112 protein-coding genes, 1 tRNA gene and 2 riboswitches (1 of these 115 cut by a window edge) are annotated in these 109,510 nt (G+C 65.1%); of the genes, 90 read left to right on the top strand and 23 right to left on the bottom strand.

The annotated features are described in order from the left end of the window. The 38 genes from J7U46_RS09695 to J7U46_RS09510 form a co-directional block, all read left to right on the top strand. On the top strand, positions 1 to 700 hold the 3' portion of the coding sequence (locus J7U46_RS09695) for a hypothetical protein (protein WP_282825232.1). 77 nt of this gene lie to the left of the window's left edge; only the last 700 of its 777 coding nucleotides appear in the window; its start codon lies beyond the left edge, outside the window; it ends in the stop codon at positions 698 to 700. A gap of 127 nt (positions 701 to 827) precedes the next feature. Beyond that, positions 828 to 1,535 carry an ATP-binding protein gene (locus J7U46_RS09690; protein WP_282825230.1) on the top strand — a complete coding sequence of 236 codons (708 nt, stop codon included), beginning with the start codon at positions 828 to 830 and terminating at the stop codon, positions 1,533 to 1,535. After that, on the top strand, positions 1,532 to 1,747 hold the full coding sequence (locus tag J7U46_RS09685; protein WP_282825228.1) for a hypothetical protein: 216 nt from the start codon (positions 1,532 to 1,534) through the stop codon (positions 1,745 to 1,747). The genes J7U46_RS09690 and J7U46_RS09685 overlap by 4 nt, the downstream gene beginning before the upstream one ends. Beyond that, positions 1,696 to 2,460 carry a hypothetical protein gene (locus J7U46_RS09680; protein WP_282825226.1) on the top strand — a complete coding sequence of 255 codons (765 nt, stop codon included), beginning with the start codon at positions 1,696 to 1,698 and terminating at the stop codon, positions 2,458 to 2,460. The genes J7U46_RS09685 and J7U46_RS09680 overlap by 52 nt, the downstream gene beginning before the upstream one ends. Then, positions 2,457 to 2,906: a recombination protein NinB gene (locus J7U46_RS09675; RefSeq protein ID WP_282825224.1), complete on the top strand. Its 450-nt coding sequence runs from the start codon at positions 2,457 to 2,459 to the stop codon at positions 2,904 to 2,906. Before J7U46_RS09680 ends, J7U46_RS09675 begins: the two co-directional genes overlap by 4 nt. Beyond that, a complete protein-coding gene (locus J7U46_RS09670; protein ID WP_282825222.1) occupies positions 2,903 to 3,523 on the top strand; it encodes a recombination protein NinG in 621 nt (206 codons plus the stop codon). Before J7U46_RS09675 ends, J7U46_RS09670 begins: the two co-directional genes overlap by 4 nt. Continuing rightward, positions 3,520 to 3,762: a hypothetical protein gene (locus J7U46_RS09665; RefSeq protein WP_282825220.1), complete on the top strand. Its 243-nt coding sequence runs from the start codon at positions 3,520 to 3,522 to the stop codon at positions 3,760 to 3,762. Before J7U46_RS09670 ends, J7U46_RS09665 begins: the two co-directional genes overlap by 4 nt. Continuing rightward, on the top strand, positions 3,759 to 4,019 hold the full coding sequence (locus tag J7U46_RS09660; RefSeq protein ID WP_282825219.1) for a hypothetical protein: 261 nt from the start codon (positions 3,759 to 3,761) through the stop codon (positions 4,017 to 4,019). The genes J7U46_RS09665 and J7U46_RS09660 overlap by 4 nt, the downstream gene beginning before the upstream one ends. Next, entirely contained in the window at positions 4,016 to 4,249 is a 234-nt protein-coding gene (locus J7U46_RS09655) for a hypothetical protein (RefSeq protein WP_282825217.1), read from the top strand. Before J7U46_RS09660 ends, J7U46_RS09655 begins: the two co-directional genes overlap by 4 nt. After that, complete coding sequence (locus tag J7U46_RS09650; protein ID WP_282825215.1) at positions 4,246 to 4,821, top strand: hypothetical protein; 576 nt, start codon at positions 4,246 to 4,248, stop codon at positions 4,819 to 4,821. The genes J7U46_RS09655 and J7U46_RS09650 overlap by 4 nt, the downstream gene beginning before the upstream one ends. A 202-nt stretch (positions 4,822 to 5,023) precedes the next feature. Next, positions 5,024 to 5,359, top strand: coding sequence for a phage protein NinX family protein (locus tag J7U46_RS09645; RefSeq protein ID WP_282825213.1), 336 nt, complete (start codon positions 5,024 to 5,026; stop codon positions 5,357 to 5,359). 1,278 nt (positions 5,360 to 6,637) lie between these two features. Further along, the gene (locus J7U46_RS09640) at positions 6,638 to 7,054 is read left to right on the top strand and encodes a TerS protein (protein WP_282825211.1); all 417 of its coding nucleotides are present in this window, start codon (positions 6,638 to 6,640) and stop codon (positions 7,052 to 7,054) included. Continuing rightward, positions 7,051 to 8,571: a terminase TerL endonuclease subunit gene (locus J7U46_RS09635; RefSeq protein ID WP_282825209.1), complete on the top strand. Its 1,521-nt coding sequence runs from the start codon at positions 7,051 to 7,053 to the stop codon at positions 8,569 to 8,571. The genes J7U46_RS09640 and J7U46_RS09635 overlap by 4 nt, the downstream gene beginning before the upstream one ends. Positions 8,572 to 8,573: 2 nt before the next feature. Continuing rightward, positions 8,574 to 9,857, top strand: coding sequence for a phage portal protein (locus J7U46_RS09630; protein WP_282825207.1), 1,284 nt, complete (start codon positions 8,574 to 8,576; stop codon positions 9,855 to 9,857). Between the two features lie 7 nt (positions 9,858 to 9,864). Beyond that, on the top strand, positions 9,865 to 10,623 hold the full coding sequence (locus tag J7U46_RS09625; RefSeq protein ID WP_282825205.1) for a head maturation protease, ClpP-related: 759 nt from the start codon (positions 9,865 to 9,867) through the stop codon (positions 10,621 to 10,623). A 72-nt stretch (positions 10,624 to 10,695) separates the two neighbouring features. Further along, positions 10,696 to 11,952 (top strand): phage major capsid protein, encoded by a 1,257-nt coding sequence (locus tag J7U46_RS09620; protein ID WP_282825203.1) that lies wholly within the window; start codon positions 10,696 to 10,698, stop codon positions 11,950 to 11,952. A 36-nt stretch (positions 11,953 to 11,988) separates the two neighbouring features. Next, positions 11,989 to 12,186, top strand: a complete 198-nt coding sequence (locus tag J7U46_RS09615; protein WP_282825201.1) for a hypothetical protein — start codon at positions 11,989 to 11,991, stop codon at positions 12,184 to 12,186. Between the two features lie 98 nt (positions 12,187 to 12,284). Beyond that, complete coding sequence (locus J7U46_RS09610; RefSeq protein WP_282825199.1) at positions 12,285 to 12,695, top strand: hypothetical protein; 411 nt, start codon at positions 12,285 to 12,287, stop codon at positions 12,693 to 12,695. 132 nt (positions 12,696 to 12,827) lie between these two features. Next, positions 12,828 to 14,003, top strand: coding sequence for an alpha/beta hydrolase-fold protein (locus J7U46_RS09605; RefSeq protein ID WP_282825197.1), 1,176 nt, complete (start codon positions 12,828 to 12,830; stop codon positions 14,001 to 14,003). 7 nt (positions 14,004 to 14,010) lie between these two features. After that, positions 14,011 to 15,048, top strand: a complete 1,038-nt coding sequence (locus J7U46_RS09600) for a hypothetical protein (RefSeq protein WP_282825195.1) — start codon at positions 14,011 to 14,013, stop codon at positions 15,046 to 15,048. Positions 15,049 to 15,056: 8 nt separating this feature from the next. Next, positions 15,057 to 15,632 (top strand): hypothetical protein, encoded by a 576-nt coding sequence (locus tag J7U46_RS09595; RefSeq protein ID WP_282825193.1) that lies wholly within the window; start codon positions 15,057 to 15,059, stop codon positions 15,630 to 15,632. A 7-nt stretch (positions 15,633 to 15,639) separates the two neighbouring features. Next, positions 15,640 to 16,218, top strand: coding sequence for a head-tail connector protein (locus tag J7U46_RS09590; protein ID WP_282825191.1), 579 nt, complete (start codon positions 15,640 to 15,642; stop codon positions 16,216 to 16,218). Continuing rightward, positions 16,218 to 16,535 carry a phage head closure protein gene (locus J7U46_RS09585; protein WP_282825190.1) on the top strand — a complete coding sequence of 106 codons (318 nt, stop codon included), beginning with the start codon at positions 16,218 to 16,220 and terminating at the stop codon, positions 16,533 to 16,535. The genes J7U46_RS09590 and J7U46_RS09585 overlap by 1 nt, the downstream gene beginning before the upstream one ends. Before the next feature lie 23 nt (positions 16,536 to 16,558). Further along, complete coding sequence (locus tag J7U46_RS09580) at positions 16,559 to 17,008, top strand: HK97-gp10 family putative phage morphogenesis protein (protein ID WP_282825188.1); 450 nt, start codon at positions 16,559 to 16,561, stop codon at positions 17,006 to 17,008. Further along, complete coding sequence (locus J7U46_RS09575) at positions 17,005 to 17,364, top strand: DUF3168 domain-containing protein (RefSeq protein WP_282825187.1); 360 nt, start codon at positions 17,005 to 17,007, stop codon at positions 17,362 to 17,364. The genes J7U46_RS09580 and J7U46_RS09575 overlap by 4 nt, the downstream gene beginning before the upstream one ends. 121 nt (positions 17,365 to 17,485) lie before the next feature. After that, the gene (locus J7U46_RS09570) at positions 17,486 to 18,133 is read left to right on the top strand and encodes a phage tail tube protein (protein WP_282825186.1); all 648 of its coding nucleotides are present in this window, start codon (positions 17,486 to 17,488) and stop codon (positions 18,131 to 18,133) included. Positions 18,134 to 18,243: 110 nt separating this feature from the next. Beyond that, complete coding sequence (locus J7U46_RS09565) at positions 18,244 to 18,624, top strand: phage tail assembly chaperone (protein ID WP_282825185.1); 381 nt, start codon at positions 18,244 to 18,246, stop codon at positions 18,622 to 18,624. Beyond that, positions 18,543 to 18,929 carry a DUF1799 domain-containing protein gene (locus J7U46_RS09560; protein WP_349239490.1) on the top strand — a complete coding sequence of 129 codons (387 nt, stop codon included), beginning with the start codon at positions 18,543 to 18,545 and terminating at the stop codon, positions 18,927 to 18,929. The genes J7U46_RS09565 and J7U46_RS09560 overlap by 82 nt, the downstream gene beginning before the upstream one ends. Positions 18,930 to 18,934: 5 nt before the next feature. Next, a complete protein-coding gene (locus J7U46_RS09555; RefSeq protein WP_282825184.1) occupies positions 18,935 to 24,430 on the top strand; it encodes a phage tail length tape measure family protein in 5,496 nt (1,831 codons plus the stop codon). Further along, positions 24,427 to 25,359: a hypothetical protein gene (locus J7U46_RS09550; protein ID WP_282825183.1), complete on the top strand. Its 933-nt coding sequence runs from the start codon at positions 24,427 to 24,429 to the stop codon at positions 25,357 to 25,359. The genes J7U46_RS09555 and J7U46_RS09550 overlap by 4 nt, the downstream gene beginning before the upstream one ends. Before the next feature lie 23 nt (positions 25,360 to 25,382). Then, positions 25,383 to 26,234: a hypothetical protein gene (locus tag J7U46_RS09545; RefSeq protein WP_282825182.1), complete on the top strand. Its 852-nt coding sequence runs from the start codon at positions 25,383 to 25,385 to the stop codon at positions 26,232 to 26,234. After that, the gene (locus tag J7U46_RS09540; RefSeq protein ID WP_282825181.1) at positions 26,231 to 26,680 is read left to right on the top strand and encodes a hypothetical protein; all 450 of its coding nucleotides are present in this window, start codon (positions 26,231 to 26,233) and stop codon (positions 26,678 to 26,680) included. Before J7U46_RS09545 ends, J7U46_RS09540 begins: the two co-directional genes overlap by 4 nt. A gap of 15 nt (positions 26,681 to 26,695) precedes the next feature. After that, a complete protein-coding gene (locus J7U46_RS09535; RefSeq protein ID WP_282825180.1) occupies positions 26,696 to 27,343 on the top strand; it encodes an SGNH/GDSL hydrolase family protein in 648 nt (215 codons plus the stop codon). Next, positions 27,336 to 27,536: a hypothetical protein gene (locus tag J7U46_RS09530; protein WP_282825179.1), complete on the top strand. Its 201-nt coding sequence runs from the start codon at positions 27,336 to 27,338 to the stop codon at positions 27,534 to 27,536. The genes J7U46_RS09535 and J7U46_RS09530 overlap by 8 nt, the downstream gene beginning before the upstream one ends. Next, a complete protein-coding gene (locus J7U46_RS09525; protein WP_282825178.1) occupies positions 27,533 to 27,961 on the top strand; it encodes a hypothetical protein in 429 nt (142 codons plus the stop codon). The genes J7U46_RS09530 and J7U46_RS09525 overlap by 4 nt, the downstream gene beginning before the upstream one ends. An 8-nt stretch (positions 27,962 to 27,969) precedes the next feature. Beyond that, positions 27,970 to 28,161, top strand: coding sequence for a hypothetical protein (locus tag J7U46_RS09520; protein WP_282825177.1), 192 nt, complete (start codon positions 27,970 to 27,972; stop codon positions 28,159 to 28,161). Next, positions 28,158 to 28,508 (top strand): hypothetical protein, encoded by a 351-nt coding sequence (locus J7U46_RS09515; protein WP_282825176.1) that lies wholly within the window; start codon positions 28,158 to 28,160, stop codon positions 28,506 to 28,508. Before J7U46_RS09520 ends, J7U46_RS09515 begins: the two co-directional genes overlap by 4 nt. 84 nt (positions 28,509 to 28,592) lie before the next feature. Next, entirely contained in the window at positions 28,593 to 28,802 is a 210-nt protein-coding gene (locus J7U46_RS09510) for a hypothetical protein (protein WP_282825175.1), read from the top strand. 6 nt (positions 28,803 to 28,808) lie between these two features. Here J7U46_RS09510 and J7U46_RS09505 read toward each other — a convergent pair whose 3' ends face one another. Further along, positions 28,809 to 29,144: a hypothetical protein gene (locus J7U46_RS09505; protein WP_282825174.1), complete on the bottom strand. Its 336-nt coding sequence runs from the start codon at positions 29,142 to 29,144 to the stop codon at positions 28,809 to 28,811. Between the two features lie 67 nt (positions 29,145 to 29,211). Between J7U46_RS09505 and J7U46_RS09500 the strand changes: the two genes are divergently transcribed. The 9 genes from J7U46_RS09500 to tsaD all read left to right on the top strand — a co-directional run bounded on the left by J7U46_RS09500 (position 29,212) and on the right by tsaD (position 36,255). Further along, positions 29,212 to 29,670: a low molecular weight protein-tyrosine-phosphatase gene (locus J7U46_RS09500; protein ID WP_282825173.1), complete on the top strand. Its 459-nt coding sequence runs from the start codon at positions 29,212 to 29,214 to the stop codon at positions 29,668 to 29,670. 211 nt (positions 29,671 to 29,881) lie between these two features. Next, positions 29,882 to 30,415, top strand: coding sequence for a Fe-S cluster assembly transcription factor (locus tag J7U46_RS09495; protein WP_282826188.1), 534 nt, complete (start codon positions 29,882 to 29,884; stop codon positions 30,413 to 30,415). Between the two features lie 23 nt (positions 30,416 to 30,438). Further along, entirely contained in the window at positions 30,439 to 31,659 is a 1,221-nt protein-coding gene (locus J7U46_RS09490) for an IscS subfamily cysteine desulfurase (RefSeq protein ID WP_282825172.1), read from the top strand. 30 nt (positions 31,660 to 31,689) lie between these two features. Next, positions 31,690 to 32,076 carry a Fe-S cluster assembly scaffold IscU gene (iscU, locus tag J7U46_RS09485; protein ID WP_282825171.1) on the top strand — a complete coding sequence of 129 codons (387 nt, stop codon included), beginning with the start codon at positions 31,690 to 31,692 and terminating at the stop codon, positions 32,074 to 32,076. A gap of 17 nt (positions 32,077 to 32,093) precedes the next feature. Beyond that, the gene (gene iscA / locus J7U46_RS09480) at positions 32,094 to 32,417 is read left to right on the top strand and encodes an iron-sulfur cluster assembly protein IscA (RefSeq protein ID WP_282825170.1); all 324 of its coding nucleotides are present in this window, start codon (positions 32,094 to 32,096) and stop codon (positions 32,415 to 32,417) included. Between the two features lie 67 nt (positions 32,418 to 32,484). After that, entirely contained in the window at positions 32,485 to 33,003 is a 519-nt protein-coding gene (gene hscB, locus J7U46_RS09475; RefSeq protein WP_282825168.1) for a Fe-S protein assembly co-chaperone HscB, read from the top strand. Between the two features lie 4 nt (positions 33,004 to 33,007). Then, positions 33,008 to 34,864: a Fe-S protein assembly chaperone HscA gene (gene hscA, locus J7U46_RS09470; protein WP_282825166.1), complete on the top strand. Its 1,857-nt coding sequence runs from the start codon at positions 33,008 to 33,010 to the stop codon at positions 34,862 to 34,864. Between the two features lie 12 nt (positions 34,865 to 34,876). Next, entirely contained in the window at positions 34,877 to 35,212 is a 336-nt protein-coding gene (gene fdx / locus J7U46_RS09465) for an ISC system 2Fe-2S type ferredoxin (protein ID WP_282825164.1), read from the top strand. After that, a complete protein-coding gene (gene tsaD, locus J7U46_RS09460) occupies positions 35,212 to 36,255 on the top strand; it encodes a tRNA (adenosine(37)-N6)-threonylcarbamoyltransferase complex transferase subunit TsaD (protein ID WP_282825162.1) in 1,044 nt (347 codons plus the stop codon). The genes fdx and tsaD overlap by 1 nt, the downstream gene beginning before the upstream one ends. Here the strand turns inward: tsaD and J7U46_RS09455 are convergent. After that, positions 36,248 to 36,661 (bottom strand): Hsp20/alpha crystallin family protein, encoded by a 414-nt coding sequence (locus tag J7U46_RS09455; RefSeq protein ID WP_282825160.1) that lies wholly within the window; start codon positions 36,659 to 36,661, stop codon positions 36,248 to 36,250. The genes tsaD and J7U46_RS09455 overlap by 8 nt on opposite strands. Before the next feature lie 364 nt (positions 36,662 to 37,025). Between J7U46_RS09455 and rpsO the strand changes: the two genes are divergently transcribed. From rpsO to J7U46_RS09335, 24 genes are all read left to right on the top strand, one after another. Beyond that, complete coding sequence (gene rpsO / locus J7U46_RS09450; protein WP_282825159.1) at positions 37,026 to 37,295, top strand: 30S ribosomal protein S15; 270 nt, start codon at positions 37,026 to 37,028, stop codon at positions 37,293 to 37,295. 217 nt (positions 37,296 to 37,512) lie between these two features. After that, positions 37,513 to 39,639 (top strand): polyribonucleotide nucleotidyltransferase, encoded by a 2,127-nt coding sequence (gene pnp, locus J7U46_RS09445; protein ID WP_282825156.1) that lies wholly within the window; start codon positions 37,513 to 37,515, stop codon positions 39,637 to 39,639. A 29-nt stretch (positions 39,640 to 39,668) separates the two neighbouring features. Further along, positions 39,669 to 40,655, top strand: a complete 987-nt coding sequence (locus J7U46_RS09440; RefSeq protein WP_282825154.1) for an NAD(P)H-quinone oxidoreductase — start codon at positions 39,669 to 39,671, stop codon at positions 40,653 to 40,655. A 10-nt stretch (positions 40,656 to 40,665) separates the two neighbouring features. Continuing rightward, positions 40,666 to 41,415 carry a triose-phosphate isomerase gene (tpiA, locus tag J7U46_RS09435; protein WP_282825152.1) on the top strand — a complete coding sequence of 250 codons (750 nt, stop codon included), beginning with the start codon at positions 40,666 to 40,668 and terminating at the stop codon, positions 41,413 to 41,415. A gap of 65 nt (positions 41,416 to 41,480) precedes the next feature. Then, positions 41,481 to 41,855 carry a preprotein translocase subunit SecG gene (gene secG, locus J7U46_RS09430; RefSeq protein WP_282825150.1) on the top strand — a complete coding sequence of 125 codons (375 nt, stop codon included), beginning with the start codon at positions 41,481 to 41,483 and terminating at the stop codon, positions 41,853 to 41,855. 164 nt (positions 41,856 to 42,019) lie between these two features. After that, positions 42,020 to 42,104: transfer RNA gene (locus J7U46_RS09425), tRNA-Leu, on the top strand. A 195-nt stretch (positions 42,105 to 42,299) separates the two neighbouring features. After that, positions 42,300 to 42,659 (top strand): NADH-quinone oxidoreductase subunit A, encoded by a 360-nt coding sequence (locus J7U46_RS09420; protein ID WP_282825148.1) that lies wholly within the window; start codon positions 42,300 to 42,302, stop codon positions 42,657 to 42,659. A 9-nt stretch (positions 42,660 to 42,668) separates the two neighbouring features. After that, on the top strand, positions 42,669 to 43,148 hold the full coding sequence (locus J7U46_RS09415; RefSeq protein ID WP_282825147.1) for an NADH-quinone oxidoreductase subunit B: 480 nt from the start codon (positions 42,669 to 42,671) through the stop codon (positions 43,146 to 43,148). After that, positions 43,145 to 43,741, top strand: coding sequence for an NADH-quinone oxidoreductase subunit C (locus J7U46_RS09410; protein WP_282825145.1), 597 nt, complete (start codon positions 43,145 to 43,147; stop codon positions 43,739 to 43,741). Before J7U46_RS09415 ends, J7U46_RS09410 begins: the two co-directional genes overlap by 4 nt. A 3-nt stretch (positions 43,742 to 43,744) precedes the next feature. Continuing rightward, positions 43,745 to 44,998, top strand: coding sequence for an NADH-quinone oxidoreductase subunit D (locus J7U46_RS09405; protein WP_282825143.1), 1,254 nt, complete (start codon positions 43,745 to 43,747; stop codon positions 44,996 to 44,998). A gap of 8 nt (positions 44,999 to 45,006) precedes the next feature. Then, positions 45,007 to 45,516, top strand: coding sequence for an NAD(P)H-dependent oxidoreductase subunit E (locus tag J7U46_RS09400; RefSeq protein ID WP_282825142.1), 510 nt, complete (start codon positions 45,007 to 45,009; stop codon positions 45,514 to 45,516). 13 nt (positions 45,517 to 45,529) lie between these two features. Beyond that, entirely contained in the window at positions 45,530 to 46,900 is a 1,371-nt protein-coding gene (nuoF, locus tag J7U46_RS09395; RefSeq protein ID WP_282825140.1) for an NADH-quinone oxidoreductase subunit NuoF, read from the top strand. Between the two features lie 18 nt (positions 46,901 to 46,918). Then, positions 46,919 to 49,249, top strand: coding sequence for an NADH-quinone oxidoreductase subunit NuoG (nuoG, locus tag J7U46_RS09390; RefSeq protein WP_282825138.1), 2,331 nt, complete (start codon positions 46,919 to 46,921; stop codon positions 49,247 to 49,249). 13 nt (positions 49,250 to 49,262) lie between these two features. Continuing rightward, the gene (gene nuoH / locus J7U46_RS09385) at positions 49,263 to 50,360 is read left to right on the top strand and encodes an NADH-quinone oxidoreductase subunit NuoH (protein WP_282825136.1); all 1,098 of its coding nucleotides are present in this window, start codon (positions 49,263 to 49,265) and stop codon (positions 50,358 to 50,360) included. Between the two features lie 4 nt (positions 50,361 to 50,364). Then, positions 50,365 to 50,856 (top strand): NADH-quinone oxidoreductase subunit NuoI, encoded by a 492-nt coding sequence (gene nuoI / locus J7U46_RS09380; RefSeq protein WP_282825134.1) that lies wholly within the window; start codon positions 50,365 to 50,367, stop codon positions 50,854 to 50,856. Between the two features lie 54 nt (positions 50,857 to 50,910). Then, positions 50,911 to 51,555, top strand: coding sequence for an NADH-quinone oxidoreductase subunit J (locus tag J7U46_RS09375; RefSeq protein WP_282825133.1), 645 nt, complete (start codon positions 50,911 to 50,913; stop codon positions 51,553 to 51,555). Continuing rightward, positions 51,552 to 51,869: an NADH-quinone oxidoreductase subunit NuoK gene (gene nuoK / locus J7U46_RS09370; RefSeq protein WP_282825131.1), complete on the top strand. Its 318-nt coding sequence runs from the start codon at positions 51,552 to 51,554 to the stop codon at positions 51,867 to 51,869. The genes J7U46_RS09375 and nuoK overlap by 4 nt, the downstream gene beginning before the upstream one ends. Positions 51,870 to 51,888: 19 nt before the next feature. Beyond that, positions 51,889 to 53,937 carry an NADH-quinone oxidoreductase subunit L gene (gene nuoL / locus J7U46_RS09365; RefSeq protein WP_282825129.1) on the top strand — a complete coding sequence of 683 codons (2,049 nt, stop codon included), beginning with the start codon at positions 51,889 to 51,891 and terminating at the stop codon, positions 53,935 to 53,937. A 19-nt stretch (positions 53,938 to 53,956) separates the two neighbouring features. Then, entirely contained in the window at positions 53,957 to 55,432 is a 1,476-nt protein-coding gene (locus tag J7U46_RS09360) for an NADH-quinone oxidoreductase subunit M (RefSeq protein WP_282825127.1), read from the top strand. A gap of 10 nt (positions 55,433 to 55,442) precedes the next feature. After that, on the top strand, positions 55,443 to 56,924 hold the full coding sequence (gene nuoN / locus J7U46_RS09355; RefSeq protein WP_282825126.1) for an NADH-quinone oxidoreductase subunit NuoN: 1,482 nt from the start codon (positions 55,443 to 55,445) through the stop codon (positions 56,922 to 56,924). A 4-nt stretch (positions 56,925 to 56,928) separates the two neighbouring features. Then, a complete protein-coding gene (locus J7U46_RS09350; RefSeq protein ID WP_282825124.1) occupies positions 56,929 to 57,237 on the top strand; it encodes a DUF2818 family protein in 309 nt (102 codons plus the stop codon). Continuing rightward, positions 57,227 to 57,823 (top strand): NUDIX hydrolase, encoded by a 597-nt coding sequence (locus J7U46_RS09345; RefSeq protein WP_282825122.1) that lies wholly within the window; start codon positions 57,227 to 57,229, stop codon positions 57,821 to 57,823. Before J7U46_RS09350 ends, J7U46_RS09345 begins: the two co-directional genes overlap by 11 nt. A 216-nt stretch (positions 57,824 to 58,039) precedes the next feature. Next, the gene (locus J7U46_RS09340; protein ID WP_282825121.1) at positions 58,040 to 59,197 is read left to right on the top strand and encodes an efflux RND transporter periplasmic adaptor subunit; all 1,158 of its coding nucleotides are present in this window, start codon (positions 58,040 to 58,042) and stop codon (positions 59,195 to 59,197) included. Between the two features lie 10 nt (positions 59,198 to 59,207). Then, positions 59,208 to 62,453 carry an efflux RND transporter permease subunit gene (locus J7U46_RS09335; RefSeq protein ID WP_282825119.1) on the top strand — a complete coding sequence of 1,082 codons (3,246 nt, stop codon included), beginning with the start codon at positions 59,208 to 59,210 and terminating at the stop codon, positions 62,451 to 62,453. A gap of 4 nt (positions 62,454 to 62,457) precedes the next feature. Here the strand turns inward: J7U46_RS09335 and J7U46_RS09330 are convergent, their stop codons facing one another. Both J7U46_RS09330 and J7U46_RS09325 read right to left on the bottom strand, forming a co-directional pair. Beyond that, complete coding sequence (locus tag J7U46_RS09330; RefSeq protein ID WP_282825117.1) at positions 62,458 to 63,867, bottom strand: FAD-binding oxidoreductase; 1,410 nt, start codon at positions 63,865 to 63,867, stop codon at positions 62,458 to 62,460. Next, a complete protein-coding gene (locus J7U46_RS09325; protein WP_282826186.1) occupies positions 63,864 to 64,271 on the bottom strand; it encodes a DUF2069 domain-containing protein in 408 nt (135 codons plus the stop codon). The genes J7U46_RS09330 and J7U46_RS09325 overlap by 4 nt, the downstream gene beginning before the upstream one ends. 10 nt (positions 64,272 to 64,281) lie before the next feature. Between J7U46_RS09325 and J7U46_RS09320 the strand changes: the two genes are divergently transcribed. Further along, positions 64,282 to 65,607 carry a YihY family inner membrane protein gene (locus tag J7U46_RS09320; protein ID WP_282825115.1) on the top strand — a complete coding sequence of 442 codons (1,326 nt, stop codon included), beginning with the start codon at positions 64,282 to 64,284 and terminating at the stop codon, positions 65,605 to 65,607. Here the strand turns inward: J7U46_RS09320 and J7U46_RS09315 are convergent. Beyond that, positions 65,569 to 66,147 carry an XRE family transcriptional regulator gene (locus J7U46_RS09315; protein WP_282825113.1) on the bottom strand — a complete coding sequence of 193 codons (579 nt, stop codon included), beginning with the start codon at positions 66,145 to 66,147 and terminating at the stop codon, positions 65,569 to 65,571. The genes J7U46_RS09320 and J7U46_RS09315 overlap by 39 nt on opposite strands. Positions 66,148 to 66,243: 96 nt before the next feature. Between J7U46_RS09315 and kbl the strand changes: the two genes are divergently transcribed. Genes kbl through J7U46_RS09300 form a run of 3 tightly spaced genes read left to right on the top strand, consistent with a single transcriptional unit; the run spans position 66,244 to position 69,297 of the window. After that, the gene (gene kbl / locus J7U46_RS09310; protein ID WP_282825111.1) at positions 66,244 to 67,443 is read left to right on the top strand and encodes a glycine C-acetyltransferase; all 1,200 of its coding nucleotides are present in this window, start codon (positions 66,244 to 66,246) and stop codon (positions 67,441 to 67,443) included. 5 nt (positions 67,444 to 67,448) lie between these two features. Next, positions 67,449 to 68,402 carry an NAD-dependent epimerase/dehydratase family protein gene (locus tag J7U46_RS09305; protein WP_282825109.1) on the top strand — a complete coding sequence of 318 codons (954 nt, stop codon included), beginning with the start codon at positions 67,449 to 67,451 and terminating at the stop codon, positions 68,400 to 68,402. Positions 68,403 to 68,436: 34 nt separating this feature from the next. Then, entirely contained in the window at positions 68,437 to 69,297 is an 861-nt protein-coding gene (locus J7U46_RS09300; protein ID WP_282825107.1) for a MipA/OmpV family protein, read from the top strand. Positions 69,298 to 69,314: 17 nt separating this feature from the next. Here the strand turns inward: J7U46_RS09300 and J7U46_RS09295 are convergent, their stop codons facing one another. From J7U46_RS09295 to J7U46_RS09280, 4 genes are all read right to left on the bottom strand, one after another. Continuing rightward, positions 69,315 to 71,474, bottom strand: a complete 2,160-nt coding sequence (locus J7U46_RS09295; RefSeq protein ID WP_282825105.1) for a S46 family peptidase — start codon at positions 71,472 to 71,474, stop codon at positions 69,315 to 69,317. Between the two features lie 130 nt (positions 71,475 to 71,604). Further along, a complete protein-coding gene (locus J7U46_RS09290) occupies positions 71,605 to 71,925 on the bottom strand; it encodes an Mpo1-like protein (RefSeq protein ID WP_282825103.1) in 321 nt (106 codons plus the stop codon). A 22-nt stretch (positions 71,926 to 71,947) separates the two neighbouring features. Continuing rightward, positions 71,948 to 72,748: an alpha/beta hydrolase gene (locus tag J7U46_RS09285; RefSeq protein WP_282825101.1), complete on the bottom strand. Its 801-nt coding sequence runs from the start codon at positions 72,746 to 72,748 to the stop codon at positions 71,948 to 71,950. After that, the gene (locus tag J7U46_RS09280) at positions 72,745 to 74,037 is read right to left on the bottom strand and encodes an O-acetylhomoserine aminocarboxypropyltransferase (RefSeq protein ID WP_282825099.1); all 1,293 of its coding nucleotides are present in this window, start codon (positions 74,035 to 74,037) and stop codon (positions 72,745 to 72,747) included. The genes J7U46_RS09285 and J7U46_RS09280 overlap by 4 nt, the downstream gene beginning before the upstream one ends. Positions 74,038 to 74,119: 82 nt before the next feature. Here J7U46_RS09280 and J7U46_RS09275 point away from each other — a divergent pair, with 82 nt between their 5' ends. After that, positions 74,120 to 74,584, top strand: coding sequence for a CBS domain-containing protein (locus J7U46_RS09275; RefSeq protein WP_282825097.1), 465 nt, complete (start codon positions 74,120 to 74,122; stop codon positions 74,582 to 74,584). On the opposite strand, the gene J7U46_RS09270 is transcribed toward J7U46_RS09275, so the two are convergent. The 4 genes from J7U46_RS09270 to uxaC are packed head-to-tail and all read right to left on the bottom strand — an operon-like array spanning position 74,585 to position 79,669. After that, entirely contained in the window at positions 74,585 to 75,271 is a 687-nt protein-coding gene (locus J7U46_RS09270) for a GntR family transcriptional regulator (protein ID WP_282825095.1), read from the bottom strand. Continuing rightward, positions 75,268 to 76,659, bottom strand: a complete 1,392-nt coding sequence (locus J7U46_RS09265; RefSeq protein WP_282825093.1) for a tagaturonate reductase — start codon at positions 76,657 to 76,659, stop codon at positions 75,268 to 75,270. The genes J7U46_RS09270 and J7U46_RS09265 overlap by 4 nt, the downstream gene beginning before the upstream one ends. Further along, the gene (locus J7U46_RS09260) at positions 76,656 to 78,260 is read right to left on the bottom strand and encodes an altronate dehydratase family protein (RefSeq protein WP_282825091.1); all 1,605 of its coding nucleotides are present in this window, start codon (positions 78,258 to 78,260) and stop codon (positions 76,656 to 76,658) included. Before J7U46_RS09260 ends, J7U46_RS09265 begins: the two co-directional genes overlap by 4 nt. A 5-nt stretch (positions 78,261 to 78,265) precedes the next feature. Next, positions 78,266 to 79,669, bottom strand: a complete 1,404-nt coding sequence (uxaC, locus tag J7U46_RS09255; RefSeq protein ID WP_282825089.1) for a glucuronate isomerase — start codon at positions 79,667 to 79,669, stop codon at positions 78,266 to 78,268. Positions 79,670 to 79,876: 207 nt separating this feature from the next. Here uxaC and aroC point away from each other — a divergent pair, with 207 nt between their 5' ends. The 7 genes from aroC (at position 79,877) to J7U46_RS09220 (ending at position 89,231) form a co-directional block, all read left to right on the top strand. Continuing rightward, positions 79,877 to 80,974 carry a chorismate synthase gene (gene aroC / locus J7U46_RS09250; protein ID WP_282825087.1) on the top strand — a complete coding sequence of 366 codons (1,098 nt, stop codon included), beginning with the start codon at positions 79,877 to 79,879 and terminating at the stop codon, positions 80,972 to 80,974. After that, positions 80,974 to 82,152: an MFS transporter gene (locus tag J7U46_RS09245; RefSeq protein ID WP_282825085.1), complete on the top strand. Its 1,179-nt coding sequence runs from the start codon at positions 80,974 to 80,976 to the stop codon at positions 82,150 to 82,152. The genes aroC and J7U46_RS09245 overlap by 1 nt, the downstream gene beginning before the upstream one ends. Positions 82,153 to 82,316: 164 nt before the next feature. Next, the gene (locus J7U46_RS09240) at positions 82,317 to 83,480 is read left to right on the top strand and encodes an efflux RND transporter periplasmic adaptor subunit (RefSeq protein WP_282825083.1); all 1,164 of its coding nucleotides are present in this window, start codon (positions 82,317 to 82,319) and stop codon (positions 83,478 to 83,480) included. Positions 83,481 to 83,498: 18 nt separating this feature from the next. Then, complete coding sequence (locus J7U46_RS09235; RefSeq protein ID WP_282825081.1) at positions 83,499 to 86,750, top strand: efflux RND transporter permease subunit; 3,252 nt, start codon at positions 83,499 to 83,501, stop codon at positions 86,748 to 86,750. Positions 86,751 to 86,845: 95 nt separating this feature from the next. Continuing rightward, complete coding sequence (locus J7U46_RS09230; RefSeq protein WP_282825079.1) at positions 86,846 to 87,784, top strand: exopolyphosphatase; 939 nt, start codon at positions 86,846 to 86,848, stop codon at positions 87,782 to 87,784. A gap of 74 nt (positions 87,785 to 87,858) precedes the next feature. Further along, positions 87,859 to 88,935 (top strand): patatin-like phospholipase family protein, encoded by a 1,077-nt coding sequence (locus J7U46_RS09225; protein WP_282825077.1) that lies wholly within the window; start codon positions 87,859 to 87,861, stop codon positions 88,933 to 88,935. An 80-nt stretch (positions 88,936 to 89,015) separates the two neighbouring features. Then, entirely contained in the window at positions 89,016 to 89,231 is a 216-nt protein-coding gene (locus J7U46_RS09220) for a hypothetical protein (RefSeq protein ID WP_282825076.1), read from the top strand. Between the two features lie 14 nt (positions 89,232 to 89,245). On the opposite strand, the gene J7U46_RS09215 is transcribed toward J7U46_RS09220, so the two are convergent. From J7U46_RS09215 to gcvT, 8 genes are all read right to left on the bottom strand, one after another. Further along, the gene (locus tag J7U46_RS09215; protein ID WP_282825074.1) at positions 89,246 to 90,685 is read right to left on the bottom strand and encodes a DHA2 family efflux MFS transporter permease subunit; all 1,440 of its coding nucleotides are present in this window, start codon (positions 90,683 to 90,685) and stop codon (positions 89,246 to 89,248) included. 66 nt (positions 90,686 to 90,751) lie between these two features. Beyond that, entirely contained in the window at positions 90,752 to 91,000 is a 249-nt protein-coding gene (locus J7U46_RS09210; protein WP_282825072.1) for a hypothetical protein, read from the bottom strand. A 122-nt stretch (positions 91,001 to 91,122) separates the two neighbouring features. Further along, positions 91,123 to 91,827 carry a nucleotidyl transferase AbiEii/AbiGii toxin family protein gene (locus tag J7U46_RS09205; protein ID WP_282825071.1) on the bottom strand — a complete coding sequence of 235 codons (705 nt, stop codon included), beginning with the start codon at positions 91,825 to 91,827 and terminating at the stop codon, positions 91,123 to 91,125. Beyond that, positions 91,820 to 92,302 carry a helix-turn-helix transcriptional regulator gene (locus J7U46_RS09200; RefSeq protein WP_282825069.1) on the bottom strand — a complete coding sequence of 161 codons (483 nt, stop codon included), beginning with the start codon at positions 92,300 to 92,302 and terminating at the stop codon, positions 91,820 to 91,822. The genes J7U46_RS09205 and J7U46_RS09200 overlap by 8 nt, the downstream gene beginning before the upstream one ends. Before the next feature lie 52 nt (positions 92,303 to 92,354). Next, complete coding sequence (locus tag J7U46_RS09195) at positions 92,355 to 93,743, bottom strand: L-serine ammonia-lyase (RefSeq protein ID WP_282825067.1); 1,389 nt, start codon at positions 93,741 to 93,743, stop codon at positions 92,355 to 92,357. Positions 93,744 to 93,841: 98 nt separating this feature from the next. Then, positions 93,842 to 96,718 (bottom strand): aminomethyl-transferring glycine dehydrogenase, encoded by a 2,877-nt coding sequence (gene gcvP, locus J7U46_RS09190; RefSeq protein ID WP_282825065.1) that lies wholly within the window; start codon positions 96,716 to 96,718, stop codon positions 93,842 to 93,844. A 112-nt stretch (positions 96,719 to 96,830) separates the two neighbouring features. Then, on the bottom strand, positions 96,831 to 97,205 hold the full coding sequence (gcvH, locus tag J7U46_RS09185) for a glycine cleavage system protein GcvH (protein WP_282825064.1): 375 nt from the start codon (positions 97,203 to 97,205) through the stop codon (positions 96,831 to 96,833). Positions 97,206 to 97,273: 68 nt separating this feature from the next. After that, positions 97,274 to 98,392 carry a glycine cleavage system aminomethyltransferase GcvT gene (gene gcvT, locus J7U46_RS09180; RefSeq protein WP_282825062.1) on the bottom strand — a complete coding sequence of 373 codons (1,119 nt, stop codon included), beginning with the start codon at positions 98,390 to 98,392 and terminating at the stop codon, positions 97,274 to 97,276. A gap of 60 nt (positions 98,393 to 98,452) precedes the next feature. After that, a riboswitch (glycine riboswitch) is annotated at positions 98,453 to 98,561 on the bottom strand. A 9-nt stretch (positions 98,562 to 98,570) separates the two neighbouring features. Continuing rightward, positions 98,571 to 98,675: riboswitch (glycine riboswitch) on the bottom strand. A 54-nt stretch (positions 98,676 to 98,729) separates the two neighbouring features. Between gcvT and J7U46_RS09175 the strand changes: the two genes are divergently transcribed. From J7U46_RS09175 to J7U46_RS09150, 6 genes are all read left to right on the top strand, one after another. Next, positions 98,730 to 99,389: a response regulator gene (locus J7U46_RS09175; RefSeq protein WP_282825060.1), complete on the top strand. Its 660-nt coding sequence runs from the start codon at positions 98,730 to 98,732 to the stop codon at positions 99,387 to 99,389. Positions 99,390 to 99,399: 10 nt separating this feature from the next. Then, positions 99,400 to 100,752, top strand: a complete 1,353-nt coding sequence (locus J7U46_RS09170) for an ATP-binding protein (RefSeq protein WP_282825058.1) — start codon at positions 99,400 to 99,402, stop codon at positions 100,750 to 100,752. A 68-nt stretch (positions 100,753 to 100,820) separates the two neighbouring features. Beyond that, positions 100,821 to 102,356 (top strand): DegQ family serine endoprotease, encoded by a 1,536-nt coding sequence (locus tag J7U46_RS09165; RefSeq protein ID WP_282825057.1) that lies wholly within the window; start codon positions 100,821 to 100,823, stop codon positions 102,354 to 102,356. A gap of 104 nt (positions 102,357 to 102,460) precedes the next feature. Continuing rightward, on the top strand, positions 102,461 to 103,066 hold the full coding sequence (locus J7U46_RS09160; protein ID WP_282825056.1) for a TetR/AcrR family transcriptional regulator: 606 nt from the start codon (positions 102,461 to 102,463) through the stop codon (positions 103,064 to 103,066). Positions 103,067 to 103,172: 106 nt separating this feature from the next. Beyond that, on the top strand, positions 103,173 to 103,985 hold the full coding sequence (locus J7U46_RS09155) for an oxidoreductase (RefSeq protein ID WP_282825054.1): 813 nt from the start codon (positions 103,173 to 103,175) through the stop codon (positions 103,983 to 103,985). Between the two features lie 18 nt (positions 103,986 to 104,003). Beyond that, entirely contained in the window at positions 104,004 to 105,005 is a 1,002-nt protein-coding gene (locus J7U46_RS09150) for an NADP-dependent oxidoreductase (protein ID WP_282825052.1), read from the top strand. Positions 105,006 to 105,052: 47 nt separating this feature from the next. On the opposite strand, the gene J7U46_RS09145 is transcribed toward J7U46_RS09150, so the two are convergent. After that, the gene (locus J7U46_RS09145) at positions 105,053 to 108,373 is read right to left on the bottom strand and encodes an amidohydrolase family protein (RefSeq protein WP_282825050.1); all 3,321 of its coding nucleotides are present in this window, start codon (positions 108,371 to 108,373) and stop codon (positions 105,053 to 105,055) included. Positions 108,374 to 108,636: 263 nt separating this feature from the next. On the opposite strand from J7U46_RS09145, the gene J7U46_RS09140 reads away from it, so the two are divergent. Next, entirely contained in the window at positions 108,637 to 109,008 is a 372-nt protein-coding gene (locus J7U46_RS09140) for a YciI family protein (RefSeq protein WP_282825049.1), read from the top strand. Between the two features lie 3 nt (positions 109,009 to 109,011). Here the strand turns inward: J7U46_RS09140 and J7U46_RS09135 are convergent, their stop codons facing one another. Continuing rightward, positions 109,012 to 109,329: a hypothetical protein gene (locus J7U46_RS09135; protein ID WP_282825047.1), complete on the bottom strand. Its 318-nt coding sequence runs from the start codon at positions 109,327 to 109,329 to the stop codon at positions 109,012 to 109,014. Positions 109,330 to 109,510 lie beyond the last annotated feature (181 nt).

Raw genomic sequence — 109,510 nt, 5'->3', positions numbered from 1 at the left:
CTGGGATGACCCAGACCTTGCCTTTGCGAAGCTGTTCCGGCTCTGGCGCTGGTTCGATCAGCACACGGTTGACGGTAACGCTGCGGGCGTTACCCCGGCGTTACTGGATCGTGTGATCGGCGTTACCGGATTCGTTCAAGCGGTAGCAAATGTCGGCTGGCTTGAGATCACATCGGATGGGATTTCTCTCTCCAGGTTCGGTGAACACAACGGCGACACGGCGAAAAACCGCGCTCAGACGGCAAAACGGGTTGCTGAACACAAAAGTAACGCGAAAGGTAACGGTGACGGTAACGCTGACACCGTTACCAAAAGCGTACCTAGAGGTAGAGGTAGAGATAACTCTTCTTCACTTCGTTCAGAAGAAGGCAAGCGCAAGCGCTCGCCACCTTCGCCAGCGTACCCGGCCCCTGATGACGTTGACCCGCAGGTCTGGGCCGACTGGCTGCAACTCCGCAAGGCAAAGAGCGCCCCGGTCACGGCGACCGTTGTCGACTCCGCCCGCAGCGAGGCGGTCAAGGCTGGGATGACGTTGGAGGCCTTCCTCCGTGTCTGGTGCGCTCGCGGCTCTCAGGGGCTGCAGGCCGAATGGCTCAAGCCGCATGAACGAGCCAGCCCGATCGGCCCCAACGGCGCACATGGCGGCTTCAAGGAAATCGACTATCGAAAAGGGGTGAGTGATGACGGATCTTTTGCCTGATGACTCGGCCGATGTTCCGGCCACGGCGCAGCCTCTGCGCGCGAGGCTGGAGAGATTCGAGCTCGGAACGCGATCCAGTGATTGCGCAGAGCATGGATCCTTCGAGGAAAGCGGCCATCGGATCGCCATGTTCAAGCGGGAGTTTTGGTCCGGCTGCCCGGTCTGCGCCGCCGAGAAGGTCGAGCGGGAGCGCGCCGAGGCCGCCGCCGCTGAAGCCCGCCGCGCCGCCGACATTCGCGAGGACGCCATTGGCCAGGCCGCCATCCCGCTTCGATTCCGCTCCCGCACGTTCGATGCCTTCACCGCAGACACGCCCGAGAAGCAGCGCGCGCTGACCGTGGCGCGCGACTACGCCGAGGACTTCGACAACAACCTCAAGACCGGTCGCGGCCTGGTGTTCTCCGGCCTTCCGGGCACTGGCAAGTCGCACCTTGCGGCGGCCATCGCCCTGCACCTGATCGACAACCACAGCCGGCGCTGGGTCCAGTACACGAGCTGCATGGGGCTGATCCGTGCAGTGCGGGAAACCTGGCGCAGCGATTCCGACTCCAGCGAGCGGCGCGTGCTGAACAAGTTCGGCCGCGAGATCGACCTGCTGATGATCGACGAGGTGGGCGTCCAGTACGGCACCGACAGCGAGCAGACCATCCTGTTCGAGATCCTGGACCGGCGCTATGCCGAGATGCGGCCGACCATCCTGCTCACGAACCAGGGCAAGGACGGCTTGCGCAAGTACGTCGGCGAGCGGGTCTATGACCGGTTGATCGAGACGAGTCGCATGGTGGTCTTCGACTGGGAGAGCTACCGGCCGCAGGCAAGGCGGGAGCAAGCATGACCCCGCAGGCCTGCATGGGCGGCTGGTGCCTCAAGCGCGACACCTGCTCCAACTACCTCCACGGCGCCGGCCAACCGGTCGAGCGCCTTTGCCAGAAGGGCCGCGACGGTGTGTCGGGCCTGTTCAGTGTTCAACCAATCGACCACGAGGAAGACACCGCATGTACATCGCCGACCGCGCGGACCGCCGTGCCCGCATCTGTGCAGCCCTGACGCCTGATGGCGTGCTGCTGAATGACCTGGTTCCCGTCTCCGGCATGTGCCGCGAGAACTGCGGCGCGCTGCTGCGCCAGATGGCGAAGGCCGGGATGGTCTGGAGCGCTCGCGGCAAGCTGGGCACCGACGAGGCCGAGGTCCGCTACTTCCCGACCGAAGCGAGTCGGGATGCTTGGGTGTCCAGCTATCTGGAGATCCGCGCGGCTCGGCTGAAGGAGCAGCGCCGCCAGGAGCGCCAGCGCCAGGTGGACCCCGCCATCGCCGCCCGCATCGCCGCCAACAAGGCGCTGCGCAAGCAGATGGCCGAGAAGCGCGAGCAGGAGCGAATCCAGCGCAAGGCCGAGCGTGACGCAGCACGCATCGCGTCCAAGTCGGCCGAGGCCGCCGAGGCCCGCAAGGCGAAGGACCGCGAGCGCAAGCGCATCAAGGCGGCGAAGAAGCAAGTGGCCCGCATGCCAGGCCGCAAGCAGATCGCCGTGGCCCAGATGCTCTATCGCATTCGTGACCAGGAAGTGCGCGAGGCCGCCGAGAAGCGAGCCCGCCGAGATGACCGGCCTGTCGTGATCCCTGCCCACGTCAAGCCGCAGATCATCAAGACCCAGCCAGGCCGCTTCGAAGTCGTCGGCGAGATCACTGGCGGATTCGGCGCCCTGAAGCCTGGACAGTACGCCTTCGAGCCCAGCAGCTGCGCGGCAAAGGCGGCGGCGTGACCGAAGTCCTTGAGCGCGTCGTCTCCGACCGCAAGGCCGCCCACGAGGCCGCCAGCGCCTGTTACCAGCGCGCCCAGCAGTTGATCCTCGCCGGCAAGCCCGTGAAGCTGACCTGCCAGGAGTTCGAGTTCGACCGCACAGCCCAGGCAAACCGCTACTACTGGGGCGTTGTCCTCAAGGAGATCAGCGAGCAGGCCCGTGTAGCTGGCCAGCGGTACACGGCCGAGGCTTGGCATGAGCTGTTCAAGCGTCAGCACCTTGGCTACGAGATCAAGAAGCAGACCGTCGCCGGCCGCAAGCGCAAGACGGTGATCCGCCGCCTTCGCTCAACCTCTGACCTCAAGGTCAAGGCCTTCGCTGCCTACCTGGAGCAGGTCATGGCCTTCGCCGCGACGGATCTCGGCGTGCGGTTCTCGATGCTCGAATGGCAGGAGTACGGCGGATGAAGCGCTCCAAGCCCCTCCTGCGCACCGCCATGAGCCCGCGCGCCACGATCAAGCCGAAGGTGTGCGCCTGGTGCCGTGAGGACTTCTTCCCCGCGCGACCCATGCAGAAGGTCTGCGGCCCGGTCTGTGGCGCCCATGTCGGCCGACAGAAGACAGCAGCGGCTGCACTGAAGGCGCAGCGCGAGGAGCGCAAGGCGACCCGGGCGGCGAAGGAGGCGGCAAAAGGCGTGCAGGTACTCAAGAAGGAAGCGCAAGAGGCCTTCAATGAATACGTGAGGCTCCGTGACGTCGGTAAAGGCTGTTTCGTTTGCGGCGTGCCCCTGCAGCTGGGCGGCCTGGGCGGCGGCTTCGATGCCGGCCATATCCGCTCGCGCAGCCAGGCGGATCACCTCCGCTTTGATGAGCGGAACGTCCACGGCCAATGCAAGCACTGCAACGCGCCAGGGGCCACCAAGGATCACGTCATGCGCGAGGCGGCAGCGCGCCTGCTCGGCCAGGAAGTGGCTGATGCGCTCTATGCCGACAACCGCGTCCACAAGTGGCAGCGCGACGAGCTGCGCGAAATCCGAGACACAAGCCGGGCCAGGGCTCGGCAACTGAGGAAGGAGAGGGCATGAACTGCAAGCCTGGTGATTTGGCGGTGGTGGTGCGTGGCTATCCAGCCAAGAACGTTGGCAAGGTTGTGAGAGTCAGCCGGATCAACCCGTTGGTATCCAAGCAATATGGGGAGCCAATTTGGGATAGCGATGACGATTCATGGATGTGGCCCGACTCGACCCTGCTCCCCATCCGCGACAACGACGGCGAAGACGAAACCCTCACATGGGCAGGCAAGCCTGAGGCGGTGCCAGCATGAAACTCCTATTCCTGCCATCCGAGTCGCAGCGCCTGCTCAAGAACGGACGCAAGCAGCCTCACCGACTGTTCACTGCTGGCGGCGAGGAAATCAAGGGCCTTGTGTGCATTGAAGTGACGCCGCAATACCTTGAGCCGGTCTCGCTCGATATGGATGGGACCGTCGAGTACAGGCGGACAAGACTCGCTGACATTCGCCTGTCTCTGATGAATGTGCACGTTCAGCGCATCGACCGCAGGCCGCAGAAGAAACGATGACCTGCCCCGACTGCACCCGCAGCCAGGCCGAGATGTGGCACGGCTTCCGCTCCGGCTGCAAGGGCTGCCAGGCCAGAGCCGCCAGCCGTGGGCCGCAGTTCTTCGAGTCGCGAGAAGCCAAGCGCCAGACCTCGGCCTACCGCCGCCTCATCGAATCCCTGAACCTGACCCACCAGCAGGTTCTTGACGCATACCAATCCGACGCCATCCGACAGAAGGGAAGCAAATGACCGAGACGACCACCGCCCCGATCTTCCAGAGCGTCGGCCAGGCGCTTCACTTCAGCTATCTGCTGGAGGCCCTGCCAGCCACCCAGAAGGGCAGCACCCAGATGCTGATCGAGTCCATCCGCCAGCAGCTCGGCAAGCTGGAGGCCCGGGTCAGCAGCAGCGTCAACTTCGAAGGCCTGAGCCCGCTTGAGCTTCGCGGCCAGTGCGCCATGGTTCGCGGCGCAGCCCTGAACCACCTGACCAGCATCGAGCACGACGCGGTTCGCGCCCGCTACGGCCACCGCATGACCAAGGCGGCCGGCGTCCGTGGTGTGGCTTCCTACGTCCAGGCCATGACCACCCTGCACAACGATTCCGCCATGCTGGCGGTGGCCTGGTGGAACTACCACAAGCCCACCCGCATCGCCGACCGCTATACCCTCAAGGACGTAGCCCGGGAGTACAGCTGCGACCTCAAGGCCATCAATGGAGCCATCGCAGTCCTGCGCAAGGCCAGCGAGAGCCTGGAGCGGCGGGCGCATGAGAGGCTTGGGGAGTTGTTCTTGCGGACTGGATTGGTGGAGGCGATGTGAGCAACTTCATCGCCAGTTGCGAGAAGCCTCGCATTGTCAAATCGAATGGCAACCTTTGGAGTTGCTCTGGTCACGGTCCCGATCCAATGCTCCCATGGTCCAAGCGTGTTTTCATTAGGAGATGGGGCGTCACGCCGGATGTCGCGTATCAGACCTGGAGGACGGATATGCTGATCAGATTCGGACGGTTTCTGGAGGTTCGATGAAACACAAAGTCAGTGAACTCGAAGGCGCGCTGCTGGATGCGGCGGTTGCGAAGGCTGAGGGGTTGCCGGTTCACCCTGGCCGCGACCGGTATATCGTCGCCGACACCATCGACACGCGCTACGCGGACGATTTCTTCCCGAGCCGGCTTTGGGAGCATGGCGGCCCGATCATCGAGCGGGAGATGATCAAGATCGAGCACGCCGTCGACTATTGGGATGCCGCAATCATGTCGAAGACGGCCACCTTCTACTACCAGACCGGCCGCACGCCCCTGATCGCCGCCATGCGCGCCTACGTCGCATCCAAGTTCGGGGAAGAGGTGGAGTTGTAGTCTGAAACACACAAACCTTACGCGCGCTTGACGGCTCGCGATTTCGGCTCCAGAATCCCGCAACTCTGAACAAGTCCGCCCATCGAAAGCTCGGCGGGCTTTTTCGTTTCTGGATCACTATGGCCATCATCCAAGCCGGAGCGAAGCTCAGCATCTTCGTTCCTCGCCTGCAAGTTTCCCCCATCCCATCTTCCAATCGCATCGTCGATGTGAAGCTCTCCGGAAACTCAGCGCAGCGCAGAAAGCTGCGCCGCATGATGGATGCCGAAGGGTTCTCAACCCTTCACATGCGCGGAGAGTGGAGGCCGCTAACCAATACGTCAGGTCCGACTCGGTCCGTGTTACCGGCCGGCTAAGGGGCTGAACCGCCCACCCGCCACCCTACCCAGAACCTACCCAGAACCTACCCAGAACCTACCCCATCCACCCGGTCAGCCAGCATTGCCGGTGCCGCCAGGGGAAAGTGGCGCAATACCTCCCGCGCCTTCGGCAGTCGTGCAAGAGGCTGGCAAGCCGAGAACAGCAGCCCGCAGCCTTCGGGCGGTCTGATGTGGGCCACCACATGGCCAAGCTCTCCAAACTCCCCCCTCGCATCCAGCCACTGGACGCACCGAAGGGTGGAGGCTGGGGCGACGCCAGACGAGGGACCGCCACTGAGCGTGGCTATGGATCAGCCTGGAAGCGTGTACGCCTTCAGGTGTTGAAGCGAGATTGCGGCCTCTGCCAGCCATGTATGCGGCGAGGCCACGTAACGCCGAACTGCCGAACCGTCGACCACATCGTGCCAAAGGCGCGTGGCGGCGACGATGACATGGGCAACCTGCAGACCATCTGCGATGGCCCTGGATCCTGCCACCAGGCAAAGACATCCGCAGAGGCGCGCGGCCTTGTGTGGGACGAGGCATTGCCTGTGACGACTGGCCTCGATGGCTGGCCTACTTGATCAGCAACGGCCGTATGGGCGTCGTCCATAGTGTTTCCATTGCGTCGTTCGACGGCGAGCCCACTGGCCGAGTGCACATCGGCGGTGCGCTGATGGTCGATGGCGCAGAACCGCGCAGGAGGCGTCGAACCTGTCGGGCCGCTCGAAGTCCTTCGGATCGCGATGCGGCCTCCTGGTGGCGCCTGACGCGTGCCTGAGGCGTCTACAGGCGGTGGGGGCGTGCAAATCTCTAGGGCGTTTCTCTCTGGCACCGACTGGTCTCCGTTTTTTCATCGCTAACCCCAAATATGCCCAGGAAAAAGAGAGCCGATTCAGCGGATGCGGCGATCCGGGCCATGGTGAACGCGGCACTTCCGCTGCCTGAGGTGCCGGCGCACGTCCGGTTGCGCGACGAAGACCGGCCATTCTGGGTCGGCGTTGTGCGCGCACGTGCGCGCGAGGAATGGATTGAGGCTGACCTGGTTGTCGCCGCCCAGCTCGCCCGGTGTCAGCGTGACATTGAGCGCGAGCAGGAGCTTCTTGACTCCGAGGGCAGCGTGATCGAGAACCAGCGCGGCGCCCCGGTCATGAATCCGAGGCATGCGGTGCTTGAGCAGCTGGCGCGGCGCGAAATGGCGCTGATGCGGAGCCTGCGAATTGCCGGTACCGCTTCCGGTGGTGATCGGCGCGACCTTGACAAGGGTCGGAAGCTGCAGCGCCAGGCCGAGGCCGCGCGGGAAGCATTGAGCGACGATGAGTTGCTGGCGTCGTGAGGAAGAAGAAGCTAACGCGAGGCCAGCGGGTCTGCGCCTTCATTGAGCGCTATTGCATCGTCAGCGAAGGCGACCTGATCGGGAAGCCGATCAAGCTGGAGCCATTCCAGCGCAAGTTCATCCTTGCTGTTTATGACAACCCGGCCGGCACAAGGCGGGCCTATCTGTCGATTGCTCGGAAGAACGCGAAGACGGCGACCATCGCCTGTTTGCTACTGGCGCACATCGCCGGACCTGAGGCGGTTCTCAATAGCCGGATCATCTCTGGCGCAATGAGCCGAGAGCAGGCGGCGGAGGTCTACAACTACGCCAGCAAGATGGTACAGCTGTCGGCCGAGCTGTCGCGAGTGGTGCGGATCGTCCCCAGCAGTAAGAAGCTGATCGGGTTGGCCCGGAATGTTGAATACCAGGCTGTCAGCGCGGACGGCAAGACGGCGCACGGAAAGTCGCCGGTCCTGGCCATCCTTGATGAGGTTGGTCAGATACGTGGCTCGCAGTCGGACTTCGTTGACGCCATCGTCACGGCGCAGGGTGCCTATGACAGCGCGATGTTCCTGGGGATCTCGACCCAGGCCCCGAACGATGCCGACCTGTTCAGCATATGGCTTGATGACGCGATGGCAAGTGGCGATCCGCGAATCGTCTGCCATCTGTACACGGCGCCCAAGGACTGCGAACTGACAGACCGAAAGGCCTGGGCTGCCGCAAATCCTGCGCTTGGAAAGTTCCGCAGCCTGAAGGACGTGGAAGAACAGGCCGACCGGGCGTCGCGGATGCCGAGCTTTGAGCCGACGTTCCGCAATCTGGTCCTGAATCAGCGAGTGGAGATGGTCAATCCGTTCATCTCGCGGGGCGTCTGGTTGCTCAACAGCCAAGAGGCTGACGACGCTGTGTTCTACGAAGAGCCGGTGTTTGTTGGACTCGACCTCTCCGCCAAGACTGACTTGACGGCGATGGTCATGATGGCTTGGCGTGATCGGTGGCACGTGCGGCCGATCTTCTGGACTCCCGAGAAGGGCCTGAGAGATCGAGCAAAGCGCGACCGGGCTCCCTATGACACGTGGGTGCAGCAGGGCTTCATGCGCGTGCTGCCTGGTGCGTCTATGGATTACGAGATGCTGGCGCGCGAGATCGCTGACGCGCTCGCTGACTGCAATGTGGCTTGCATGGCGTTCGACCGGTGGCGGTTCGATCTGCTCAAGAAGGAATTCGACGAAATCGGCGTGGAGTTTCCGCTCCACCCGTTCGGCCAAGGCTTCAAGGACATGTCCCCGGCCTTGGAAACACTGGAAACCATGCTCATGAACGAACAAATCGCACACGGCGCGCACCCTGTGCTGACCATGTGCATGGCGAACTCGCGTGTCGAGAGTGATGCGGCCGGAAATCGGAAGCTGAACAAGGCGAAGGCTACCGGCCGGATTGACGGAGCCGTGGCACTTGCGATGGCGGTTGGCGTCATTCCTGAAAAAGCAGAGGCGGCATGCGTTCCGCAGATCTTTGACCTTGGCTTCTAACGATGTCACAAGTACTTGATCTGACCGCGCGCCGCCACGAATCTCGCGTGCTCGGCCGCTACCTGGCAGAGCGACCTGGAGCGGCTGCGCGAGCTGGGGTGCTGGCGTTTGGTGAGAACAACTCGACCGGCAATCTGACGATGGATGAGCTGGCGAAGATGCTTGGAGCCATGGCTACCGCATCCAGTGGTGCTGTTGTCACTCCTGACACGGCGCTTCGTGTGTCCGCTGTGTATGGCTGCGTGTCGCGTATAGCTGGCGCAATCAGCACGCTGCCACTTGGGCTCTTTGAGCGGATTGATGGTGGTGAGCGCCAACCAGTCCAGCATGACTATCACTGGATGCTGAACGAGCGCCCATGCGAGGAATTCTCGGCTGCCGATGCGTGGACCTATCTTGTCAGCGCAAAGCTGTTCTATGGTGATGGTTACGCGCAGTTGCTGCGCCCTGGCTATAGCAGCGCAAAAGTCATAGGCTGGAAGCCGCTTCACCCTAACCGCGTGCAGCCGTTTAAGGATTCAAGCACTGGTGAGAAGTACTACAGGGTTCAACCTGAATTCGGCCCGGCCTATGTTTTGGATACAGCCGATGTTGTGCAGCTTACGAGCCTCGGATATGACGGTCTTACGAGTCCGAGCCCCATTACATATGCGGCGCGCGAGGCAATCGGAAATGCGCTTGCTGCGCAGCAGTTTTCAGGAAAGCTGTTCTCTGAAGGCGCAACGTTTGACTACGCCCTGCAGACCGATCAAAACCTGAAGCAGGAGCAGCTTGAAGGCTTAAAGGCTTCGCTGCTGGCGAGAACCTCGAACTCGCGTGCTCCGCTAATTCTTTCCGGTGGGTTGAAGGCTGCATCGCTTTCTATCAACCCAAAGGATGCAGAGATCCTCGGTACTCGCCTGTTTTCGGTGGAAGAGATCTGCCGGATCTTTGGCGTGCCGCCGCACCTCGTTGGGCACACGGAGAAGACCTCCAGTTGGGGTACCGGCATGGCGGAGCAGGGCGGCAACTTTGTGCGCTACACGCTGATGACTCACCTGGTGCAGATCGCCCAGGAGTTCAATCACCGTCTCTGGCCGATCCGCCAACGCTTCTTCGTCGAGCACATTACGGCAGCCCTAGAGAAGGGCGACACCAAGAGCCGTTTTGACGCATACCGCTCCGCCCTTGGCCGTGCTGGTGAGCAGCCCTTCATGCACGTGGACGAGATCCGCAGGGCTGAAAACCTTCCACCGCGCGAAATGTCTACCAATCAAGTTTCAACGGGAGCCCCGAATGCGGCATAACCGACTCATGCAGCTCCTGGCCGATAACCGCCAGGCTCCCGGGCGACGGTTTGAAATCGTCACTAACGAGCAATCGGCCGATACCGCCGAGATCTTCATATATGAGGCCATTGTCGGCTCAGACCTGGAGGCCGAGTACTGGGGTGGCGTCAGTGCGCAAGCCTTCGTGAAGGCACTGAAGGATGTAAAGGCAAGCACGATCCATCTGCGCATCAATAGCCCTGGTGGCGATGTGTTCGCGGCGCGCGCTATTGAAACTGCGCTTCGAGAGCACAGCGCCAGGGTTGTCGTGCACATTGACGGATTGGCTGCGAGCGCCGCCACCTTCATCGCCATGGCCGGTGACGAAATCGTGATGGCAGAAGGCGCCATGTTCATGATCCACAAAGCCTGGACAGTCGCCTGGGGCAATGCTGACGACCTGAACAAGACGGCCGACCTGCTCGACAAGATCGACGCAACCCTGGTCAACACCTACGCGAAGCGTACCAACCAGGCGGAATCCAAGATTGCAGATTGGATGGCCGCTGAAACGTGGTTCACCGCTGAAGAGGCTGTGAAGTATGGATTTGCTGACGGCGTAGCAACAGCCGAGGCAGAGCCTGCCAATCAGGCCAAGTGGAACCTCAATGCCTTCCTGGCCCGCGTTGCGCGGCCTGAGCAGCCCAAGCACGAAGAGCCTGATTCGGGCGACTTCGCAACCACCGACCACCGCGCCCGCCAGCAGCAACGCATCGCCACGCTGGACCGCACCCAGTTCGTCTAGCGCACTCGCGCACGTCGAAGCCAAGCCGCCCTAGGGCGGCTTTTTTTATTTCCGAACCGAAAGGACCGACCCATGAGCAAACTCGCTCAACTGCGCGAGCATCGCAACGCCAAGGCTCAGGAAGCCAATGCTCTTTCCAACAAGTACCCGGCCGATCAGCGCATGCCGAGTTCCGAGGCCTCGCAACTTGACACCATCTTGGCCGAGATCGAGGCAATCGATGGCGACATTCAGCGCGAGACCCGCCTGGCTACGCTGGCTGCGGAGCAGACCGGCAACCTGCTGAATCGAGCTCGAGAAGTCGCCACGCGTGATCCGTCCGCGCACAGCGATAACGCTCGCGCTCTGAAGGCGTACTTCCGTGGCGGTCTGCAGGCGCTTGATGCTGAGCAGCTTTCAGCGCACAACGCTCGCGTTACTCCGGACATTCGCGCCGCCATGAGTACCACGACGACGACGGAGGGCGGATTCACGGTTGCCACCGAGTACAACCGGACCATCGAGCAGGCGATGAAGGCCTATGGCGGCATGCTGCAGGCCGCTGACATCATGAACACCGGAAGCGGTGCCACGATGAACTTCCCCACGGGCGATGCCACTGGCGAAGTCGGTGCAATCGTTGGTCAAAACACCACGGTAAGCCGCGCCGATACCGCGTTTGGCAATGTGTCGATGGATGTCTACAAGTACACCTCCAACGACATCGCCATCCCCTGGGAACTAATTCAGGACAGCTTCATTGACATTGAGGCATACATCCAGGAGATCCTGGGCATGCGCCTCGGCCGCATCCTGAACACCCATTGCACCGTTGGCACGGGCACCGGCCAGCCACGCGGCCTCATCACCGCAGCCTCGTCTGGCAAGGTTGGCACAACCGGCCAGACGACCAGCGTCATTTATGACGACCTGATCGACCTTGAGCACTCTGTCGATCCTGCATACCGCTCCCTTCCTGGGGTCGGCTTCATGATGAATGACAGCTCGCTCAAGGTCATTCGCAAGTTGAAGGACAGCCAAGGCCGCCCGATCTTCGTTCCCGGTTACGAGCAGGGCAACCCTGGCGGTGCCCCCGACCGCCTCCTGAATCGTCCGATCTTCATCAACCAGGACATGGCCACGATGGCCGCCAATGCGAAGTCAATCGCTTTCGGCGCATTCAAGAAGTACAAGATCCGCCGCGTGATGGATCTGACCATCTTCCGCATGACCGACTCCGCATTCACCAGGAACGGTCAGATCGGCTTCGTCGCCTTCCAGCGTATGGGCGGCAACTTGGTCGATGTGAGCGGCTCCACGGTCAAGTACTACGCCAACTCCGCAACCTAACCCGAGGGCCGGCCCAGCAATGGGCCGGCATCGCCTATGGCACGAACCAAGAAAGCAGCCGAGGGCCAAGTCGAAGCGCGCGCGCTGGTCGATCTGCCTGACCTCGATGTGAAGTGCGGCGAAGCCTTCGCGGCTGAAGCTGCGGTGATCGAGGGCCTGGTGCAAGCCGGCGCCGCTGACTCGCATCCCGACGCCGTGGCCTACGCCAAGGAACAAACCGCCGAGACCGACTAACCGGACTCAGCCCCTATGCACCCCTCCCGGGTGCATGCGATTGAGCCTGAACCACCTGACCCGCCATGGCGGGTCTTTTCATTTCTGAGGACAACATCATGACGCTGTCGATCTCCGTTGCCGGCCGCAATGCCGAGCTGAATGCGCTGGTCACGCTGCTTGGCGCATCTGCCACGGCCAAGTTCTACAACGGCACAAAGCCTTCGTCGTTCGGCACTCCGGCTGGCACGCTGCTCGCCACGCTTACCTATGGCACCGATGTGACGGCAGCCAACGGCGGCACGGCTGGCAGCGTCGCTTCTGCCGTCCTGACCTTCGGCGGCTTCACCCAGACCAACAGCAGCCACGTGAACGGCACGCCGACGTTCGTGCGGCTCTCCAAGTCGGATGGCACTGCCTGCATCGACGTGGACATTGGCGCGGGCGCCGGGAACATTCAGTTCACCGGCTCTATCGCCAACGGCCAGAACATCACTGGCACGCTGACCCTGACGGCCGGCAACCCCTGATCTGTCGTGGTCGCTCCGTTCGCCCGCACCTACTCGGTCGCCTCTGGGCCGATCAATGGCGGGAGGTTCCCTGGCGGTCTGTTCGCTGGCGCAGTTGCGCTCGGTGACGCTTCGCCGGCCGGGTCGCTGGCGATGAATCAGTCGGCCATGAGTGGCGCGGTGGTGCTGGACTCTGCTACGCCTAGCGGCTCATTCGACGTTCCGCCGTACCCGAACCTCACCAACATCACCAAGACCGGGACGGATGCCTACGCGCCCACTGGCGCCACGCAGTACCCGTTCACGTTCGTGATGCACGCCTCTGGCGGCGGCGCCGGTGCGCTGGACTTCGGCGACAAGTACCAAGCCGATCTGGATGGTCCGCTGGCGTACTCGACCGACACGGTGCTGAAGTGGTCCGCGCGCCTGATCTCGGGCGGCGTCACGGTCTACCCGCAAGACGTTCGCTACGACGCGGTGGCCTCCTGGAACCTGGAGAGCTACCACATGGGCTACACGCACGGCCCAGCCGTGGATGAGATGTACCTCTACACCGAGCGGCGCTATGACCAGTTGCTGCGCTGGGCTGACGCGAACGTACCGCAGGCCCATCCGACCAAGCGCTACGCCTCGGGCGGCTCGATGGGCGCTTGGGGCTGCATGACCTTCGCGCTGCGCCGGCCCAACAGGTTCGCGGCGATCTACCCCGACCGGCCGCGCGTGCGGTACTCGGGCGGCACGAACATCACGGTACCCGACTGGGAATCGGTCAGCCAGGTCTATGACACGGCAGTCAGCTCGCCGAACGTGACGGCTGCTGATGGCGGCGGGACCGTTGCCCAGCACATGAATGCCGTCGCCTACGTGGCGGACACGGCCAATGCCATTCCCTGGGTGGGTTGGAACATTGGCAAGAACGACGGCTTCAGCCCCTTCTCGGACCACATCGCGCTGGTGGCCGCCATGCGCAGCGCAGGCCGTGGCTTCGCGTTCGCGTGGAACAACGGCGACCACAGCACAGGCTCGATTCCCAGCCAGATCACGGCCAGCTACCCGCTGGGCCTCTTCGAGCTTGGCAAGGGCTATCCGGTCTTCAGCGAGCACTCGCTCGACGGCGATCCGTCCACCGATCTGACGGGCGGCATCAATGTCGGCCTGACCTTCCGCAACGTGGTCGAGTCTGCCGGCTCTTGGTCCTGCGAAGTGACGCACATCAGTTCGGCCTGCACCGTCAAGGTCAAGCCGAAGTCTCCCATCTACACCGGCAACCCATCCCCTGTGCTCGTGACCATCCCGGCCGCGAACACCTGGGTGTCGGTCAGCTTCTGAGTACGGCATGGCATCCCCACCATTCGGCGCGATAGGGTCGCTGACCAACGTCAACGGAACAACCAGCGTCACGCGCCCGGCCGCTAGTGCTGGTGACTTGATGCTGCTGGGCGTTGTGGCAGCCTATGGTGATGCCACTATCACGCCGCCAGCCGGATGGACTGCTCTCGCCTCCATCGACCAAGGAAGCGCGTTTGAGTTTGAGCTACGCCTGTACTGGAAGATCGCTGGCGGAAGTGAGCCATCGACGTACAGCGTAGGCATCGGCGGCCAGGGTGGCGGCAATAACTTCGGCTATGGCTGGATCTGGACGTACACCGGGCCAGACGGCACCACGCCGGTTCCGGTTTCAGCGACCCAGCGGAACACGAGCAACAGCACCTCGGCCACCTGCCCGAGCGTCACTACCACAGCAGCCGATCAAACGCTGGTGTGCGTCTATGTCTCTGGCAGCAACAGCATTTCCAACAGCTGGACGCCGCCCAGTGGCATGACTGAGCGGATGGATGCCGGCTCGAATCCTTCCGGGTTCGTTGTTGGCATCGCCGATGTGGCCGTTGCCAGCGCAGGCGCGACCGGCACCAAGACCGCCACGCAGACTTCATCGGCGACGAGCAACTGCATCAGCTTCGCAGTCGCTTCGGTTCCTCCGGCTGCATCGTTTTCCGGCACGGTCACCCTCGACGACGTTTCACCGGCTGGCTCTTTCAGCACGGTCCCGAACGGCAGCTTCAGCGGCAGTGTGACGCTGGACGATGCGAGCCCGAGCGGCAGCTTCTCTCCTGCGCCTGGGACGCTGACGAGTGGTGCCTTGTTGTTCAACAACGGGGCTGCACACACCAGCGCTCCGTTCGAGGCCTACGTCAAGCTGGCCTCGACGGATGCGCCGATTCTGCACAAGACCGGCCTGACCAGTAGCAGCAGCACGACGGTTCCGACCTGCTCGTTTGCTGACGTTGCTGTGGTGGCTGGCACCTCCTATCGCGTGACCTGGCGCCGCACCGATACCGGCGCCGAGGGAACCGAAATCATCGTCGCAACCTGAGCGGCAGCATGAGATCCGTTCGAGTCGATACAACGCGCCTGATTGCCGGCGCGTGCATTGTTTCTGCCTACCCGGGCCACGGCGTTCTCGGCGCAAACGTGCCGGCCGCTGGTCTGGATGGCCCCTCTTACCTCTACCCGGCGCTGAGCCTTCCCGCCGACAACGGCGTGGAGGTTCGCGGCCTGATCACTCGCTGGCCGACGAACGGCACGCTGACACCTGGTGAGGATGGCGTCTTCACCTATGACGGCGCCTCCGACTACTTCGAGTTCCGCCTCGATGCCGATGGCGTGGCCTCGACTACCGATATTGGCTTCGGCCCTGGTATCTGCCGGATCACTCTGACTGTTGGCGGAGCCGGTGGCGGAAGCTTCAGCGGTGCGATTGGCCTCGATGGCGCGACGGTCAGCGGATCGTTTACCGGTGGCGCCGTGTCCAGCTTCTCCGGATCGGTGCAGCTTGCGCCGGCCACCGCTGGAGGCTCGTTCTCTGGCGCTGTCGTGACTGGCGTCCGCGCCGCCCGATCTTCTCGCCGCGCGCCCCGCATGGATGGCGCCGGCCGCCGCAAGCGGCAAACACAGTAGGAATTCCATGTCCTTGAAACTGATCGCTGCACCTGGCGAGGAGCCGGTGCGCCTGGACGAGGCGCGGGCGCATTGCCGCATCACCGATGAAGTCGGCGACGACCTGCTCGGCCTCTACATCACGGCGGCCCGGGAACTGTGCGAGTCGATCACCGGCCGCGTGCTTGTCACGCAGACCTGGGAGCAGACGCTGGACGACTTCCCGCGCGGAGACAAGTCGGACATTCAGCTGCTGCGCCTGCCGGTGCAGTCGGTCCAGTCGGTGGTGTACGTGGACGCGGATGGCGCCGAGCAGACGCTGGCGTCTGACCAGTATGCGACCGACCTGCAGGATGCCGAAGCCTGGGTTCTCCCGGCCGATGGCCTGACCTGGCCGACGACTGACGACGTGATCAACGCCGTGAAGGTCCAGTTCGTGGCCGGCTACGGCGACGCCGCCTCAGTGCCAAAGCAGCTCAAGGTGTGGATCTTGGCGACCGTCGCCATGTTCGCCACCCAACGAGAGGCCGTGGACATGACCGGCCGAGTTGGCGCGCTTCCTGAGCGCCTGATCGACCGAATGCTCGACTCATATCGGGTGTACTGATGCTCGCAGCAGGCCAACTCCGGAACCAGATCAAGCTGCAGGCGCCAGCCAGTGGCGAGGATGCGCTCGGTCAGCCCTCGGTGGGCTGGATCGACGTTGTGACGCTGTCGGCAAACATCAGGCACATGAGCGGCGCCGAGGCCATTCGTGCCGGCGCGACTGGCTCGACGGTCAAGGCATCGATTCGGATTCGCTGGCGCGAGGGTGTGACGGCGGCCATGCGCGTGCTGTACGGCTCCACGGTCTACAAGATCACCGCCGTGCTGCCTGACGGTGGCCGCGAGTTCGTGGACCTGGTTTGCGAGGTGGAATCTTGAGCGGCGGCGCGCACAGCTTCAGCATGGGCGTCGACCTGCGCGGCCTGGAGTCCTACCTGGACCAGCTTGGCGACGCTGCCGAAGAAGCCGCGCTGCCGGCGTGTGCTGCGGTGGCGAAGGTGTACTACGACGCGGCGCGCTCGTTCGTTCCGCGCTCGTCGAAGGCTCATTACTTCTACGGCTCGTCCTACAAGACGACGAAGAAGCGCTACGGACCCTATAACCCCGGCAACCTCCAGGCATCCATCTACCGCGTCTATTCGAAGGACAACAGCGCACCAGGTCGGGCGGTCTATCACGTGTCCTACAACTACAAGGACGCTCCCTATGCGCACATGGTCGAGTTCGGCACCTCGACCAGCGCCCCGCATCCCTTCATCCGCCGCGCCATGTACAGCCAGGCCGTGCAGAAAGAAGCCCTCGATGCCGGCGAGAAGGTGCTGATGGCTGCAATCGACAAGGCGGCAGCATGAGCGTCGAAGCCGAACTGACCACGCTGCTGAAGACGGTCTGCCCGCGCGTGTACCCGGACGTTGCGCCGGCCGGCGTTGCGCGGCCCTACGTGACCTATTCGGGGATCGGCGGCAAGCCGATGCGGTTCCTTGACAACACGGCCGGAGACAAGCGCAACACCATCATGCAAGTCAGCGTGTACAGCTCGACTCGCGCCCAAACGATGGACTTGATCCGCGCGATTGAAGAACTGCTGTGCGGCAGTGCGACCTTGGTCGCCATGCCGATGGACGAGCCCTACAGCACCTACGAAGAAGACGCAGATCCTCCGATCTACGGCGCGAATCAGGACTTCTCGATCTACACCAACCGATAGCGGCCGAAAGGCCAACCAAGCAAGCCCGCCCGGGAAACCGAGGCGGGCTTTTTCATGCCCGATGAGGGCGAAACCCAACCCGCCCTCGTGCGGGTTTTTTCATTTCTGAAAGGCCCACATCATGGCTTCCGTACCTACCGGCACCACGTTCGCCGTCGCGACCGCGTTCGGCTCCACCAAGACGGTTTCGGCTGTCACCAACGCCACCGAAGCCGTGTGCACCAGCACGGCCCACGGCCTGGCGAATGGTGACGTTGTTGAAGTCACCAGCGGCTGGGGGCGCCTGAACAAGCGCTACGCCCGCCTGAAGTCGGTGACGACCAACGACTTCACGCTCGAAGGCATCGACACCACCAACACCACGTACTTCCCGGCCGGCAGCGGCACGGGCTCGGTGCGCAAGGTCAACACCTTCACCACCGTGGGCCAGATCACGGGCGCCAGCTCCAGCGGCGGCGATCCGAAGACGGTCTCCTACAAGTACATGGACAGCGACGTTGAATACAACATCAACGACGGCTTCTCTGCCACCAGCTACTCGCTGGACATCGACGCCGACGCCATCGGCTCCGGTGGCTACAGCGCGCTGAAGTCGCTGACCGAAGTGCAGACGGACACCTGCCTGCTGATGACGCTGCGCAACGGCTCGAAGGTCTACCAGCCCTGCACCGTGGCTCTGAACGAGTCGCCCTCGCTGCAGGACGGCCAGATCAACAAGGTCAAGGCCGCCTTCAACGGCAACAACCGACTGACCCGCTACGCCTCCTGATCACCGGGGCGTCTAGCCCCATCCCCAGCACCGACCTGGCCGGTTCCTCCCAATCGCGGGGAGGGCCGGCTGGGCACGGGCATTCCAACTCCCCGCGAAGGACCAATCACATGGCCAAGATCATCCTGGGCAAGCGCCCGACCTCGTTCAAGCACGTCGTCAAGTTCCCCCTGTTGGACGGCACCGAAGGCGCCATCGAGTGCGTCTTCAAGTACCGCACCCGCAAGGAGTTCGGCGCCTTCATCGATGGCATGTTCACCGACTCCGGCGCTGCGGCCCCGGCTGACGAGAAGTTCTCGATGGCCAAGCTGATGGACAGCACCGTCGAGAAGAACGCCGACTACCTGCTCGAGGTGCTGGAAGGCTGGAACCTCGACGAGAAACTGAACCGCGACTCGGCCGCCCAGCTCTGCGACGAACTCCCTGGCGCTGCCGTGGCGATCATGAACGAGTACCGCGCTGCGGTGCTGGATGGCCGCCTGGGAAACTGACCACGGCCGCGAAAGCGGCCTTCTTCGTTCTCCCCAAGGATGGCACGTTCACCCTTGAGGACTACGGCTTCGATTCCGTCGAAGTCTGGCCCGAGAACTGGCCGGCCTGGCGTCTCTTCTGCGAGATCTCCGGCCAGTGGCGCATCGCCGGCATGAACGGCGTCCGCTTCGCCCTTGACTACACCCCGCTTTTCGCTCGCATGGAACGGCTTGGCCTTTCCGATGACGAGTGGAACGACCTCTTCGCTGACATACGCGTGATGGAAGCGGCCGCGCTCGAACAGATGCGCGACAACGAGACCTGAAACCCATGAGCGAAAACCAAAAGCCTCAGATCAAGCTGGAGGTTGACTCGACTGAGGCCCGAAAGGGCTTCAACGAGATCAAGGATGCCGCTCGGGACATGGCCACGTCTGTCAATGAGGCGGGCAAGAAGGCGGGGGCAGGTCTTGAGGGAATCGGCGACGGCGCGCCGAAGTCTGCGGAGAAGCTGGACCGGGCCACCAAGTCGATCATCGGCTCCATCGAGCGCACCACGGCTGCGATGAAGGCCGGCGAACGGGGCACGGCGAGCTACTTCGAAACTCTGGCGAGTCAGCGCGGCGTCAGTGCCGACACGCTCAAGCCGTACCTTGACCAGCTGCGCCAGGCCGAGGCCGCGCAGAAGGCGGCGCAAGGCTCTCTCGACAAGATGGGCGTCAGCGCCGCCCAGACTGCGGCCGCCCTCCGAGGCGTCCCGGCGCAGTTTACGGACATAGTGACTGCCCTGCAGGGCGGCCAACAGCCGCTGACTGTCTTCCTGCAGCAGGGCGGCCAGTTGAAGGACATGTTCGGCGGAGCCGGCAATGCGGCACGCGCGCTCGGTGGCTATGTCCTTGGACTGGTCAACCCGTTCACGGTCGCCGCCGCCGCTGTCGTCGGGCTTGGTGTTGCGTACTCGATGGGCGCGGCCGAGGCCAAGGAATTCGAAAAGACCCTGATCCTCAGTGGCAACCAGGCCGGCAAGACGGCTAGCCAGCTGATGGACATGGCCGCTGCCGTGCGCTCGATGGGCGCAGGCACGCAGGGCAGGGCGGCCGAGGTCATCAACCTGATGGCCTCCGACTCCAAGATCGGAGCGGACAACATTCAGCGCTTCACCGCTGCGATCCTCCAGATGGAGCGAGCAGGCGGTCCGGCCGCTGAAGAACTGGTGAAGCAGTTCGCTTCGCTGGCGAAGTCTCCGCTTGAGTCTGCCCTCAAGCTCAACGAGACCACGGGATTTCTGACCCGCTCGGTCTACGAGCAGATTCGCGCGCTTGAGGACGCCGGCAGGACTACTGATGCAGCGAAAGTTGCCCAGGAAGCCTATGCGCGCGCTGTTGAGCAACGAAGCCCTGAGCTCGTCAAAAACCTTGGCTACGTCGAGAAGGCGTGGCTAGGCATCAAAGACGCCGCCAAGGGCGCGATCGACAACACGCTCAGCGTCGGCCGTGTCTCAACTGCTGATTCAGTTCGTCGGAAGCTACTCGATCTATCGACAAAGTCTCTGGCGGTCGATCCTGATTCCGTTGCTGGCAAGAGCCTCCAAAGGCAGACGGCCGACCTCGAACGCCAACTCGTCGTCCTTGAAGCAAAGGAGCGAATTGAAGCGAAGGCAGCTGCAGCGAAGGCTGAGGAGGGCAGGCAGGTAAAGCTTCTTGGAGATTTCAACAAGGAATCCCTCCAGTTCGCTTCAAAGCAAGTTCAGCAAGAAAAGGAACTTGCAGCGGCGCGCGTGAAGTACCAAGAGCTTGTCGAGGCAGGGCTGATCAGCTCAAAGCAGTATCGTGATCTGCTTGCAGGCATTCGCGACAAATTCGACGACAAGGGCGCCAAGTCAGAAGTCGACAGCATCAAAGCGAAGATCGTCGAAACGCAGAAGTACATCGACCTTCTGCGTGCCGGTCGCGGCGAAGAGGCAAAGCAGACCGAAGGCGAGAAGCTCGTCGCACAGTTGCAAGAGCAATTGCGCGGCCGCATGGACGGCATAACTCGCGGCTACAAAGAGCAGGCCCTGGCGCAGGCTCAGAAGCTGGTGGCGGTGGAGCGTGACTCTCTCGAAACTGAAAAGCTGTACAAGTACGTAGCCCAGGCTACTGACGCATATCGCAAGCAGATTGCCGAGACGGTGAAGTCGGCCGATGCAATCGAGCTGCAGGCACAGAAGCAAGACGCTGCGAACAAGGTCTTCGGCGAGTCGAAGACCGCCATCGAAGAGATGGTGCTGGCTCAGAAGAAGATCGAGCGCACCAAGTTCCTGGAAGGCGAGTTGGTCGACCCTGCGCAGCTCGCTGCACTTGACAGTGGGATCAAGGCGCAAGAGCACCTTGTCGATTCGCTCCGTACCGCAGACTTCAACAGCGTCAATCGTCGAATGGACGAATGGCTCCGCTCTGCGAAAGAGGCGGAGGCCATTGCTGCCAGCGAACTCCGAATTGTCGGCCTCGGAAGCGCTGAGCGCGCAAAGGTGCTGCTCACTCGTGAAAGCGAGTTGAAGCTGGCGAAGCAGATCGCGGAGATTGACCGCTCTTCGTTCGACGAAGCGCAGAAGAACTCGCTCAAGGACAAGGCGAAGGCTGCAGCAAAGATCGAGCTTGATGTGAATCTCGATAGGGATGCACTCAAGGCGATTGACGAGTACCTCGACCCATCGCGTGCCCAGTCCTTCGGGGCCGCTCTGTCTGATGCGTTCGGAAATGCAGGCAACAGCCTGGCAAAGCTCTCATCGTCGCTTGGCGAGTACGCTCGTCAGCAGGCTCAGGTGGCCGACCTGCGCAGCCGCCTCGCGGATATTAAGGATCCTGCAGAGCGTCAGCGCGAGGCGCTTCGCCTGTCGATGCGCTCACAAGAGCAGAGCATTGGCCTCTACGCCAACATGGCCGGCGCCGCGAAGGGCTTCTTCGCCGAAGGCTCGCGCGGCTACAAGACCTTGCAGGCCGCCGAAGATGCCTTCCGGGTCTACCAGCTTGCCAGCGATCTGCAGAAGGGTCTGAGCGCTGCTGCTGTCGGCATTGCAAACCAGGCGCAGGGCGATCCCTACTCCGCAATTCCTCGCATGGCTGCCATGGCAGCGATCATGGCTGGCCTCGGCTTCGCTGTCTCTGGCGGTTTCGCTGGTGGCGGCTCTACCGGTGGCGACGGCGCCAAGCAGGCTACGGGAACCGGAACGGTCTTCGGCGACGCGCAGGCCAAGAGCGAGAGCATCGCCAAGAGCATCGACCTGCTGTCGGACACGGCAAAGATGCAGCTGTCCACCCAGTCGGGCATGCTGGCGGCGCTCAAGAGCATCGAGGCCAACATTGGCGGGCTGTCCGGCTTGATCCTTCGCTCCGGCGTTGTCTCAGGCGACACGGCGAGCCAGTTCGGCATTCGCGAGGGATACGGCCTGAACGCATTCAATGCCTTCGGGAAGACTGCGCTCGGCATCCTGGACAGTTGGACGGCCGGCGTCTTCACGAAGCTGATGGGCAGCAAGACGACCATCACAGGCAATGGCCTGTTCTCTGGTCCGCAGAGCCTTGGCAGCATCTTGACCGGTGGCCTGAACCTTCAGGACTACGCCGACGTGAACTCGAAGTCGAAGTTCCTCGGCATCACCTACAGCAACAAGAACTCGACCCAGTACCAAGCCTCTGACCCGGTGCTGAAGCAGCAGTTCGGCCTGGTGTTCCAGAGCTTCGCCGACGCCCTGAAGCTGGCCTCCGTGCCGCTCGGCGCCTCGCTCGATGAGGTGGTCGGCCGCATCAACTCCTTCACCGTCGACATTGGCAAGATCGACCTGAAGGACCTGACCGGCCAGCAGATCCAGGAGAAGCTGAGCGCAGTCCTCGGAGCAGCCGGCGACAGCATCGCGTCTGCAGCGCTCCCAGGCCTGAACGACTTCCAGAAGATCGGCGAAGGCTACCTCGAGACCGTGATCCGGGTCGCCTCGGGTGTGGAGACGGCCAGCGCATCGCTGGACCTTCTCGGCATCCAGGCGATCAAGTTCACCGGCGTGGCCCAGAAACAGGGCGACGTTGGCGCGGAGATCGTGCGCCAGTCGATCAAGGCCTTCGAGTCCCTCGACGGCTCTCTGTCCGGCATCGGCGCGATCATCGACTCGCTGTCCGGTTCCGCTGAAGAACTGGCCCAGGCCTACACCGAACTGGACGGCGCGCGCCAGGTGCTCATCGCTGTCGGCAAGAGCGGCGACTCTCTGACCGCAGCCATGCTGCGCGGCGCCGGTGGTCTTGACAATCTCAAGTCCTCGCTCGAAACCTACTTCGATGCGTTCTTCACCGATCAGGAGAAGGCCGCCGCGAAGCAGGCACAGCTGGCCGCCGACTTCGCCAAGATCGGCATCACCTCTGCGCCCACCAGCCGCGAGGCCTTCAAGGCCCTCGTCTCTGGAATCGACACCAGCACCGAGGCCGGGCAGAAGTTCTATGCCCAGGTGATCGGCCTGGCCGGCGCCTTCGACGAAGCGCTGAAGGCGACCGAGAAGCTGGCCGGTGGGGTCTCCAACCTCCAGGACGTGCTGAGCGGCCAGGCGAAGACCCGTTCGGGCCTTCAGGTCGATCTGCTCACCGCTCAAGGTGATGCGGCCGGCGCAGCAGCCCTCAAGCGTCAGCTTGACTTGGCTGGCATCACGGGCGGCCTGAGCGCAGCTGACGCGGCTGCGGTAGCAGCCTCCTACGACCTCACCGAGGCCCTGCGCGCGCAGATCAAGGCGACGCAAGAAGCGGCAGCAGCAGCCCAGCGGGTGCTGAGCGAGCGCGCCGGCCTGGAAACCCAGCTCCTGCAGGCTCAGGGCGATACGGCCGCACTGCGCGAACGCGAGCTCGCGGCCCTCGACCCGTCGAACCGTGCACTGAAGCAGATGATCTATGCCCTGGAAGACCAGGCCAAGGTCTCGGCGAAGGCGGCAGAGGCGGCGCAGAAGGTTACCGATGCAATGGCCGGCCTCGGCGACACCCGCTTCGACCTCGAGAACCAGCTTCTGTCGCTGAGCGGCAATGACGCTGAGGTGTTGCGCCGCACCCGCGAGCGCGATCTCGCTCGACTCACCGAGGGCATGAGCGCCGAGGACGCAGCCAAGATCGCCGCAGCCTATGACTTCAACACCGCGCTGAAGCAGCAAATCGACTCCACGAATGCAGCTGCTCAAGCAGCAGAGGCAATAGCCAAGGCCCAACAGCAGGCCGCTGAGGATGCCCGGCGCGCCGCAGAAGAGCAGCAGCGAGCAGCTGAGCAGATCAGCAGCGCGTGGAAGTCTGCTGCCGACAGCGTTCTCGATGAAGTGGCTCGTATTCGCGGCCAGATCGCTGGAGACTCGAGCGAGAGTCTTGCCCAGGCCCAGACCAGGCTCGCCATCACCCAGGCTCAAGCCAAGGCCGGCGACCTGAACGCCTTCAAGCTCCTGCCAGGACTGAGCCAGGCCATGCTCAGCATCGCCGAGCAGCAGTCCGTGAGCTTCGCGGACCTGCAGAGCCTCCGTGCTCGGACGGCCGCAGGACTGGAGGGGACGGCGAACCTGCTCGCCTCTCAGTACGGCGTGGCGAAGGCTGTAGCAATCACCGGTGTGACACCAACGACCGCTGCGCAGACCGCGATTCAGCCGGCGAGCTTCACGCCCACTCCAGCCACCAGCGGCACCGAATCGATGGTCGAAGAACTCAAGTCCTTGCGCGAGCAACTGATCGAGCTGCGCAAGCAGATCGACGTATCGAACAACAACACCGGCCGCGCGGCTGAAGCGCTCGAAGGCAATCAGAGCGTGCCGATCCTTGTGGAGATCGCGCCATGAACGGCCCGCAAATCCTGGTGCCGCTAGAGATCACCGACACCTCGCTCTACAGCAGCACCATCGCCGAGCCTGACACAACCATTGGTGAGGCTGCCTGGATCTCCGGCCACACGTATGCCATCGGTGACGAGGCGATACGCGTCGAAACGCATCGCGTCTACCGGCGCGAGTCGGCTGGTGCTGGAACGATCCCACCCGAAGACGACACGGCCAACTGGACGGACATTCGACCGACCAACAAGTGGGCCGCGTTCGATGGCGAGATCAGCACTCAGAGCCGTGATACCGAGGCGCTGACCTATGTCCTGCGCCCCGGCTTCTTCAACTCGGTGTCAGTCTACGGCGCAGATGGTGAAAAGGTCCGCGCCATCGTCAAGGACGCCCCTGGCGGCTCGGTGATCTTTGACCAAGAGGTTGACCTGATCGAGCCGGTGCCCGATTGGTATGAGTGGTACTTCTCGCCGATCAGGGCCGCGACCAAGGCCGTGTTCAGCGAAATCTTGCCTTACCCGGATGCCGAGCTGACGATCTCCGTCACCTCTAGCCCTGGTGTGGCGGTCAAGTTTGGATTGATTGCTGTCGGAGACCTGCGCGGCCTGATCTCCGGCGGCGGCTGGGGCGGAACTCTTGGCGGCGCCAAGGCTGAGCCGCGCTCCTTCTCCTACATCAAAACAGAAATCGACGGCACGACGCGGATCGTCAAGCGCCGCGCTGCCACTGACACCTCATTTTCTGTCGCGATGCCTCGGGAAATTGCCGACTACGCACTTGTCTGCGTGCAAGAGGTGCTCGACGTGCCCTGCGCAGTAATTGCCTCAAGTGGCCCTGGCTTTCAGGGCTTGAACAACTTCGGCCTGGTCTCTGGGTCGATGAGCTATGACAGCTTTGGCACTGCCACGCTGACCCTCAATGTGAAAGGACTGGTATGACCTCACCAGTGGTCCCGCCGACCATGACTGCGCCGCCCCCGGCTCCTGACCGGGCTAACAGAAACACGTTCAGTCAGCTCGCGACGGATCTGGCTGCCTTCAACAAGAACACGGGCGTGCCTGAAATGCAGTTGGCGATAGACAGCGCACACACGAACGCTGTCAGCGCTTATGAATCTGCTGTCAATGCAGACTCACGCGCCACCGCTGCAGAAGCCAGCCTGCAAGCTGCGCTCCTGGCCCTGGCGGCCCCGAAGTGGAATGCGGCAACCAACTACGCAGTCGGCGACACAGCTTGGTCCCCGATCAATGGCCTGTCCTACCGGCGACTCATTGCCGGTACCACTGCAACCGACCCGAGCGCCGATGCGACGAATTGGGTTGTGATCCCTCAAACGGATTTCCGCACGGCCGCCATCGCTGGCGCGAATCGCTGGCTTCGATTCTCTGGGTCGAACGGCGGCAATCCAGTCCTCGACTCGACTGCAGGCGCTCCGCAGATCAACGGCGGCGTTGTGCAGCACTATTCCGGCGTGGTGCAGGAGCTTGGTTACCTTGACATGCCGATCCAGTCGCTCAGCTCGAGCCGGAACCTGGCCGCCGCTGACAGATCCATGGCCCTTTGCAAGACCTCGGCGAGTGTCTACACCCTCACGATCCAGCAGGACGCAACCCTGAATCTTCCGATCGGCTTCGCATTCCGAGTCGTCAATGACAGCTCGACTGCCTTGAACATCGCTCCGTCTGGTTCCGCTTCTCTGGTCCGCGCGCTCACTGGTTCCACCGGCTCCCGCACCGTGGCGGCCGGTGGTGAGGCCATGGTGCAGAAGCTGGCAGCCAACCGCTGGCGCATCAGCGGGATGGGCCTCACATGAGCGGGATCATGATGGCCTGCTCTGGCGGGTCCGCTGCCGATGCTGTCGCGGTGATTTCGCCGGGTCTCGGCAAGGGCCAGAGCACACCCAGCACCTTGGCCGGTGGATACATCTACTTCGATCCTGACGGCTCGCTGTCCTATGGCGGCATCAACACCGACCAGAGCGTTCCGGGCGGAACCATGTGGGCCTCATCGCTCGACGCTGCCAACGGGTACAACTTCTTCATTCGCGCCACGATCACCGCAGGTAGTTCGTTCACGCCTACCAATGGCACGAACGTCGCTGGCGTCTGGTACCCGATGACCTCGCGCATCTGGTTCGAGCTGTTCAACAACGGCACCGGTGGAAGTACCACCACCTTCACGGTCGAAATCAGTCTCACGCCTGATGCGCTGAACATCGTCAGCACTTCACCAGGCATGCAAGTGGCCTTCAACCACTAAAACCGCGCGGTCCCCATGCAAGCAGCCAAGACACTGCCGGCCATGTGCCTGGTGGCGGCTGCTGCATGCCTGCTTCTCGCCTGCGGTGGCGGCGGCCCAATACCGGAGGCCAAAGCGTCGCAGCCCAGACCGCTGACGGTGGTCATCGGCGACAGCATCACGGCCGGCTATATCCCGACAGCGGGGGCCTTGCAGCTCCGGCAGGACTTGAGCTACACAGCGGACCTTCCTGGTGATGTGGTCACGGCAGCGGTGGGCGGCGCCAGCACCTCGGCGGCACTGAGCGGACAGGTCGAATGGCTACGCGGCATCCCTGCCGACGTGGTGGTGATCTTGCTTGGCACCAATGACGCAGCCCAGGGTGTTGACCGACAGCAGGCCCTGACCAACGTGAGAAGGATTGCCCAGGCCTGGCCACGTGCGCGGCTTGTGATCGTCTCGCCTCCGCGCTGGGATCAATCGCTTGATTCTTGGCTCGGACCATGGTCCACCGATCTTCGGGCCTTCGCTGAAGAAAGCGGTGCGCGGTTCGTTGACCTGTACGCAGCCAGCCGTAGCGACTGGTTCTGCCACCCCACCGACCACCACCCATGTGCCAATGCTCACCGAGAGATTGGCGCGCTGATTCGTTCCTCCGTTCAAGGTGTACTTGCCAATGGCTAATGACGACGCATCTCCGGCGCTCTTGAAAGTGCTGTGGGCCTGGCTCTTTGTGGGCCTTTCGCAGATGAGCCCGCTCCAGTGGATTCAGTTTGTTGCCGCTATTGCCGCCACCATCTATTCGCTGGTGCAGACCTGGCTGGCAATCATGGACAGGATCATTCGTGACAAGCCGGCAAAGGTTAGGCGCAAATGATCACCCTTGCCGATTTCTTCATGGGCCGGCGCGAGCAGTACCCGCTGGCCATGTCTCCATCCATCGAGCGCGAGGCCTTGCGGACGGTCGAGATCGTCAACAAGCTATTGGCCCAGGCCATGAGCTACGGCGTAGACCTGACTCACAAGCACCCGCAGACCGGCACTCTGGTGGCTTCTGGCTGGCGCCCGCCGACCCTCAATGCAGCCACTCCGAATGCAGCGCCCAACTCCAAGCACATGACCGGCCAGGCGCTGGACGTGTACGACCCGGACGGCGAGCTCGACGACTGGCTCATGACCGGCGAGGGCCAGGCCGCGCTGACTGCCCTGGGCCTGTGGCTCGAGCATCCAAGCGCCACCAAGAGCTGGTCCCATCTTCAGACCGTGCCGCCGAAATCCGGCCGGCGCGTCTTCTACCCATGAGGTGAATCATGAACTTCGACACCATCGGAGGCCGCCGCTTCCTGCTCACCGTTGGCTGCGGCGCCGTGACCAGCGCCCTGCAGTTCATGGGCAAGCTGGACCCGGCCGGCACGACCTACGCGGCGGTGATCATCGGCACTGTCGGAGCCTATGTGGCTGGGAACACGGTGCAGAAGATCAAGCAGCCGGCCGCGCAATGAACCCCTACGCCTGGATTGCCGCTCTGGCTCTCGCTGCTTTCTGCTACCTGCTTGGCCGCCATGATGGGCGCCAACTGGCAGACGGAGAGAAGGCCATCGCTGAGCGTGTTGCCGACAAAGCGGCTCAGGCCGGCCGCGAGTCTGTGGCCAAGGCCATCAGCGAAATCACCGTCCGCCACACCACCGTCCAAAACGCCATCGAGCGGGAGGTTCGCAATGTCCCGGTCTACACCGATCCTGATTGCCGCGTTGGCCCTGACGGGCTGCGCCTCCTCAATGCCGCCATCGCGGGAACCGGACAAGTCTCTGGTTCTCCTGAACTGCCCGCCTCTGGCGCCTCTCGCTGACGACTCTTTCGGTGCGGTAGTGCTCAAGCTGTCCGAGGTTGCCGGCCAGTATCACCGTTGCCGAGCAGCCGCGCTGACGCCTCCATGATCGTCCGCTACTTCGTCGCCGGCCGGCACCTCATGACCGACACCGAGCACCCGGCGCCGCGCAAGGGTGACGAGCGGCGGATTGACGGCCGCTGGTGGGAAGCAGACCGGGTGATCACCTGCATCGAGGATTGCCCGCCCGATGAGGTGTGGGTGCTGCTCAAGATGGCGCAGCCGCCTGAAATCTGGCCGCTCGGGCACCCATGAGCAGACCTAGCGATCCTTGCCAGGAATCCGCATTCCCACGTCAGAGGTGGAGAACAGGCGCACATCATCCGGCCCGTCGGGGCAATCTCTGATCTCGCAGCTACCAGGCACGCGCTCGGCGGTGGGGTCGCGCTTCATGGCCTCTGCGACCGTGAACCGGCAGGGCGACTTGCGGCGCCGGCCGAACTCGTCGGTCATCATCCAGAACCAGATTTCAGTTGGGGTAGGCATGGCGCCATCATGCTCCTGGCGGTGGCTCGTGGGGTGAGCCAGTATGCCGATATTGAACTCCGGCAACGTGTTCAAATGGCGCTCGCAAGTTGTTGATTTATAACGGCTCAAAACACCGATTCCGAGTCAAAAAAATAGGCCGCAAATGCTACGTAAGTTGTTGATGCGCAAGCCAAAAATGGCTGTTCTTTTCGTGTGCTCGGGCAATATCTGCCGGTCACCCACCGCTCAGGCGGTGCTGGAGAAGCGATTGGCCGAACTGGGGGCGGACAAGGTCGTGGCGGTGGATTCGGCCGGCCTGGAAAGCTTCCATGTCGGCGAGGCGCCGGACAAGCGCTCGCAAAAGCATGCGGCCGAGCGGGGGTACGACCTGTCGCGCCAGCGGGCCCGGCGTTTCGAGCGTGCGGATTTCGAGCGCTTTGACCTGGTCCTGGCCATGGATGAAGGCCACCTGGCCTCCTTGCGCAAGCGCTGCCCGCCGGAATTGCAGGACCGCGTGGCCTTGCTGCTCGGCGATGCCGAGGTGCCTGACCCGTTTTACGGCCCACCGGCCGGTTTTGAGCGGGTGCTGGACCTGGTCGAACCGGCTTGCGCCCGCTTGGCGGCCGACCTGGCTGCCCGCGCCCGGGCTCGCTAGCCCCAGCCGGCGTAGGGCTTTCGGGGGGGCCGCCAGGGCGCCGCCGGCAAGCCTCCTGATAATTGAGTAAAATACTCGGACTTACCAAGGGTTTACCCGCCAAGATCCTCTCAAGGCGGGCTTGAATCCTCGGGAATGGGCAGTACCTGGATCCCTGGCCGCTGCCACAGGGCTGACCCGCCGGGTTGGCCTGGACCTTCAGGAGCTTGATATGCGTCTTACCACCAAAGGCCGTTTTGCCGTCACCGCGATGATCGATCTGGCCCTGCGCGAAAACGGCGGCCCGGTCGCCCTGGCCGCGATCAGCCAGCGGCAGCAGATTTCGCTGTCTTACCTGGAGCAGCTGTTCGGCAAGCTGCGTCGCCATGAGCTGGTGGAAAGCACTCGCGGCCCGGGCGGCGGCTACTCGTTGGGGCGCAAGTCCAGCGAGATTACTGTGGCCGACATCATCGTCGCCGTCGATGAGCCCATCGACGCCACCGGCTGCGGTGGCAAGGAAAACTGCATGGGCGAGGACACCGGCAAGTGCATCACGCACGAGCTCTGGACCAGCCTGAACGCCAAGATGATCGAGTACCTCGACTCGGTTTCGCTGCGCAAGCTCGTGGAAGATCAGCTCGCCAAGGGCGTGACCATCGAGGAAGCGCCGATCAAGCGTGCCATCTCCTCGGTGCCCGTGGTCAAACCCATCCGCATTACTGCCCCTAATTCGGTCTTTGCCCTCGGCAACGCCTTCACCAAATAAGCAGCTGCACAAGAAGAAGTCTCATGGACATGACGCCTCACTTCCCCATCTACATGGATTACGGCGCGACGACGCCGGTGGACCCGCGCGTGGTCGACGCCATGATTCCCTGGTTGCGCGAGCATTTCGGCAACCCGGCCTCCCGCAGTCATGCCTGGGGTTGGGAGGCGGAGGCCATCGTCGAGAAGTCACGTGAGCAGGTGGCAGCGCTGATCGGCGCGGACCCGCGCGAAATCGTCTGGACCTCGGGCGCGACCGAGTCCAACAACCTCGCCATCAAGGGTGCGGCGCATTTCTACCAGAGCCGTGGCAAGCACATCATCACGGTCAAGACCGAGCACAAGGCCGTGCTCGACACCACGCGTGAGCTGGAACGCCAGGGCTTCGAGGTGACTTACCTCGCCGTCAAGGAAGACGGCCTGCTGGACCTGGAGGTCTTCAAGGCCGCGCTGCGCCCGGACACCATCCTCGTGTCGGTCATGTTCGTGAACAACGAAATCGGCGTGATCCAGGACATTCCGGCCATTGGCAGCATCTGCCGCGAGCGCGGCATCATCTTTCACGTCGATGCGGCGCAAGCCACGGGCAAGGTGGAGATTGACCTGGCCACGCTGCCGGTTGACCTGATGAGCCTGGCTTCGCACAAGAGCTACGGCCCCAAGGGCATTGGCGCGCTCTACGTGCGCCGCAAGCCGCGCGTGCGCCTTGAAGCCCAGATGCACGGTGGCGGCCATGAGCGCGGCATGCGCTCGGGCACCTTGCCCACGCACCAGATCGTAGGCATGGGCGAAGCCTTCCGCATCGCCCGCGAAGAGATGGCCGCCGAGAGCGTTCGCATCCGTGCCCTGCAGCAGCGTCTGCTGAATGGCCTGAAGGACATCGAGCAGGTCTTCGTCAACGGCGACATGGAACGCCGCGTCCCCCACAACCTGAACATCTCGTTCAACTACGTGGAGGGCGAGTCGCTGATCATGGGCATCAAGGGCATCGCTGTGTCCTCGGGCTCGGCCTGCACCTCAGCGAGCCTGGAACCCAGCTATGTGCTGCGCGCCCTGGGCCGCAGCGACGAGCTGGCGCATTCCTCGCTGCGCATGACCATCGGCCGCTTCACGACTGAAGAAGAAATCGACTACGCGGTGACGACGCTGAAAGACCGCGTTGCCAAGCTGCGTGAGCTGTCCCCGCTGTGGGATATGTACAAGGATGGCATCGACCTCTCGACCATCCAGTGGGCGGCTCACTGAGCCCCACGACGACAGATCAGGAGAATCAAAATGGCATACAGCGACAAGGTCATCGACCACTACGAGAACCCCCGCAACGTCGGCGCCTTCGAGAAGGGCGACGAGACAGTCGGCACCGGCATGGTCGGCGCGCCGGCCTGCGGCGACGTCATGAAGCTGCAGATCAAGGTCAATCCGGCCACCGGCTTGATCGAGGACGCCAAGTTCAAGACCTATGGCTGCGGCTCGGCCATCGCCTCCAGCTCGCTGGTGACTGAATGGGTCAAGGGCAAGAGCCTGGACCAGGCACTGTCGATCAAGAACACGCAGATTGCCGAAGAGCTGGCTCTGCCGCCGGTCAAGATCCACTGCTCCATCCTCGCTGAAGACGCGATCAAGGCCGCCGTGGACGACTACCGCGCCAAGCACACGCAATAAACAAGGGAAGTTCGCCGATGTCCGTCACCCTGACCGAAGCGGCTGCGCGCCACGTCACCCGCTACATCGCCAAGCGCGGTCGTGGCGTGGGCGTGCGCCTGGGCGTCAAGACCACCGGCTGCTCGGGCCTGGCCTACAAGCTGGAATACGCCGATGACTTTGCGCCTGAGGATGTGATCTTCGAAGGCCATGGCGTGAAGATCCTGATCGACCCGAAGAGCTTGCCTTACCTGGACGGCACCGAACTCGACTTCGTGCGCGAGGGCCTCAACGAGGGCTTCAAGTTCCGCAATCCGCGCGAGAAAGACCGCTGCGGCTGCGGCGAGTCCTTCCGCGTGTAAAGTCCGCCGCGCTTCAACATCACGTGGCGCGGCTTTGTGGCCGCGCTTTTTGCTTTCTTCACCCACCATGCGCCTCGACGACGACGACTTCAGCCTGTTCGGCCTGCCCCAGCGCTTTGCGCAGGATGCGGCCGACATCGAGTCGCGCTGGAAGGCCTTGGCCGCCAAGGTCCATCCCGACAAGTTCGCCGCCGAGGGGGCTGCGGCTCAGCGCCAGGCCATGCAATGGGCCTTGCGAGTGAACGAGGCGCACCAGCGCCTGCGAGATCCGCAGAAGCGCGCCGGCTACTTGTGCGAGTTGCGCGGCGCGGCACTGCAAGCCAATGAGAACACCAGCATGCCAGCGGCCTTCCTGATGGAACAGATGGAGTGGCGTGAGGCGCTGGACGAGGCGCGCGGCGTGGATGAGGTGGAAGCGCTGGACGAGCAGGTGCTGGCGCGCGAGCGAGGCTTGCTGGCCGAGGCCGGCCAACTGCTCGACGAAAAGAATGATCCGGCCGAGGCGGCCAAGCGGGTGAGGGCGCTGATGTTTGTCGCCCGCTTCCGCGCCGATATCGATAAGCGCCTCGAGGCGTTGGGACAATAAGACCATGGCATTGCTGCAGATCTCCGAACCCGGCCAGTCGCCCAATCCGCATGAGCGACGCATTGCGGTCGGCATCGACCTCGGCACCACGCATTCGCTGGTCGCCTCGGTGCGCCATGGCGTGGCCGAATGCCTTCCGGATGAGCAGGGCCGCGTGATCCTGCCCTCGGCCGTTCGTTACCTCGACGAAGGCCGCCGCCAGATCGGCGCCGAGGCTTTCGAGGCCCAGGCCGAGGACCCGGAAAACACCGTCGTCTCTGTCAAGCGCTTCATGGGCCGCTCGCTGGCCGATATTGCGGGCCGCGAGAAGCTGCCCTATCGCTTCGAAGACACGCCGGGCATGCTGAGCCTGCAGACCCGCCATGGCCTCAAGTCGCCGGTGGAGGTGTCGGCCGAGATCCTGGCGACGCTGCGCTACCGCGCGGAAGACAGCTTCGCCGACGACCTTTTCGGCGCCGTCATCACGGTGCCGGCCTACTTTGATGACGCGCAGCGCCAGGCGACGAAGGACGCGGCTCAACTGGCCGGCCTCAATGTCCTGCGCCTGATCAACGAGCCCACGGCTGCGGCAATTGCCTATGGCCTCGACAACAGCAGCGAAGGCCTCTACGCGGTCTACGACCTCGGCGGCGGCACCTTCGACATCTCGCTCCTGCGCCTGACCAAGGGTGTGTTCGAGGTCGTGGCTACCGGCGGCGATGCTGCGCTGGGTGGCGATGATTTCGACCGCGCGCTGGCCGATTGGGCGCTGGCGCAAGCGGGTCGCAGCGCGGACAGCGCGCACGACAAGCGCGCCGTGCTGGTAGCAGCACGACAGGCCAAGGAGGCCTTGTCGTCCGCTGAGTCGACGGCGCTGCATTGCGTCCTTGATCAGGGCGAACTGAACGTGATCGTCAGCCGTGCTCAGTTCGAGGCCTTGGCCGAGCCCTTGATTGCCAAGACGCTCAGCTCGGTGCGCCGCGTGCTGCGCGACGCCAAGCTCAAGGCCGATGAGGTGCAGGGCACGGTGATGGTGGGCGGCTCGACCCGCATGCCTTGCGTGCGCGCCGCCGTGAGCCAGCTGTTCGGCCGCGAGGTGCTGACGAACCTGAACCCCGATGAAGTTGTCGCGCTGGGCGCGGCCGTCCAGGCCAATCAACTTGCCGGCAATGCGGCCGATGGCGAGATCCTCTTGCTGGACGTGATCCCGCTGTCGCTGGGTCTCGAGACCATGGGCGGCCTGGTCGAGCGCGTGATCGAGCGCAATGCGACCATCCCCATCGCCAAGGCGCAAGACTTCACGACCTTCAAGGACGGCCAGACCGCCATGGCCATCCATGTGTTGCAGGGCGAGCGTGAGTTGGTGAGCGAGTGCCGTTCGCTGGCACGCTTCGAACTGCGTGGCATTCCGCCGATGGTGGCGGGTGCGGCGCGCATCCGCGTGAGCTTTCAGGTCGATGCCGACGGCTTGCTGAGCGTCTCGGCCAAGGAGCTGGGCTCCGGTGTCGAGGCGGCGGTTCAGGTGAAGCCGAGCTATGGCCTGTCGGACGATCAGATCGCCGGCATGCTGAAGGACGGTTTCGCATCGGCCGAGTCCGACATGCAAGCCCGCGCCTTGCGGGAAGCCCGTGTGGAAGCCGAGCGCATGCTGCTCGCCACGCATTCGGCCCTGAATGCCGATGGCGACCTGCTGACGGAAGCCGAACGCGCCGACATCGCTGCGCTGCTCACGGCCATGAGCGAAACCGCCAAGGGCGAAGATTCGCATGCCATCGATGCTGCCGTCGAAGCACTGGCCAAGGGCACCGAGGCCTTCGCCGCTGCGCGCATGAATCGCGGCATCCACCAGGCCCTGGCCGGCCGCAATATCGATCAGGTTTGAACCGAGGCCCCCATGCCCATCATCAAGATTCTTCCGCACGCTGAGTACTGCCCAGAAGGCAAGTCGCTGACCGTGCCTGCCGGCACCTCGATCTGCGAAGCGCTGCTGGACAACCACATCGACATCGAACACGCCTGCGACCAGGTCTGCGCCTGCACCACCTGCCACGTCATCGTGCGCGAGGGCTTTGCCTCGCTGTCCGAGATGGAAGAGGGCGAGGAAGACATGCTGGACCGCGCCTGGGGCCTCGAAGCCAACTCGCGCCTCAGCTGCCAGGCCATCCTGGGCCAGAAGGACGTGACCGTCGAGATCCCGAAGTACTCGATCAACCACGCCAAGGAAGGCTGATGAAAGTTCTGGGCTTCGAGTCCAGCTGCGACGAGACCGGTGTTGCCCTGGTCGAGTTCAACGAAGGACAGGGCAGCGCGCCGCGTCTGCTGGCCGATGCCTTGCACAGCCAGATCGCCATGCATCAGGCCTATGGCGGCGTGGTGCCCGAGCTGGCCTCGCGCGACCACATCCGGCGCGTGATTCCCTTGACTCGCGAAGTCTTGGTGCGCGCCAATGCGACGCTGGCGGATGTCGATGTCATCGCCTACACGCAGGGGCCAGGTCTTGCTGGCGCCTTGCTGGTTGGCGCTGGCGTGGCCGCTTCGCTGGCCGCTGCGCTCGGCAAGCCGACGATGGCGGTCCATCACCTGGAAGGGCATCTGCTCTCGCCGTTCTTGTCCAGCGACCCACCGGAGTTTCCATTCGTGGCCTTGCTGGTTTCGGGCGGTCACACGCAGTTGATGCGCGTCGATGAAGTCGGCAGCTATGAGTTGCTGGGCGAGACGATTGACGATGCGGCTGGCGAGGCCTTCGACAAGAGCGCCAAGCTGCTCGGCCTGCCTTACCCCGGAGGACCGCATCTCGCCAAGCTGGCGGAGAGCGGCAATCCCGAAGCCTTTGCCCTGCCGCGCCCGTTGATGCACAGCGGCAAGCCCGATTTCAGCTTTGCCGGCTTGAAGACGGCCGTGCTGACCCAGGTGAAGAAACTGGGCGATGCGCCGACCGAGCAGCAACGCGCCGATCTGGCGGCGTCAACGCAGGCCGCCATCGTCGAAGTGCTGCTGAAGAAATCCTTGATGGCCTTGAAGGGATCCGGGCTCAAGCGGCTGGTGGTCGCGGGTGGCGTGGGCGCGAACAAGAAGCTGCGTGAGCAGTTGAACGCGGCCTGCGCCAAGCGCAGCATCCGCGTTCACTACCCGGAGCTGAGCCTGTGCACCGACAACGGCGCCATGATCGCCATGGCGGCCGCGCTGCGCCTGCAACGCGGCATCGCTGCACCGGCGCCCAGCGGCGGCGGATTCGAGGTCCGGCCGCGCTGGGCTTTGGGCGCAATCAGCTGACGCTCAGGTCGCCGGCACCGGCCGGCACGCGCTTGGCCAGCGAGAGGGTCAGCACGCCGTTGTCCAGCTTGGCTGTCGAGCCGGCTTGGTCGAGTTCAAGGGGCAGGGCGATGCTGCGCGAGTAGCGCGTCACCGAGCGCTCTCGGTGCAGGATGCGCTCGCCTTCGGGCAGGGCGGCCGGCAGTGGCTGCTCGGCGTCGATGCTGACGCGGCGACCTTCGATGCGGATCTTCACGGCCTCCTTGGCAACACCGGGCAGGTCCAGTTGCAGGGTGTAGCCCTGCTCGGTTTCGCTGACATCCAGCGCAGGGCTGCGCAGGGCGCGGGCGTCGGGATCGACATTGAACAGGCGTTCGATGCGTTGCGACAGGTCGGCGGAATGGCGGGTCATGGGGATCACGAACATGGTCTTGGCTCCTGTGGAGGTTGGGTTGCAAGGCACGCTGCGGCGCCCATGGATCCCAAACTTGGCCCGCGCCCAGGGCTTTCAAGAGCCTCAAGAAATATGGATTCATGGGGCTTGGAAGCCGGTCAAAGGTCCCCAAGTCCGGCTGCTTGGCCATTTCCCGGCGCGCCGGTTCTGGCCGTCCGTCCGACTTGGGCTACAATCCGCAGGTTTTGCCGCTTGGCCTTTGCTGGCCCGGTGGTGAATCAAGGCACGGCACGGGTCGGTTTCACCTGTGACCGCAAGTTAAAACCTGGAAACCGTCTGCGAGCTCGCACTTGTATTGCGTTGCCCAGCGGCTTTCCGACATTCCAAGGAACGCACCATGGCAATCGCCGTTACCAAGAAGGCAGAAATCGTCAAGTCGAACGCTCGCAGCGCCAATGACACCGGATCCCCGGAAGTCCAAGTTGCTCTGCTGACCGCTCGCATCAACGACCTGACCCCCCACTTCAAGACCCACGCCAAGGACCACCACGGCCGTCGCGGTCTGCTGAAGATGGTCAATACGCGTAAGAGCTTGCTGTCCTACCTGAAGCGCAAGGACGCTGACCGCTACACCGCGCTGATCCAGAAGCTGGGCCTGCGCAAGTAATCTGGCGACGAAGTGAAAGAGCCTGTCTGGACTGCAAAGCCAGCACAGGCTCTTTGTCTTTCTGAACCGCAGCTGGAGACGAGCTGACGTGGCGACGATGTGTCATTCCATCGGGATTTGAATCAACGAAATCCGATGGAATGGCATCCCGCCAAACCCAGCTTCCCTCCCGGTTTTGATGCCGCACCGCAAGCGGCTCGACTCAAGAGGAGATGACATGAGCATGTTCAACAAAGTCACCAAGACCTTCCAATGGGGTCCCCACAATGTCGTGATGGAGACCGGCGAGATCGCCCGTCAGTCGTCCGGCGCCGTGCTGGTGAACATCGAAGACACCGTGGTGCTGGCCACCGTGGTTGCCAAGTCCCAGGCCAAGGCCGGCCAGGATTTCTTCCCGCTGACCGTCGACTACATCGAGAAGACCTACGCAGCCGGCAAGATCCCCGGCAGCTTCTTCAAGCGTGAAGGCCGTCCGAGCGAACTCGAGACGCTCACCTCGCGCCTGATCGACCGCCCGATCCGCCCGCTGTTCCCGGAAGGCTTCTTCAACGAAGTCCAGGTCGTGGTGCACGTGCTGTCGCTGAACCCTGAAGTGCAGGCCGACATCGCCGCGCTGATCGCTTCGAGCGCCGCGCTGGCCGTTTCCGGCATCCCGTTCAGCGGCCCGATCGGCGCCGCTCGCGTGGGCTATGTCAACGGCGAGTACATCCTGAACCCGGGCAAGACCGCCCTGATCGATTCCAAGATGGACCTGGTCGTGGCCGGCACCGAAGCTGCCGTGCTGATGGTCGAGTCGGAAGCCGACCAACTGAGCGAAGACATCATGCTGGGTGGCGTGGTCTACGGCCACGAGCAAAGCAAGATCGCCATCAACGCGATCCACGAACTGGTGCGCGACGCCGGCAAGCCGGCCTGGGACTGGAAGGCCCCGGCCAAGAATGAGCCCTTCATCGCCAAGGTCAACGGCCTGGCCGAAGAAGCCCTGCGTGCCGCTTACCAGATCCGCTCCAAGCAAGCCCGCACCGAGGCTTGCCGCGCTGTCTATTCGAGCGTCAAGGAAGCCCTGAAGGCTGAAGGCGTTGAGTTCGACGGCGTCGAGGTCGACGGCCTGCTGTTCGAGATCGAAGCCCGCATCGTGCGCGGCCAGATCCTGGCTGGCGAGCCCCGCATCGACGGCCGCGACACCCGCACCGTGCGCGCCATCGAAATCCGCAACGGCGTGCTGCCGCGCACCCACGGCTCGGCCCTGTTCACCCGTGGTGAAACGCAAGGCCTGGTTGTTGCCACGCTCGGTACCGACCGCGACGCCCAGCGCATCGACGCACTGGCTGGCGAGTTCGAAGACCGCTTCATGATGCACTACAACATGCCTCCGTTCGCCACCGGCGAAACCGGTCGCGTGGGCAGCCCGAAGCGCCGCGAAATCGGCCACGGCCGCCTGGCCAAGCGCGCACTGATTGCTGCGCTGCCGAGCAAGGAAGACTTCCCGTACACGATGCGCGTGGTCTCGGAAATCACGGAAAGCAATGGCTCCTCGTCGATGGCTTCGGTCTGCGGCGGCTGCCTGGCTCTGATGGACGCTGGCGTGCCGATGAAGGCCCACGTGGCCGGTATCGCCATGGGCCTGATCAAGGACGCCAACCGCTTCGCCGTGCTGACCGACATCCTGGGTGACGAAGATCACCTGGGCGACATGGATTTCAAGGTGGCCGGCACAACCAGCGGCATCACCGCCCTGCAGATGGACATCAAGATCCAGGGCATCACCAAGGAAATCATGCAGGTCGCGCTGGCGCAAGCCAAGGAAGCCCGCCTGCACATCCTCGGCAAGATGGTCGAAGCCATGGGCACGGCCAACACCGAGGTGTCGCAGTTCGCGCCGCGGCTGTACACGATGAAGATCAACCCGGAAAAGATCCGTGACGTGATCGGCAAGGGCGGCGCGACCATTCGTGCGCTGACCGAAGAAACCGGCACCACGATCGACATCGGCGAAGACGGCACCATCACCATCGCCTCGACCGACGCCGACAAGGCCGCTCACGCCAAGAAGCGCATCGAAGAGATCACCGCTGAAGTGGAAGTGGGCAAGGTCTACGAAGGCCCGATCACCAAGATCCTGGACTTCGGCGCTCTTGTGAACCTGCTGCCTGGCAAGGACGGCCTGCTGCACATCAGCCAGATCGCCCATCAGCGCGTCGAGAAGGTCACCGACTTCCTGACCGAAGGCCAGATCGTCAAGGTCAAGGTCCTGGAGACGGACGAGAAGGGCCGCATCAAGCTGTCGATGAAGGCGTTGCTCGAGCGTGACGCTGCCCCGGCTGGCGACGCGCCCCAGCAGTAAGCCTTTCGCGGCCCCGCATCGAGCTCAGCATGCGCGCCATCGCCATCAGCCGCCCCGGCGGCCCTGAGGTGCTGCAAGTGATCGAGCGTCCCGCTCCGCAAGCCGGAGCGGGCGAATGCCTGATCGCGGTTGAAGCCTATGGCATCAATCGCCCTGACGTCTTGCAGCGCAAGGGTGCCTATCCGCCACCTCCTGGTGCCAGCGATTTGCCTGGACTGGAAGTGGCGGGGCGCATCGTTGCCGGCGATATGCAGGAACTGGCTGCGGCCGGTTTCAAGCCGGGCGATGCTGTCTGTGCGCTGGTGTCGGGTGGCGGCTATGCCGAAGCCTGCGTGGCGCCGCTGGCCCAGTGCCTGCCGGTGCCCGAGGGCTGGCGCATGGCCGAGGCTGCCAGCCTGCCGGAGACCTTCTTCACCGTCTGGTCGAACGTGTTCGGCCGGGCAGGCTTGAAGAGCGGCGAGACGCTGCTGGTGCATGGCGGCAGCAGCGGCATCGGCGTGACGGCAATCCAATTGGCGAAAGCCTTTGGTGCGCGCGTGCTGGTGACCGTCGGCAATGCTGACAAGGCTGCCGCCTGCCTGAAGCTGGGCGCCGATGTGGCGATCAACTACCGCGAGCAGGATTTCGTCGCCGAAGCCAAGGCTGCCACGGGTGGCCGGGGTGTCGACGTGATCCTGGACATGGTGGCGGGCTCCTATGTGGAGCGCAATGTGCAATGTCTGGCTGATGATGGCCGCGCGGTCATCATCGCCGTGCAAGGGGGCGTGGACGCGAAGTTCGATGCGGGTCAGGTCTTGCGCCGCCGTCTGACGATCAGCGGCTCGACCCTGCGTCCGCGCTCGCTGGCTTTCAAGGCTGGCGTGGCCAAGGAGTTGCGCGAGAGGGTCTGGCCGCTGTTGGTCGACCGCAAGATCGCCCCGGTGATCTTCCGGGAACTGCCGGCGGCTGATGCCGCTGCGGCACATGCGCTGATGGAGTCGGGCGAGCATGTCGGCAAGATCGTGCTCGTCTGGTGAGGACTGAACAATGAGCCAAAGAAGAAAACTCGTCGTCGGCAACTGGAAGATGCATGGCAGCCGTGCTGCCAATGCCTTGTTGCTGGCTGGCCTGAAGGAGGCGGGTCCGTGGAATGCCGATGTGGCGGTCTGCGTGCCTTTTCCCTACATCACCGAGACCGCGCTGGCCCTGACCGGCGTGAACATTGCCTTCGGTGCACAAGACTGCTCGGCGCATGAGCAGGGCGCCTACACCGGCGAGGTGTCGTCAGCCATGCTGCACGACATCGGCTGCCGCTATGCCATCGTGGGCCACTCCGAGCGGCGCGCCTATCACCGCGAGAGCGACCAACTGGTGGCTGACAAGGCCAAGGCAGCGCTGGCGCACGGTGTCACGCCCATCGTCTGCGTCGGCGAGACGCTCGCAGAGCGTGAAGCCGGCCAGACCGAGGTGGTGGTGAAGCGCCAACTGGCCGCCGTGATCCACACGCTGACGCATTGCATCGGCGAGATCGTCGTGGCCTACGAGCCGGTCTGGGCCATCGGCACGGGCCTCACGGCTTCGCCCGAACAGGCCCAGGCCGTGCACCATGTGCTGCGTGCTCAGCTGCATGCGGCCACGCAAAAGGGCGATGCGATGCGCATCCTCTACGGCGGCAGCGTCAAGCCCGACAACGCGGCCCAGCTGTTTGCGCAGGCTGATATCGATGGCGGCCTGATTGGCGGCGCTGCCTTGAAGTCGGCTGACTTTGCAGCCATCTGCCGCGCGGCACAGGTCTGAATCCCCTGGGGCGCGGCCTCGACGGCCGTGTCTCCAATGAATACGAGAAAACTGGAGAGTTTGAAATGCAAGTGATGATGAACGTGGTCCTGATGGTGCAGCTGATCAGTGCCCTGGTGATGATCGGCCTGGTGCTGGTCCAGCACGGCAAGGGTGCCGACATGGGGGCCTCCTTCGGCAGCGGTGCCTCGGGCAGCCTGTTCGGTGCCACCGGCAGCGCCAACTTCCTGTCGCGCACCACGGCCGTCTGCGCCACCATCTTCTTCGTCTGCACGCTGGCCCTGGCCTACATGGCGAACCACCGTGCCACGGCGCCGGTGGCTGAGTCGGGTCAGACTGTGCTGGACCGTGCCGCGCCTGGCGCCGACGCGGCTTCTGCGCCGGTGCTGCCGAGCGCTGTTCCCACCGCGCTGCCGGCTGCTTCCGCTGCCTCCAAGTGATATTGCTGCGAGCGTTGTGACGCCACTCGCACAGCGCTCGCATTGCACTTGATCTCGCGCAGCGGAAAGAGGCTCAGACTCCTCGGGAGCCTCAATATTTCGGTATAGAATGCGAGGCTGTTCGGTAAGCAATCCTCAAGCAAACCGAATGCATTTGAAGACAAGCCGTCGTGGTGAAATTGGTAGACACGCTATCTTGAGGGGGTAGTGGCGAAAGCTGTGCGAGTTCGAGTCTCGCCGACGGCACCAGATATTCGGTCGGGGCAGGGGTTGGAGCCCTTATGCTACTGATCGTGCGCCCTGTCGCAGCGTTGCAAGCGCTGCAGGGGACAAGGCGGGCGCGGTCCGTGAGCGGCATTGCAAAATGACGCTGGCGGCGCGCCCGTTGCTTTTGCTGGATCGCGGCCCGGAGGCCGTGAATCAGTTCAACCGAGAGCACCTGCTGTGAGCCTGGATCAGTACCTACCCGTCATCCTCTTCATCTTGGTCGGCGCAGCGGTGGGGATCATCCCCCAGGTCCTGGGCTACATCATGGGCCCGAATCGGCCGGATCAGGCCAAAAACTCCCCTTACGAATGCGGCTTCGAGGCCTTTGACGACGCGCGAATGAAGTTCGACGTGCGCTACTACCTCGTGGCCATTCTGTTCATCCTGTTCGACCTGGAAATTGCCTTCCTGTTTCCCTGGGCTGTGGCCCTGCGTGAAATCGGCGCGACAGGTTTCTGGGCGATGATGATTTTCCTGGGCATCCTCGTCGTGGGCTTTGCCTACGAGTGGAAAAAAGGCGCTCTGGACTGGGAATAAGGCAAAGCAATGGGCATCGAAGGCGTTCTCAAAGAAGGCTTTGTCACCACCTCGGTCGACAAGCTGATCAACTGGTCCAAGACCGGTTCCCTGTGGCCGATGACCTTCGGCCTCGCTTGCTGTGCGGTCGAGATGATGCACGCCGGTGCGGCGCGCTATGACATCGACCGCTTCGGCATGTTGTTCCGACCGAGCCCGCGCCAATCCGATCTGATGATCGTGGCCGGCACGCTGTGCAACAAGATGGCACCGGCGCTGCGCAAGGTCTACGACCAGATGGCCGAGCCGCGCTGGGTGCTCTCGATGGGCTCCTGCGCCAATGGCGGCGGCTACTACCACTACAGCTATTCCGTCGTGCGCGGCTGCGACCGCATCGTGCCGGTGGACGTCTATGTGCCGGGCTGTCCGCCCACGGCCGAGGCGCTGCTCTACGGCATCCTGCAACTGCAGGCCAAGATCCGCCGCGAAAACACGATTGCCCGCGCATGAGCACCAAACTCGACACCCTGCAGGCGGCCCTGCAAGCAGCGCTCGGCGAGCGCATCGTCGAACTGAAGAACGCCCTTGGAGAGTTGACGCTGCGCGTCGCGCCCAAGGACTACTTCGAAGTGGCCACCATCCTGCGTGATCATCCCGAGCTGAAGTTCGAACAGCTGATCGACCTCTGCGGTCTCGACTACTCCGACTACGGCAATGGGGGCTACGAAGGCCCGCGCTTCGCCGTCTCCACGCACCTGCTGTCGGTCAGCAAGAACTGGCGCCTGCGCCTCAAGGTCTTCTGCGCCGATGACGACTTCCCCTGCGTCGCTGCGGTCACCCCGATCTGGACGGCTGCCAACTGGTTCGAGCGTGAAGCCTTTGACCTTTACGGCATCCTGTTCGAAGGTCACGAAGACCTGCGCCGCATCCTGACCGACTACGGTTTCATCGGCCATCCGATGCGCAAGGACTTCCCGACCTCGGGCCATGTCGAAATGCGCTACGACGCCGAGCAGAAGCGCGTGATCTACCAGCCGGTCACCATCGAGCCGCGTGAAATCACGCCGCGCGTGATCCGCGAAGACAACTACGGCGGAATCTGATTCATGGCCGACATCAAGAACTACACCCTGAATTTCGGCCCGCAGCATCCGGCCGCCCACGGCGTGCTGCGCCTGGTGCTGGAGCTGGACGGTGAAGTCATCCAGCGCGCCGACCCGCACATCGGCCTCTTGCACCGCGCTACCGAGAAGCTGGCCGAGAGCAAGACCTACATCCAGTCGCTGCCCTATATGGACCGCCTCGACTACGTGTCGATGATGGCCAATGAGCACGCCTACTGCCTGGCCATCGAGAAGATGATGGGCATCGAGGTGCCGATCCGAGCGCAGTACATCCGCGTGATGTACGCCGAGATCACCCGCCTGCTGAACCACCTGCTGTGGCTGGGCTGCCATGGCCTGGACTGCGGCGCGATGAACATCCTCATCTACTGCTTCCGCGAGCGTGAGGACCTGTTCGACATGTACGAGGCGGTGTCGGGTGCGCGCATGCACGCGGCCTATTTCCGTCCGGGCGGCGTCTACCGCGACCTGCCGGACGTGATGCCGCAGTACCAGGTCAGCAAGATCAAGAACGCCAAGGCGATTGCCCAGCTGAACGAGAACCGTCAGGGCTCACTGCTGGACTTCATCGACGACTTCTGCAAGCGCTTCCCCAAGAACGTCGACGACTACGAGACGCTGCTGACCGACAACCGCATCTGGAAGCAGCGTACCGTCGGCATCGGCGTGGTCACGCCCGAGCGCGCGCTGAACTTGGGCCTCACCGGCGCCATGCTGCGCGGCTCCGGCATCGCCTGGGACCTGCGCAAGACCCAGCCCTACGACGTCTACGACAAGATGGACTTCGACGTGCCGGTGGGTGTGGAAGGTGATACGTACGACCGTTATGTCGTGCGTGTCGAGGAAATGCGCCAGTCCAACCGCATCATCCAGCAATGCGTGGAGTGGCTGCGCAAGAACCCCGGCCCGGTCATCACCGACAACCACAAGGTGGCACCGCCTTCGCGCGTCGACATGAAGTCGAACATGGAAGAGCTGATCCACCACTTCAAGCTCTTCACCGAAGGTTTCCGCGTGCCCGAGGGCGAGGCCTACGCCGCCGTGGAGCACCCGAAGGGCGAGTTCGGCATTTACATCGTCAGCGATGGTGCCAACAAGCCTTACCGCCTGAAGATTCGCGCGCCGGGCTTCTCGCACCTGGCAGCGCTCGACGAAATGTCGCGCGGCCACATGATTGCCGACGCCGTGGCCGTGATCGGCACGATGGACATCGTGTTCGGTGAGATCGATCGATGAGTACCGCGATGAGCACTGCTGAATACACCCTGACCGAGGCCACCGCCGCGCGTTTCGCACGCGAGGTTGCCAAGTACCCGGCCGACCAGAAGCAGTCGGCCGTGATGGCTTGTCTGTCCATCGTCCAGCAGGAAGAGGGCTTTGTGTCGCGCGCCAGCGAAGACGCGATTGCCGCCTACCTGGGCATGCCGCCCATCGCTGTGTACGAGGTCACGACCTTCTACAACATGTACAACCAGCAGAAGGTCGGCAAGTTCAAGCTGAACGTCTGCGCCAACCTGCCTTGCCAGCTGCGCGACGGCCAGAGCGCGCTCGACCACCTCTGCAGCAAGCTGGGTGTGGAGCAGGGCGGCACGACGGCCGATGGCCTGTTCACCGTGCAGAAGAGCGAATGCCTGGGTGCCTGCGCCGATGCGCCGGTGATGCTGGTCAACGACCGCCAGATGTGCAGCTTCATGAGCACCGCGCGCCTGGACGAGCTGGTCGACACGCTGCGTGCCCACGCGGCCAAGAACTGAGGGACGACCGAGCATGCTGGATCTCTCCAAGTTTCAAGCGACAGGCACCGAGACCTGTTTCCACGACCGCCACATCGGCCCGCAGATCTATGCCGGCCTCGATGGCAAGAACTGGAGCCTGAAGGACTACGTGGCGCGAGGCGGTTACGCAGCGCTGCGCAAGATCCTCGGCAAGGACGGCGCGCCGGTGGCCGAAGGCCAGGCGCCTGGCATGACGTCGGACCAGGTGATCGCCGAGGTCAAGGCTTCGGGTCTGCGCGGCCGTGGCGGCGCCGGTTTCCCGACGGGCCTGAAGTGGAGCTTCATGCCCCGCCAGTTCCCGGGCGCGAAGTACCTGGTCTGCAACTCGGACGAAGGCGAGCCGGGCACCTGCAAGGACCGCGACATCCTGATGTTCAACCCGCACATCGTCATCGAAGGCATGGCCATTGCCGCCTACGCGATGGGCATCAAGACGGGCTACAACTACATCCACGGCGAGATCTTCGAGGTCTACGAGCGCTTCGAAGCGGCCCTGGAAGAAGCCCGCGCCGCCGGCTTCCTCGGCGACAACATCCTGGGTTCGGACTTCAGCTTCCAGCTGCACGCCTTCCATGGTTTTGGCGCCTACATCTGCGGTGAGGAAACCGCGCTGCTCGAATCGCTGGAAGGCAAGAAGGGCCAGCCGCGCTTCAAGCCGCCGTTCCCGGCCTCGTTCGGCCTGTACGGCAAGCCGACCACGATCAACAACACCGAGACCTTCGCGGCAGTGCCCTGGATCATCCGCAACGGTGGCCAGCCCTACCTCGAGATCGGCAAGCCCAACAACGGCGGCACCAAGATCTTCTCGGTCTCTGGCGATGTGAACAAGCCCGGCAACTACGAGATCCCGCTGGGCACGCCCTTCGAGAAGCTGCTGGAGCTGGCTGGCGGTGTGCGCACCGGCCGCAAGCTCAAGGCCGTGATCCCCGGCGGCTCTTCAGCCCCGGTGCTGACGGCCGACGTGATGATGCAGTGCACGATGGACTATGACTCCATCGCCAAGGCCGGCTCCATGCTGGGCTCGGGCGCCGTCATCGTGATGGACGATTCGCGCTGCATGGTCAACAGCCTGCTGCGCCTCTCCTACTTCTACGCCCACGAGAGCTGCGGCCAGTGCACGCCCTGCCGCGAAGGCACGGGCTGGATGCACCGCGTGATCGAGCGCATCGCCAACGGCCAAGGCCGCAAGGACGACCTCGACCTCTTGAACTCCGTGGCCGACAACATCCAGGGCCGCACCATCTGCGCGCTGGGCGATGCCGCCGCGATGCCGGTGCGCGCCATGATCAAGAACTTCAAGAGCGAGTTCGTGCAGATGATCGAACAGGCGCAAAAAACCGCGCAACCCGCGAAGGCGGCTTGAGCCGAGCCAGGACAGAACATGGTTGAAATCGAACTCGACGGCAAGAAGATTGAGGTGCTCGAAGGCAGCATGGTGATGCATGCGGCCGAGAAGGCAGGCACCTACATCCCGCACTTCTGCTATCACAAGAAGCTCTCCATCGCCGCCAACTGCCGCATGTGCCTGGTGGACGTGGAGAAGGCACCGAAGCCGATGCCCGCCTGCGCCACGCCGGTGACGCAAGGCATGATCGTTCGCACCAAGAGCGAGAAGGCGCTGAAGGCCCAGCAGGGTGTCATGGAATTTCTGCTGATCAACCACCCGCTGGATTGCCCGATCTGCGACCAGGGCGGCGAGTGCCAGCTGCAGGACCTGGCCGTGGGCTACGGTGGCAGCAAGTCGCGCTACTCGGAAGAGAAGCGCGTGGTGTTCCACAAGAACATCGGCCCGCTGGTCTCGATGGAAGAGATGAGCCGTTGCATTCATTGCACGCGCTGCGTCCGCTTCGGCCAGGAGATCGCCGGCCAGATGGAACTGGGCATGGCCCACCGCGGCGAGCACAGCGAGATCCAGACCTTTGTCGGCCGCACGGTCGACTCGGAGCTGTCGGGCAACATGATCGACGTCTGCCCGGTCGGTGCGCTCACGAGCAAGCCCTTCCGCTACAGCGCCCGCACCTGGGAGCTGTCGCGCCGCAAGAGCGTTTCGCCGCATGACTCCACCGGCGCCAACCTGATCGTCCAGGTCAAGGGCCAGCAGGTGATGCGCGTCGTGCCGCTGGAGAACGAAGACGTCAACGAATGCTGGATCGCCGACCGCGACCGCTTCTCCTACGAAGCGCTGAACAGCGATGCCCGCCTGACCGCTCCGATGATCAAGCAGGGCGGCGCCTGGAAGAGCGTCGACTGGACCACGGCCCTCGAGTACGTGGCCAACGGCCTGAAGAGCATCAAGAACGACCATGGCGCTTCGGCCATCGGCGCGCTGGGCTCGGCCCACAGCACCGTGGAAGAGCTGCACCTGCTGTCGCAGCTGACCCGCGCCCTGGGCAGCCAGAACGTCGACTACCGCCTGCGCCATTCGGACTTCGGCAACATGGCCGATGCCGGCAAAGCCCAGTGGCTTGGCCTGCCCATCGCTGAGCTGAGCACGCTGGACCGCGCGCTGGTGATCGGCTCCTTCCTGCGCAAGGACCATCCGCTGTTTGCCCAGCGCCTGCGCCAGGCGGCTCGCCGTGGCGCCAAGGTGATGAGCATCTCCGGCTCGGCTGAAGACTGGCTGATGAACGTCGCCGAGCGCGTGGTGGCTGCACCGAGCGCCTGGCTGGCTGAGCTGGCTGGTGTGGCTGCTGCTGTCGCCGAGCTGGCAGGCGCTGCAGCCCCGGTGACTGCGCAAGCCTCTGACGCTGCCAAGCGCATCGCCAACGCCCTGTGGAGCGGCCAGCGCAAAGCCCTGCTGCTCGGCAATGCCGCTGCACAGCATCCTCAAGCTGCTCAACTGCTGTCGCTGGCCAACTGGATTGGCGAGAAGACCGGCGCCCGCGTCGGCTACCTGACCGCAGCGGCCAACACCGTGGGTGCGCAGCTGGTCGGTGCGCTGCCGATGGCAGGTGGCCTGAATGCTGGCGAGATGCTGAATGGCTCGCTGAAGGCACTGCTGCTGCTGAACACCGACCCGGTGCTCGATTCGGCCAACGCCGCTGCCGCCGCCAAGGCGCTGCAGGCCGCCGAGATGGTCGTGGTGATGAGTCCGTTCAAGACCGGCCTCGACTACGCCGACGTGCTGCTGCCGGTCGCCCCGTTCACCGAGACCTCGGGCTCCTTCGTCAATGCCGAAGGTCGCCTGCAGAGCTTCGTTGGCGTGGTGAAGCCGCTGGCTGAAACCCGCCCGGGCTGGAAGGTGCTGCGCGTGCTCGCGAATGTGCTGGGCCTGCCGGGCTTTGCTCAAGAGAGCTCCGAGCAGGTTCGCATTGAGGCGTTGGGTGTGGATGCTGATCTGAGCGCTCGCCTGAGCAACGCCGGCGACGCCGCAGTGACGCTGACGGCCGGTGAAGGCGGTGCTATCGAACGCCTTGCCGATGTGCCGATCTACGCCACCGATGCGCTGGTCCGCAACGCCACCTCGCTGCAGCTGACCAAGGATGCCCGCACGGCGCCGGTCGCTACTCTGTCTAGCGCGCTGTGGCAGCAACTGGGCCTCTCCGACGACGCCAACAAGATCCTGGTCAGCCAGGAAGGTGCAGGCTCTGCGCAGCTGACAGCCAAGCTCGATGCCGCGCTGCCCGCCAATGTGGTGCGCGTGCCGGCCGGCCTGGCCGAGACGCAGGCGCTGGGTGCCATGTTCGGCACGCTGACCGTGGCCAAGGTGTGAGGCAGGAACAAGCATGATCGACACCCTCTACCAAACCGGCGCTTCCCTGCTGGGCGCCCTGTGGCCGGTGGTCTGGAGCCTGCTCAAGATCATCGTGGTCGTGGCACCGCTGATGATCTGCGTGGCCTACCTGACGCTGTGGGAGCGCAAGGCCATCGGCTGGTCGCAGATCCGCCCGGGTCCGAACCGCGTGGGCCCTTATGGCCTGCTGACCCCGATTGCCGACGCCGTGAAGCTGATCTTCAAGGAGATCATCCTGCCGGCCAAGGCCAACCGTGGCCTGTTCTTCCTCGGCCCTATCATGACCATCATGCCGGCGCTGGCGGCCTGGGCCGTCGTGCCCTTCGGCCCGCAAGCGGCCGTGGCGGACGTGAACGCCGGCCTGCTGTTCCTGATGGCCATCACCTCGCTCGAGGTCTATGGCGTGATCATTGCCGGCTGGGCCTCGAACTCCAAGTACGCCTTCCTCGGCGCGCTGCGTGCCTCGGCACAGATGGTGTCCTACGAGATCGCCATGGGCTTTGCCCTCGTGATCGTGCTGATGGTCACCGGCAGCATGAACATGACGCAGATCGTCGTCTCGCAGGAGACCGGTCGCTTTGCCTCGATGGGCATCCCGCTGCTGTCGTGGAACTGGCTGCCGCTGCTGCCGATCTTCGTCGTCTACTTCATCTCGGGCCTGGCTGAAACCAACCGCCACCCGTTCGACGTGGTGGAAGGCGAATCGGAAATCGTGGCCGGCCACATGATCGAGTACTCGGGCATGTCGTTCGCGATGTTCTTCCTGGCCGAGTACGCCAACATGATCCTGGTGTCCTGCCTGGCCGTGGTGATGTTCCTCGGCGGCTGGTCGGCACCGATCTCCTTCAGCCTGCTCGGCATGGAGACGCCGGAGTTCATCAAGAACACCATGGCCTTCTGGAATTGGGCCTGGCTGTTCGGCAAGACCTTCTTCGTCGTCACCTGCTTCCTGTGGGTCCGCGCCACCTTCCCGCGCTTCCGCTACGACCAGATCATGCGTCTGGGCTGGAAGATCTTCATTCCTGTGACGCTGGTCTGGCTGGTCGTTGTCGGCCTGTGGATCCAGTCTCCGTTCAACATCTGGAATTGACGACATGAGTAGCGCCGTCAGCCATTTCTTCAAGAGCTTCATGCTCACCGAGCTGTTCAAGGGCATGGCCCTGACCGGCCGGCATTTCCTCTCGCGCAACATCACGGTCCAGTTCCCGGAAGAGAAGACGCCGCTGAGCCCGCGTTTCCGCGGCCTGCACGCGCTGCGCCGCTACGAGAACGGTGAAGAGCGTTGCATCGCCTGCAAGCTCTGCGAGGCCGTGTGCCCGGCGATGGCCATCACCATCGAATCCGACGTGCGTGACGACGGCTCGCGCCGCACCACGCGCTACGACATCGACCTGACCAAGTGCATCTTCTGCGGCTTCTGCGAAGAGAGCTGCCCGGTGGACTCCATCGTCGAAACCTCGATCTTCGAATACCACGGCGAAAAGCGTGGCGACCTCTACTTCACGAAGGAGATGTTGCTGGCCGTGGGCGACAAGTACGAACCGCAGATCGCAGCCCAAAAGGAGGCCGACGCCAAGTACCGCTGACCCGGCCTTCCTGGCGCAAGCCAGGTTCGCTGCGTTGTACTTGCCGAGCTAGCTATGGACATCACCACCGCTCTGTTCTACGTCTTCTCCGCCGTGCTGCTGGGGGCTTCCGTCCGTGTCATCACGGCCAAGTCCACGGTGCATTCGGCGCTGTTCCTGATCCTCGCCTTCTTCAGCGCGTCCTGCGTCTGGATGCTGCTGAAGGCCGAGTTCCTGGCCATCACCCTGGTGCTGGTCTACATCGGTGCCGTGATGGTGCTGTTCCTCTTCGTCGTGATGATGCTGGACATCACCAGCGACCGCGTGCGGGACGGGTTCTGGAAGCACCTTCCGATGGCCGCCCTCGTGGGCGTGCTGATCGCGCTGGAAATGGCCGCCATCCTGCTGCCGGGCTTCCGCCTGAAGGATGCGCCCGAGCTGAGCGCCGCCGCAGCCAAGCTCGGCAACACCAAGCTGCTGGGCATCGAGGTCTACACGAACTATCTGTACCCGCTGCAGATCGCTGCCGTGCTGCTGCTGGTGGCCATCATTGCCGCTATCGCGCTGACGCTGCGCCGTCGCAAGGACTCGCGCTCGCAAGATCCGTCGGAGCAGGTCAAGGTCAAGAAGGCTGACCGTCTGCGCATCGTCAAGATGGCGCCGACCGTTGAAGCCCCCGCTGCGCCTGCGGCCGACGCCAACAACACGGGAGCCGCATGATGCTGGGTGCTCTGACCCTGGGACATTTCCTGACGCTGGGCGCGATCCTGTTCGCGCTGTCGGTGATCGGCATCTTCCTGAACCGCAAGAACCTGATCGTGCTGCTGATGGCCATCGAGCTGATGCTGCTGGCGGTCAACCTGAACTTCGTCGCCTTCTCGCACTACCTGGGCGACATGGCTGGCCAGGTCTTCGTGTTCTTCATCCTGACGGTGGCGGCGGCCGAGTCGGCCATCGGCCTCGCGATCCTGGTCGTGCTGTTCCGCAACCGCGCCAGCATCAACGTCGAAGAGCTCGACGCGCTGAAGGGCTAAAGGAACAGGACGCATCAAGATGTCTGCAACACTCTCCCAAAACATGCTGCTCGCGGTGCCGATGGCGCCGCTGGTCGGTGCCATCGCCGCCGGCTTCTTCGGCAAGCAGATCGGCCGCCGCGGTGCCCACAGCATCACCATCCTCGGCGTGCTGATCGCCTTCATCATCTCGGCGATGACGCTGAAGTCGGTGGCCGTGGACGGCGCCCGCTTCAACGAGACCATCTATGAGTGGATGGTGCTCGGCGGCCTGAAGATGGAAGTCGGCTTCCTGGTCGATGGCCTCACGGCCATGATGATGTGCGTGGTGACCTTTGTGTCGCTGATGGTGCACATCTACACCATCGGCTACATGGAAGAAGACCCGGGCTACCAGCGCTTCTTCAGCTACATCTCGCTGTTCACCTTCTCGATGTTGATGCTCGTGATGAGCAACAACATGCTGCAGCTGTTCTTCGGCTGGGAAGCGGTGGGCCTGGTGTCGTACCTGCTGATCGGCTTCTGGTACACCAAGCCAACGGCGATCTTCGCCAACATGAAGGCCTTCCTGGTGAACCGGGTCGGCGACTTCGGCTTCATCCTCGGCATCGGCCTGCTGGTCGCCTACGGTGGCTCGCTGAACTACGCCGAGCTGTTCGGCAAGTCGGCCGAACTGGCCCAGGTCAAGTTCACGGCGCCGCTGTGGGGTTCGGACTGGATGATGCTGAGCGTGGCCTGCATCTGCCTGTTCATCGGCGCGATGGGCAAGTCGGCCCAGTTCCCGCTGCACGTCTGGCTGCCTGATTCGATGGAAGGCCCGACTCCGATCTCGGCCCTGATCCACGCGGCAACGATGGTGACCGCCGGCATCTTCATGGTGGCCCGCATGTCGCCGCTGTTTGAGCTGTCGGATACGGCCTTGAACTTCGTGCTGGTGATCGGTGCGATCACGGCGCTGTTCATGGGCTTCCTGGGCATCATCCAGAACGACATCAAGCGCGTGGTCGCGTACTCCACGCTCTCGCAGCTGGGCTACATGACGGTGGCGCTGGGTGCCTCGGCCTACTCGGTCGCCGTGTTCCACCTGATGACGCACGCCTTCTTCAAGGCCTTGCTGTTCCTCGGCGCCGGCTCGGTGATCATCGGCATGCACCATGACCAGGACATCCGCAACATGGGCGGCCTGCGCAAGTACATGCCCATCACCTGGATCACCTCGCTGCTGGGTTCGCTGGCCCTGATCGGCACGCCGCTGTTCTCGGGCTTCTACTCCAAGGACTCGATCATCGAGGCCGTGCATGCCAGCCATCTGCCGGGCGCACAGTTCGCCTACCTGGCGGTGATCATCGGCGTGTTCGTCACGGCCTTCTATTCGTTCCGGATGTACTTCCTGGTCTTCCACGGCAAGGAAAACTTCCATCACAAGCCCTTCCCGGGCGAGCACGATCATCACGACGATCATGGCGATGAACACCATGAGCCGCACGAGTCGCCCTGGGTGGTCACGGCGCCGCTGATCCTGCTGGCGATCCCCTCGGTGGTGATCGGCTTCCTGGCGATCCAGCCGATGCTGTTCGGTGACTTCTTCAAGGACGCGATCTTCGTGAACCACGAGGTCCACCACGCGATGAGCGAGTTGGCCCACGAGTTCCACGGTGCCGTGGCCATGGCCACACACGGTCTGACGGCGCTGCCGTTCTGGCTGGCGCTGGGGGGTGTCGTCACTGCCTACGTGTTCTACATGGTCGCGCCGAGCATCCCGGCCACCATCGCCAAGGTGCTGCGTCCGGTCATCGTCGTGCTTGAGAACAAGTACTTCATGGACTGGATCAACGAGAACATCCTGGCCCGCGCGGCCCGCCTGCTCGGCACCGGCCTCTGGAAGGGCGGTGACGGCATGGTGATCGACGGTGTGCTGATCGATGGTTCGGCCAAGGCGGTGGGCGGCATTGCCGGCATCGTGCGCCGTGTCCAGACCGGCCACCTGTACTGGTACGCCCTGGTGATGATCCTGGGTGTGATCGGCCTGATGAGCTGGCAGCTGTGGCCCTATATGTGGCCTCAATTCAAGGCCCTGGCGGGTCTTTGATCAGGGGCGGAGAAGAAGAATGGGATTGTTGAGTCTTGCCATCTGGTTGCCCATCGTCAGCGGCGCTTTGCTGCTGATGCTGGGTCGTGAGGACCAGGCCAAAGCCGCCCGCTGGATGGCCTTGCTGGCCGCCATCGCCGGCCTCGCCGTGACGTTGCCGCTGATCAGCGGTTTCGACACCTCGACCGCCGCCATGCAGTTCGCCGAGAACCTGCCCTGGATCGAGCGCTTCAACATCCACTACCACCTCGGTGTGGATGGCATCTCGATGTGGTTCGTGCCGCTGACGGCCTTCATCACCGTGATCGTCGTGGTCGCGGCCTGGGAGGTGATCACCGAGCGGGCCCACCAGTACCTGGGCGCCTTCCTGATCCTCTCCGGCTTGATGATCGGCGTGTTCTGCGCGCTCGACGGCATGCTGTTCTACGTGTTCTTCGAGGCCACGCTGATCCCGATGTACATCATCATCGGCGTCTGGGGCGGTCCGCGGCGCGTCTATGCAGCCTTCAAGTTCTTTCTGTACACGCTGGCCGGTTCGCTGCTGATGCTGATCGCGCTGCTGTACCTGTACGTGAAGTCCGGTGGCAGCTTCGACATCCTCACGTGGCACAAGCTGCCGCTGCCGATGAACGCGCAGACGCTGCTGTTCTTCGCCTTCTTCGCTGCCTTCTCGGTCAAGGTGCCGATGTGGCCGGTCCACACCTGGCTGCCGGATGCCCACGTCGAGGCGCCCACGGGCGGCTCGGTCGTGCTGGCCGCCATCATGCTGAAGTTGGGCGCCTACGGCTTCCTGCGCTTCTCGATGCCCATCGCGCCGGATGCAGCGCGCCACTGGGCCTGGTTCATCATCGCGCTGTCGCTGATCGCCGTGGTCTACATCGGCCTCGTGGCTCTGGTGCAGAAGGACATGAAGAAGCTGGTGGCCTATTCGTCCATCGCTCACATGGGCTTCGTGACACTCGGCTTCTTCATCTTCAACGAGCTGGGCGTCTCGGGCGGCATCGTGCAGATGATCTCGCACGGCTTCGTCTCGGGCGCCATGTTCCTGTGCATCGGCGTGCTCTACGACCGCGTGCATTCGCGTGAGATCGCGGACTACGGCGGCGTGGTCAACACCATGCCCAAGTTCGCGGCGCTGGCCCTGTTCTTCGCCATGGCCAACTGCGGCCTGCCGGCCACCGGCGGTTTCGTCGGTGAGTGGATGGTGATCCTCGGCACCGTGAAGTTCGACTTCTGGCTGGGCGCCATCGCGGCCACAGCCCTGGTGTTCGGCGCGGCCTACACGCTGTGGATGTACAAGCGCGTCTACTTCGGCGCCATTGGCAACGACCACGTGCGCGAGCTCACCGACGTGAACGCCCGCGAGTTCTCGATGCTGGCCGTGCTGGCTGCAGCCACGCTCTTCATGGGTGTCTACCCCAAACCCTTTACCGACGTGATGCACGCTTCAGTGACCGAGTTGCTCAAGCACGTGGCCGTCTCCAAGATCAACTGAGGCGCCCGAGATGAATACGATGAACTGGCTCTCGGTCTATCCCGAAATCGTCCTGCTGGCCATGGCCTGCCTGGTCGCCATGGTCGACCTCTTCGTCACCGATGCGCGCCGCACGCCGACCTATCTGCTGACGCAGCTCACGCTGGCGGTGGTGGGTGTGATGCACATCGGCTACTTCAACAGCGGCGAGACGGCCTATGGCATGCAGGGCATGGTGGTCTCCGACCCCATGGGCCACCTGCTCGCCTTCTTTGCCTGCGTCGCCGTGATGGTGACCCTGGTCTACGCGCGGCCCTATGCCGGTGCGCGCGACATGCTCAAGGGCGAGTTGTTCACGCTCTCGCTGTTCTCGCTCTTGGGCGTGAGCGTCATGCTCTCGGCCAACAACTTCCTGGTCATCTACCTCGGCCTCGAGCTGATGAGCCTGTCGCTTTATGCGCTGGTGGCCCTGCGCCGTGACCATGCCATTTCGACCGAAGCGGCGATGAAGTACTTCGTGCTGGGCGCCTTGGCCAGCGGCTTCCTGCTTTATGGCCTGTCGATGATGTACGGCGCCACGGGTTCGCTGTCGATCCCGCGCGTGTTCGAGGTCATCAGTGCCGGCACGGTTAACAAGTCGGTGCTGATCTTCGGCCTGGTCTTCATCGTGGCGGGCCTCGGCTTCAAGCTCGGCGCTGCACCGTTCCACATGTGGGTGCCCGACGTCTACCAAGGCTCGCCGACGGCCGTCACGCTGATGATTGGCGCGGCGCCCAAGCTGGCTGCCTTTGCCATCACCATGCGCCTGCTGGTTGAGGGCATGGTGGGCCTCGCGGTGGATTGGCAGCAGATGCTGATCGTGATGGCCCTCGTGTCGCTGGTGGTTGGCAACCTCGCCGCCATCGCGCAGACCAACCTCAAGCGCATGCTGGCCTACTCGACCATCGCGCAGATGGGCTTCATGCTGCTCGGCCTGGCCTCGGGCGTGGTGAACGGCAATACGCTGTCGGCATCGAATGCCTACAGCTCAGCCATGTTCTACACGGTAACCTATGTGCTGACCACGCTGGGCAGCTTCGGCATGATCCTGCTGCTGGCCCGCCAGGGTCATGAGTCGGAAGAGATCGCCGACCTGGCCGGTCTCTACCGCCGCAGCCCCTGGTATGCGCTGGTGATGCTGGTGTTCATGCTGTCGCTGGCCGGCATTCCGCTGACGGCGGGCTTCTACGCCAAGCTGGCCGTGCTGCAAGCCCTGGTGGCCACCGGCGTGAGCTTGTACCTGGGCCTCGCGATTGCCGCCGTGGTGCTGTCGCTGATCGGCGCCTTCTACTATCTGCGTGTCATCAAGGTCATGTTCTTCGACGAACCCACCGACAGCAGCGTGCTGACAGCCCCGACCGACGTGCGCCTGGTGATGTCGCTGAACGGCCTGGCCGTGGTCGCCTTCGGCTTGCTGCCGGGGGGGCTGATGGACATGTGCAAGCAGGCCATCCTGCGCACGCTGACTTCCTGAGCGGATGAATCAGTCCGCCGCCATCTGGCTGGTGCTGCTGGTCGCGCTGATCTCGGCCAACGCGCCGTACTTCAGCTCGCGGCTCTTGCTGGTGGGCCCCAAGCTCATTCGCAAGAACGCCGGCTGGCGTCTGCTGGAACTGGCCCTGCTGGGCCTCGCAACCCTGCTGCTCGGCTTCGCCCTCGAAGCCAGCCAGGGCCAGCGCCAGCCGCAGGGCTGGGAGTTCTATGCGGCCGCCACCTGCGTCTACCTGGTGTTCGGCTTTCCTGGCTTTGTCTGGTGCTACCTGCGCCGCCAACGCCATGAAGACTGACGACGCAGGGCAGGGCGACGCGGCGATCAGCGAGACGCTGATCGAATCCACGCAGGCCTTCCGCGGCAACTTCCTCGATGTGCGCCGCGACCGCGTGCTCCTGCCCGATGGCCGCGAAGCCGGCCGCGAGTACATCGTCCATCCGGGCGCGGTCATGATCGTGCCGCTGCTGGACAACGGCCGGCTGCTGATGGAGCGGCAGTTCCGCCACCCGATGGGTCGCGTGATGCTGGAGTTCCCGGCCGGCAAGATCGACCCCGGCGAATCGCCGCTCGCCTGCGCCCAGCGCGAGCTGCGCGAGGAGACAGGCTACAGCGCGCGTGAATGGGCGCATGCCGGTGTGCTGCACAACGCCATCGCCTATTCGACAGAGGGCATAGAGATCTTCTTCGCCCGGGGGCTCACGGCAGGCGAGCGCCAGCTCGATGAAGGCGAGTTCCTCAACCTCGTCAGTCACTCGACGACCGAGCTCGACGCCATGGCCGTGGACGGCGAACTGACCGACGCCAAGACCCTGATCGGCCTGCTGTGGCTGAGCCGCTGGCAGGACGGCGAGTGGGCTCTGGACTGGAAGAAGCAGTCCTAGGCCGCTTGCGCGCTGTTCGCGCGGCCATGCTGGCAACGGCGCGCTTGCGTCGCTGCAAACCAAGAGCCTTTGCATTTCGTCGGTCCAAAACGCGGCCGATCCGACTAAACCACGCAGCCTGTCACATGACTGATGGCTGTGCCGTTCGGCATGGGTATGCTGGCGCCGCTTCGTGAGAGGGCAAGGCTGCCCACCCCAAACACTTCTGGAGAGAGCATGACGACGCGCCACATTCCCGTTGCCCTGACCGTACTGGTGGCGGCCTTGATGAGCCTTTCCGGCTGCCAGCAGGGCAATGCCGAGAAGAAGGACTCCAGCAAGGATGTGCCGGTGCTGCAGCTGGCTTCCGAGGACCGCCTGGTCATGGGGGAGGCCGAGCATGGCAGCGGCCCCTTGATCACCGGCGCGGTCCAGCCCGAGAAGCGCGCCGATCTGCGCGCCGAGATCTCGGCCGTGGTCTTGCATGTGCTGAAGGAGAACGGCGAGACCGTGCGCCGTGGCGACCTGCTGGTGCAGCTCGACACCACCTCCATCCGCGACAGCCTCAGTTCCGCCGAGGAGGCCGTCCGTGCCGCTCGTGAAAACTTCGAGCAGGCCGAGCGCCAGTTCCAGCGCCAGAAGACGCTGCAGGCCCAGGGCATGGTCTCGCAGCAGGCGCTGGAAGACGCCGCCAACCGCCGCATCTCGACGCAGAGCGACAAGGCTGCGGCCGAAGCCCGCCTGGTGGCCGCCAAGCAGCAGATGGCCCGCACCGAGGTGCGCGCGCCGTTCGACGGCGTGGTCAGCGAGCGCCGCGTTTCGCCTGGCGACACCGCCCAGACCGGCAAGGAACTGCTGAAGGTCATTGACCCCAGCTCCATGCGCTTCGAAGGCTTTGTCTCGGCCGACCGCCGGGCCGATCTGAAGATCGGGCAAGACGTGGACCTGCGCATCCATGGTGCCAGCCAGGAGCGCATCGAAGGCCGCATCCGCCGCATCGACGTCTCGGCCAATCCGGTCAGCCGCCAGATTGCCGTGCTCGTCGACCTGAATGACAAGCGCGCCGCCTCGGTCTCCGGCCTGTATGGCGAAGGCTATGTGCGCACCTCCAAGTCGGCGGCCCTGATGCTGGGCGATGCCGACCTGCAGCGCGACGGTGACCAGGTCTATGCCTGGATCGTCCAGGGTGGCAAGCTGCATCGCCAGCCGCTCAAGCTCGGTGATCGCGATGAGCGCCGGGGCGAGTTTGTCGTGGCCGATGGCCTGAAGGTGGGCGACATCGTGCTGCGCAACCCCAGCCGCACGCTGGTGGAGGGCTCGCCCGTGACGGCCAAGGCTGCCGCCAACGCGCCTGCCGCTAAGCCGGCAGCGGCCGCCGCCTCGAACGCTTCCTGAGGAGCTGTCCATGCTGATCTCAGATTTTTCGATCAAGAAGCCGATAGCGACCATCGTCTGCATCATCAGCCTGATGGCGCTGGGGCTGATGGCGCTCTCGAAGCTGCGCGTCAACCAGAACCCGGACGTGGAGGTGCCCTTCCTCTTCGTCTCGATTCCGTATCCGGGCGCCTCGCCAGAGACCTCGGAGCGGGAGATCGTCAACCGCATCGAGAAGCCGCTGCTCGCCGTGCCCGGCGTGACCGAGGTGCAGGCCAGCGCCAATGAAGGCCAGGCCAGCTTCTTCATGAAGTTCGACTTCAAGAAGAACATGATCGAGGCGGCCGACGACGTGCGCAACGCCATCGCCTCGGTGCGCTACCAGCTGCCGCAGGAAATGCGCGAGCCCATCATCCGCCGCGCCGACCCCTCGGCCCAGCCGATCATGCAGGTCTCGCTGGAGAGCAAGACGCTCAGCCATGCCGAGATCTCGCGCATCGCCGAAGACCAGCTCGCCGACAAGTTCCGCGGCGTGGCCGGTGTGGGCACGGTCGAGATCTTCGGCTCGCTGAACCGCGAGCTCTCGGTGCTGCTGTCGGGCCAGAAGCTGCGCGAGTTCAACGTCTCGGTCAGCGAGGTCACCAGCGCCCTGCAGCGCCAGAACATCTCGGCCCCGGTGGGCAAGGTGCGTGGCGAGTTCGAGGACCAGAGCATCCGCCTCGTCGGCCGCATCGGCCAGCCGGTGGACTTCGAGCGCATCGTCATCAAGCGCAATGCGAATGAGCTGGTGCGCCTCGGCCAGGTGGCCACGGTCAAGGACGGCTTCTCGGAGCGCCAGACCCTGTCCATCCGCAATGGCCGCCCGAATGTGGGCCTGTCCATCACCCGCTCGCGCGAAGCGTCCACGGTGAGCGTGGCCAATGAGGTGCGCAAGCTTGTCGAAGAGGCCAACAAGACCTTTCCTGCCGGCACGCAGCTGGAGATCACCCAGGACGGTGGCAAGAACGCCCAGGACAGCCTCAACAACGTGATCCACGCCCTGGTGTTCGGCGCCGGCCTGACCATCTTCGTGGTCTATGCCTTCCTGAACTCCTGGCGCTCGACGCTGATCACGGCCACCTCGCTGCCGACCTCGGTGATCGCGGCCTTTATCGCGGTCTGGATCTTCGGCTTCACGCTGAACTTCATGAGCCTCTTGGGCCTGTCACTGGCCATCGGCGTGCTGATCGACGACGCCATCGTGGTGCGGGAGAACATCGTCCGCCACATGGAGCGCGGCGCGGACCGCATGACGGCCGCGCTGAAGGGCACGGCCGAAATCGGCATGGCCGTGGCGGCGACCACCTTCTCCATCGTGGCCGTGTTCGTGCCGGTGGCCTTCATGCCCGGCATCTCGGGCGAATGGTTCCGTCCGTTTGGCCTGACCGTCGTGGCCTCGGTGCTGGTGAGCTTGCTGATCTCGTTCACGCTGGATCCGATGCTGTCGGCCTTCTGGGGCGACCCGCCGAACCATCACCTGGAACCCAAGCGCGGCATCTCCAAGATCCTGCAGCGCTTCAATGAATGGTTCGACCATCAGGCCGACCGCTACGGCAATGTCATCGCCTGGGCGCTGCACCACCGCCGCTGGATGGCCTTCATCGCCGTGACCAGCTTTGCCGTGGCCATCATGCTGCAAGCCAAGTTCGGTGGCACCAGCTTCCTGCCCTCGAGCGACTCCGAGACCATTGCCGTTGAAGTGCGCACGCCGCCGAGCTCCAGCCTCGAATACGCGCGCCGCAAGCTGGCGGCCGTTGACGAACTGGCCGCGCTGATCAAGGAAAAGAAGAGCACCGACGCCTTCGTCAACGTGACCGGCGGCAAGCTCTACATCAACATCGGCAAGAGCTATGAGCGCAAGCGCACGGCCCAGGAAATCGGCGGTGAGCTGCGCCAGCACCTGACCAAGCTGGCCGGCGCCGAGTTCTCGGTGCTGGACGACTTCAGCGGTGGCGGCGGCCAGAAGCCGGTGCAGATCCGCTTCTACGGCACCGACACCCGCAAGCTGCTCGAGCTGACCGAAGACTTCATGAAGCAGCTGCGCAAGGTGCCGGGTGCCGTGGACGTGGCGCTGTCGCAGCAGAACGCGCAGAACGAGCTGCAGGTCGAGCTGCACCGTGGCCTCGCGAACCAGCTCGGCATCTCGGTGGGCGACGCGGCCAATGCGCTGCGCGTGGCCTTCGCCGGCATCCAGGTTGGTGACTGGGTCGACCCGACCGGCGTGACCCGCGACGTCTCGGTGCGCCTGCAGCCCAGCGACCGTGTGGACGCGAGCAACATCGAGCGCCTGCCCATCAGCGTGGCCGGCACCGGCCAGATGGTGCCGCTGGACCAGATCGCCACCATCACCATGGGCAAGGCCCCGGCCACCATCCAGCACCTGGACGGCAAGCGCGTGATCGGCGTGTCGGCCAATGTGCAGGGCCGTGCAGCGGGTGACGTGACCAAGGACGCCATGGTCCTGGCCAACCAGATGAACTTCCCGTCCGGCTACGGCATCAAGCTGGCGGGTGGCTCCAAGGATCAGCAGGAAGTGTTCAGCTCGATGACCATCGCCCTGGTGGCGGGCATCGGCCTGATGTACCTGATCCTGGTCATGCAGTTCAACTCCTTCACCGCACCGATGGGCGTGATGCTGTCGCAGCCGCTGTCGCTGATCGGCGTGGTGGTGGCCCTGCTGCTGACCAAGGGCACGCTGAACCTGATGAGCTTCATCGGCATCATCATGCTGGCGGGCCTGGTCGCCAAGAACGCCATCCTGCTGCTCGATGCGGCGCGCCAGGAAGAGGCCAATGGCGTGGACCGTGAAGAGGCGCTGATGCATGCGGGCCGCAAGCGCTTCCGCCCCATCCTGATGACCACCTTCGCGCTGATCGCCGGCATGATGCCGGTGGCCATCGGCATCGGCGAGGGCGCGGAGTTCTACCGCCCGATGGCCGTGGCCATCATCGGCGGCACGATCACCTCGACCTTCCTGACGCTGCTGATGGTGCCGAGCTTCTACGACAGTATCGAGAACTTCCGCGACCGCCTGAAGTCGCTGTTCACGGTGCGCCGTGCACGCTGGACCATCGTTGGTGCCATTGCCCTGACCATTGGCGAATTGCTGATGGTGATGGTCGGCTTCCTGACGCTGACCATCTTCCTCTACTGGGGCATCAGCGGCCTGGTCAAGCGCCTGCGCGGTGGCCGCCCGGCCATGGCCCTGAGTGCAGGCGCTGGCGCCGGCGACGACTGATTCGTCAGAGCATCCGGTTCGGATTGAAGAGGCCCTGGGGATCCAGGGCCTTTTTTATGTGCCGCATCAACTGCAGGGCGACCGGGTCCTTGCGTGCGGCCAGCTCCTCGCGCTTCAACTGGCCGATGCCGTGCTCGGCCGAGATCGATCCGCCATGGGCCTGCACGGCCCCGTAGACGATGGCGTTCACAGCCGGCTCCTGCTCGCGCAGGAAGCGGGCCGGATCCTCGCCCTCGGGCGCCTGCACATTGAAGTGCAGATTGCCATCGCCCAGGTGGCCGAAGTTGACCAGCCTGGCCCCCGGCACCAGTTGCAGCAGCGCGGCTTCGGTGCTGGCGCAGAAGGCCGGAATGGCTGAGATCGGCAGCGAGATGTCGTGCTTGATGTTGAGCCCCTCCTGGCCCTGGGCCAGCGGAATGGACTCGCGCAGCTGCCACAGTGCCCGCGCCTGCGCGAGGCTTTGGGCCACGCTGGCGTCCTGGATCAGGCCAAGTTCGAGCGCCTCGCCGAGCAGCCGCTCGAGCAAGGCGTTGGCATGGGCCTCGCCCTCGCTGCTGGACAGCTCCAGCAGCACCGTCCAGGGCGATGCCGCGAGCGGCTGGGGCAGGGCGGGCAGATGGCGGCGCACCAGGTTCATCGAGAAGGCGTTCATTGCCTCGAAGCCGGTCAAGCCGGCGCCGGCATGTCGACGAGCCAGGGCCAACAGGGCGACGGCTGCGCCAAGATCGGCGCAGGCGGCCAGGGCAGTCAACTGGCCAGCCGGCAGCGGATGCAGTTTCAGCGTGGCTGCGGTGATCACGCCCAGCGTGCCCTCGCTGCCGACGAAGAGGTCGCGCAGGTCGTAGCCGGTGTTGTCCTTGCGCAGGCCCGAGAGGCCGTGCCAGACCTCGCCGGTGGCGGTCACGACTTCCATGCCGAGGCACAGCTCGCGCGCATTGCCATAGCGCAGCACCTGGGTGCCGCCAGCATTGGTGGCGAGGTTGCCGCCCACGGTGCAAGTGCCTTCGGCGGCCAGGCTCAGCGCGAACAGGAGACCTTCGGCCTCGGCAGCCTGCTGGGCCGTCTGCAATACGCAGCCTGCTTCCACCGTCATCGTCAGATTCGCCGCGTCGATGGCGCGAATGCGGTTCATGCGCTGCAGGCTCAGCAGAATTTGCTGCCCACTCGCGTCGGGTATGCCGCCGCCAACCAGGCCGGTGTTGCCGCCCTGCGGCACCAGGCTTGCGCCGTGGCTGGCGCACGCGCGCACGATGGCGGCCACTTCTTCCGTGCTGCCGGGGCGCACCACGGCCAGGGCCTGGCCCCGCCAGCGCTTGCGCCAATCGAGTTCATAGGGTGCGCAGGTCTCACCCTGCAGCACCTGGGCCTCGCCAACCGCTGCGCGCAGCTCGGTCAGGAGGGCGCTCGCGTTCATTGCGCAGCTTTGGCGGCGCGCAGCCGCTGCCGCACCTGCAACGAACAGGCGATGAAGACCAGCACCGACAGCGCCACCTCGCCCCAGGCCAACCAGGCGCCGATGCCATGCTCGCTGGTGGCACGCACCAGGCCTTCGCCGCAGTACAGCCAGATCATCAGGCTGACCCAGCGGAAGGTGTAGAGCCGGTAGCGCCAGAGGCCGACCAGCGGGAAGAGCAGGGGCAGGGCCTTGATGGCCAGCGTGCCACGGCCGGTCGGCGCGAGCCAGAGTTCCCAGGCCAGGCAGAGCACGAAAAGCCCGGCCACGCCGAGCAGGGCGAGCCATCGCGAGAGCTGTTCTTCGGGGCTGGCAACACTGCGATCGGTAGGCGTGAGGGGAAGGGCACTGGACATGGCTGGCATCATAGCCAGCATGACGACTTCGATTCCCGATCCACAGGCCACAGATGCCGCACAGGCTGCCGCCGCCGACGCGGCCGACGCGGCCGACGCCAAGCCCGCCACCGCCTGGCAACTGATCGCCGGCCTGCCAGCCGTGCTGGCCCAATGGCCCTGGCGCGAGAGCCTGCGCCTCTTGCAGCTGCGCTTTCGCGAGGACCGCCTCGGCCTCACGGCCGGCAGCCTGACCTTCACCACGCTGATCTCGCTGGTGCCGCTGCTTACAGTGATGCTGGCCTTGTTTACCGCATTCCCGATCTTCGCGTCCTTCCAGACCGCGCTGGAGAAGTACTTCCTGCAAAGCCTGATCCCCGACAACATCGCCCGCCCGGTGATGCTGGCCCTGACGCAGTTTGCGGCCAAGGCCAACCGGCTGGGCCTTGTGGGCCTGCTCTTCCTCGGCGCCACGGCGCTGACGCTGATGCTGACCATCGACCGCACGCTAAACGTGATCTGGCGCGTCAAGCGGCCGCGCCCGATTGCGCAGCGCGTGCTGGTTTACTGGGCGGCGCTGACGCTGGGGCCCTTGCTGCTCGGCGGCAGCCTGGCCTTCACCAGCTATGCGATCTCGGCCGGCAAGGGCGTGGTCGGCAAGATGCCCGGCGGGCTCGAATCCATTCTCAACATGCTGGAGCTGGCGGTGCTCACCATCGGCGTGGCCGGGCTGTTCCATTACGTGCCCAACACGCATGTGCGCTGGCGCCATGCGCTGGCTGGCGGCATCTTTGTGGCCCTCGGATTCAACGCGGCCAAGAGCATCCTGGCCTGGTACGTGAAGCAGGTGCCGACCTATTCGACGCTGTACGGCGCCTTCGCCACCGTGCCCATCTTCCTGATCTGGATGTACCTCGGCTGGGTCATCATGCTGGCCGGCGCCTTGCTGGCGGCCAATGCGCCGGCGCTGGCCGGGCGCATCCACCCGCGCCGCGAGACGGCTGGCTGGCAACTGGCCCTGGCGCTGGATGCACTGCGCGCGCTGTGGGAGACGCAGCGGGCGGGCGAGGGCGGCCTGTCCAGCCTGGCGCTGGCGCGGCGCTTGAGGGTCGATCCGCTGCAACTGGAGCCGGTGCTGGACGAGCTGCTGCGGCTGGACTGGCTGGGCCGCCTGGAAGAAGAGGGCGCGCAGCGGCTGACGCTGCTGATTGCGCCGGCCACGGCATCTGCCGAACCCTTGCTGAAGTCCTTGCTGGCCGAGCCGGGCATGGCCCTGGCGCCGCTGTGGGCGCGCTCGGGCTGGCAGGCCTGCAGCGTGGCCGAACTCTTAGGAATGCAGGACCACCAGCAGCGCGCTGGCGTTTGACTTGCTGCGGTTGCGGATGGCGTGAGGGCCATCCACCGCATAGCGCGCTGTCTCTCCGGCCTTCAGCACCTGGCTGTTCCCGCCAGCTGTCACTTCCAGCGCGCCGCTGAGCACGCTCAGATGCTCGCGCGAGCCTGGCTCGTGGGCGGCTGATTCCAGCGCGCCGCCGGGCTGCACGGTCAGCTCGTACCACTCAAACTGGCCAGCCAGGTCGATGGGGCCGAGGATGCGCAGGGTGCACAGGCCATCCGGGCTGCTAAGGCTGGGCGTGGCATGCGAGGCCACAGTTTCGATGGCCGGTGCGGCCGGCCGCTCGCCGCCCAGCAGTTCCGACAACTCCACTCGCAAGGCATTCGCCAGGCGCCAGACCACGGCAACCGTGGGGTTGGCCTGGTTGCGCTCGATCTGCGAGAGCATCGACTTGCTGACGCCAGCCCGGCGCGACAGCTCGTCCAGCGACAGCCCTTGGGCCTGGCGCAGCGCCTGCAAGGTGGCGCCCACGCGGGGAGGCTCGAGAACGTCGGACGCGGGAATGGACATGAGCTTGACCTTGAAAAGCAATTCCGTGATACTGCACGAAAGTTCGATATACCGAACTGTGTTCTGTTTAGTGAATTGTGCACCAGGAGTGAGGCCATGACCACAGCGTTCTACGAACATCTGCAGCAGGAGCTGCAAACCATCCGCGAAGCCGGCCTCTACAAGAGCGAGCGCATCATCACCACGCCTCAGGGTTCGCTGGTCCACACGGCCGACGGCCGCGACGTGATCAACCTCTGTGCCAACAACTACCTGGGCCTGTCCTCGCACCCGGCCGTGATCGAAGCGGCGCATGAAGCGCTGCGCACCCATGGCTACGGCCTCTCGTCGGTGCGCTTCATCTGCGGCACACAGGACCTGCACAAGACGCTGGAGCAGCGCCTGGCCAAGTTCCTCGGCACCGAGGACACCATCCTCTACGCGGCGGCCTTCGATGCCAATGGCGGCCTGTTCGAGCCGCTCCTGCAAGAGCAGGACGCCATCATCAGCGACGAGCTGAACCACGCCTCCATCATCGACGGCATCCGCCTGTGCAAGGCCAAGCGCTTCCGCTACAAGCACAACGACCTGGCTGATCTCGAGGCCAAGCTGGAAGAGGCCAAGGCGGCCGGCGCCCGCTTCACGATGGTGTTCACCGACGGCGTCTTCTCGATGGACGGCACCATCGCCCAACTCGACAAGATCCGTGAACTCTGCGACCGCTACGGCGCGCTGCTGGGCATCGACGAATGCCACGCCAGCGGCTTCCTGGGCAAGACCGGCCGTGGCACGCATGAGTACCGCAACGTCTTCGGCAAGATCGACATCATCACCGGCACGCTGGGCAAGGCGCTGGGCGGCGCCTCGGGCGGCTTCACCACCGGCCGCAAGGAAGTGATCGAGCTGCTGCGCCAGCGTTCGCGCCCCTATCTGTTCTCGAACACGGTGGCGCCCAGCATCGTCGGCGCATCCATCGCCGTGCTGGACCTGCTGGAGGCCTCGACCGACCTGCGCGACAAGCTGGAAGCCAACACCGCCTATTTCCGCGAGGCCATCCAGGCTGCCGGCTTCGAGATCAAGCCGGGCACGCATCCGATTGTTCCCATCATGGTCTACGACGCGGTGACGGCGCAGAAGCTCAGCGCGCGCTTGCTGGAGCTGGGCGTCTATGCCGTCGGCTTTTTCTTCCCCGTCGTGCCCAAGGGTCAAGCGCGCATCCGCGTGCAGGTGTCGGCTGGCCATTCCCGCGAGCAACTCGAGAAGGCCGTGGCCGCATTCGCGCAAGCCGGTCGTGATGTCGGTCTGATCAAGGAATAAGCGCCATGACGACCAAGATCCTCATCATCGGCGCCAACGGCCAGATCGGCACCGAGCTGGCTGTTGAACTGGCAGAGCGCCACGGCAAGGCCAATGTCATCACCAGCGACCTGGCGCCGGAAGGCCGCGTGCCCTACCTGACGCACGAGATGCTGGACGTGACCGACGCGGCCGCCCTGGCCGCCGTGGTCAAGCGCCATGCGATCACCCAGATCTACCTGCTGGCCGCAGCGCTGTCAGCCACCGGCGAGAAGCATCCGATGTGGGCCTGGGACCTGAACATGAAGGGCCTCTTGCATGTGCTGGAGCTGGCCCGCACGCAGAAGCTCGAGCGCATCTTCTGGCCCAGCTCCATCGCTGCCTTCGGCCCGTCGACCCCGCAAGTCGGCACGCCGCAGACCACGGTGATGGACCCGACCACGATCTACGGCATCTCCAAGCTGGCTGGCGAGCGCTGGTGTGCCTGGTACCACGCCAAGCATGGCGTGGACGTGCGCAGCCTGCGCTACCCGGGCCTGATCAGCTACAAGACGCCACCCGGCGGCGGCACGACCGACTACGCCATCGACATCTTCCATGGCGCCTTGAAGGCTGGCCGCTACAGCTGCTTCCTCGAAGAAGGCCAGGCCCTGCCGATGATGTACATGCCCGATGCGCTGCGCGCCACCATCGAGCTGATGGAAGCGCCGGCCGAGAGCATCCGTGAGCGCGGCTCCTACAACCTCAGCGGCTGCAGCTTCACGCCGGCCGAGATCGCCGCCGAGATCGCCAAGCAGGTGCCGGGCTTCGAGATCGAGTACGCGCCCGATTTCCGTCAGGCCATCGCTGCCAGCTGGCCGCAGTCCATCGACGATTCCGCCGCCTCGCGCGACTGGGGCTGGAAGCCGGCCTTCGGCCTGGAGGCCATGGTCCGTGACATGCTGAAGCATCTGCGCCTGCAGTTCGCTCAGCAAGCTTGATCGGCTCCGGCGGGCCGCTGTTAAGCTGGCCCGCATGACCTCAAGCCTCCGCTCACTTTGCCTGCTCGGTCTGCTCTGTGTCCTGCTGCCTGCGGCCGCCGAGACGCAAGAAGAGCCGGCCAAGGCCAAAACTGCCGACGAGCCAGAAGCGAATGCCAGCGCTCAAGGCTTCCACTATGTGCTGGGCCTGCGCGCGGCCTACCAGCCCGAGTTCATGGGCGCCCGCGAGTACAAGACCTCGGCGCGGCCCCTCATTTCCCTGCAGTGGGGCAAGTGGCGACTGTCTTCCTCTGGCGCCAGCGCCGTGATGGGCTTCGGCCGCGATGTCCAGGGCAGCGGCGCCAGCACCGACCTGCTGAGCCGCGACCGCGTCAAGGTCAGCCTCTCGCTGCGCTTCGACAGCGGGCGCCAGAGCAGCGATTCGCCCCGTTTGTCCGGGCTGCCCGACGTGCGCCGGACCCTGCGGTCCCAGCTGTCGACGCGCTACAGCCTGAGCGACGAGCTGAGCCTGGGCGCCAGTTGGTCCACCGACCTGCTGGGCCGAGGCGGCGGCTCAGTCGTGGGCCTGGGGCTGGGCTACCGTCTCTATCGCGATACCAAGACCGAATGGACCACCGGCGCCGGTGTGGGCTGGGGCAGCCGGCGCTACCAGCAGAGCTATTTCGGCGTGGCTCCGGAGGTGGCTTCCCGCACGCTGTACGCGGCCTATCAGCCGGGCAGCGGCTTGCGCGACGCCTACCTGGGCATGGGCCTGACCTATGCGATCACACACCACTGGATCGCCTTCAGCTCGGCCAGCATTGGCCGGCTGCAGGGGCCGTCGGCCGACAGCCCCCTGGTCGAGCGCCGCAGTGCCGGCCAGGTCGCGGTAGGCCTGGCCTACCGCAGCCGTTGAGCTTGCTGCCTGGCGCCTCAGCCCTTGCGGCCCGGCAGGCCCTTGATGGTCATTTCCTTCAGCAGGTTGTCCGCATGGTCGATCTGCTGCATCACCCACAGCATGTAGCGGATGTCCACATGGATGGCGCGCGTGATGGCGGTGTCGAAGTACCAGTCCTTGGTCACCGACTCATAGGTCGAGTCGAAGTTCAAGCCCACCAGCTCACCGCGCTTGTTCATCACGGCCGAGCCTGAATTGCCCCCGGTGGTGTCGGCGCTTGACAGGAAGTTCACCGGCACCGTGCCCAGCACCGCATCGCGGTAGTCGCCGTAGCGCTTGGCCTGCACCGCGTCGCGCAGGGCTTGCGGCGCGTTGAACGGCTCCTTGCCCGTGTGCTTCTCGAGGATGCCTTCGACCGTGGTGAACGGGCCCTTGCTGATGCCATCACGCGGCGTGTACGGCGCCACGCTGCCGAAGGTCACGCGCAGCGTGGAGTTGGCATCGGGGTAGACCGGCTTGCCCTGCGATTTCTTGAAGGCGATGAAGGCCTGCATGTAGCGCGGGATCACGCGTTCGAGCGTGCCGTCCACGTCCTTGCGGCGCTGCTCCATCGTGGCGGCGAGCGCCTGGTTGGCCACGGCCATGCGCAGCAGCGGGTCGCTGGCTTGCTCGATGGCGGCGGCGTCCTTGCCCAGCCACGCGAGACGCTGGACCGTGCTGGACAGCTCGGTGGCGGCATACAGGGCCGGCACGGCGTCAGGCGCGGGCAGCAGGGCATCCAGACCTTGCGGATGGACGGCTGCGGGCAGCTTGGCGAAGCGCTGCAGCGCGGCTTGCCAGCGGGCCTGGTCCACGATCGGCACCAGTGATTGCTCCAGGCGGGTGAGGCGTGCCTTGATCAAGGCCTGGTCGCGCTCCTGGTAGCCGAGCTCGCGTTCGGCGTCCGGCTTCTTGCGTTCCAGGGCCGCGCGGTACAGCGTGCGCGCCGCGCGGTACAGCTCGCTTTGCGTGGCGACGCTCATCGCGAATTCCTGTTCGGTCAGCGCGAGGTCGTCGGCAATCGCGGCATCGAGCTCGGCCAGCAGCGAGGGATCGGCGGCCTGGCCATGTGCAGCGAACCAGCGACGGAACTCGGCATCCTGGCCGTCCTTGATCGCGGCAATGTCCTTGCGGGCGAAGCCGTCCATCAGGCCCTGGTTCTTCTTCATGCCGTTGTTGATGCTCTTGACCACGGCGGCGTAGCGCACGGCCCACTCGGCATTGCCGGCCGTTGCCTGAGCGATGGTGGCCACGTCGGCTTGAGACTCGGCCACGCGGCGCGGGTAGCTCACGTCACGGGCCTGGCGGATCTCCACCGGCAGCTTGTAGCGGCTGGTGCGGCCCGGGTAGCCTGCCAGCAGGATGGGATCACCGTTCTTAAGGCCGGCGGCCGAGACGACGAGGAAGTCCTTGGAGTGATAGGGCACGTTGTCCGGCGACGGATCGGCCGGGCGGCCGTCCTTGCCCACATAGGCGCGCAGGAAGGCGAAGTCGCCGGTGTGGCGCGGCCATTCGAAGTTGTCGACCTCGCCGCCGTAGTTGCCGATCTTGTCGGACGGCGCATAGACCAGGCGCACATCTCGGATCGCCAGCTGGCGGATGCGGTAGTACTCGAGGCCGCGATGGAAGCTGGGCACCGAGCAGCGGTAGGCCTTGTCCTGCTCGCACTCGGCGATCAGCGCCTTGATGCGGTTCTGGATCTGCTTGTGGCGCTCGGCGCCCGAGAGCTTGGCATCCAGGCCGCCGCTGACCTGGGCGGTGACGTTCTCGACCTTGTCGGTCACGTAGATGCGGTCGCTGGGGCCGGCCGGCAGTTCTTCGGCCCGGGTCTTGGCGAGGAAACCATCGGCGATCAGGTTGCGGCTGGCGCTGGAGTTGCGCTGCACGGCGCCATAGGCGCAGTGGTGGTTGGTGACCACCAGGCCGGCATTCGACACGAAGGAAGCCGAGCAGCCGCCAAGCGAGACGATGGCGCTCATCGGGTGCTTGCTCAGGTCGGCGAGCTGCTGGGCCGGGATGGCGATGCCGAGCTGCTTCAGCTCCTTCTGCAGCTGCGGCAGCTGGTAGGGCTGCCACTGGCCTTCATCGGCCTGGGCGAGGGGGGCGGCCAGCAGCAGGCTGGTGAGCAGGGAAAGCGGGGGAATGCGACGGTTCACGATCGTGGCTCTTGAGGGTGTCAAAGGGGAGGGCCCAAGCCCGCCAGTGTGGCATGGGCGTGGCCGCCAGCGATGCGCAGGGCGCACGCGCCGGCAGGCCGGGAAGCCGATGGAAAGGGGAGGAAAAGGATCAGAACGGAATCTTGCCGGTCCAGATGTCCTTGTACATGACCCAGTCGCCCATGAAGCTGTAGAGCGGCCGCTTGAACGAGGCCGGCTTGTTCTTCTCGAAGCCGAAATGGCCGATCCAGGCGAAGGCGTAGCCGCACAGCAGGCCGATGGCAATCCACCAGGCCTCGCCGCTGTAGAGGGCTCGGGCCAGGCACAGCAGGCCGAGCGTGGAGCCGACAAAATGCAGGCGCCGGCAGGTGCGGTTCTGGTGCTCGCCCAGGTAGAAGGGGTAGAACTCGGCGAAGCTGTTCATCTGCTTCACGGCGTCGGTACTGCTCATGGTCGTCACCTCAGGTCGTCAGTCACTTCAGGGCTTGCCTGAGCGCATTCCAAACCGGATCGGGCGCCTCGGCCATCAGTGAATGCCCGGCGGCGAGGCTGACCACGCGGGCGTTCAGCGCCCGGGCCAGCTCGGCTGCCTGGCGCGGCGAGGTCATCTGGTCCTTGTCGCCGAGGATGAAGGTGGCCGGGCAGGTCACCTGGGCCGCGGCTTCCAGACCGCCGGCGTAGCTGTCGCACATCCTGAAGTCGTGCTCGAACAGGTTGAGCGCGGTCTGCTTCGCCTGCATCCGCCGCTTGAGCGCGATCTCGCCACCTTGCAGCCAGGCGCCCGGGCCCGGGTAGGAGGGTTTGCTCGCGATGCCGGCGAACGAGAAGGCGTTGACCATGTCGATGGCCTTCAAGGGCTGCTCGCGGGCGGTGCTGAGCAGCGCCTCCGACACCTTCATCGGATAAGCCGTGCCCAGCATCACCAGGCGCGTCGCCCGCTCCGGTTGGCGCGAGGCCGCTTCCAGCGCGATCAGCGAACCCATGCTGTGGCCCGCCAGCGCGGCCTGTTTCACGCCGGCGGCATCGAGCAGGGCCCAGAGCCAGTCGGCCGCCGCTTCCACGCTGGCCGCCACCGGCCCGCTGCTGCGGCCATGGCCCGGCAGGTCGACGGCCAGCACGCTGTGACCATGGTGGGCCAGCGAGCGCGCCAGCAGGGTGAAGACGCTGTGGTCGTTCAGCGCGCCGTGGACCAGCACCACGCAGGGCAGGGCGGGGTCGAAAGGCTTGCCGCCGGTGTAGGCATAAGCCTCTTGATCGTTGACGATGAGCTTCATGCTTTGCTCGCGATCTTCAGGGCGCGCTTGAGGTCGTCGATCAGGTCATCGGCATCTTCGAGGCCGATGGACAAACGGATGGTGCCGGGCGTGATGCCGGCCAAGGCGAGTGCTGCATCGTCCATGCGGCTGTGCGTGGTGCTGGCCGGGTGGATCACCAGCGAGCGGCAGTCGCCGACATTGGCCAGGTGGGAGAACAGCTTCAGGGATTCGATGAAACGCCGGCCCTGCTCGCGCGTGCCGGTGATGTCGAAGCTGAACACCGACCCGCAGCCGCGCGGCAAGAGCTTCTGCGCGAGTGCGTGGTCACGGTGCGCGGCGAGGCCGGGATAGCCGACGCGGGCCACCGTGGGCTGGCCGGCCAGGAAATCGGCCAGCTTCTGCGCGTTCTTCACGTGGCGCTCCATGCGCAGGCCGAGGGTCTCGATGCCTTGCAGGATCAGCCAGGCCGTGTGCGGGCTCATGCAGGCACCGAAGTCGCGCAGGCCTTCGCGGCGGGCGCGCAGGAGGAAGGCGCCGACGGTGCTCTCCTCAGCGAAGACCATGTCATGGAACCCGGCATAGGGCTCGCACAGTTCGGGGAACTTGCCATGCCTGTCATGTGCGGCCTGCCAGTCAAAGGCGCCGCTGTCGATCAGCACGCCGCCCACCACCGTGCCATGGCCCGAGAGGAACTTGGTGGCCGAGTGGTAGACCAGGTCGGCGCCGAGCTCGAAAGGCTGCTGCAGGTAGGGCGTGGTCAGCGTGGAATCGACCAGCAGCGGCAGGCCCGCCTCGTGCGCGATGGCAGCCACGTTCGGGATGTCCAGCACGTCGAGGCCGGGGTTGCCCAGGCTCTCGCCGAACAGCAGCTTGGTATTGGGGCGGATGGCCGCGCGCCAGGCATCGAGGTCGCCGGGCTTCACGAACGTGGTTTCAATGCCGAAGCGGGCCAGCGTGTAGTGCAGCAGGTTGTGCGAACCACCATACAAGGCGCCCGAGGACACGATGTGCGAGCCGGCCCCAGCCAGCGTGGCAATGGCCAGGTGCAGGGCCGCCTGGCCGCTGGCGGTGGCGATGGCGCCCACGCCGCCTTCCAGGGCTGCCATGCGCTCCTCGAACACGGCCGTGGTCGGGTTGGACAGGCGCGAATAGACATGGCCGGCCCGCTCCATGTTGAAAAGCGCAGCCGCATGCTCGGAACTCTCGAAAACGAAGGAGGTGCTCAGGTGCAGCGGCGTGACGCGCGCGCCGGTGCTGGGATCGGGTGTGGCGCCGGCGTGAAGGGCCAGGGTATCGAAGCCGGGCATGGTGTCTCCGAGGTGTTTGGAGCGCAGATTGTGTGCTATGTTGGTCGCGTCTGAACCAAGCCTCGCCATAGAGGAGAGCCCCATGAAAGTCATCGACATCCTGCGCGTCAAGGGCGGCACGCTGTACACCGTTTCCCCTGACCAGCCGCTGGCCGAAGCCGTGACCACCATGGCCGAGCTCGATGTCGGCTCCCTCGTGGTGATGGAGCACGGCGACCTTGTAGGCATGCTGACCTTCCGCGAGGTGATCGCGGCCATCGTCAAGAACGGCGGATCGGTCGGCACGACCCTGGTCCGCAGCGTGATGGACGACCATCCGCTGACCTGCACGCCGGAAACCGAGATCGACGAAGTGCGCCGCATGATGCTGGGCCGCCACGCCCGCTACATGCCGGTGCTGAACGGCCGCACCTTGAATGGCGTCATCTCTTTCTATGACGTGGCCAAGGCCGTGGTCGACAGCCAGGACTTCGAGAACCGCATGCTCAAGGCCTACATTCGCGACTGGCCGCTGGAAGACGAGCCGGCGCCAGAATCCAAGCTCTGATCAGGTCTTGTTGATGAAGTAGTCAGGTTGCAGCGCGCGCGTCAGCGCGATCGCCGGCAGCACGTGGTCCAGATGGCGGCGCATGGCCGCCATCGCCTTTTCTGGGCTGCCACTTTTCAGCGCCTCCACCACGGCCGCGTGCTCGGCAATCACCTCCTGCATGCGGCCCTGGATGGGCAGGGTCAGGCGGCGGAAGCGGTCCACTTGCGTCTTGGCCTGCGCGATGGTGCGCCAGACGCCGGGGAAGCCGGCCAGCTCGGCCAGCAGTGCATGAAAGGCCTCGTCGGCGCGATGAAAGCCCGGCTGGTCCGCTTTCTTGGCGCAGCGCCGCTGCTCGGCCAGGCAGTGCTCCAGTCGCACAAGCGCCGCCGGTGTCAGCTGCCGCGCGGCACGTTCGATCACGGCCAGCTCCAGCGCGGTGCGCACCAGCATGGCCTCTTCCAGCTCATGCACCGGGATGCGGGCGACGAAGGTGCCCGAGCGCGGGCGTATCTCGATCAGCCCTTCCTCGGTCAGGCGCTGCACCGCCTCGTGCACCGGCGTGCGGCTGAGTTCGAACTCGGCAGCGATGTCTTTCTCGTTCAAGCGCTCGCCAGGCGCCAGCTCCAACGCGAGGATGCGCTGGCGCAGCAGTTCGTAGACCTGCTGGGAGGCTTTGGCGGCGGCGGCGGCGGGCTGCTTGCTCATCGGCGGCCGATCATAGTGAGGGCGGCGCGCATGCCTTGGGCATCGATCAGTGCGAGTTGCTCGGCCAGCGCATCGGTCAGGCCGGGCCGCTGGTTGAGGTCTTGGCCCCAGAGCGTGCCTTGCGCGAGCCAGCCTTGCGCCAGGTCGCGCCAGGTCCAATCACCCACCCGCAGACGAGCCCAGGCGGTTTCGAACCAGCCCAGATGCTCGGGCGCATCCGAGAGCGCGATGCACTTGCCGCGATAAAGATGCATGGTGGCGCCCAGGGCCAGCACCAGTCGTGGCGCAGGCTGCTCATGCGCGAGCAGCGCCGGCAGCAAGCGGGGCGCGAACTTCGGCCAGCTGTTCAAGGCGATGGCCGACAGGCGATGCTGAACGAAGGGGTTGCGAAAGCGCCGCTGCACGGCATCGGCGAACGGCTGCAGGTCTTCAACCGGCAAGGGCAGGGCGGGCATCAGTTCCTCGCGCAGGGCCTCGTCCAGGAAGCGCGCTACATCGGCGTCTGCCATGGCCTGGCCCACGCTTTCGAGGCCCAGCAGCAAGGCCACGGGCACCAGCAGCGTGTGGCCGCCGTTGAGCAGGCCGACCTTGCGGCGGCGGTAGGGCCGCAGGTCGGCCACCAGTTCGATGGACAAGCCCGAGCCCGCGAGGCGCAGCTCCTCGGCCAGTGCCGCCGGGCCTTCGATCAACCAGCTGTGGTAGGGCTCGGCGCAGACCATGAAGGGATCGCGCTCGCCCAGCTCCGCCTCGAGCAACGGCCGTTCTTCATCGCTGGGCGCGCCGCTGACGATGCGGTCCACCAAGGTGGAGCAGAAATGGCATTCGCGGTCCAGCCACTCAGCGAAGCCCGGCTCCAGCGACCACAGCCTTGCAAAGTGGAGCACGGCGGCCTTCAGCGCCGGCCCGTTGTTCTCGATCAGCTCGCAGGGCAGCAGGTAGACGCCCGCGCCGCCAGCGCGGTAGCGCTCGAACAGCCAGCGGCAGAGCTTGGCCGGAAAGCTGGCCGGCGGTGCATCGTCGAAGCGGTCCGTGTCGTTCACCGCAATGCCTGCCTCGGTGGTGTTGGAGACCACGAAGCGCAGCGGCGGCTCGGCCGCCAGGGCCAGGTAGTCGTTCCAGTGCCGTGCCAGGTCCAGCTCGCGCTGCACGCAACGGATGCGCTGCCACTGCTTCAGCGGCGCACCCTGGTCGTCGAGGCCGCGCAAGAGCACGTGGAAGGGCGCCTCCATCAAGGGCGCCGTCGAGCGGCCGGTGGGCCGCACCATCACCACACCGGCCTGCAGATCGCAGCGCTGGTTCAGCAACTCGATCATCCAGTCGACGAAGCCGCGCAGAAACACGCCCTGGCCGAACTGCAGGACCCTGATCGGCAGCGTTGGATCGCTCACAGCGAGATGTCCCGCTTCCAGAACAGGAAGTCGTATTGCTGCAGGCGCTCGGCCTTGCTCTGGTACTGGCCGGCAGCGGTTTTCTGGATCAGGCCCAGCAAGTCATCGGCCAGCTGCGGCAACGGCGTGCCCTGGAGCACCGGGCCGCAGTCGAAATCGATCATGTCGGCCAGGCGGGTCGCCACGGCGCTGTTGCTGGCGATCTTCAGCACGGGGACGATGGGGTTGCCGGTGGGCGTGCCGAGGCCGGTGGAGAACAGCACGACGTTGGCGCCCGAGGCGACGATGGCGGTCACGGATTCCACGTCGTTGCCCGGTGTGCACAGCAGGGACAGGCCAGCCCTCTTCAGCTGCTCGCCATAGCTCAGCACGCCGACGATGGGCGAGCTGCCACCCTTGCGCGCGGCGCCGGCCGACTTCATCGCATCGGTGATCAGGCCATCGCGGATGTTGCCGGGGCTGGGGTTCTCGGCGAGGCTGGTGCCCACGGCCTGGGCCTGCTCTTCGAAGGCCTTCATCATCGAGACGAAGCGTTGCTGGTCCTGCGGGTCCTCGCAACGGGCGATCAGCTCGGCCTCGACGCCGCAGAGCTCCGGGAACTCCGCGAGGATGGACGAACCGCCCAGGCCCACGACCAGGTCGGAGACCAGGCCCATCACCGGGTTGGCCGAGATGCCCGAGAAGCCATCGGAGCCGCCGCACTTGACGCCGATCTTCAGCATGGAGAGCGGTACCGGCTGGCGCTGTACATTGTTCGCCTCGGCCAGGGCCTTCAGCAGGTCCTGCAAGGCCGCCTTCATCATCGAGGCCTCGTCGCTCGAGGCCTGCTGCTCGTAGATCAGGCAGGGCTTGTCGAACTGCGGGTTCTGTGCGGCCAGGGCCTCCTTGAACATGGCGATCTGCGCGTTCTGGCAGCCGAGGCTCAGCACCGTGATGCCGGCCACATTCGGATGATCGGCATAGGCCGCCAGCAGCTTGCACAAGGCCCGCGCATCGGCGCGTGTGCCGCCGCAGCCGCCGGCATGGGTGATGAAGCGCACGCCATCCACATTCGGGAAGGGCCGGGCCGGCGTGCGCGGCGGGGCCTGCATGTCTTCGCCGAGCAGGCTCAAGGTGTAGGCGGCGAGGTCGTCACTCGCGTAGCCCAGCGGCCGCTCGACGGCCTTCCGCAACTGCTCGATGTTGCGGTTCTCGCAGAACACCAGCGGGAACACCAGCCAGTGGTTGGCCGTGCCGACCCGGCCGTCACTGCGCACCACGCCGTCGAAGGTTTGGCCCTGCCAGCGCTGCACGTCGGGTGCGTTCCAGCGGTACGGTTCGGTGGACTGCAGCGACACCTCTGCCGCATGGTGGGCCAGGTTGGCTGTGCTGATGGCCTCGCCACGACGGATGGCCTGCGTGGCCTTGCCCACCGGCACGCCGTAGAGCTTGAGCGTCTCGCCGATGGCGAAATCGCGCCGCGCCAGCTTGTGCTTGGCGGCCACCGGGCCGACAGTGGTGATCTGTTCCTGCTCCCAGTGGGCCTGCTCGCCGTCTTGCAGGTCGGCGAGGGCGACCAGCATGTCGTCGTCGGGATGGATGCACAGCAGCTTGGTGTTCATCGCGTTCATGGTGCAGAGAGCCCGAAGTAGTGCTTGGCGTTCTCGTAGCTGACGCCACGCACGATCTGTGCGAGGGCCGCGTCGTCGTCCGGGTACTCGCCGGCCTCCACCCACTGGCCGAGCTGGCGGCACAGCAGGCGGCGGAAGTACTCGTGGCGCGGGTAGGAGGCAAAGCTGCGCGAGTCGGTCACCATGCCGACCGAGGTACCCAGCACGCCGTGAGCCGCGAGGGTCTGCAACTGGCGCAGATTGCCGTCCTTGTGATCGTTGAACCACCAGGCCGGGCCGAACTGCAGCTTGCCGCTGGTCCGGCCGTCCTGGAAGGCGCCGATCAGCGTGGACAGCACCTCGTTCATTGCCGGGTTGAGGCAGAAGAGCAGGGTCTTGGGCAGTTGGTCTTCGGCATCCAGCGTGTCCAGCAGGTCGGCGAGGCCGGCGCTGCTGGTGAAGTCGGCAATCGAGTCGTAGCCGGTGTCGGGGCCCAGCGTGTTCAGGCGGCGGCGGTTGTTGTTGCGCTGCGCACCGATGTGCAGGCACATGGCCCAGCCATGCTGCGCGTAGACCTTGCCGAGCTCTTGCAAGAGGCCGCGCTGGAAGGCGCCGAGTTCGGCCTCGCTCAGCTGGCTGCCTGCGAGCCGACGCTCGAGCAGCGCCTGGCACAGGGCCGGCGTGATCTCGCCGGGCGGCAGCGGCACGTCGATGGCGTGGTCGGAGATGCGGCCGCCCTGGCTGTGGAAGAAGCGCACGCGGGCGGCCAGTGCCTCGACGAGGCTGTCGAAATCGGTGATGCGCACGCCGGCCACGCCGCCCAGGCGTTGCAGGTAGGCGGGAAACTCGGGCTTGTTGCAGCGCATCGCGGCATCGGGGCGGAAGGCGGGCAGCACTCGGGTCTTCAAGGCCGAGTTGGCCAGCTCCGCGTGCTGCAGCAGGTCGTCGGCCGGGTCGTCGGTGGTGCAGGCGATCTCGACCTTGGCCTGGTCCAGCAAGCTCCAGCAGTCCATCTCGGTCAGACGGGCATTGGCCGCTTCCCAGATCCTGCCGGCATTGGCCGCGTTGATGAGCAGTTCGACACCGAACAGCCGGCGCAGCTCCAGGTGGCTCCAGTGGTGGATGGGATTGCCGGCGGCCAGCGGCAGCACCGAGCAGAAGGCTCTGAACTTGTCCTCGTCGCTCGCCGGGCCGGTGATCAGGCTTTCGTCTACGCCGGCGCTGCGCATCAGCCGCCACTTGTAGTGGTCGCCACCCAGCCACAGCTCGGCGATGTTCCGGAAGCGCTTGCGCTCGGCGATCTCGCCCTGCTGCAAATGGGAGTGGTAGTCGATGATGGGCAGGCCGGCTGCCACCTCATGGAAGAGCCGGCGGGCGGTGCCTGTGTCGAGCAGGAAGTCTTGATCCAGGAAGGCGGGCATGGCGGGCTCGGCGTGCAGTGTTTGAAGTATCTGGATTATGAATCTGATATTTCAGAAAACACTCCGGCAGAGCCTATCCAGTCCACGAAAGCAGCTTTCTTGTCTGCGCTCGACCGGCCGCCGATTCCGGGTTTGCCCTGGGGAGCCGGGGCGCCAGCGGCTAAGATCGCAGCCTCCCCTCCCGGCCCCGTCACCTCTGGATCCCGCATGTCTGGCAGCACTTTTGGCGAGTTGTTCCGTGTCACCAATTTCGGCGAGAGCCACGGCCCCGCCATCGGCTGCGTAATCGACGGTTGCCCGCCCGGCATGGACCTGAGGGAGGCCGACATCCAGCCCGAGCTGGACCGCCGCCGCCCCGGCACCTCGCGCCATGTGACCCAGCGCAACGAGCCCGATGCCGTCGAGATCCTCTCCGGCGTCTATGAGGGCAAGACCACCGGCACGCCGATCTGCCTCTTGATCAAGAACACCGATCAGCGCAGCAAGGACTACGGCAACATCCTCGACACCTTCCGCCCCGGCCATGCCGACTACACCTACTGGCGCAAGTACGGCATCCGTGACCCGCGCGGCGGCGGCCGCAGCTCGGCTCGCCTGACCGCGCCCATGGTCGGCGCCGGCGCCGTGGCGCGCAAATGGCTGCAGCAGCAGTACGGCACGACCTTCCGTGGCTGCATGACGCATCTCGGCGAGCTGGAGATTCCGTTCGAGGATTGGAGCCATGTCCCGAACAATCCCTTCTTCGCCGCCAACGCCAGCAAGATTGCCGAGCTGGAGTCCTGCATGGACGAGCTGCGCCGCGCCGGCGATTCGGTCGGGGCCCGCATTGCCATCGAGGCCTGCAATGTGCCGGTGGGCCTTGGCGCGCCGCTCTTCGACAAGCTCGATGCAGACATCGCCTACGCGATGATGGGCATCAATGCGGTGAAGGGCGTGGAGATTGGCGACGGCTTCGGCGTCGTGGCTCAGCGCGGCAGCCGCCATGGCGACGAGCTGACGCCCGCGGGCTTTGCCAGCAACAACTCGGGCGGCATACTCGGCGGCATTTCCACCGGCCAGGACCTGCGCGTGGCCATTGCCATCAAGCCCACCAGCTCGATCCGTTCGCCCAAGGCATCCATCGACCGTGCCGGCCAGGCCGCCACCGTCGAGACCTTCGGCCGCCACGATCCCTGCGTCGGCATCCGCGCGACGCCCATCGCCGAGGCCATGCTGGCCCTGGTGCTGATGGACCATGCCTTGCGCCACCGCGCCCAGTGCGGCGATGTGCGCCATGAGCTGCCGCCGATAGCGGCCAGCCGCTGATGCTGGATGAAGCCGCCAAGCGCCGCCGCGTCCTGGCGGCCAGCGGCGCGCTTTCTGCCGCCTACTTCGCGGCCATCGGCCTGTTCAGCACCTACGCGCCGCTTTGGTACAAGTCGCTGGGCATTCCGCTGATCGAGATCGGCTGGCTGCTCTCGCTGTCCAGCTGGACCCGGCTCTTCGCCCCCTTCGTCTGGGGCTCGCTGGCCGATGCCAGCGGACGCCGTGTGCAGCTGATCCGCTTTGCTGCGCTGGCTACCTTGCTGGCCGGCCTCCTGTTCCTGCTGAAGCCCAGCATCTGGGTGCTGGCCTCGGCCACCTTCCTGATGTTCACCTTCAATGCGGCGATCACGCCCTTGAACGAGACCGTCGTCGCCGCTCAACTGATGACGGCCGATGGCGGCGTGGATGCGCGGCGCTATGGGCGTGTGCGGCTCTGGGGCTCGGTGGGCTATATGAGCAGCGTGGTCGGTGCCGGCTGGGTGCTGGAGCACCTGGGCCTGGGCTACTTCGTGCCGGGCGTGCTGGTGGGCCTGACCCTGGTGCTGGCCGCGGCCTTGTGGATGCCCCTGCAGCGCGTGGCCGCCCATGGCCACGAGAAGGCGCCGCCGCTGGCCGAGGTGATGCGGCGGCCCGCCGTGCGTTGGTTCTTCGCCGGTGTTTTCATGACCGTGCTGGGCCACACGGCGCTCTATTCCTTCTTCAGCCTCTACCTGGATGAGCTGGGCTATGGCAAGTCGGTGGTGGGCTTGCTGTGGGGCGCGTCCATCGTGGCCGAGGTGTTCTGGTTCGGCCTGCAAGGGCGCTTGCTGGAACGCGGCACCTTGCACCGCTGGCTCCTGGCCTGCGCACTGGTGGCCGTGGTTCGCTTTGCGTTGACGGCGGCCTTCGGCGCCAGCCTGTGGACGCTGGTGGCGCTGCAGACCCTGCATGCCATTACTTTTGCCGCCCAGCACACGGTCTGCATCGCCCTGGTGACGCGCTATTTCCCGGGCCGCCTGCGCGGCCGGGGCCAGGCGCTGTACTCGGTGCTGGGCTATGGCTTCTCGGGCGTGCTCGGTGCCATTGGCGGCGGCTGGCTGGTCAGCCACCTGGGCCTGGCCAGCATCTTCTGGGCCGCCAGCCTCGCAGCCTTGGCCGGTGCCGGCTGCGCCTGGCGCTGCGGGCAGTTGGACCGCTGAGCCGGCGGCTCGTCACGGTCCCTCGCAGTTCATCCGCAATCGAAAGCACCGGTCGGCGCCGATTGCGCCCTGTTCCGGGCAAATTGCATTTCGTCGCAAGTCCCGTTGGAAGCCCAAGCCGCGTCCCTACAGTGCGCTCACTTTTCCAATAGACGGGGACTTCCATGCGCAAGCAATGGCTTTTGAGCGGCATCGCCGCCGCAGTGCTGGCCAGTGGCGCCGGCGTGGCTGTTTGGGCCAGCAAGGGTGGCGACGCGCCGAAGAAGAAAGATGGCGAGAAAGCCGCGCCGACGCTGGAATTCGTGGCCAGCGAGGTGATCAAGCCCACTGTGGCGCGGATGCCTGGGCGCATCGAGTTCTCCGGGCCTCTGGTCGCACCCGGCACGGTGGTCGTGCGCAGCAAGGCAGCCGGCGTGCTGCTGGCCCTGAACGTGGCCGAAGGCAGTCGCGTCCGCGCTGGCCAGGCCCTGGGTCAGCTGGACCTGGAAGAACTGCGCTACCGTGTCGCCGAACGCAGTGCCAGCATCGAATCCGCCCGCGCCCAGGCCGATCAGGCTGAGCGTCAGCACAAGGCCAACGAGGGCCTGGCGGCACAGAACTTCATCTCCAAGACCGCGCTGGACGCCTCGCGCGCTTCGCTGGAAGCGGCCCGCGCCCAACTGGGCGTTGCCAAGGCCCAGCAGGAAACCGCGCAGGTGCTCCTGAAGCAGGCAGCCCTGGTGGCGCCGATCAGCGGCGTGGTCTCCAAGCGCCATGCGCTGCCGGGTGAAAAGGTGGCGGGCGAGCAGCAGGTGCTGTCCATCGTCGACCTGAGCAAGCTGGAGCTGGCCGGCCTGGTTGCTACCCACGAAGTGAGCCGGCTCAAGCCCGGCATGGTCGCCACGCTGCGTATCGAGGGCGTGGACCAGCCAGTCGAAGCGCGCATCTCCCGCATCGCGCCAGCCGCCGAACCCGGCACGCGCTCCATCGGCGTGACCCTGGAACTGAACAACCCCAAGGAAGCCTTCCGTGCCGGCCAGTACGCTGTGGCCCAGGTCGAGCTGCCGGACGATACCGAGCGGCTCACGCTGCCCGACACCGCCGTGGGCAGCACCTCGGGCCAGGACCATGTCTGGATGATCGAGAACGGCGCGCTGGTGCGTCGCATCATCACCACCGGCCGACGCGACCGCAGCACGGCCAAGGTCGAAGTGCTCAATGGCCTGAAGCCCGATGCCCAGGTGCTGGCCGCCCGTTTTGACAACCTGCGCGAAGGCGCCAAGGCCGCCGTCGTCGATGCGCGCGCCAAGGTGGCCAGCGCGGCCGCATCGACACCGCTGCGCAACTAATCACGGGAGACAAGCATCATGTGGATGACCCGCGTCTCCATCCAGAACCCGGTCTTCGCGACCATGGTGATGGTGGCCATTTGCGTGTTGGGCCTGTTCTCGTACGCCAAACTGGGCGTCGAGCAGATGCCTGACATCAGCTTCCCCGGTGTCTATATCGACGTCCGCTATCCCGGCGCTTCGCCCGAAGCCGTGGAGCGCGAGGTGTCGCGCCCGCTGGAAGAAGCGCTGAACACCATTGCCGGCGTCGAGCGCATCAACTCGCGCGCCTTTGAAGGCCGCACCCAGGTCAATGTGGAATTCGGCCTGAACGCCGACATGAGCCGCGTCATGCAGGACGTGCGTGACCGCGTGGCCATGGCCCAGGCTGGCTTCCCCAAGGACGTGAAGCCGCCCATGGTGATGCGCTACCAGGGCGACAACGCACAGCCCATCGTCGTGATGGCGCTGATGAGCAAGACGCGCCCGGCGCGCGAGCTGTCGATGCTGGCCGAGTTCACCATCTCCAAGCGCCTGGCGCGCGTGGACGGCGTGGCCAAGGTCGACATCGGCGGCATGGTCTCGCGCGAGGTCCGTATCGACCTCGATCCGCAGCGCCTGCGCGCCTATGGCATCACGCCGGCCGAGATCGCCTCGGCCCTGAACCAGGCCAACGCTGACCAGCCGATCGGCATGCTATCGGACGGCACTTCGGACGCGATGCTGCGCGTTGAAGGCAAGGTCAAGGATCCCAAGGAATTCGCCAAGATCATCGTGGCGCGCCGCGGCAACCTGGCGCTGACGCTGGCTGACCTGGGCACGCTGGTGGAACGCGAACGCGAGCCCGATTCCATCGCTCGCATCAACGGCCAGCCGGCTGTCAGCTTCTATGTCTTCAAGCAGCAGGACTCCAACATCGTCGCCACCGGCGAAGCGGTGAAGGAGGCTGTGAAGCAGATCCAGAAGACGCTGCCGGACGACATCAAGCTGGAGCTGATGTACGTCAACAGCGATTTTGTGAAGGGCTCGCTGGAAGGCCTGAAGCACACGCTGATCGAAGGCGCCTTGCTGACCGTGGCCATCGTCTTCCTGTTCCTGCACAGCTGGCGCTCGACCATCATCACCGGCCTGACGCTGCCCATCGCAGTGATCTCCAGCTTCATCGCGGTGCATGCCTTCGGCTTCACCCTGAACTTCATGACGATGATGGCCTTGAGCCTGTGCATTGGCTTGCTGATCGACGATGCCATCGTGGTGCGAGAGAACATCGTGCGGCATGTGGCGATGGGCAAGGACCATCACACGGCTGCGGCCGATGGCACGAACGAGATCGGCCTCGCGGTGATGGCCACCACCTTCGCCATCTGCGCCGTGTTCGTGCCGGTCGCCTTCATGGGCGGCATCATCGGCAAGTTCTTCTATCCGTTCGGCATCACCGTGGCCGTGGCCGTGATGGTGAGCCTGTTCGTCAGCTTCACGCTGGACCCGATGCTCTCCAGCGTCTGGAAGGACCCGCCGAGCACGACGCTGAAGAAGCTGCCGGTGATCGGCCACATGATCCGTGGCACCGACCGTGGCATGGACTGGCTGCACGGCTTCTACGACCGCGCGATCCGCTGGATCTTCTCGGGCCGCCGCTACCGCGTGTTCGTGCCGCCCGTGCCGGCTTTCGGCCGCCCCTTCAAGGGTGATGGCTCACGTGACCGTAGCGCCAAACGCGGCCTGCGCTTCGCAACCCTGACGCCGCGCGGCATCGTCGCGTGGTCGGGCGTGGGCAGCTTCGTGCTGGCCCTGGTACTGGCCGGCTTCGTGGGCAGCGAGTTCGTGCCTGAGACCGACCAGGGCTTCACCCAGCTGACGCTGCGCATGCCCACGGCGACCAGCCTGGACCGCGGCAATGCCAAGGTGCAGCAGGTCGAGGAGATCCTGTCGCAGTTCAAGGAAATCAAGATGGTGTCGACGGTGGTCGGCGCCTCGGGCGAGGGCATGGCGACCGGCCGCAACCAGGCTCAATTGAACCTCTCGCTGGTGGACCGCAAGGAACGCAAGCGCACGCAGAAGGAAGTGGAGAACGCGGTCCGCGAAGCCATCGCCAAGATCCCGGGCATCGAGGTCAGCGTCGGTTTCAACCGGCCGGTCTGGATCACGCTGCTGGGCAACGATGCCGAACAATTGACCAAGGCCGCCAACGAGCTGGCCGACAAGATCCGCAAGGTCAAGGGCACCGTGGACGTGGACACGACCGTGCGCGCCGGCCTGCCTGCGTTCGCGGTGAAGCTGAAGGATTCAGCCATCCGCGAGCTGGGCCTGACCGCGCCGCAGATCGCCTCTTCGCTGCGTGCCTATGTGAACGGCGAGGTCGCCACCTACTGGACCACGCCGGACGGCAACCAGGTCGAGGTGCTGCTGCGCCTGCCCATCGAGCAGCGGCAGCGTGTCGAGCAGATGTACAAGCTGCCGGTCGCTTTCTCCAAGGACGGTGCACCGATCTCGCTGGACCAGGTCGCCACCATCGAGCAGGTGTTCAACCCGGAAGTGATCCGCCGCCAGAACCTGCAGCGCCGCGAGGCCGTCTATGCCGGCGTGCAAGGCCGCAGCTCGGGCGAAGTGAACGAGGAAGTGGCCACGCTGGTCAAGAACCACCAGTTGCCGCCGGGCGTGAGCTTCCTGGTGGACGGCGCGGGCAAGCAGCAGCAGGAAGCCTTCATGGGGCTGGTCGGCGCCATGGGCCTGGCGGTGATCTTCATCTACATCGTGCTGGCCAGCCAGTTCGGCAGCTTCCTGCAGCCGATTGCCATCATGGCTTCCTTGCCTCTGGCGCTGCTGGGTGTGATGCTGGCCTTGCTGGTGACAGGCTCGACGCTGAACGTGTTCTCGATGATCGGCCTCGTCATGCTGATGGGGCTGGTGACCAAGAACGCGATCCTGCTGGTGGACTTTGCCAACCACGCTCGCAAGGCCGGGGCGACGGTGGCCGATGCGCTGCGCGAGGCCGGCCTGATCCGGATGCGCCCGATCATCATGACCACGGCGGCGATGATCTTCGGCATGCTGCCCATGGCCATCGCCTTCAACGAGGGCGGTGAGATCCAGGCACCGATGGGCCGGGCCATCATCGGCGGTGTGATCACCTCGACGCTCCTGACCCTGGTCGTGGTGCCGGTGATCTACAGCTATGTGCTGAACGTGCCGCGCCGCTGCGGCGAGGCCGTGCGCTGGGTGAAGGGCCTGTTCGGCCGCCGCTCACCGGAGGCCCTGCCGGGCAACGTGATGCCGGCCGGCGACGACTGAACTTTCTTCAGGCAAATGTGAGAAGGGGCGCATCGGCGCCCCTTCTCTTTCACACAAGCGCGGTAGCATGGTCCGCTCGATCCAAGGAGCAAGTGATGAGCGAAGCCCCCCAGAAATTCCGCCTGGTCACCCGCAGCGATTTCGACGGCCTCGTGTGCGCCGTGCTGCTGAACGAGCTGGAGATGATCGACGACATCTTCTTCGTCCACCCCAAGGACATGCAGGACGGCAAGATCGCCATCACCGAGCGCGACATCACCACCAATCTGCCTTTCGTGCCTGGCGCCCATCTGGTGTTCGACCACCATGAGTCCGAGACGGTGCGCAACACTGGCGAGCGCAAGAACCACATCATCGACCCCAAGGCGCCTTCGGCAGCTCGGGTGGTCTACGACTACTACGGCGGCAAGGCGCGCTTCCCGCGCATCAGCGATGCCATGATGGCGGCCGTGGACAAGGCCGATTCGGCCCAGTTCAGCCGCGAGGAAATCCTCGACCCCAGCGACTGGGTGCTTCTCAACTACCTGATGGATTCGCGCACCGGCCTGGGCCGCTTCCGCGATTTCCGCATCAGCAACTACGCGCTGATGATGGACCTGATCAAGTACTGCGCCGACCACGACATCGACGAGATCCTTGCACTGCCCGACGTGATCGAGCGCGTGGACCTGTACTTCGAACACACGGCCCAGGCGCGCGAGCAGATCGAGCGCTGCACCACGGTGCACAAGAACCTGGCGGTGCTGGACCTGCGCGGCGAAGAGACCATCTACGCCTGCAACCGCTTCATGATCTACGCGATGTACCCGGAGACCAATATCTCCATCCACGCGATGTGGGGCCTGCAGAAGCAGAACACCGTGTTTGCCACCGGCAAGTCCATCCTGGACCGCAGCAGCAAGACCAATGTGGGCGAGCTGATGCTGAAGTACGGCGGCGGCGGCCACAACGCAGCCGGCACCTGCCAGATCGCCAACGACCAGGCCGAGACCGTGCTGGCCGAGTTGATTGCCCAGATCAATCAGGACGGCTGAGCGCGCGCCGTCGCCGCACAGGCGCGCAGGTCCTTGATCGATCCGCCAGGCCTCACCGGCGACACAATGACTGGATGAGCACCTCGCCCCGCCGCCGACCTGCCAAGTCTCGCTGCATCGACCTCGCCCTGCAGGGCGGTGGCTCGCATGGCGCCTTCACCTGGGGCGTGCTCGACGCCTTGCTGGAGGACGGGCGGCTGCAGATCGACGGTGTCTCGGGTACCAGCGCCGGCGCGATGAATGCGGCCGTGCTGGCCTGTGGCTGGGCCCGAGGCGGGGCGGTCGGCGCGCGCGAGGCCTTGAGCGAGTTCTGGCATGCACTGGGAGGCGCTCCCGGTTGCTGGGGCGCGCTGGCGCCGCCCGCCGGCATGCCGCCGTCATCGCCGGCCTGGATGTTCAACCGCGACCAATGGCCGGGCTTCGCGATGTGGGAGAGCTGGCTTCGCCAATGGAGCCCGTACCAGCTGAATCCCTTCAACGTCGATCCGCTGCGCGACTTGGTCGCCGCCCATGTGGACGAGCAGGCGCTGCGCGAGGGGCCGCTCAAGGTCTTCGTCACGGCCACCTCGGTGCGCACCGGCCAGCCCCATGTGTTCAGCGGCGAGGAGCTGAGCATTGAAGCCTTGCTGGCCTCGGCCTGCCTGCCGCAGACGGCGCAGACCGTGGTCATCGATGGCGAGCCCTACTGGGATGGCGGCTTCTCCGGCAACCCGGCGCTGTGGCCGCTGATCTACGGAACGCAGACGGACGATGTGCTGCTGGTTCAGATCAATCCGCTGGTGCATGAAGGCATTCCGCGCACGGCCATCGAGATCGCCGACCGCCTGAACGAACTGACCTTCAACGCCAGCCTGGTGGCCGAGATGCGGGCCATCGCCTTCGTGCAGAGGCTGCTGCGCGACAAGCGCGTGGATCCGACGCGCTACAAGGCCTTGCGCCTGCATCGCGTGGCCGACGAGGCCGGGCTCGCGCCCTTCGATGCCTCCAGCAAGCTCAACACCGATCCGCGACTCTTGCAGACGCTGTTCGAGCTGGGGCGGGCGGCAGCCACGCGCTGGCTGACCGAGGAGGCGGCCGCCGTGGGTCAGCGCAGCAGCCTGGACGTGGAGGCCGTGTTCCTGGCCGGGCGCGCCAGGCCGGGCAATAAATAGTCGGCTGTTGTTATTGACAGTACTGTATGTGAATACAGTATTATCTGGCCCGTCGCATCACCGCATCCCTCGGAGTTCGCATGAGCCACCTCACCGCCGTCTCTTCGTTCCTGCGCCAGCTGAATCGCCTGAAAGACCCGAACGCCTGGGTCTGCCTCATCGCCGTGTTCGTGGTCCTGGGTCTGCTGGGCGGGGCCTTCGAACCTGCCGAGCAGGACCGGCTCCGTGACGCCGGCCTCGGCGATGGCGCCGCACCGCAGGTGCTGCACCTGGCGAGGGCCGATCAGCCCAGCTGACTGCCGTCAGTCGATCAGCCGGGTTGGGTGCCGGCCGCTGCCGCTGGCTTGGCAACCGGGCGCAGCAGCAGGGCGGCCAGCAAGGCCGCCAGCAGTGCAAAGCCGGCACCGAGGCCGAAGGCCAGCTGATAGCCGCCGCTGAGTGCCTGCGGCAGAGCGGCGCCGGCCGCCGAGCGCGAACTGCTGCGGGCGGCGGCCAGGCTGGCCAGGACGGCCAGCCCGAGGGCCCCGCCCATCATGAACGAGGTGTTGACCACGCCCGAGGCCAGGCCCGAATCCTCCGGCTTGACCTCGCTCATCGCGGCCAGCAACACGGGGTTGAAGGCCACGCCCGAGCCCAGGCCCAAGAGCAGCATGCCGGGCACGATGTCGATCCACATCGTGCCGTCCACCGGGGCACGGGCGAACAAGGCGAGGCCGGCTGCGCCCAGCAGGAGGCCGACAGTCAGTGGGCCGCGTATGCCGAAGCGCATCACGATCTTGGCCGACAGGCCCAGCGAGAAGCCTGCCATGATCAGGTTGGCCGGCAGGAAGGCGAGCCCGATCTGCATGGCCGAGAAGCCCAGCACCAGCTGCATGTAGAGCGCAGAGATGAAGAACCAGGCGAACATCGCGGCCGCCCACAGTACCCCCACCGCATTGGCCACGGCCACCGAGCGCAGCTTGAACAGCGAGAGCGGCATCAGCGGCTGCCTCACCCGCGCCTCGATCAGCAGGAAGACCACCATCAACAAAAGCGCGCTGCCCAGCATGGCCAGCGTGCGCGTCGAGGTCCAGCCGGCCTCGTTGCCGTTGACCACGGCGTAGACCGCGAGCATCAGGGCACTGGTCACGCTCACTGCGCCGGCCAGGTCCAGGCGCACGGCCTGCTGGGCCTTGCTGCGCGGCAAGAGCAGCAGGCAAAGGCCGAACACCACGGCGCCAATCGGCACGTTGACCAGGAACACCCAGTGCCAGTCCAGCGCGCTCGTCAGCAGGCCACCGAGCAGCACGCCTATGCTGCCGCCACCGGCGCAGACGAAGCCATAGACACCCATGGCCTTGGCACGCTCACCGTCCTCGGTGAACAGATTCATGATCAGCGACAGCGAGATCGCCGACACCACGGCGCCGCCCAGGCCCTGCACCGCGCGCGCTGCCACCAGCATGGTCTGCGAGCCCGCGACGCCACAGGCCGCCGAGGCTGCGGTGAACAAGGCCAGGCCCAGCAAAAACATACGGCGGTGACCATACAGATCACCCAGCCGCCCACCGAGCAGCATGAAGCCGCCGAAGCTCAGCATGTAGGCATTGACCACCCAGACGAGCGAGGTTTCCGAGAAGCCGAGGTCGGCCCGAATCGAGGGCAGGGCCACGTTCACGATGGTCGTGTCCAGCACGATCATCAAGACGCCCAGGCACAGCACCATCAGGGCGAGCCAGCGGCGGCGGGGATGCAGGTCTTGTTCGGTCATGGCATTCCTGATGCGAAGGTCGGCGAGGTTAGCAGGCCGATGGGCCCACTGCTGCAGTCACGACGATCAGGGGGTGGCGTTCTCGACAGCGCTCAGGTGCGAGCCGAGGAAGGCGCCGACGCGGGCTTCGTAGGCCGCAGGGTCGAAAGCATGGAAGTCCAGGTCAGCGGCACCCGGCAGTACCCACAGCGACTCGGGCTCGGCGGCCGCCGCGTACAGGCGCTGCGACTCGTCCAGGCGCGTGTGCTGGTCCTGCTCGCCCGCTATCTGCAACAAGGGGCCGCCCAGCTCGGCGAGCTTGTCGATGGGGCGCAACTGCTCGCTGGAAACGCCGAGCCGCCACGGCAGCTGAAGCAGCAGCAGCAGCAGCAGCAGCAGCGCAGCCGGCCGAGCACCTTGCGCTTGCGGGTCATCGCTTTTGGAACAGCAGCCGCGTATCAGCCCGCGCGCCGTGCCAGCGTGCGGATATGGGTCCAGAGCAAGGCCTTGGGTACCGTGCTCATGCCCATGCCGGTCATGCAATGCTCCAGCCGCTGCGGGCGCTCGCGCAGCACCTCACAGGCCCGCTGCAGGTCGGCACGGACGCTGTCCCCGTAGGCCGCCTCGGCCTTGGCGATGGCTTGCTGCAGCAATGCCTTGGACGCTTGCATCATGGCCATGTCGATCAGGTCGCGGCAGAGTACCGAGTCGTCGCGCCAGCGGTCGGAATTGGCGAGCAGTTTGCTCGCAAGCAGGTCGAGCGGCGTCAGCGAGCGTATGCCGCAGACCTCGTCGGGTTGGCCGGGCAGATCAAAGGCAATGCGAGCCTCCAGGACGATCTCGAACTTGATGTCGATGCCATCGACCCGCAGCATGGTGCGCAGCCCGTACTGATCGGCACGCAGTTCGCGCACCTGCTGCAGCTCAGCGCCTGGGCGGCTGATGGCCTTGACGCCCTCCGGGCCGGTCAGCAGCTGGCGCAGCTGGCGATAGCCCTCGCGCTTGGAAACGAGCAGATCAATGTCCACAGATTCGCGGTACTCACCAAAGCGCAGCGCCATCGCCGTGCCGCCACCGAACCAGCATTCATTGGCGGCCAGCAGTGGCCCATCCAGGCTCTCCAGCACGCGCGCGATGCGACGGTGGTGTTCACGTTCAAACAAGCGGACGCCCTCCGCCGACCGTCTTGACCAGCGCATTGACCAGCTCGCGCTCCTGCGGCTCCAGATGGGCCGCGTCGACATGGCGCCAGTTGCGCTCGTACAAGGCCAGCGCTTCGCGCGCGGTCAATTCCGTGATGCCGGGTTGCTGCCAGGCCAGTCGCTGGAGCTGCGGGTATCGGTCCAGCCGAACGACTTCTGGCGCCGCCTGGGCCAGCTCGGCCTGTCGGCGTTCCTGCTCCGGGTCTCGAAGTTCCAGCAGCAGGCCCAGGGCCTGGCTGGCGCCCAGGTAGGCGCCCATGGTGACCGAGGGTTCGCCGCTCTCCAGGCGATGCAGCGTCGTTCTCGACATGCCGGCCGCCTCGGCCGCCGCCACCGCGCTGATGCCCAGCGCCTCGCGGCGCGCGCGAAGCCGAGCACCCAGCGCTTGCAACTTCAGCTGCAGCGCTTCGCTGATGGGTGGAGCTTGAGCGGGCATATGTATCTCATTCTATGCAAATCGGCCGATTTGTACAAAATGAGATACATATTCAGCACTCGACGATGTTCACCGCCAGGCCGCCGCGTGCGGTTTCCTTGTACTTGGTCATCATGTCGGCGCCGGTGTCGCGCATGGTCTTGATGACCTTGTCGAGGCTCACGAAGTGCGTACCGTCGCCGCGCAGCGCCATGCGGGCCGCGTTGATGGCCTTGACCGAGGCGATGGCGTTGCGCTCGATGCAGGGGATCTGCACCAGGCCGCCCACCGGGTCGCAGGTCAGGCCGAGGTGGTGTTCCATGCCGATCTCGGCGGCGTTCTCGACCTGCTCGGGCGTGCCGCCCATCACCTGGCAGAGCGCAGCCGCCGCCATCGAGCAGGCCACGCCGACTTCGCCCTGGCAGCCGACTTCGGCGCCCGAGATCGAGGCGTTTTCCTTGTAGAGGATGCCGATGGCGGCGGCCGTCAACAGGAAGTCGATCACGCCTTCGTCATTGGCATGGTGGACGAAGCGCGAGTAGTAATGCAGCACGGCGGGCACGATCCCAGCCGCTCCGTTGGTCGGCGCGGTCACCACGCGGCCACCGGCTGCGTTCTCTTCGTTCACCGCCAGCGCGTACAGATTGACCCAGTCCATCACCTGCAGCGGATCACGCAGCGCGGCTTCGGGGTTGTTGGTCAGGTCGCGGTGCAGTTGCGCCGCGCGGCGCTTGACCTTGAAGCCGCCGGGCAGGATGCCTTCCGTCTTGCAGCCGCGCGTCACGCAGTCCTGCATCACCTGCCAGATCTTCAGGAGCCCAGCGCGGGTTTCCTCATCCGATCGCCAATGGCGCTCGTTGCGGCGCATCACCTCGGCGATGGAAATGCCGTGTTGCTTGGTGAGTGCCAGCAACTCATCGCCGGTCTTGAAGGGGTAGGGCAGTACCGTGGCATCGGGCGCGATGACCTTCTGCTTGGAGCCGTCGGCTGCTACCTCGTCGCTGACGATGAAACCGCCGCCGACCGAGTAGTAGATGCGGTTGGCCACTTCATTGCCCTCGGCATCGAAAGCCAGGCAGCGCATGCCATTCGCATGGAAGGGCAGGGACTCGCGGCGCTTGAAGACCAGGTCCTTGGCTTCGTCGAACTTGACGGCCTGCTTGCCGACCACATTCAGGTCGCCAGCACGGATGGCCGCGAGCAGCGACGGGATCGCCTCAATGTCCACGCTGTCCGGCTCATGACCAGCAAGACCCAGCAGCACAGCCGTGTCACTGCCGTGGCCCTTGCCCGTAGCACCGAGGCTGCCGTACAGGATGACCTGCACTCGGGCCACGCGGGCCAACAGGCCCTCGTGATCCAGGCGCAGGCCGAACAGGCGCGCAGCGCGCATCGGGCCCACGGTATGTGAGCTCGACGGGCCGATGCCAATCTTGAAAAGGTCGAAGACCGAGACTGCCATGCGGAATCTCCTCCATGAGGCCCCTCGTGGAGGCCCTCTCAGGTTCTAGGCGATGCGGGCGGTCTCCGCGACCGCTTCAACCGATCAGACCGGCCGGCTTACTCGTACGAGGACATCGGCGGGCAGGAGCACACCAGGTTGCGGTCGCCGTAGACGTTGTCCACACGGCCCACTGGCGACCAGTACTTCTGGCGGCGCAGCGTGGCCACCGGGTAGGCGGCGACTTCGCGGCTGTAGCCATGCGTCCACTCGGTCTTCAGCAGGCTCTCGGCCGTGTGCGGCGCATTGACCAGCGGGTTGTCGGTGGCGGTCCAGGTGCCGGCCTCCACTTGCGCGATCTCAGCGCGGATGGCCAGCATCGCGTCACAGAAGCGGTCCAACTCGTACTTGGATTCGCTCTCGGTCGGCTCGACCATCAGCGTGCCGGCCACCGGGAAGCTCAGCGTCGGTGCGTGGAAGCCGTAGTCGATCAGGCGCTTGGCCACGTCTTCGGCGCCGACGCCCGTAGCGTCCTTCAAGGGGCGGATATCGAGGATGCACTCGTGCGCCACGCCGCCACCCTTCACGCCGGCGATGTTGCCGCTGAAGTGGATGTCGTAGGCATCGGCCAGGCGCGCGGCCACATAGTTGGCCGACAGGATCGCCACTTCGGTGGCGGCGGTCAGGCCTTCGGCGCCCATCATGCGGACATACATCCACGAGATCGGCAGCACGGCGGCATTGCCCAGCGGCGCGGCAGACACAGCGCCGATGGCCGTCTCGCTCACATAGCCGGCCGAGCGGTGCGTGGGCAGGTACGGCACGAGGTCGGCGACCACGCAGACCGGGCCGACGCCCGGGCCGCCACCGCCGTGCGGGATGCAGAAGGTCTTGTGCAGGTTCAGGTGGCTCACGTCGCCGCCGAACTCACCCGGCGCGGCCACGCCGACCAGCGCGTTCATGTTGGCGCCGTCCACATAGACACGGCCACCATGCGAGCGCACCAGGGCACAGATTTCCTTCACATGGGTGTCGAACACGCCATAGGTGGAGGGGTAGGTGATCATGATCGCGGCCAGGTTGGCGCTGTGCTGCTCGCACTTGGCCTTCAGGTCCACGAGGTCGATGTTGCCTTCCTTGTCGCACTTGGTGACCACCACCTGCATGCCAACCATCTGGGCCGAGGCGGGGTTGGTGCCGTGGGCCGATTCGGGGATCAGGCAGATCTTGCGATGGCCTTCGTTGCGGGCCTCATGGAAGGCCTTGATCGCCAGCAGGCCGGCGTACTCGCCCTGCGAGCCGGCGTTCGGCTGCAGAGAGATGCCGGCATAGCCGGTGGCCTGGCACAGCCATGCGGTCAGCTGATCGTTCAAGAGCGCGTAGCCCTTGAGCTGGTCGTGCGGGGCGAACGGGTGGACGCCAGCGAACTCGGGCCAGGTGATGGGGATCATCTCGCTGGTCGCATTCAGCTTCATCGTGCACGAACCCAGCGGGATCATCGTGCGGTCCAGGGCCAGGTCCTTGTCCGACAGTGCGCGGATGTAGCGCAGCATCTCGGTTTCCGAGTGGTGCGTGTTGAAGACCGGGTGCGTCAGGTACTCGCTCGTGCGGGCCAGCTCGGCCGGGATCAGCGAGGCGACGCCCTTCTCGAACGTGGCCAGGTCGAGCGACTTGCCGAACACGTCCAGGATGGCCGCCAGGTCGGCGCGCGTCGTGGTCTCGTCCAGCGAGATCGAGACGCTGGTGCTGGAGGCACGGCGGAAGTTCATGCCGGCCTTGACGGCGGCGGCCAGGATGCTTTCCGTCTTGTCGCCGGTGCTGATCGTCAGCGTGTCGAACGCAAAACCATTGCCCTTGCGGTCACCCAGGGCCTCGGCCAGGATGGCCGTGTAGCTGGCCACGCGCTGGGCGATGCGCTTCAGGCCTTGCGGGCCGTGGTAGACCGCGTACATGCTGGCCACGACGGCCGGCAGCACCTGGGCGGTACAGATGTTGGACGTGGCCTTCTCGCGGCGGATGTGCTGCTCGCGGGTCTGCAGCGCCAGGCGGTAGGCCGGGTGGCCATGCACGTCCACCGAAACGCCAACGAGGCGGCCCGGCAGGTTGCGCTTGTACTCGTCCTTGCAGGCCATGAAGGCGGCGTGCGGGCCGCCGTTGCACATGGGCATGCCGAAGCGCTGGGTCGTGCCGACAGCGATATCGGCGCCTTGCTCGGCGGGCGACTTCAGGAGCGTCAGGGCCAGCAGGTCCGTCGCGGCGATCAGCAGGCTGCCTTGGGCGTGCACGGCGTCGGCAATGGGCTGCAGCGAGCGGATCTCGCCGCTCACCGCCGGGTACTGCACCAGCGCGGCGAAGCACTCGGTCTTGCCAGCGTCCACAGCCGGGCCCACCTGCACGGTGATGCCCAGCGGCTTGGCGCGGGTCTGCACCACTTCCAGCGTCTGCGGCAGCACGTCGTCGGCCACGAAGAAGACCTGGCTCTTGCTCTTGCCCACGCGGGCGGCCAGGGTCATGGCTTCGGCGGCCGAGGTGGCTTCGTCCAGCATCGAGGAGTTGGCGATGGCCATGCCGGTCAGGTCGCAGACCATGGTCTGGAAGTTGACCAGGGCCTCCATGCGGCCTTGCGAGATTTCGGCCTGATAGGGCGTGTAGGCGGTGTACCAGGCGGGGTTCTCGAGGATGTTGCGCAGGATGACGCCGGGCGTCAGCGTGTCGTAGTAGCCCTGGCCGATGTAGCTCTTCAGCACCTGGTTCTGCGCGGCCACCTTCTTCAGCTCGGCCAGTGCGGCGGCTTCGGAAGCGACGGGCAGCAGGTCCATGCCGACCGAGCGCTTGATGCTGGTGGGCACGATGGCTTCGATCAGCGCACGGCGCGAAGCAGCACCGATCACCGACAGCATCGCGGCTTCGTCGGCGGCATCGGGGCCGATGTGGCGGGCTTGGAATTCAGCGGCGTTCTCGAGCTCGGCGAGCGGCTTCAGGGCAGACATCAGCATGGCGGCAATCCTTGGGCGCCAACCGGTTCGTGGCCGGGGGCGCGAAATCTTGGGCGGCCCGGTTCCCCGGGCGATAAAACAGCGGGCACCGAGTGCCCGCTTGCAAAACTGATCAGCTGTTCTTGACCAGCTCGTCGTAGGCCGTGGCGTCCATCAGGCCGTCCAGCTGAGCCGGGTTGCTGAGCTTGACCTTGAAGAACCAGCCGGCGTTCAGCGGGTCGCTGTTGGCCAGCGAGGGATCGTCGCGCAGGCCTTCGTTGACCTCGGTGATCTCGCCGTCCACCGGCATGTAGACATCGGCGGCCGCCTTCACGGACTCGACCACGCCGGCCACTTCCTTCTCGGCAAAGCTCGCGCCGACGGCGGGCAGGTCGACGAAGACCACGTCACCCAGCGCATCCTGCGCGTGGACCGTGATGCCCACGGTGACGATGCCGTCGGCTTCGATCTTGACCCACTCGTGGTCGGGCGTGTACTTGATGCTCATGGAGTGCTCCGTGTTGGTCGGATGAGGGAAAGAGAAAGAGTCAGGTTCAACCGCGAATCAGCCGCGATTCAACCGCGGTAGTAACCATTCGGCGTGAACGGCGTGCTCGACACCGTCATCGGCGTGCGCTTGTCGCGGACGACGGCAAACAGCTCGGTGCCGAGGGCCGCGTGGGCGATGTTCACATAAGCCAGGGCCACCGGCTTGTTGACCGTGGGGCCCAGCGTGCCGCTGGTGACCACGCCGACTTCCGTGCCGTCGGCGGTGACGATCTTGGCGCCTTCGCGCACCGGCATGCGTTCGCTGCCGACCAGGCCCACGCGCTTGCGGCTCGGCCCGTTGGCCAGTTGCTGGTCGATCACGGCGGCGCCCGGGTAGCCGCCGGCACGGGCGCCACCGGCGCGGCGCACCTTCTGGATTGCCCAGGTCAGCGAGGCTTCGACCGGGTTGGTCGTGGTGTCGATGTCATGGCCGTAGAGGCAGAGGCCGGCTTCCAGGCGCAGCGAGTCGCGGGCACCAAGGCCGATGGGCGCCACTTCGGGCTGAGCCAGCAGCTTGCGGGCCAGGGCCACGGCCTGGTCTTGATGGACCGAGATCTCGAAGCCGTCTTCGCCGGTGTAGCCGGAGCGGGTCAGGAAGGTGGGGATGCCGTCGAGCTCGAAGGAGCCGCCGGTCATGAAGGTCAGGGTGGCCACGCCCGGGTTCAGGCGGGAGAGGGCGGTCACGGCCTGCGGGCCTTGCAGGGCCAGCAGGGCCTGCTCGGGCATGGGGATGACCTCGCAGTGACCGGCCAGCTTGGCCTGCATGTGGGCGATGTCCTGCTCCTTGCAGCCCGCGTTGACGACGACGAAGAGGTCGTCGGCGCGGCGGCAGACCATCAGGTCGTCGAGGATGCCGCCCTGATCATTGGTGAACAGTGCATAGCGCTGCTTGTTCAGGCCGAGGTCGACGATGTCGACCGGCACGATGGTCTCGAGCGCGGCTGCAGCGCCAGCGCCCACGAGGCGCACCTGGCCCATGTGGGAAACGTCGAACAGGCCTGCTGAAGCGCGCGTGTGCTTGTGCTCGCCCATCACACCCATCGGGTATTGCACGGGCATGTCGTAACCACCGAAGGGCACCATCTTGGCGCCGAGTTCGATGTGGAGGGCGTGCAGCGGGGTCTTCTTAAGATCGGCGGAGGACATGAGCGGGCGCTTTCGAGGGCAATTCTTGAATCCCACCCGGATTACGGCCGGGGTGGGGGAAGTGCCCTCGCTGTCCTTGGTACTTGAGAGATTCGCCGCCGGCGTCTCGCCAGCAACTTGCCCCTTCAGTGGACGGATTCAAGACCCGCCTCTCTCCAGTGAGGAACGCCCCGATGGAGGCGTCTTGTCAGTCCTTTTGCCTGAGCGTTTGAAGCGTGGGATCAACCTATGCTTCTGCGCCTTCGGCGGTTTCCGCTAGGAAACTCTCTCCTGACGGGCGGCATTGTAGCCACGGAATTAAGCCCCACCTAAGCCGACCATGCAGAATTGACAGCCCATGCGCATTCTTCTGGTCGAGGACGATTCGATGATCGGCGAGCAGCTGCTCGAGCTGCTGCGCGCGGAAGGCTATGCGGTCGACTGGGTGCGCGACGGCGAACTGGCCGACACCGCCCTTCAGACCGAACCCTACGATCTCGTCCTGCTGGACCTCGGCCTGCCCAAGCGCGACGGCATGAGTGTGCTGCGCGCGCTGCGGGCCCGCAAGCAGGCCATGCCGGTGCTGATCGCCACGGCGCGCGATGCGGTGGAGCAGCGCATCGCCGGCCTGGATGCCGGCGCCGACGACTACGTGCTCAAGCCCTTCGAGCTGCACGAGCTGCTGGCCCGCATCCGCGCGCTCTTGCGGCGGGCCCAGGGCCGGGCCGAGCCCATCTACAGCCACAAGAACGTGAGCATCAACCCGGCCAGCCGCGAGGTGCTGCTGGAGGGCAAGCCGGTCACGCTGTCCTCGCGCGAATGGGCGGTGCTGGAGCCGCTGCTGGCGCGGCCGGGCCTGGTGCTCTCGCGCCAGCAGCTCGAAGACAAGCTCTACAGCTGGAAGGAAGAGATTTCCAGCAATGCGGTCGAGGTCTACATCCATGGCATCCGCAAGAAGCTGGGCGCCGGCCTGATCGAGAACGTGCGCGGCGTGGGCTACAGGGTGCCGCGCGAATGAGGGGCCTGCGATGGGCCGCTTGATCCGCTGGGGCCTGATGCCCCGCTCGCTGCGCGACCGCCTGGTGTTGATCCTGTTCGCGTTGCTGTCGCTGGCGGCGCTGTTGCAGGGTGGCAGCGCTTACCGCAATGCGCTGGCCGAGACCGACGAGATCTTCGACTACCAGATGCAGCAGATGGCCTTCTCGCTGCGTGGCGACCTGGCCTCGGGCCGTGGCACGGTCAGCGTGCCGCTGGGAGAGGACCAGAGCTTCGACTTCCTGGTGCAGGTCTGGAGCCTCACCGGCACGCCGCTGTTCCGCTCGCCTGGCGAGGAGTGGCTGCCGCAGCGCGCGGTGCTGGGCTTCTCGGATGTGGATTCACACGGCAAGCGCTTCCGCGTGTTCTCGATGCAGACCCGCTACCAGGTGGTGCAGATCGCCCAGGACCTGTCGGTGCGCAGCCGCATGGCCCGGCAGCTGGCGTTTCGCACCGTAGCACCGGTGGCGCTGATGCTGCCGCTGCTGGCCCTGGCTGTATGGTGGGTGGTCAGGGCCTCGCTGCGCTCGGTGCAGCGCGTGCGCGAGCAACTGGCGCAGCGCCGGCCGGACGACCTGACGCCGGTGCCCGAGCATGAGCTGCCGAGCGAGGTGCAGCCCCTGGTGCGCGAAATGAATTCGCTCTTGCTGCGGGTGCGCTCGGCCTTCGAGGCGCAGCAGCATTTCGTGGCCGACGCTGCCCATGAGCTGCGCTCGCCACTGGCGGCGCTGAAGCTGCAGCTGGAGTCGCTGCAGCGCGCCGGCGCTGAGGAGGACCGGGCGCAGGCCACGCAGCGGCTCGCGGCCGGCATCGATCGCGCCGGCCACCTGATCGAGCAGTTGCTGCTGCTGGCCCGCGCCGAGGGGCGCGATCCGCTGCCCATGCAGGCGGTGGATCTTGAGGCGCTGGCCCGTGAGGCCGTGGTCGAGGCCAGCGATGCCGCGAACGCCAAGGGCGTGGACTTGGGCCTCGAGCACAGCCAGGCGCTCAGCGTGCCGGGGCAGCCCGAGGCGCTGCGCATCCTGCTGCGCAACCTGCTGGACAACGCGATCAAGTACACGCCGGCTGGCGGCCGTGTCGACCTGAGCCTTTCACAAGCGGGCCCCGACCAGGCGCTGCTGCTGGTGGAAGACAGCGGCCCTGGCATCGCCGATGCCGACCGCGAGCGCGTCTTCGACCGTTTCTACCGCGGCAAAGGCCAGCTGCGCGCGCAGGGCGCTGGCCTCGGCCTCGCCATCGTCAAGGCGATTGCGGATCGCCATGGCGCGGCCCTCGAACTGGAGCGCTCGCGCCGCCTCGGTGGCCTGGCCGTGCGCGTGCTGCTGCCACTGATGAAGCAGTCTTAAGCGAGGTCTAAGTCCGGCGCTGCAAAGTTCATCGCATCCATTTTTTTCCCTTGAAAGGAGAGGATGCAATGACTGTCGAACGCATGATTCCCGCCAAGCGCTTGGTCTGGGCTCTGGCCACGGCCGGCGTGTTGGGCGCCGCCACCGGCGCACTCGCCATGCAGGGTGCCAAGACCGCGTTGACCAAGGTGAGCGGCAGCGACACCGTGGTCGCCAGCGCCGCGACCACGGCTCCCGTCACTGCCACTGCCGCAGCCGCAGCGCCCACCACGCTCACCATGCCCGACTTCGCCACCATCGCCGCCCGCCAGGGCGGGGCCGTGGTCAACATCAGCGTGACCGGCTCGACCAAGGTGGCGAACAGCGGCATCCAGCGCCGCATGCCCATCGACGAGGACGATCCGTTCTACGAGTTCTTCCGCCGCTTCCAGATTCCCGGCCAGCCGGGCCAGGGCGGCCAACGTGAAATGCCGGTGCGTGGCCAGGGTTCGGGCTTCATCGTGAGCGCGGACGGCATCATCCTGACCAATGCCCACGTGGTGCGCGATGCCAAGGACGTGACGGTCAAGCTGACCGACCGCCGCGAGTTCACAGCCAAGGTGCTGGGCAGCGATCCGAAGACCGACGTGGCCGTGCTGAAGATCGAAGCCAAGAACCTGCCGGTGGTGCAGCTCGGCGCCACCAAGGACCTGCGCGTCGGTGAATGGGTGCTGGCCATTGGTTCGCCCTTCGGCTTCGAGAACAGCGTCAGCGCCGGCGTGGTCAGTGCCAAGGGCCGCGCGCTGCCGCAGGAAAGCTTCGTGCCCTTCATCCAGACCGATGTGGCGATCAACCCCGGCAACTCCGGCGGCCCGCTGTTCAATGCGCGTGGCGAGGTGGTGGGCATCAACTCGCAGATCTACAGCCAGAGCGGCGGTTACCAGGGCCTGTCCTTCGCCATCCCGATCGAGGTGGCCAACCGCGTGCGCCAGCAGATCGAGAAGGGCGGCAAGGCCCAGCATGCGCGCCTCGGCATCGTGATCCAGGACGTGAACCAGGGCTTTGCCGACTCGTTCAAGCTGGACAAGCCCGAGGGTGCCCTGGTGGCCAGCGTGGAAGAGGGCAGCCCCGGCGCCAAGGCCGGCCTGCGCTCCGGTGACGTGATCCTCAAGCTCGATGGCCAGCCCATCGTGGCTTCCAGCGACCTGCCTGCGATGCTCGGCCAAGCCACGCCGGGCGAGACGGTGAAGCTGGAGATCTGGCGACAGGGCAAGCGTGAAACTCTCGGCGCCAAGCTGGGCGATGCCTCAGAGAAGCCGGCGCAGTTGGCCGATGCGGATGAAGCAGCCGGCACGGGCCAGCCCAAGCTGGGTCTGGCGCTGCGCCCGCTGCAGCCCGAGGAGCGCCGCGAAGGCGGTGCCCGAGAAGGCCTGCTGGTCCAGGAAGCTCAGGGGCCCGCTGCCAACGCTGGCGTGCGCCCGGGCGACGTGTTGCTGGCGATCAATGGCACGCCGGTCAGCTCGGTCGAGCAGGTGCGCAAGGTCGTGGCCGACAGCGGCAAGTCAGTGGCCCTCCTGGTCCAGCGCGGACGCGACAAGATCTTCCTGCCGGTCAAGCTCGGCTGAGTTTTCTGGCAACAGATCCCAACCGGCAAGGCCGGGCCACGTGGCCCGGCCTTTTGCTTTTGGACGGGAGGCACGGGGTCGTGCACCCACGCCCGAATTGTTGTATGATGCTCATCATGCGAAAACAGCAAATCAGCGCCCGAGCTGCGGCCAAGGAAGAAACGCACGAGCGTATCGTCGCTGTGGCTGCCCGGGCCATCCGGCGCAGCGGCTACGACGGAACTGGTGTCGCGGACATCATGAAGGAGGCCGGCCTGACGCACGGTGCCTTCTATGCCCACTTCGCCTCGCGCGAGGCCATGTTGGCCGAGGCGGCCGGCCAGGCCTGCGCTGAGTCGGCGGCTGCCGTCATGGAGGTCGTGGCGAGCGTGCCACCCGGCAAGTCCCTGGAGGCCATGCTGCGGGCCTACCTGTCCAAGGAACATCTCGTGCAGGTTGAAGCAGGCTGCCCGTTGGCGGCGCTGGGTTCCGAATCCTCACGCCAGGCGGCCGAGGTGCGCCGGGTGACCACCCGACACATCAAGGAAATGGTCGACCTCGCGGCCCGGCAGACGCCCGACTGGGGGCAGCCCGCGGCCCATGAGCGCGCGCTGGTCACCGTGTCCACCATGGTCGGCGCCCTGATGCTGGCCCGCGCGGTGGACGACCCGGCCCTGTCCGATGGCCTTCGCGAGGCCGCCCTCAAGCATCTGCTCCCCGCAACGTCCTGAACTTGGCGATGAACGCCGCCCATTTGCTCGTCTTTACATATTGCGAACATCATGCGAAATGCGCGCAGACTCGTTCACCCAGCCCACGCATTGACGGAGAAACAGCATGAAAGAACCCCAGAAGATCGCCCTCGTGACCGGTGCCTCATCGGGCATCGGCCAGGCCACGGCAGAACGGCTGGCCAAGGCCGGCTACAAGGTCTATGGCACCAGCCGCCGCGGCGCCCCGGCGAGGGGGGCCTCGTTCGAGATGCTGCCGCTGGACGTCGGCAGCGACGCATCGGTCGACGCTGCCGTGCGGACGCTGATGCAGCGCGAAGGACGCATCGACCTGCTCGTCAACAACGCGGGCTTCGGGCTGGCGCCGGCGGGCGCTGAAGAGAGCTCGCTGGAGCAGGCGCGGGCCATCTTTGACACCAACTTCTTCGGCATCGTCCGGATGACCCGCGCCGTGGTGCCGCAGATGCGCAGCCAGGGCAGTGGGCGCATCATCAACATCGGCTCGGTGCTGGGCTTCTTGCCCATGCCCTACATGGCGCTGTATTCGGCCACCAAGCATGCGGTGGCGGGCTACTCGGAGTCGCTGGACCACGAACTGCGCACGCAGGGCATCCGCGTCTCGGTGGTCGAGCCGGCCTACATCAACACGCCGTTCGAGGCGAACCTGATGCAGCCCGACGCGCCGCTCGAGGTGTACCGCGAGATCCGCGCGGGCGTGGAGAGGAGGGTGAAGGAAGTGCTGGTGGGCGCCGACGGCCCCGAGGTGGTGGCCGAGATGGTGCTGAAGGCGGCGCAGGCAGCGCGCCCCAAGATCCACTATGCCCCCGGACTCGCCAGCCGCATGCAATGGCTGCGCCGCTTCGCACCCGCCCGCGTGCTGGATGCCGGCGTGCGCAAGGACCTGCGTCTCCAGGCCTGAACCCAAGGAAAGAAGATCATGAAAGCATTTGTCCTCGATGGTTATGGGAAACAGCGCGCGCTGCGCCAGGCCGAGATGCCGGAGCCGGCGCTGCGCGATGACGAAGTGCTGGTGCAGGTGCACGCTGCGGCCGTCAACCTGCTGGACTCCAAGATCCGGGACGGCGAGTTCAAGCTCATCCTGCCCTATCGCATGCCGCTGATCCTGGGCCACGACCTGGCCGGCGTGGTGGTGAAGGTCGGCCCGGGCGTGCGGCGGTTCAAGCCGGGCGACGAGGTCTATGCGCGGGCCGATGATTTCCGGATCGGCAGCTTCGCCGAGCTCATTCCGGTCCGGGAGGCCTCGCTGGCGCTCAAGCCCCAGGGCCTCACGATGGAAGAAGCGGCCTCACTCCCGCTGGTGGGCCTGACCGCCTGGCAGGCGCTGGTGGAAGTGGCACAGCTGAAGAAGGGGCAGAAGGTGTTCATCCAGGCCGGCTCGGGCGGCGTGGGCACCTTCGCCATCCAGCTGGCCAAGCATCTGGGCGCCCACGTTGCCACGACCACCAGCGCGACCAATGCCGAGCTCGTGAAGCGCCTGGGCGCTGATGTGGTCGTCGACTACCGGACGCAGGATTTCGAGGCGCAACTGCGCGACTACGACCTGGTGCTTCACAGCCAGGACGGCAAGGCGCTGGACAAGTCGCTGCGCGTACTCAGGCGCGGCGGCAAGCTTGTCTCCATCTCGGGGCCGGCCGATCCTGCGTTCGGCCAGCAGATCGCGGCGCCGGGCTTCGTGAAGCTGGTCATCCGGCTGCTGAGCTCGGGCGTGCGGCGCAAGGCGCGCAGCCTGGGCCTCGACTACCGCTTCCTGTTCATGAAGGCCAGCGGCAGCCAGCTGCGCGAGATCACCAGCCTCGTCGAGGCCGGTGCCATCCGGCCGGTGATCGACAAGGTGTTCCCCTTTGCCTCCACCACCGAGGCTCTCGCCTACGTCGAGTCGGGGCGCGCCAAGGGCAAGGTGGTCATCCGCGTCAAATAAAAAGGGGCCGCCGCGGCGGCCCCTCGGACACTCAGGCCAGGACAGCCTCAGTCGCCATGGCCGTGGCCGGTCAGCTCCATGTCGACCGGCATGCCCTTGGCATCGGAGCCATCGAAGAAGAAGGGCTTGCGCGGCTTGCTGCGCGAGATCACTTCGTTCATCGAGGGCACCTCGAACACGCGGCCGTTGATCATCACGTGGCTGATGCGGTCGCTCTGGCGGATGTCCTTCAGCACGTCGCCGTCAATCACCACCAGGTCGGCCAGCTTGCCCACTTCCAGCGAACCCACGTCCTTGTCGAGACCGAGGTAACGGGCCGGGTTGATGGTGGCGGTGCGCAGCGCTTCCAGCGAGTTCATGCCGCCGAGGCCGAACATCCACATCTCCCAGTGCGCGCCCAGGCCTTCACGCTGGCCGTGGGCACCAATATTGGCCGGCACGCCGGCGCGCTGCAGTTCGGCTGCCGTCTTGGCGACCTGGATGACGTTGAAGTCTTCCTCGGGCGCGGTCTCGCGGCGCACGCTGCGCGGCACCAGCACGCTGGCCGGCACGAACTTGCTGAGGATGGGGTGCTTCCAGACCTCGGTGCGGGCGTACCAGTAGTGCTCGCCATCGAGGCCACCGTAGGCCACGTTCAGCGTGGGCGTGTAGCCGACTTGCGTCTGGCTCCAGAACTGCTTGACGTCGTCGTAGACCTTGGCGATGGGCAGCGCATGCTCCACGCCGGTGTGGCCGTCGACCACCATGCTCATGTTCAGCTGGAACATCGAGCCGCCCTCGGGCACGACCATCATGCCGGTCTGGCGCGCAGCCTCGATCACCTGCTGGCGCTGCTCGCGGCGCGGCTGCTGGTAGCTCTTGACGCTGATGGCGCCGGCCGCCTTCATGCGCTTCAGGTGGGTCAGGGCGTCGTCGTAGCTGTTGATCACAGCGGTGAAAGGCGTCTTGGCGCCGTACAGGATGGTGCCGGTCGAGTAGATGCGCGGGCCGACCACCAGGCCGGCACGCTGCATCTCGGACTGCGTGAAGATCTCGCCGCTGTTGTTGCTGGGGTCGTGGATGGTGGTCAGGCCGAAGGCCAGCGAGGCGTAGTTGACCCAGCTCTGCTGCGGGATCAGCGCGCTCTCGCCCATGCCGCCATGCCAGTGGGCGTCGATGAAGCCCGGCACGATGGTCTTGCCCTTGGCGTCCATGATCTTGGCGTCAGCCGGCACGGCCACTTCGCCGGCCTTGCCGATGGCGGCAATGCGGTTGCCATCGATCACGATCACGCCGTTCTCGATCACTTCATCTGCGGCCGCACCGCGCATCGTGGCGATGCGGGCCCCGGTGATCACGATCTTGCCGGTGGGCTTGTCGCTGGTCGCCTTGAAGCCGATCTTCTGGCCGCTCTCCTGCGGCTTGTAGGGAGCAGTCTTGCCGTCGGCACCGACAGCAAAGGCCTGCGACAGCGGCACGGTGAACAGCTCGTCGCCCATGGCGAAGTGCAGCTTCTGGCTGTCGGCCGACCAGTGCATCTGCTCGCCGGCGTTCACGTCCAGCTGCCGCACCGGGATGCTGTCCATCTTGGGCGCCACGGTGATGGGCTTGCCGGTCTGTGGCAGGGGAGTCACGTAGGCATGGAAGCGCTCGGTGAAGCCCAGCCACTGGCCATCCGGCGAGATGGCGTAGTCGGCGCCGTTCTCGTTGCGCGCCACCTCGGTCTCGCTGCGATCCTTCAGGTCCACGCGCACCAGCTTGCGCACGCTGTCGACCTCGCTGGTCGACTGGCTGCGGCTCAGGTAGATCGCGTCATTGCTGGCGCCGAACTGCGGGTCATTGCCGTCCTTGGCCACGCGCTGCGGCTGGCCCTTGCCATCGGCCGCGACGATGTAGATGCCGTTCTCGATGCCGTACCAGGGCGAGGTCAGGAAGCCGCCGCGCGACTTCAGATAGACCACGCTCTTGCCATCCGGCGAGAAGCGCGGCGCCAGGTACTTGCCGGGCGCCGTGGTCAGCACAGTCTCCTTGCCGCTGGCGATGTCCAGCTTGCGCACCGTGCCCAGCTTCTCGTCGTTCCAGCTCACATAGACCAGCTCGCGGCCGTCGCGCGAGAAGCTTGGATAGAACTCGAAATGCTCACCCTGCTTGGTGATGCGGCGGGCCGTGCCGTTGCCTGCGAGGTCCTTCACATAGAGATGCCCCATGGCCGAGTAGACGACCGACTTGCCGTCCGGCGCCACGCGCACCCAGCGCAGCTGGTGCACGTCGAACTGGTCCGGTGCCACGACCTGCGGCACGCGCAGCGCCTCACGCACTTCACGCGTGTCCTTCACGTGGAAGGCGATCTCGCTGGCGCTGCTCTTGAACGGGTCGACGCGCCACAGCTTGCCCTTGGCCCAGACCACGATGTTCTTGGCATCCGGCGTCCAGGCGAACGAGGGGTAGACGCCATAGACCGACCAGGATTCCTGCAGGTCGCGCTCCAGCTCACCCCAGGCGGCGAATTCGCGGCCGGTTTGCAGGTCCTTCAGGAAGAGGGTGCTCTGGTTGCGCACGCGGCGCACGAAGGCGAGGTACTTGCCGTCGGGCGAGGGCGTCGGGCGGATCGCGCCGCCGGCGCCCTGCACGAAGGCCTCGGTCGTGCCGTCGCGCAGGTCCTGGCGGAAGATCTTGAAGATCTCGCCATTGCTGTCCTTGTTGTACTCAAACGCGCGGCCGGGCGTGGCGTCGTTCGAGTAGTAAAGGTAGTTGCCATCGGGCGAAATCGCCGGCTCGCCGAGGTCCTTCTGCCAGTTGGGCTTCTCGTTCAGCTGCAGGCCCTTGCCACCGTCGAGGTGGTACATCCAGATCTCGCCGGAGCCGGCCGAGCGCGTGCCGGTGTAGTGCTTGCGCGCCAGGATGTACTTGCCGTTCGGGTGCCAGACCGGGTTGTTGAGCAGGCGGAAGTCTTCCTTGGTGACCTGGCGCGGATTGCTGCCGTCGGCATTCATCACCCAGACGTTGTCGCCACCAGCGGCGTCGGACAGGAAGGCAATCTGCTTGCCGTCCGGCGACCAGCGCGCCTGGTGCTCCCAGGCCATCGAATGCGTCAGCGCCTTGGCTTCACCGCCACCGATCGGCAGCGTGTAGAGGTCGCCCAGCAGGTCGAACACGAGGGTCTTGCCGTCGGGGCTCACGTCCACGCTCATCCAGCTGCCGGTGCGTGTGTCGAGGTTGACCGTCTTTGCAGGTCCGGGTGGCGCGTTGACGTTCCAGGCCGGCTTCTTGGCGGCGGTATCTGCGGCAGGAGCGGCAGTCTGGGCTTGTGCAGCCTGACCAAGGCCCAGGATGAGGGCGGTGGCCAGCAGGCTCAGGCGCGGGTGGCGCATGGCGGCGAAGGTAGGCATCGGGTGGATCTTTCGGTGAGAGAGGTGTGGAAAGAAACGGTCGGCGCGGAGCATAGCGGCGTGACGCAGGTGTGACCAAAGACAGGGGGCGGCCTTGTCTACACTGCGCCCAGCCTGGATTCAGGAACAGGGCCATTGGGCAGGGAGGATGGGGGCATGAAGACAAGGGTTTTCCGCAGGCACGGCCCGTTGGCGCCTGCACCTGTCGATTCCCTGCCGGTCGGCCCGTCGTTCATAGGTCAATCGTTCAAAAGGAATTCCGCATGAAGTACCTGGGACTCGCTTACTTCACTCCCGAGAAGTTCGCCACCATGGCGCCCGACGAGGTCAAGGCCCTGGTCAGCCAATGTCCGGCTCTGGACGAAAAGATGCGTGCCACCGGCAAGGTGCTGGTGTCGGCATCGCTCGGGGACCTGGAGAACTGGCGTACCTTGCGGCCGCGTGGCGGCAAGACGCACATCAGCGACGGGCCGTACACCGAGTCCAAGGAAGTGGTCGGTGGGCTGTTCATCATCGAGGCGGACAACCCCGAGGAGGCGCTGCGCATCGCCTCCATGCACCCGGCCGCTACGCTGGGTGAAGCGGGCGGCTGGGCGGTGGAACTCATCCCCATGGATTTCTATCTGGCCCCTTAAGGGCTAAGCCTGGCCGCGCGGCTCCAGCATGGCGGCATTGATGGCTGCGCAATCTGAGTCCTCGTCTTCGTAGATCACGAGGAACCAGAAAGATTGAGCGGGCGATCCCAAGACTTCCTCGAGATCAGCAGCCGGTCGGGCAAGCTTGAGCCGGACGTCCAGTGGCAGTTCGTCCGCCTCGGCCAGGCGCTGGCGCGGCAGGGCTTGCAATTCCGGCGCATCGTCCCGGAGGTCGAGCACGACAAGCAGGTCGTTGGTCGCAAAGTGCTGCTGGGCCGCCTGGGCAAAGTTGAAGACGCGCTCATCGAGGATTTCATGCAAGAGTAAGGGGTCGACATTTAGCCCCGTGAGGCTGCTCCATAAGTTGTTGATTCACAAAGAGTGCCAGTTCTGCGTGGGGCGAATTGTTGTCGCAGTTTCGGAGCTGAATCGCCCCGGGTTCCCTAGACACTTTTGAGCCGTTGGGAATGGCGTCGCTCGAACTCTGCCGGCGAAGTATCTC

This window comes from Pelomonas sp. V22, from assembly GCF_030014915.1.
GTDB lineage: Bacteria > Pseudomonadota > Gammaproteobacteria > Burkholderiales > Burkholderiaceae_C > JAUASW01.
The sequence above is the reverse complement of the archived record's forward strand: the minus strand, read 5'-3'. Positions and strand labels throughout refer to the sequence as shown.

What these genes read in the sequence shown, in the direction of transcription:
- J7U46_RS09350 (WP_282825124.1), top strand. Translation starts at nt 56,929, where the DNA reads ATGAATCAGTCCGCCGCCATCTGGCTGGTGCTGCTGGTCGCGCTGATC.
- J7U46_RS09640 (WP_282825211.1), top strand. Translation starts at nt 6,638, where the DNA reads ATGGTGAACGCGGCACTTCCGCTGCCTGAGGTGCCGGCGCACGTCCGG.
- nuoN (WP_282825126.1), top strand. Translation starts at nt 55,443, where the DNA reads ATGAATACGATGAACTGGCTCTCGGTCTATCCCGAAATCGTCCTGCTG.
- J7U46_RS09270 (WP_282825095.1), bottom strand. Translation starts at nt 75,271, where the DNA reads ATGAGCAAGCAGCCCGCCGCCGCCGCCGCCAAAGCCTCCCAGCAGGTC.
- J7U46_RS09620 (WP_282825203.1), top strand. Translation starts at nt 10,696, where the DNA reads ATGAGCAAACTCGCTCAACTGCGCGAGCATCGCAACGCCAAGGCTCAG.
- nuoG (WP_282825138.1), top strand. Translation starts at nt 46,919, where the DNA reads ATGGTTGAAATCGAACTCGACGGCAAGAAGATTGAGGTGCTCGAAGGC.
- hscA (WP_282825166.1), top strand. Translation starts at nt 33,008, where the DNA reads ATGGCATTGCTGCAGATCTCCGAACCCGGCCAGTCGCCCAATCCGCAT.
- J7U46_RS09260 (WP_282825091.1), bottom strand. Translation starts at nt 78,260, where the DNA reads ATGAACACCAAGCTGCTGTGCATCCATCCCGACGACGACATGCTGGTC.
- J7U46_RS09520 (WP_282825177.1), top strand. Translation starts at nt 27,970, where the DNA reads ATGAACTTCGACACCATCGGAGGCCGCCGCTTCCTGCTCACCGTTGGC.
- J7U46_RS09400 (WP_282825142.1), top strand. Translation starts at nt 45,007, where the DNA reads ATGAGCACTGCTGAATACACCCTGACCGAGGCCACCGCCGCGCGTTTC.
- iscA (WP_282825170.1), top strand. Translation starts at nt 32,094, where the DNA reads ATGTCCGTCACCCTGACCGAAGCGGCTGCGCGCCACGTCACCCGCTAC.
- J7U46_RS09340 (WP_282825121.1), top strand. Translation starts at nt 58,040, where the DNA reads ATGACGACGCGCCACATTCCCGTTGCCCTGACCGTACTGGTGGCGGCC.
- J7U46_RS09510 (WP_282825175.1), top strand. Translation starts at nt 28,593, where the DNA reads ATGATCGTCCGCTACTTCGTCGCCGGCCGGCACCTCATGACCGACACC.
- J7U46_RS09140 (WP_282825049.1), top strand. Translation starts at nt 108,637, where the DNA reads ATGAAGTACCTGGGACTCGCTTACTTCACTCCCGAGAAGTTCGCCACC.
- J7U46_RS09290 (WP_282825103.1), bottom strand. Translation starts at nt 71,925, where the DNA reads ATGAGCAGTACCGACGCCGTGAAGCAGATGAACAGCTTCGCCGAGTTC.
- J7U46_RS09575 (WP_282825187.1), top strand. Translation starts at nt 17,005, where the DNA reads ATGAGCGTCGAAGCCGAACTGACCACGCTGCTGAAGACGGTCTGCCCG.
- J7U46_RS09285 (WP_282825101.1), bottom strand. Translation starts at nt 72,748, where the DNA reads ATGAAGCTCATCGTCAACGATCAAGAGGCTTATGCCTACACCGGCGGC.
- J7U46_RS09650 (WP_282825215.1), top strand. Translation starts at nt 4,246, where the DNA reads ATGACCGAGACGACCACCGCCCCGATCTTCCAGAGCGTCGGCCAGGCG.
- J7U46_RS09215 (WP_282825074.1), bottom strand. Translation starts at nt 90,685, where the DNA reads ATGACCGAACAAGACCTGCATCCCCGCCGCCGCTGGCTCGCCCTGATG.
- J7U46_RS09490 (WP_282825172.1), top strand. Translation starts at nt 30,439, where the DNA reads ATGGACATGACGCCTCACTTCCCCATCTACATGGATTACGGCGCGACG.
- J7U46_RS09685 (WP_282825228.1), top strand. Translation starts at nt 1,532, where the DNA reads ATGACCCCGCAGGCCTGCATGGGCGGCTGGTGCCTCAAGCGCGACACC.
- J7U46_RS09240 (WP_282825083.1), top strand. Translation starts at nt 82,317, where the DNA reads ATGCGCAAGCAATGGCTTTTGAGCGGCATCGCCGCCGCAGTGCTGGCC.
- tsaD (WP_282825162.1), top strand. Translation starts at nt 35,212, where the DNA reads ATGAAAGTTCTGGGCTTCGAGTCCAGCTGCGACGAGACCGGTGTTGCC.
- J7U46_RS09200 (WP_282825069.1), bottom strand. Translation starts at nt 92,302, where the DNA reads ATGCCCGCTCAAGCTCCACCCATCAGCGAAGCGCTGCAGCTGAAGTTG.
- J7U46_RS09165 (WP_282825057.1), top strand. Translation starts at nt 100,821, where the DNA reads ATGACTGTCGAACGCATGATTCCCGCCAAGCGCTTGGTCTGGGCTCTG.
- nuoH (WP_282825136.1), top strand. Translation starts at nt 49,263, where the DNA reads ATGATCGACACCCTCTACCAAACCGGCGCTTCCCTGCTGGGCGCCCTG.
- J7U46_RS09615 (WP_282825201.1), top strand. Translation starts at nt 11,989, where the DNA reads ATGGCACGAACCAAGAAAGCAGCCGAGGGCCAAGTCGAAGCGCGCGCG.
- J7U46_RS09570 (WP_282825186.1), top strand. Translation starts at nt 17,486, where the DNA reads ATGGCTTCCGTACCTACCGGCACCACGTTCGCCGTCGCGACCGCGTTC.
- secG (WP_282825150.1), top strand. Translation starts at nt 41,481, where the DNA reads ATGCAAGTGATGATGAACGTGGTCCTGATGGTGCAGCTGATCAGTGCC.
- iscU (WP_282825171.1), top strand. Translation starts at nt 31,690, where the DNA reads ATGGCATACAGCGACAAGGTCATCGACCACTACGAGAACCCCCGCAAC.
- J7U46_RS09175 (WP_282825060.1), top strand. Translation starts at nt 98,730, where the DNA reads ATGCGCATTCTTCTGGTCGAGGACGATTCGATGATCGGCGAGCAGCTG.
- J7U46_RS09670 (WP_282825222.1), top strand. Translation starts at nt 2,903, where the DNA reads ATGAAGCGCTCCAAGCCCCTCCTGCGCACCGCCATGAGCCCGCGCGCC.
- J7U46_RS09590 (WP_282825191.1), top strand. Translation starts at nt 15,640, where the DNA reads ATGTCCTTGAAACTGATCGCTGCACCTGGCGAGGAGCCGGTGCGCCTG.
- J7U46_RS09195 (WP_282825067.1), bottom strand. Translation starts at nt 93,743, where the DNA reads ATGGCAGTCTCGGTCTTCGACCTTTTCAAGATTGGCATCGGCCCGTCG.
- J7U46_RS09625 (WP_282825205.1), top strand. Translation starts at nt 9,865, where the DNA reads ATGCAGCTCCTGGCCGATAACCGCCAGGCTCCCGGGCGACGGTTTGAA.
- kbl (WP_282825111.1), top strand. Translation starts at nt 66,244, where the DNA reads ATGACCACAGCGTTCTACGAACATCTGCAGCAGGAGCTGCAAACCATC.
- J7U46_RS09160 (WP_282825056.1), top strand. Translation starts at nt 102,461, where the DNA reads ATGATGCTCATCATGCGAAAACAGCAAATCAGCGCCCGAGCTGCGGCC.
- J7U46_RS09415 (WP_282825147.1), top strand. Translation starts at nt 42,669, where the DNA reads ATGGGCATCGAAGGCGTTCTCAAAGAAGGCTTTGTCACCACCTCGGTC.
- J7U46_RS09150 (WP_282825052.1), top strand. Translation starts at nt 104,004, where the DNA reads ATGAAAGCATTTGTCCTCGATGGTTATGGGAAACAGCGCGCGCTGCGC.
- J7U46_RS09555 (WP_282825184.1), top strand. Translation starts at nt 18,935, where the DNA reads ATGAGCGAAAACCAAAAGCCTCAGATCAAGCTGGAGGTTGACTCGACT.
- J7U46_RS09335 (WP_282825119.1), top strand. Translation starts at nt 59,208, where the DNA reads ATGCTGATCTCAGATTTTTCGATCAAGAAGCCGATAGCGACCATCGTC.
- tpiA (WP_282825152.1), top strand. Translation starts at nt 40,666, where the DNA reads ATGAGCCAAAGAAGAAAACTCGTCGTCGGCAACTGGAAGATGCATGGC.
- J7U46_RS09245 (WP_282825085.1), top strand. Translation starts at nt 80,974, where the DNA reads ATGCTGGATGAAGCCGCCAAGCGCCGCCGCGTCCTGGCGGCCAGCGGC.
- J7U46_RS09230 (WP_282825079.1), top strand. Translation starts at nt 86,846, where the DNA reads ATGAGCGAAGCCCCCCAGAAATTCCGCCTGGTCACCCGCAGCGATTTC.
- J7U46_RS09690 (WP_282825230.1), top strand. Translation starts at nt 828, where the DNA reads ATGTTCAAGCGGGAGTTTTGGTCCGGCTGCCCGGTCTGCGCCGCCGAG.
- J7U46_RS09170 (WP_282825058.1), top strand. Translation starts at nt 99,400, where the DNA reads ATGGGCCGCTTGATCCGCTGGGGCCTGATGCCCCGCTCGCTGCGCGAC.
- J7U46_RS09610 (WP_282825199.1), top strand. Translation starts at nt 12,285, where the DNA reads ATGACGCTGTCGATCTCCGTTGCCGGCCGCAATGCCGAGCTGAATGCG.
- nuoK (WP_282825131.1), top strand. Translation starts at nt 51,552, where the DNA reads ATGATGCTGGGTGCTCTGACCCTGGGACATTTCCTGACGCTGGGCGCG.
- J7U46_RS09600 (WP_282825195.1), top strand. Translation starts at nt 14,011, where the DNA reads ATGGCATCCCCACCATTCGGCGCGATAGGGTCGCTGACCAACGTCAAC.
- gcvP (WP_282825065.1), bottom strand. Translation starts at nt 96,718, where the DNA reads ATGCTGATGTCTGCCCTGAAGCCGCTCGCCGAGCTCGAGAACGCCGCT.
- J7U46_RS09580 (WP_282825188.1), top strand. Translation starts at nt 16,559, where the DNA reads ATGGGCGTCGACCTGCGCGGCCTGGAGTCCTACCTGGACCAGCTTGGC.
- J7U46_RS09550 (WP_282825183.1), top strand. Translation starts at nt 24,427, where the DNA reads ATGAACGGCCCGCAAATCCTGGTGCCGCTAGAGATCACCGACACCTCG.
- J7U46_RS09545 (WP_282825182.1), top strand. Translation starts at nt 25,383, where the DNA reads ATGACTGCGCCGCCCCCGGCTCCTGACCGGGCTAACAGAAACACGTTC.
- J7U46_RS09495 (WP_282826188.1), top strand. Translation starts at nt 29,882, where the DNA reads ATGCGTCTTACCACCAAAGGCCGTTTTGCCGTCACCGCGATGATCGAT.
- J7U46_RS09565 (WP_282825185.1), top strand. Translation starts at nt 18,244, where the DNA reads ATGGCCAAGATCATCCTGGGCAAGCGCCCGACCTCGTTCAAGCACGTC.
- J7U46_RS09225 (WP_282825077.1), top strand. Translation starts at nt 87,859, where the DNA reads ATGAGCACCTCGCCCCGCCGCCGACCTGCCAAGTCTCGCTGCATCGAC.
- J7U46_RS09660 (WP_282825219.1), top strand. Translation starts at nt 3,759, where the DNA reads ATGAAACTCCTATTCCTGCCATCCGAGTCGCAGCGCCTGCTCAAGAAC.
- J7U46_RS09585 (WP_282825190.1), top strand. Translation starts at nt 16,218, where the DNA reads ATGCTCGCAGCAGGCCAACTCCGGAACCAGATCAAGCTGCAGGCGCCA.
- J7U46_RS09680 (WP_282825226.1), top strand. Translation starts at nt 1,696, where the DNA reads ATGTACATCGCCGACCGCGCGGACCGCCGTGCCCGCATCTGTGCAGCC.
- nuoI (WP_282825134.1), top strand. Translation starts at nt 50,365, where the DNA reads ATGAGTAGCGCCGTCAGCCATTTCTTCAAGAGCTTCATGCTCACCGAG.
- nuoF (WP_282825140.1), top strand. Translation starts at nt 45,530, where the DNA reads ATGCTGGATCTCTCCAAGTTTCAAGCGACAGGCACCGAGACCTGTTTC.
- rpsO (WP_282825159.1), top strand. Translation starts at nt 37,026, where the DNA reads ATGGCAATCGCCGTTACCAAGAAGGCAGAAATCGTCAAGTCGAACGCT.
- J7U46_RS09235 (WP_282825081.1), top strand. Translation starts at nt 83,499, where the DNA reads ATGTGGATGACCCGCGTCTCCATCCAGAACCCGGTCTTCGCGACCATG.
- hscB (WP_282825168.1), top strand. Translation starts at nt 32,485, where the DNA reads ATGCGCCTCGACGACGACGACTTCAGCCTGTTCGGCCTGCCCCAGCGC.
- J7U46_RS09410 (WP_282825145.1), top strand. Translation starts at nt 43,145, where the DNA reads ATGAGCACCAAACTCGACACCCTGCAGGCGGCCCTGCAAGCAGCGCTC.
- J7U46_RS09605 (WP_282825197.1), top strand. Translation starts at nt 12,828, where the DNA reads ATGAATCAGTCGGCCATGAGTGGCGCGGTGGTGCTGGACTCTGCTACG.
- J7U46_RS09525 (WP_282825178.1), top strand. Translation starts at nt 27,533, where the DNA reads ATGATCACCCTTGCCGATTTCTTCATGGGCCGGCGCGAGCAGTACCCG.
- J7U46_RS09440 (WP_282825154.1), top strand. Translation starts at nt 39,669, where the DNA reads ATGCGCGCCATCGCCATCAGCCGCCCCGGCGGCCCTGAGGTGCTGCAA.
- J7U46_RS09530 (WP_282825179.1), top strand. Translation starts at nt 27,336, where the DNA reads ATGGCTAATGACGACGCATCTCCGGCGCTCTTGAAAGTGCTGTGGGCC.
- uxaC (WP_282825089.1), bottom strand. Translation starts at nt 79,669, where the DNA reads ATGCCCGCCTTCCTGGATCAAGACTTCCTGCTCGACACAGGCACCGCC.
- J7U46_RS09665 (WP_282825220.1), top strand. Translation starts at nt 3,520, where the DNA reads ATGAACTGCAAGCCTGGTGATTTGGCGGTGGTGGTGCGTGGCTATCCA.
- gcvH (WP_282825064.1), bottom strand. Translation starts at nt 97,205, where the DNA reads ATGAGCATCAAGTACACGCCCGACCACGAGTGGGTCAAGATCGAAGCC.
- J7U46_RS09155 (WP_282825054.1), top strand. Translation starts at nt 103,173, where the DNA reads ATGAAAGAACCCCAGAAGATCGCCCTCGTGACCGGTGCCTCATCGGGC.
- gcvT (WP_282825062.1), bottom strand. Translation starts at nt 98,392, where the DNA reads ATGTCCTCCGCCGATCTTAAGAAGACCCCGCTGCACGCCCTCCACATC.
- J7U46_RS09595 (WP_282825193.1), top strand. Translation starts at nt 15,057, where the DNA reads ATGAGATCCGTTCGAGTCGATACAACGCGCCTGATTGCCGGCGCGTGC.
- J7U46_RS09145 (WP_282825050.1), bottom strand. Translation starts at nt 108,373, where the DNA reads ATGCCTACCTTCGCCGCCATGCGCCACCCGCGCCTGAGCCTGCTGGCC.
- J7U46_RS09325 (WP_282826186.1), bottom strand. Translation starts at nt 64,271, where the DNA reads ATGCCAGCCATGTCCAGTGCCCTTCCCCTCACGCCTACCGATCGCAGT.
- J7U46_RS09500 (WP_282825173.1), top strand. Translation starts at nt 29,212, where the DNA reads ATGGCTGTTCTTTTCGTGTGCTCGGGCAATATCTGCCGGTCACCCACC.
- J7U46_RS09540 (WP_282825181.1), top strand. Translation starts at nt 26,231, where the DNA reads ATGAGCGGGATCATGATGGCCTGCTCTGGCGGGTCCGCTGCCGATGCT.
- J7U46_RS09455 (WP_282825160.1), bottom strand. Translation starts at nt 36,661, where the DNA reads ATGTTCGTGATCCCCATGACCCGCCATTCCGCCGACCTGTCGCAACGC.
- J7U46_RS09345 (WP_282825122.1), top strand. Translation starts at nt 57,227, where the DNA reads ATGAAGACTGACGACGCAGGGCAGGGCGACGCGGCGATCAGCGAGACG.
- J7U46_RS09375 (WP_282825133.1), top strand. Translation starts at nt 50,911, where the DNA reads ATGGACATCACCACCGCTCTGTTCTACGTCTTCTCCGCCGTGCTGCTG.
- J7U46_RS09515 (WP_282825176.1), top strand. Translation starts at nt 28,158, where the DNA reads ATGAACCCCTACGCCTGGATTGCCGCTCTGGCTCTCGCTGCTTTCTGC.
- J7U46_RS09315 (WP_282825113.1), bottom strand. Translation starts at nt 66,147, where the DNA reads ATGTCCATTCCCGCGTCCGACGTTCTCGAGCCTCCCCGCGTGGGCGCC.
- J7U46_RS09630 (WP_282825207.1), top strand. Translation starts at nt 8,574, where the DNA reads ATGTCACAAGTACTTGATCTGACCGCGCGCCGCCACGAATCTCGCGTG.
- pnp (WP_282825156.1), top strand. Translation starts at nt 37,513, where the DNA reads ATGAGCATGTTCAACAAAGTCACCAAGACCTTCCAATGGGGTCCCCAC.
- J7U46_RS09300 (WP_282825107.1), top strand. Translation starts at nt 68,437, where the DNA reads ATGACCTCAAGCCTCCGCTCACTTTGCCTGCTCGGTCTGCTCTGTGTC.
- J7U46_RS09645 (WP_282825213.1), top strand. Translation starts at nt 5,024, where the DNA reads ATGAAACACAAAGTCAGTGAACTCGAAGGCGCGCTGCTGGATGCGGCG.
- J7U46_RS09305 (WP_282825109.1), top strand. Translation starts at nt 67,449, where the DNA reads ATGACGACCAAGATCCTCATCATCGGCGCCAACGGCCAGATCGGCACC.
- J7U46_RS09320 (WP_282825115.1), top strand. Translation starts at nt 64,282, where the DNA reads ATGACGACTTCGATTCCCGATCCACAGGCCACAGATGCCGCACAGGCT.
- J7U46_RS09330 (WP_282825117.1), bottom strand. Translation starts at nt 63,867, where the DNA reads ATGAACGCGAGCGCCCTCCTGACCGAGCTGCGCGCAGCGGTTGGCGAG.
- J7U46_RS09220 (WP_282825076.1), top strand. Translation starts at nt 89,016, where the DNA reads ATGAGCCACCTCACCGCCGTCTCTTCGTTCCTGCGCCAGCTGAATCGC.
- J7U46_RS09280 (WP_282825099.1), bottom strand. Translation starts at nt 74,037, where the DNA reads ATGCCCGGCTTCGATACCCTGGCCCTTCACGCCGGCGCCACACCCGAT.
- nuoL (WP_282825129.1), top strand. Translation starts at nt 51,889, where the DNA reads ATGTCTGCAACACTCTCCCAAAACATGCTGCTCGCGGTGCCGATGGCG.
- fdx (WP_282825164.1), top strand. Translation starts at nt 34,877, where the DNA reads ATGCCCATCATCAAGATTCTTCCGCACGCTGAGTACTGCCCAGAAGGC.
- aroC (WP_282825087.1), top strand. Translation starts at nt 79,877, where the DNA reads ATGTCTGGCAGCACTTTTGGCGAGTTGTTCCGTGTCACCAATTTCGGC.
- J7U46_RS09275 (WP_282825097.1), top strand. Translation starts at nt 74,120, where the DNA reads ATGAAAGTCATCGACATCCTGCGCGTCAAGGGCGGCACGCTGTACACC.
- J7U46_RS09360 (WP_282825127.1), top strand. Translation starts at nt 53,957, where the DNA reads ATGGGATTGTTGAGTCTTGCCATCTGGTTGCCCATCGTCAGCGGCGCT.
- J7U46_RS09405 (WP_282825143.1), top strand. Translation starts at nt 43,745, where the DNA reads ATGGCCGACATCAAGAACTACACCCTGAATTTCGGCCCGCAGCATCCG.
- J7U46_RS09655 (WP_282825217.1), top strand. Translation starts at nt 4,016, where the DNA reads ATGACCTGCCCCGACTGCACCCGCAGCCAGGCCGAGATGTGGCACGGC.
- J7U46_RS09535 (WP_282825180.1), top strand. Translation starts at nt 26,696, where the DNA reads ATGCAAGCAGCCAAGACACTGCCGGCCATGTGCCTGGTGGCGGCTGCT.